The sequence below is a fragment of the Halovenus rubra genome (assembly GCF_026586665.1).
GTDB lineage: Archaea > Halobacteriota > Halobacteria > Halobacteriales > Haloarculaceae > Halovenus > Halovenus rubra.
Genome location: NZ_JAODIY010000013.1, coordinates 225,399 through 340,307, shown reverse-complemented (window position 1 = coordinate 340,307; position 114,909 = coordinate 225,399). Strand labels below are relative to the sequence as shown.

Genomic DNA, 114,909 nt, shown 5'->3' with positions numbered 1-114,909 from the left:
TTCGTCCATACCGGAACCACCGCCCGTACCCAGTGTAAATGTTGCGCTCCCTAGTAGCCAGTGAAATTCTTGACGGGACTGAACGCGATTTTCGGCTGCGTAGTCCGGCCAAGCCGCTACAGGTCAGCAATCGAAAAGCGGATGTAGCCAATTCCAAGCGGGAGAACCACCCAGCCGACTAACACAAGAACAGCGACCCAGGCGTCAACGACCCAGGGTGCATCAGCGGCTGTGTATGCCGTCGCAATATCGAGGTCGAACAGTGCAGCAGTGAGCCGGTCAAATGACTCCATCGGTGACGCCATCTGGACGAACATTGCCCACGCTGGGCGGTCCACAAGCACGCCATTCTCGAAGCGCCAAAGAATGACCAACATTGCGTCCATAATTTGCTTCCAGAGGACGCCAAGGACGACGTATGCTCCGAATGCTCCCGCCGTCACTCGTCGGTTGACGGTTGTACTCATCGATAACCCAACTGAGATACCGAGGAACGCGGCCCCCAGTGCAACGCTCAGGAGTGCAAACAGCACGTAGTCGATGACTGGGAACGAATCGAACAGGAGGACGATGACTGCCGAGGCTCCAAGAAGGCTGACGAGGACCGGAATTGCTAGCACGACTGTTCGGCCAACAAACTTCCCGACAACCATATCTCGACGGGAGTGGGGAAGCGACAGCAACAGCGCAATTGTTCCGGATTCGCGCTCGTCGATAATGGATTTGTAGCCAAGAATGATACTCACCAGTGGGACAAACAGCACGAACCCTTGGGCAGTAAGCTCAATAAATTCAAGAAGCTCCGCATCACCTCCTTGGCTAAGATACGAAACGATTCCAAGATAGCCAATGAATACAACCAGCAGGCCCCACAACATTTTTGAGCGGGTTGCATCAAGGAAGTCTTTCCGGGCCACTGCACGCCAGCTCATAGGTCAGTCACCTCGAAACGCCAGTAGCCGAGTGAGAGTGGCACAACCACCCAGACCAAAAACAGGACCAGTCCGGCCCACTTGCCGAGATACCACGGTGTATCGGCCCCGAAATACGGCCCGCTGACGTCGTTTTCGATGAACCCCGTCACGAGCCGGTCGTACAACATTGTCGGCTCGATTCCGTAGACGAACAGGAGCCAGTCTGGTGCTGTGCCATCGATAACGCCGACTTGCTCCAGTGCGTAATTGAGTCCTTGGCGGACACCGTCCCAGACGAGCGCGAACAGGAAGTACGCGCCGAAGCCGCCCATCGTTGCCAGCCGCTTCGATGTGGTAAACGTCGAGACGGCAAGCCCGATGCCAAAGAAGATACCGGCGAATGCAGTTGTCAGGATCATATATCCGACGTAGTTAAGCAGCGACATCGCCGACACCGACCCGAACGGGTAGACAACGAGAGCGCCAGCACTGACAAGACTGCCGACGATAGCTATAAGCAAAAGCACACCTCGTCCTACCAGCTTCCCGAAGACGACTTCCCGTCGATTGTAGGGCAGTGATAGGAGGAGATTCAACTTGCCAGACTCGCGCTCGCCGACAATAGAATTGTAGCTGAGTAAGATTGCGATTAGTGGCAGTAGCAAGGAGACCGCCCCCGTCATAAAGCCGGCAAACCCACCCTTCGTCGGGTCGCCTTCAGTAACCGTCGGGTACGTGTAGCCGCCGACAAGAAAGACGAAGGCGAAAAACAACAGCAGGTAGTAGACAAGCTTTGAGTCTCTCGACTCGGCGTAATCCTTCTTGGCGATTACCTGCCATGACATCACCGGCTCCCTCCAGTGTACTCGGCGAACATGTCTTCAAGCGATGCTTCCTCAGTTCGGAAGTTCTCAACCTCGACCCCAGCGTCGTTGAGCTCGACGACAACATCGAGCTTTGCATCGTTCGAGCAGGTCACTTCGATCTGTGTATCTTCTTGACTGAGCCACGCCTGCTCGACGCCTTCTAGTGTCTCAATACTGTCAAGAACACCGTTTTGAACCTTTTCGACCTGTATCTGTAGCTTTGTCCCGCCACCGACGGACTCTCTCAGTCCCTCGATAGTATCGATAGTGGCCAACTCTCCTTGGTGGAGGATACCCACTCGGTCGCAGACAGCCTCAACCTGTTCAAGAATGTGACTGGAGAAAAAGACCGTTGCGCCGCGGTCTGCCTCCTGAAGAATGATATTCCGCATTTCGCGTGCCCCGTTTGGGTCAAGTCCTGTCGTTGGCTCGTCAAGGACAATAAGGTCTGGGTCACCAACCAGTGCCATCGCCAGAACGAGCCGTTGGGCCATTCCTTTCGAGAAACCGCCTGCCTGTCGGTCAGACTCATCTCGTAGCCCGACGCGACCGAGTAGCTCCATGGGCTCTTCCTCAGCGTCCTTAGAGCCGATAACAAACTCGAGATGTTGCCGTGCGGTTAGTCGGTCGTAGACTTCGTATCCTTCGGGGAGGACGCCCATTCGTTCGCGTGCTTGTTTTCCTTCTGACTGACAGTCGTGACCAAAGATACGCACGTGGCCTTCTGTTGGCCGGACAAAGTCGAGGAAAATGTTTATCATCGTCGACTTTCCGGCCCCGTTAGGGCCTAAAAAGCCGAAGACTTCTCCCTCCTTGACGGTAAAATCAACTCTGTCGAGAGCGGTCACTGTTCCGTATCGCTTTGAAATATTCTCCACTTGGATTGCTGCCATGTTGTTCGGGATTTGCACAGTACACTTAAAAGAGGTACCGGACTGTTTCTCCCAGAGAGAGGGTGGTTTTCCATCCGCCGCAGCGAACCTCGGACTGGAGGGCCGAATTGACCACGACGAGCGCTACGATAGGGCAGAAGAGTTCATGGAAGTCTGTTACGCGCTGTGGGTGCAGTCTTGGGAGGACGATGCCGTCGAGCGCGACGCGGACGCAGGCCAGTTAGTTTGCTGGCCTTGGAACGATATCGCCGGTTGACGTTGGCACCCCAGCTGACGTTGCAGACTGTATCGAACACTGGTATCGCGACTTGGGAGTCGATGGCATCAACGTCAAAGAGGTTGTTCGTCCAGAGACACTGACTGACTTTGTTGACCTTGCTGTTCCAGAACTGCGCGAACGTGACGTTCTGGACACTCCGACCGGTGAGACACTTCGGGAACAGAGTTGCGGACGAAGCAGGCTGCCATCGGGCCACCCCGGCCGCTGATACCGACGGCCGGGAGTTAACAGCTGTGTCCAACGCGGTCCCCACGAATCGGCTGTCGAGACAACTGGATACATGGAACTGAAAAAAGAGCCACAGTTGTCACAAATTGCTCAGACGACAACGCGTTCAAGTTCGACGACGGTTCCTGAATCAGCAACAGCAGAGCCGACAAAACGACCAAGACAGATTGCTGCCCCGTTTGGCGTATAACAGGCGACGAGGTCGCCGGAGGATGGCTGTGTATCACCGGTTGCGGGTGGAGAGACATCGATAACCCCGGGTGCGTACACTGGTGCGCCGTCCGTGACCTCCTCAGCAGCGCTTGGCGCAATCGTTACCCGGCCAAGAGGCGCAAGTGCACGTTCAGCAGGTGATACAACCTCACGCAAGGGTTCGTCGTTACCGTCTTCGGTCCAGAAGGCGAGTGCATCAGCAAAGTCTTCCATCGTGACGAGGTCGGTATCGTCAAATCGGCCAGTTGCTGCCCGTCGCAGGTCACCCATATGTGCACCGGTGCCAAGCGCTAGCCCGATATCATGACACAGCTTCCTGATGTACGTTCCTGCCTCACAGCGGACTCGGAGGAGAAGCTGTCGGTCACCTTCGTCGAGGACAGCGATGTCGTGAACCGTCCGCACTCGGAGCTGTCGCTTGACGGCGCTCTTTCGGGGTGGCTTCTGGTAGAGGTCTCCCACAAACTCCGACAGGGTTGCTGTCACGTCTGATGGGAGGGGGCCATGACACTCCAAAACAGCGACATACTCTTTGACGCTGTCGTCGAACACCTGTGCGATGCGGGTTGCCCGCCCAAGCAACAGCGGAAGCGAGCCGGTTACTTTTGGGTCAAGTGTCCCAGCGTGAGCCACACGGTCGACGGTGTGGTCTGTCTCAGCAGCAGCCAGCGCCTCCGCAATAAGGTCTTGTGTCCAATCTGCCACCTCGTGTGAGGATGGGCCGGGTGGTTTGTCGAGGCTGACGACGCCAAAGGAGAGGAGTTCGGCTGGCGACCGGTCCTCAGGTGGGGTGGGAAGCATCGTCACTCGAACTCGTACTCGATGCCGGTAACAGGCGTTTTGCCCTCGTCACTTACTGGGTCATACGATTCGACAGCGGACTCTGCGAGGTCGACGACACCTTCGGGGCTCCATCGGGCGGTATTGATAACAAGGTCATAGATAGAGAGATCCCTGATGTCGATACCGTAGTACTTCTGGTAACGGACGGACTCGCTTTCGGTGCGTTTTTCGGTTTCCTCGCGGGCCGTGCCGACGGACTTGTCCTCACGGTCAGCGATACGTTCGGCACGGACCGCAAGCGGCGCATCCAGCCACAGTCGAAGGTCGGCGTACTCGGCGGCCATCCAGCCTGCCAGCCGCGATTCGAGCACGAGCTCATCAGACTTCCGTGCAGTCGCACGCAGCCGTTTATCGAGGTCGCGGTCGATTTGGTCGTCTTCTTCGGCGAGACGGTTCAACTCAAGTGGCGTCATCTCTCGCTCGGCGGCGAGGTCACGGAAGATATCCCCTCCGGAGACGTGTTCGTACCCCAATACATCCGCCAGCGTGGCCGCAAGCGTACTCTTGCCGCTTCCGGCTTGACCGGAGACGGTAATCAACATACTCTACGTCTGAATGTCGGCCTAAAAGAGGTTGCGAGTTCGCCTCGTCTCTGCGTGAACTGGGTCCAGAACGCAGTTCTATCCGTCCGTCCTTGTCTGACCCCTCGGACAGTATCGATAAGACAAGATAGACAGTCTGGCGCGGTGTGACTGGCCTCTCAGCGCTCGGACACTGGTTCGAGAGCCCACCATACTGTTCAGCACTCTTCTCTCTGTCTCGGTCGTCGTTCTCATCCGGCGGGTCAATGTGCTCTTTTTAGGGTACAGTACCGTGTCATCCAAGACCATACAGGACGTTCGTGAGACTGTTGCCGGGCCTGAAATCGTCGACTGTTTTGGTGCGGTTCTTCCCTAATTTATGACCAGCGAGTCGGGGCCACTGCTTGTCTCTTTTCGGAGATGTTCTATGTCTCTAAGGCGACTGACCGCAGAGTATACAGCACAAGGCTAGCCAATTATCTTCTTTGAATACTCCTTGATAACGTATGCAGGGGGTCCAAACGGGGGGTAGAGCAATCTCGCCAGTCATCGGAGTCGTATTACTCGTCGCAATTGTGGTCGCTCTCGCAGCCGGTGCAGGTGCGATGATATTTTCCCTGACCGACGAAAGCGACCCACAACCCAACGCTCGACTCTCGCTTGAGCCAACCGATGACGCCAACGGAACGTTCGTGCTTAGACACGCCGGCGGCGCAAATCTGACTGGGGCCGAAACGCGGCTTATCGGTGTTGTAAGTGAGGATGCGCTTCTTGACGAACAGTTTGTCGCAGGCGAAGAAATCAAAGTCCGTCCAGTCACTGATGAGGTCACATTGGTCTGGTACGGCGAGAACACCGACCACGTCTTGCAGCGGTTCGATGTCGAACCGAGTTCGCTTCTGTACGACCCAACCGAAATCGACAACCGGTGTGACTGGGTGGCGGACGATGTCAAAGCCAATGGCGATCTGGATATGAGTGATGATAAAGGCATCTGCAACGTCAAAGAAGATCTCGACACAGCGATAGATGATGTCAACATCGACTTAGATTCGGGTTCTGCACTGATTGGGAATCTCGATACTGATGGTGATGTTGACCTCGATTCCTCTGATGTCGTCGGCTCTATTACGTCTGATGCGGACGATATTACAATCACGAGCAACAGCAACGTCTACGGCGATATCGTCGCCCAATCCGACACGAATATCGACATTGATGGCAACTCGTATGTCGACGGTGCTGTTGTCGTCAACGACGGCAGCCTGAGTCTGGACAACGTTAGCATCGACGGCCACGTTTACGCGGACGATTCGGACTTTCCCGGTAGTTGTCCGGATACAACAATCGGGCCGAGCGACACATCGTGTTCCGAGTACGACCCGCGAGACCCTGACGATTACTAGCTGTACGGAGGCGTTCGCTGGATATATTACCGCATATCCTCGCCGCCGTTGACGTTCAGTGTCTCACCAGTGACGAACGTGGCGTCTCGGAGGTATGCGACTGCTTCGGCAATATCCTCTGGTTGGCCGTAGCGTTCGACCGGAATCTCTGCTAACTCCTTGGATTTTTCTTCTTCGGTCCGGTCTGCGGTCATATCTGTCTCAATATGCCCGGGTGCGACTGCGTTGACGCGGATATCCGGGGCAAAATCACGTGCGTGTGTCCGGGTGAGTGTAACCAGTGCACCCTTCGAGGCAGCATAATGGCACTCAATTGGCGCACCCGTATGGGCCAGAATCGACGAGATGTTCGTGACAGACGGGTCGTCGTCTGAGGCGTTGAGGTGTGAAAGAGCAGCCTTCGTGACGTTGAACGCAGAGTTGACGTTTACATCCATCACGTTGTCAAAATCTGCCGGCGAAAGGTTCTCTGTGTAGACGTGTTGGTCGATACCTGCGTTGTTCACGATGTGGTCTAGGCCGCCAAACGACTCGACTGTTTGCTCAACTAATCCCGCGGCTTCGTCGGGCTCTGATACATCTGCACCGACAACGATAGCTTCTTGTCCGTGTTCCCGAACGATATCTGCGACGGCTTCGGCCTGCTCGTCGCTGGTATGATAGTTGACGGCGACGTTGTACCCGTCAGCGGCGAACCGAATAGCAGTTGCACGACCTAGTCCACGTGATGAACCCGTAACGAGTGCTGCTGGCATAGCTATAGCCACGATGCCCCGGGACTTGCAGGTTTTGGAAGCATAACGGTCGCGTGTTAGCGGCGCTTCTTGCCGCGGCGGGCCGAGACGGGTGCGTCCTCACCAAACGAGCGTTCACAGCTTGGACATACCCCTTCCTCATAGAAGATTGTCGGTCCCTCTCTGCGTTCTGGATTCCAGCGGACGAGATAGCCACACGCTTGACAGCGGGTTGTCTGGCGCGCCATAACTGTTATCGGTTGCCTGCCCGCTTAATCGTATCCCCCAAAAGAAAAAATAGAACAATTAAACAGTAGGGGTGCCTAAGCTTATGTATGGTAATGGAAATCGACCGCGAGTGCCCTAAGTGTGGCTCTTCGGGCTTTTGGCGGATGGCAAGCACCAATGTGCACATCGGTGAGAAAGTAAAGTGGAGTTGTAACGAGTGTGAGTATGGCTTTGTCACTATCGACGAGACTGTCGATACGGCGACGGCCTAAACTGCCAGTACAGACCTGCACTGATTCGAACAATGACTGAACCTATCGATGTCCTTCTCGTCGATGAAGACGAGGAAACACTCGGCCTCACACAGACCTTTCTGGAACGCAAGAGCGACCGTATTGTCACTGAAACTGAAACAAATCCCACACAGGCACCCGACCGCGCCGTTGAGGGTGGCTTTGACTGCGTCGTCAGCGATTATCGGATGCCCGAACTGGATGGTCTCGAACTGTGTACAGCAATCAATGAACGGACCGAAATGCCGTTTTTCTTGTTTACTGGAGCATCTGTCGACGAAGAGTCACTCAGTGACGCAGTCACTAGTTGCGTTGGAAAGGGTGCCGGTACCGAACACTACGATACGCTCGTCGCAGATATCGAAGCGGCGTTCGAGTAACTGTCTTACTCCTTATCAAGGGCCTGCCACGAGAGCCGTGGGCTTCGAGCAGCGCCAACTTGGTCGATACGCTGGGCAGCCGTTCGTTGGGGTGCGGCTTCGAGGGTCTCGTCGTCTTCGCTTGCGACCGCGTTGAATGCAGCAGCAAGCTGGTCGAGTGTTCGTTTGTTCTCTACCTCTGTTGGCTCGGTCATCAGTGCCTCGTCGACAATCTCGGGCCATTTTGTCGTTGGTGGATGGACGCCGTAGTCGAGCATTCGCTTTGCAGCGTCTGCGGCGTCTTGGTCGTCTGCGCTTGCGACGAACTCGTGGTGGAACGGCCCGAACGGAATTTCGAGGTCGACTTGATCGGCGAGATAGTTGGCGTTCAGCACTGACTTGGCGCTGGCGTCGAGCAGTCCCTCGTCGCCCAGTCGCCTGATGTACGCCGCCGCTCGGAGAAGGACCAGCCAGTTCCCGCCGAACCCGTGAATCTTCCCGATTGTCTCCGCTGGCTCGTAACGCTCGTACCCGTCGTCTGATCCACGGATGTGTGGCGTCGGGAGGTACTCTGTGAGGTCTTCGCGGACCCCTACCGGCCCTGCACCGGGGCCGCCCCCGCCGTGTGGCGTCGCGAATGTTTTATGAACGTTATAGTGCATGATGTCAAAGCCCATATCGCCCGGTCGTGCACGACCAAGCAAAGCGTTGAGGTTTGCCCCATCGTAGTAGAGCAGGCCGCCAACGTCGTGGACCATCTCCGAGATTTCGACGATATCGCGCTCGAAAAGACCGAGGGTATTGGGGTTTGTCAGCATGAGAAGGGCGGTATCCTCACTGATTGCGGCCTCCAATGCGTCGAGGTCGACTCGACCGTCTTCCCCGCTTGGCAGTTCGACCACGTCAAAGCCTGCCATCGCTGCACTGGCGAAGTTTGTCCCGTGAGCACTGTCTGGGATGATGATTTCTGTGCGGTCGTCGCCCTCGTGGTAGGCCTGTGCGATGAGGACACCGGTTAACTCACCTGCCGCGCCTGCTGGTGGCTGGAGCGTAACCGCGTCCATGCCGCCGATTTTGGCAAGATGTTCTTGGAGCGTGCCGTAAACACCGAGGACCCCTTGGAGCGTTCTGTCTTTCCGGTCGGGATGGACACCCGCATCTGGTATGGCCGCGACATCCTCCGCAAATTTGGGATTGTACTTCATCGTACACGAGCCAAGCGGGAACGGCCCAGTCTCGATGCCATAGTTCATCTGCGAGAGACGCGTGTAGTGGCGGGCCAGCTCCGGTTCTGAGAGGTCCGGCAGTTCGAGACTGTCGCGTGTCAGGTCATCGGGCAGCGGCGTGTTCACAGACACCTCGTGGCTATTTTTCTCCGAGAGCAGGGGTTCATACCGGTCGCCGTCGGTCCATCGGGCTTGGTCGTAACCGTCTTGCCGGTCGTTCTGTTGTCGGTCCGAAGTAGGTGTATCGTCGTTCATTGCGTAACCTCCTGGAGTGTGTCAACAAACTCATCGACGGCCGACTCGTTGGTTTCGGTCACACATATTTGGAGCAGGTTGTCGTCGATAGCGTGTACGCCAAAGCCTGCATCGGCCAGCTCCGACTCAAGCGTGTCGGCAGAGTGGTCTGTCCGTGCCACGAACTCGCGGAAGTGATGGCGCTCGTGGACCGGTGCAGTGACACCAGCAACGTCGTCAACTTGCTCGGCAACAGCCGTGGTTCGTTCAATGCAGTCTGTGGCGGTTTCAACGAGACCTTCTGGGCCGAGTGAGGCTGCATGAATTGCAGCCCGAAGCGCAACCCACGCCTGATTCGTGCAGATGTTGCTTGTCGCCCGCTCGCGACGGATATGCTGTTCACGAGTCTGGAGTGTCAGCGTGTATGTCCGTCGTCCGCTCTCGTCTTCGCTTGCGCCGACGAGGCGACCGGGCACCTGTCGGAGGAAATCCTCGCGGGTGGCGAACATCCCAAGCCCCATCCCGTACGCAGTCCCCAGTCCGAGCGTCGCAGCCTCTCCGATAACCACATCGGCTCCAACAGCCGCGGGCTTTTCGAGAACTGAGAGTGCAACAGGGTCCGAACCGAGACAAAAGAGCGCGTCGTGGCTGTCTGCAAGCGAGCCAATCTCGTTGAGTGAGTTCTCTATGACGCCGCGAACAGTTGGTGACTCAGCATAGACCATTACCACGTCGTCGCCGATTGTATCCGACAGTGCTGCTGTATCGACAGCGCCGTCGGCCATCGGGTACGTTTCGACTGTCAGGTCAGCGCCGTCAGCGTAGTTCTCTAGCACGCCCTGCTTGCCCGCGCGGAGTTGCTCAGGAATGAGCACCCGAGCACCGCTGGTTTCTCTGACCCGCGAAGCGAGCGTCGCAGCTTCGCCAAGCGCAGTCGCCGCGTCGTACAGCGAGCAGTTGGCGACACCGAGTCCCGAGAGTTCGACTAACATCGACTGGTATTCGAACAACACCTGGAGAAAACCCTGTGCGATTTCGGGCTGGTACTGCGTGTACGAGGTGAGAAACTCCTGGCGGTCAGCGAGATGGTCGACCAGCGACGGGACGTAGTGGTCGTAGTGACCGCGTCCGAGAAATTCCACGAGGTCGTCGTTTTCACCGAGTACCTCCCGCATTTCCGCTCGTACCTGTTGTTCACTACGAGCGGAGATGCCAAGCTCACCGTCAAATCGTACGTCAGCGGGGATATCGAATAGGTCAGCCTCCTGCTCGACACCGACGGCATCGAGCATTGCGTTTCTCTCCGAGGGTGTATGTGGCGCGTATGGACTGCCAGTATCGTGTGTACCCATTCTAGCTACAGCTTAGGAGTTCCCCTATGGATTCTTTTCGGTTCTTCCCTGTTTTGCTCTTGTGAGGTGATTGTTGGTACTACTGAGCGGTTGTTCCGGAGTCAAAGAGAACAATGGCACCGCGGCAGCAGTGCCCGACACGAATAATTCTGCTAGATCGTTCCTTCCTGAACAAGCCGAGAGAGAACTGCCTGACCACCACGAAAAACTAAGTTCTTATGTGATTTACCAGTCCGTATCTGCTGCTACCGCGGCGCAGATTGAGGCAGTTCCAACCTACCGCTCCGGTCAGACGAGAGCAACCGAATCTTGGTGGTTTCTTTTCACAAAGACTAATTCTCGTGTTCGTCGTTTTCCACCTGTGGTATTGCCGAGGAGCCACTGCAGACGGTCACCATCGACGCCTAACTGATTGGCGATATTCTCCATCCGAGCGACCAGACCTGGGTTGATTTTAATTCCTCGGTTGATGAAGTGTCTCACTTCACAAATTTGCCGTCGGATACTTCTCCAGTTTCTTTGTCAACCTTGTAGTTCATACCACTGAGATTGTACGCTCGAAGTTCACCATCATCATCGAATATGCCAGCATAAGAGTCGTAATACCCTTCTTCTGGGGCTTTCTCTATCCGCCAACGAATTGACCCATCCTTATTGACTGCTATGACATTTTGGTGCTTTTCCGGAAAATCTTCGCCATTTAATTTAAGCCTTATAACCACGAAATCATCGAATGATATATATTCTTCAATCGGGTGATTGAATTCAATCTCCTCACTATTTATTTTTAACACACTATTATTTATAGTTACCATTGTTTATCTTATGAACCTGAATTTAATTCCTGAGTGAGTTCCGATGATTTGTCAAACCAATCCTCCGGTAGATTGGGAAGCTTACTCTTCGGAAGGGTAAATTGTCGTCCACCACCAGCTCCGAAGTCGTTCGTTGCCACTTTCGCTGTTCGCATCGTCGTTCCTGCGGGTATTTCAGCCTTTGCGACTGTGTCGGGTGGATTCCCGGGAATAGCATATCGTGCTTGAAGCTCTGTCGTCGACATTGTGGTAATATCGTCTGTACTACGCAAAAGGAATCGGCCTGCCTTGCTATTTCCTCCCTCGGTATACATTCGATAGAATTCAACATTGTCCGTAAGCGTGAACTCTGTGACAATGGACTGCTCTGGATAAACATCGTCCCAGCTAGGCGGATACTCCTGTTCCTGCACTCTTCGACCAAGATAGAAGTTATCAATCGAGGCCGATTCTTGAATTCGTTCAACACTGTCTAGTCCATACTTGACACTCTCACTACCGACTCCCTGGTTACTCACCACACGAACCCACGACTCACGCAACCCATCGTCTGCGAGTAACTCCCGGGACTGCGCTCGTTTCCCGGAATCCAGTTTGTCGTATTTCTGGGCCACACGCGAGAGATCGCTAGCGCCAATGTCGCTATCGCCGAGCACCTGTCGAAGCGTCTCGGTGTCCAACTCACCGACAAACTAAATTCCACTCCCGTCAGGTGTTTTACTGATGAGTCGAGCGGCTCTTGTCTGACTATCTGCATCTCGCTCATCAACTTTGGCGACGGCTTGTTGAACATCGCCAGCATCGATGGCACCATCTGTGTACTGACGGACCAGCGACTGCCGGAAGGTGCTGGCGTCAGGCCCTTCGATATCGGTGGGTTGGTGGAGCTGGCCCTCACAGTAAACTAATCCTCGTCGATATGTTCGTTCAGTGTCGTCGCTACTTCCTCGGAGCGGGTGACAAACGTTACTTCTTGGTCTTCGATATCCACGCCGTTTGCCCCTTGGGTCGCGAAGAACCGCGCCGCCTGTTCTCGGACATCATCTAAATCAGCATCAATTGCCCGCCGTGCTGTAAAGTATCGAGCCTCGCTATGAATCAAGACGTTTGAAACGACCCTTCCAAGGGTGTCACCGCGTCGTCGATCAGTTCGACGATTTCCATATTCGACTCACAGCCGGGGAAATCGCGCGTGGCGACGACCATGATCGCACCATCATCGAGTTCTTCGATATGCTCGGCCGGTAAATCGAGCAACCACTCGCGGCCGTACGCCTCGACCATCTCAGGCGGGAACAGCATCAGCCACGTCGGGTGCTCGATTTGGTTGTTCGCAAGACTCTCGTCGCTGACTGGTGCTGGTATGTTATACTCCTGTTTTCCTTCTTCGATCCCATCAATTGTCCAATTGTTTATGCCGAATACATATATCGGGTTTATTTTTTGATAGAGGCGGGATATGAACCCAAGATCAGTTCTGAGTTTCTCGGAACCATCATCTGGTGATGTGTATTTATGACCAGGAACGCTGAATACCACGGTTCCTGCATTGGCTAATTCTGATACCATTGGTGATTGAGCAGAATGAAGTCCGCCACTAACAGATCCATACAGTTTGAGACGGTGATCATTTCTTTGAAGATAGTCTGGTTGGCTATTATTATCCAGAAGGTCAATACAGTCCTGAAAATCTCTCTCTTCATCTTTTACTATAAAATATGTGACCAAGCGAGATTTGTCCATACTGTAGTTCTACTATGCAGGTGGAAAAATTTTGGTAGCCTTAGCTACTTACGTCTGGTGATGTCTGGACCTCTATCCATTCATAATCAAGTTCATCACGTAGTTCGTTAGCGAGGCGCTCTGTCCGCAGGTAGACTACCATCCTATCATTATTCAGATCCGCACCATTTGCCCGTCGTGCTGTGAAGTACCTAGCTGCCTGCCCCTCAAGATCTTGTGCGAGCTGTGCTGCATAGTCATCCGGGTCTTCGCTGTCTGGTATTTTTCGGTTCTTCGATTCGTGGTATATCGCGACACCGTCGTCACGATACTCGACCGCATCGAATTCTTTCTGGTTACTCCGAATGGCACTATCAACCAGACTTTCATCCCTGACGTCATACATTTTTTCGGAGATATCTCTAAGTTCCTCGTTTCCAACCTCGGAGAAATCGACATCGGGTTTCCAACTGAGTCGAATTTCATTACCAGCTTCTGACAAGAAACTCCCAACTCGGATTTCTAATGTTGCCCCCTTGACTGGCGTCTGGGAAGCACCTGATGATGGCAAGTCAACGAGATAAGAGCCACTTCCAGCGTCGCCTGATTTCCCTGCGATTCGCACTGCACCCTCAACATTCTGGGCGTCTTCTAGGTCGTCAAGGCCTCTGGCAATCTCTCCGACAACCTCTGTCGCATCACCCGCATTAGGATATATTTGGCCTACCCAGTTATTCGGTGACAGGTGGCCACGTGAATACTCTTGAACAAGGCCAACTCGGACTTGACCAGCGAGATTATCTGGAAGCGCGGTTCCACTCGTATCAAGGGTCATCCCAAGCACGTCATCGATGGTGGAGCTACTGGCATCTGCGAGGAACTCGGCACCACCTTCTCCGCTGGTTCGTCGGACCAACAGCGCTGCCCGCTGCTTTTTCTGGCTATCATCTAGCGCTTTAATCGTGTCAACAACCTCCGCTGCATCGATGGACCAGACATTTCCATTGTTAGCAACTGAGGTTTTCAGTGCGCGACGGAACCGATCACCGTCGATACAGTCGTCTCCAGCCATCGTCTTGACAGCGGCTTCACTGCTCCCGGCGACAGCACAGCCTATCGAGAAGAAATCTGAGACGATCTCCTGATCGAAGTCTGTGAGCAGTTGCACGGAACTGCCGTCAGGACTCTCAGAGATGAACTGCATCGCCTGGACCTGCGCGTCACCATCGAGATTCTCCACTTTCTGGATGGTCTGTTGGATATCGGCTGCGTCGACGGCACCCTCGGCGTGCTGGCGGACTAGCGACTGCCGGAAGGTGCTGGCGTCAGGCCCCTCGATATCGGTGAGTTGGCGGACTGCCGAGTCGTCCAACTCACTCAACAGCCGGAGTGCCTGGCCGTCAGTCTCGATGACCAACTGTTTGGCGCGCTGGGCGTTTACACCCTCAAGATTGTCGATGCGACGAACACCGCGATTGATATCACGCGTTCGGACAGCACCATCACCACCGCGGAACACTGCCTGGCGGTAGGACTCGTCGATTTCGTCGGTACCTTTCGAGAGTTTGTGGAGCGTTTGGGTATCGAGCTCTTCACTGACAACACCGCGGCGTATCGCGGCTCCGGCGGTTCTCGCACCATCAATCAGTCGGCGTGCGCCGGCTTTTGTCAGGTCTTTCGTCCGGATGAGTGTGTCACGGACTCTGAACTTCGTGTTTTCAACAACGCGGTTTTTAGCATAGCTGGCTCGCCGTGCGGCCGAGACTGCTCTCCTGAGACGACTGTCACTGAGACTACTGACGAGGTCGCTGAGTCGCTGCGAGGATTTGACTGCTCTGGTGACCTGCGCCCCCGGCGAGAGCATCTGCACCGCGGCAAACGAGATGTAGCCTTTGAACCAGTTGACGCGATAGCTTTCGTAGCGGGTGGATTGATCGTCTGCATCGTATGGATTGTTCTGCTCTTGTTGCTCGTCGATTTGGCCGGGGATCTTGTCGATGTTGTCGATAACTTCCAGAATCCGCGTCATCGCCTGGACGTATTCCACCGGATCGTTCAGGAACGCGCGTATCCCGGCAACGCTCTCGCCAGCACCGGCTAGGAAACCTGACTGCAAGGCCAGGTACCGCGCGATAACGTCACCAGCCAACCCACGATCGGCGAGTTCGTCAGCAGCCATCGCAGGCAAGTTCCCTCGTTCGATTGCAACCGTTCTGGCGGTATTGCCATAGCGGTCGCTTGCGCTGACCGACACTTCTGCTCCCTTGAGACTCCCCGCAATTCCTTCCCAGAACCCACTGGAGAACTCACTCTCAATATCGTCCCAATCACTTTCGAGTGGATGCTCCCGTTCGAGTTGCCCGTCTTTCAGTACCTGTGCCTGGCCAAGACCACCGGGATCCTCGAACATCGCGTGCACAGTGTAATCGACTTTTGCCTGGAGTGGTGGTTTGTTCCAGGCCCAGTAGGTGACCGCAATCTCTGGGGGCCGCATATCGAACAGCGTGGGTTGGAGGCCCTCTTCGACAGCAACCTGGTCAGGAATGCCGTCGCCAGTGGTATCGCCGGCCATTGGATTCGTTCCGAGATCATTCTCAGTACCATCACTGAGGCCATCACCGTCTGTATCCGCAACGAACGGATTCGACGAGACTTCTTCCGTCTCGAAGTACTCGTCCTTAATTGCGCCCAGGTCTGGGTCGTCGCTGCTCTGGAGTGCTTCCAGATACTCAATGGAGTCGTTTCGTGCTGCAGTATACTGAATCGGCTGCCAGCCGCTCCGTTCTTTGCCATCATCGAGACCGTCACCGTCTGTGTCCGCACGTGCTGGATGGTCGCCTACCCAGCGCACGCGCGTCTGGAGTAGGGTCGACTCGCCTTCTGAGTCGACTCTCGTCTCGACAGTGACTGACTCACCATCCAACAAGCCATCGCCGTCCGTATCTGGAACCCGTGGATCGGTGTTAATCCGTCGCTCTTCGCCTGTCCCAAGATCTGCCTCACTCACGACCTGCGGAATCGGTGGATTGGCCTCTTCGACTGCATCGGGAAGGCCATCGCTATCAGAATCGACTAATTTGACTCTGTCTTCCTCGACCCGCTCGAATGCATCTGGCAAATCCCTTGGTTCTTCTGCGAAGTAGTAGCCCCCACCAGTGGCGTTTGCAATCTCTTGAAGGACTGCTTCATTGATATTGCTTGTCACTCCAACGGTGTTGATTGTAATTCCGTCTTCAGCCGCACGCTGGGCGGCTGCGACTGGATCTTCAGCTAAGTGCTTCGCATCACCCACGAGAATCATTACCGGCTCATGATCCATGGCGTTGCCCTGGATGAGTGCTTCTCTGCCGCGCTCGATTCCAGCAGTTAGATTTGTTGCGTCGATAGAGACATGGCCACACTGCTCTCTTATATACTCGGAGCTTATCCGTGAAAGCCCCTCTCTTACTGCTTGGGTATCTTGTGTCAGCGGAACTTCAACACAACTCACCGTCGCGAACTGTGTCAGCCCAATTCGCTCGTTCTCGTAGGTAGCGTTCGCAAATTTTCGTGCAGCCTCTTTTGCAAAGGGCAACTTGTCGGGCTCCATGCTGGTGCTGACATCGATTGAGAACATGAAATCGGCTCGCGCCGTCCCACTGCCGTCACTGTCGTTGAGCGACCCGACAACGTGGCGGTCTTCGAGTGTAATTGTCTCTGTCAGCATGCTATTCCATTCTTGGGAGTCGAAGACGGCGAAAAAGGAGAAGTGCTCGACATCCGCCGAGAGCATTCCCGTCTCTGGATTGTACTCCCCGCCAACCTGGGTCCATCCACTCCCATTGGCACGTGTGGGGTCCCACGTGTACATCGAGAGATTCTCGTTAACACTCGCGGGGCTCCCCTCTACCGGCAGTCGGACCGTCGCCTCGGTAATCTCTGTACTGTTCTCGACGCGAACCACCGGACTCGCCCGGAACGCAGTGTCGTTCTCTGACGTCTGATCTTCAATCGAGATATCGTCCTCGATGAGGCCGGGACCTTCGACATCCACGATTGCACCGGACTCGTCGTCTTCGACTTCAACTTCGACTTCCTCGTCAGGAGCGGGGCGATCCGGGATAACGTTGCTCTCGTCGATGGACATCTCAAGCGTTTCCTCGACGGTTCGCTCACAGTTGCCCAGGGTAACGCAGACGCCAAGGAAGGGCTGACGTTGGGATGTCGCTGACACGGTAACCGTTCTGTTCGCGAGGTCTTCACCGAGAGGGATATCGACTGTCGCACGCGCACTGGTGTCTGCCATGGTGCCACCGGTCAGACTCACCGTCCGCGTCTCGCCATTCTCAAACGAGAGTGTTGCGTTCTCGTATCGATGAGGCCGAATATCCGACAAGGAGATGTACACGGGCGTCTCGTAGGTACCGTTGGTCTCGATGGCTGGCCCGTGTTCGAGCGAGAGCCCTGGGTCGACGGCCTCTTCGACGGTATCGAGTGCAATCTGGGAATGTTCCCAGGCGAGGCGATAGTGCCAGATTGCTGAGGTCGACGAGCCAGAGCTGTCGCCCCAGTCACGCTCGGCTGCGGCATTATCTAGTGCGACTTCAGCCTGTGTATATAAGAACCCACCAAGTTCGTCTTCGTGGGCACGCACGGTCTGTTGTGCCTGGTAGTGAGCGAGCGCGGCGCTGACGTTGCTGGCCGTTTCAATCTCGGTTGCGGCGGCGTCGAGAGCGGTCTCGTTAGCACCAAGAACGAGAAGTTCGTTCAGCGACGAGAGCGTCTGTTCCTGATAATACAGGGCATCAGTCGAGTCAGCAAAAAAGCCGGCACGATACTCGTCGATAGAACTGTTGAGCGCGTCGATCGCGTCATGCTTGACGGCTTCAGTAAAGTCATCACTCGTGTTGAGTCCGGCAATCATCGTCCGTGCGTTCCGAAGTAGTGCCACGGTCGAGTTGGCCTCGATTTCTGGAATCGTGATGTTCTGTTCGAGTGAGTGCGTCTGTGTTTGAGTGATAACAGTCCCTTCTTGTATGTCGTCGTAGGACTCGGTCGCGTTCGTTCGGTTTGTTGATGCTGTGACGACTGTGTTTGACTGGCTCCATGTTGAACCTGTAGAGACAGTGTCCTGTTGCGTGCTCGACTGGGCAGGTGGTTGTGAAGCCACCCCAGCAGCCAACGCGGGCGATGCGATCATCGAGAGAACCAACAGCAAAGCAAATGACACAGCAATTGCTTGCTGTCGTAGTCTACTGTCAGCAGATGAATTCATTATCACAAAAGTCTCTGATTCGGTATTATATATATATATATTCTTATACAAATAAGTAAATTATAAATCGTCATAGATGGATCTTGACGAGGTCTTTAGTATGATACTGGTTAGTATACAGATCTCAAATACGTATACGCTCTTAGACAAGAGATTGTTGGTTGCATCATAGCACTGTTTCGAGGATGGTTTTGAGTGCTTCTTCGCCGGGTTTTCGGCGGACGTGTCTTCGGTAGATGTAACGTTCTGAGGTAGGGTGTACACTTGTATTTAGAGACTTCTCGATGCGGCGAGATCCCCTGTCGCGCCAGCAAACCTGTGCCGGCAAATTTGCGGCCCGATGTTCCGAGACGAACGCTTTTTACCGGAACACGCTTTGCCGGGTGGCGCGGCCCCAACCACCTCTTGCCGTTGTGACTTCCAGTTACTGCTCCGACTCACCAACAATCCGTTACAAAAGAGCGTTCTTATCTTGCTGTTAGACCATTCTCGGGCGAACGGACTAGTTTTGTCAGTAGAACACAGCAACGTTTGCTCCCTCAACGACTCGTCTCTCTCCGTCCTAACTCGCAGGGTTTATTTGCACGCTGAGCGGAAGTTGTCGTACTATGAGCGACAACGACAACAAGGTCGGGAGTGCCGGCCGGTTTGGCGCACGCTACGGCCGCGTTGCCCGACGGCGCGTCGCGGAAATCGAAGCGCAGATGGAAAATGCCACCGTCGATGGCGACGATGTAAAACGCCTTGGCACTGGTATCTGGGTTAACGAAGAGACCGGCGAAAAATTCACCGGTGGCGCATACAGCCCCGAGACGCCGGCTGGCGAGACAGTCACACGCTCTATCAGCGCAGCGCTGGGAGAGGAAGAGGACGAGGAATGAGCTACAAGTGCTCCCGCTGCAAGCGCGACGTGACGCTCGATGAGTACGGTGGTGTACGCTGTCCGTACTGTGGTCACCGCGTCCTGCTGAAAGAGCGGAGCCGCGACATCAAAGAAGTCAGCGTCGAGTAGTGACTCGCGACCGCCACGACACTGTTCTCACGCTCGACTACGCCTCTATTGAACAGGCCCGCCGAGTTACACGAGCAATCGAGCCGGAAATTGGCGATATTGATGACGACCGGAGCAGCGTTTCGTTCTCTCGACACGGTGGTCGTCTTGAGATTCATATTGTTGCCAGCGACAGCGTTGCACTCCGGGCGAGCGTGAACACGTGGCTCTCGCTGGTGGATGTTGCCGAACGAGCAGGCAACGTTGCCTAGCATAACTCGGCCCCTGAGAGATGAGATGCGCAGGTTTAACAGTCCGGGTCCCAACGTGCCAGATATGCAAGGAAACCTTCCCCCGGAAGCACAAGAAAAGCTCGAAGAACTGCAGGACCTTCAGGAGACAGCACAGGAGGTCGCCACGCAAAAACAGCAGGCGGAGACACAGCTCACCGAGTCCCAGACGGCGCTTGAAGAAATCGAGAACATCGACGGAGAGACGCAGATGTACCGGAACGTCGGCGAACTGCTCGTCGAGACCGAGTACGAGGAAGCCAAAGACGAACTCGAAGAGAAAGTCGACAGTCTCGAAGTCCGCGTTGAGACCCTCGACAAGCAAGAAGAGCGTGTCCAAGACCAGTTCGAAGAGCTTCAGCAAGAACTCCAGCAGATGCTCGGCGGCGCAGGCGGCGGTCCGATGGGCGGCGCTGGCGGCGCATAATTACTGTCTATGACAAACGATTCGGGCAGTTCGAACGCCGATTCAGCGCAGACAGAAATCGACGACGAGGTTGTCGTCGAGACTGCGGCCGAAGCGGCGGAATCGGTTATCTTCTCTCGGTACGACAGGTCAGCAGTCTCGGATGTTGACATCCATGTTACGTTCGAAGACGAGATGTTGGAGGTCGATATCTACCTGGACGCGCCGGAGGGACGCAAAGACCCAGAACAGGTTGTAGATGATGCGGCACTGGCCGCAAAAAGTGCGGTTGACGACCTACTACTCTAAACTGGACCGTCGGACTCTTTTTGACCCTCGGCTTCTATATTAGACCATGGAACACGAGGCAACAATCGAGGGCGTAGGCGTCGGCGTTGGCGACGATAGTCGGCTCCCTGTCGTTATTTTAGAGGCGCGTGAGCGTCTCGTTCCCATATTTATCAGCGCAGACCAGGCCCAGTCGATGCAACTTGCACTCGACGGTGAACCCTTCGAACGACCCTTGACACACGATCTGTTCGTCGAAATGGTCGCCGAGCTCGGTGCTGCAATCGACCGTGTCCGTATCGATGACCTTGCCGACGGAACCTTCTATGCCAAAATCGATATGGAACAGTACCACGGCGGCGAGCGGAAACAGGCTGTTTTTGATGCCAGACCTTCCGATGGTATCGCTCTTGCACTGCGCGTTGACTGCCCACTGATTATCAGCGATGAGGTCATTGATGAAGCTGGAAAGCCACCAGAGGCGTTCGAGTCAGAGCACTCTTCAGGGACGCCGTTTGGTGATGAAAAAACACAGGATGACGACGACCCATTCGGCGATACTGGAGACGGACCATTCTGATGACAGGATACGACTCACTCGTACTTGATTACGATGGCGTTCTCGCGACGGTATTAGACAAAGAAGCCCGAACTGAAGCGTGCTGTCGCGTAGCTTTCGAGGAGTTTCTCGATAGGGACGTGACGCCACAACGGGAAACAGTCCAGAGGCTCTCTCGAAGTGTCACGCCCGAGACAGTCCACACACTCAGCAGGCAACTCGATACGACAGCAGACGCATTATGGGAGTTTCGGGACGACATGCTCGCCACTGTATTGAATGAAGCAACGACTGCAGGGAGAAAACGGCCATACCCTGATGTCGGGGCGCTTGCCGACCTCAAGGTCCCACTTGGTATCGCAAGCAACAATCAGCGTCGTGTCGTTACCCATGGCCTCACAGAGTACGAGATGGTGTCCAAGTTTGAGACGGTTCATGCACGCGAACCACAGTTAGAGAGTCTCCACAACAAGAAACCTGCACCGACATTTCTGGAATCGGCATGGGCTGACCTTGACAGTCAAAACCCGCTGTACGTCGGCGACAAGGAAACAGACGTGTTGGCGGCACAACGCGCCGGGATGGATGTCGCTCTCATCCGGCGAGACCACAACCGTGACCGGAACATTGGGCACGACCCAACTTACGAGGTTTCTTCTCTCGATGCGGTTGTCTCGTTGTTCGAGTCTGGCTGAGTTTGTGTAGCGGCTACTCCGAGTCGGTTGTGTCGCTATCTCTATTTTCGAGAATCACACTGTCACCGACAGAAACACCGTCTGCGTTGCCAGCAGGCAGTTCGATAATTCGGTCGGCTCGTGCTATCCCGATGCTTCGCCAGGGATGCATTCGTGAGACACGGACGACCTCGTCACCGTCTAACCAGAGTACATCCAATGCCATACGAACAAACAGCATATGGACGGACTGGAGGGGTGGACCACTCGAAAACGGGAGGAGTGTGCCCCCACCGACTTCCATCACGAGCGCGTAGTTATCGGGCAACGTTGCACGGAGCATCAGTCCGCGTGCGGTTGAGAACAGTGAATCCGCAATGTCGACCTCAGTCGCGAGTATGTTCCTGTTTGCCGACGCTTTCTCGCCGAGTGTGTCATCTCCCTCGTGAACGAGGCGCAGGTCTGCCATGTCCTGTATCCACGATGGCACGGTAAAAGTCTATTTCCCTATTCTGGTCCTACTGTTTCACCACTAATTTGTACTATCAACTAATATTTTGTGTATGAGTAGACAACACGCCCCGGTCACGCCACCAGTTGTGCTGACACTTGCTGGAAGTGATTCTGGTGGTGGTGCCGGAATCCAGGCTGATCTCAAGACTATCGAAGCTACCGGTGGGTTCGGAACCACCGCAATCACCAGCACCACCGCACAGCACACGCGTGGCGTCGAAAGCACATACGTCCTCCCGCCAAGCGAAGTAAGGGCACAGTGTGAAGCCGTTTTCGCTGACTTCGACGTACAGGCTGTCAAGACAGGCATGCTTGCGACTGCAGATATCGTCGAACTTGCAACCGAACAGGTCCAGAACAGGACCGTTCCGTCTATCGTTGACCCTGTCATGGTTGCCACGTCGGGGGACCGTCTGCTTGACCCAGCAGCCGAATCAGCTTACGAGGACCTCATCAGCGTTGCGACACTGGTCACACCCAACGCTGACGAGGCAGAGGTACTGACCGGTATCGATGTCTCGGATACGGAGGGTGCACGCACAGCAGGCGAGCGGATAGTCGAGATGGGAGCAAACGCGGCGCTAGTCAAGGGCGGACACATCTCCGGCCCCGAAGTTGCTGACGTTCTTGTCACTGAGTCTGATGTCGAGACGTTCGTCCATACGCGGGTCGATACCGAGAGAACACACGGCTCTGGCTGTGCGCTTTCAGCGGCGATTGCAACCCGTCTTGCTCACGGTGAGAGTCTTTCACGGGCGGTCAGCTTCGGGACAGAGTTGCTCGAACAAGCTGTCCGGTACGGCCTCGATGTCGGTGAGGGACCCGGAACGGTCCATCACCTCGTCGACTTGCGGAATCAGGCTGCGCGGGAGCCAACTGTCGAAGCCGTCCACGATGTAGTCACGCAACTCACCGAACGAGATATTTCGTGTCTCGTTCCCGAAGTCGGAATGAATGTCGTCGGTGCGACACCGTACGCCGAATCCCCTGCTGAGTGTGCGGCTGTCGAAGGAAGAATCACACGGACACTCGACGGAGTGAACCCGAACCGCGGCGTCAGGTTCGAGGCGTCGAGTCACGTTGCTCGGTTTCTCCTCGCTGCCCGCGAGTACGAGCCATCGTATCGGTTCGCGGTGAACTGCCGGTTCGATGAGCGGGTCAAGGAAGCACTCGACAGCTTCGAATGGACAGTCGGCCACTACAACCGGAGCGAACAGCCCGAGGCAGTCACGTCTGTTGAGGGAAGCACAATGCAATGGGGCGCAAAACAGGCGTTCAAAGGGAGAGATTCAGCTCCGGTTGCGGTATACGACCCTGGCGCAGTCGGCAAGGAACCGATAGTCAAACTCTTAGCAGCCGATACGACGACACTGGTCAAGCGGGTTAGGAAGCTGTTGGACTACTATGCTGTCGAGAGCTAGCCAGTACAACACATGTCGTATGAGACCGGCAGTGTCTCACGTGCTTTGTACTAGCTACTGACCAAGCTGACTGTTCTTAATTTCTGTCTGTAGCTCCTCGATTGACGGACGATCTTCGCCTGCAAACGCATCCAGTAAGGCATGTACCTCGTCTCGGGAGACCTTCACGTCCCCGTCCAGCATCACGTCGGCGGGGCGGGTGCGTAACTCACGCATTGTTCCGATAGCAAGCAAATAGGGAATCGCCCAGGCGCTCAGTGTGTTTCCACGACTGGTGGGCATCGTCTCTAGCCACGTGCGGGCTTCGTCGGTGTACTTCTTTGCCCGTGAGACAAGCGAGTTGATAACTGGAGTGAATGCCTCACCCGCTGTCTCGTCTCCAATATCCTCGTGGTCAAGCCCATGGCGGTCAAGCAACTCGCTTGGAACATAGACGTTGTTTTCCTCGTCGTAGTCGACAGACACGTCTTTGGCGACGTTGACCAACTGCAACAGCAACCCAAATGACGAGGCGACGTCATAGAGTTGTTCTTGGGTGCGCTCTGGGGCGTCCCGAGCAACTAGTCCAGTGACCAGATGACCAACGGTCCCGGCGACGTACCAGCAGTATTCTTCGAGTTCATCGACTGTTTCGATACGAAGGCCTCCGTCCGCTGCATACCTATCGATGAACATCCCCATCCCATCTATCATTTCAAGTACTGCTGGCCGTATCTCATCTTGTGACTCCTCGGGAAGTGCAGCGAACGTCTGTAGCAGCCGGGGCGTCTCAGCCACAACACGCCAATCCGCTGACGGCGACGCTGGAACCCACGCCTCGACTTCATCCATGAACGCATTGAGGCTGGCGTTGTCACCCGACTCAAGGGCATCACGATAGAGATTTAACAACTGCACCTGTTCGCTTGCAGGAATAGAATCACTATCTTCGACCGTATCAGCAACACGACAGAGAAGATAGCCAACACAAATCTCACGTGCCAGTGGCTCTTCGAGTTCGGAGATAGTGAGTGCGAATGTCCGAGAAACATCGCCGACTACCTCGTAACACCACTCGAAGTCGGGCTCGACCGCTGGTGAAGCATTATCTCTCACTAGTAATACGATAGGTCGAATTCTGTAAAAAATGCTGGGGAGTATCACTCCGCTATAACTGTAGTTCGTCGAGAAATTTTGACTGTGCAGCTTTAAGATGTTCCGTGAATGTCGACAAGCCAACGTCGAGTGCTTCTACAACCTCACGAGCGTTTGCCACGCGTAGGGTAATCAACATACCCCCCGTTGTAGGCCGTCTGTAACACTTCGCGCTGGCGGGCTGTCAGTCGTCGGGCATCAACTAGACTGATTTGGGTCTCCTCTTCGTTGGCTCGCTCGGCGAGCAGATACTCGAGACGTACGTCACCGAATCGGTCTGTAACCTCTTGGAAACTCTGTCAAAGCCCGAACAAACCACGGGTATGGAGGGTTATGTGGAAGTCGCCCTCGACTGTGTGACCCTCGCTTACCGGCTCAACTCCCTGTTGGATAAACTCACAGATGCACAGGGCTGAACTGCTACGGTCGAACTCGTAGACACGCTGTGTCCCATAATCGAACACCTCGTCGAAGTAATCATCCGTGCCGTCCGGAAGTCTGTTATCAGCAGTGAACTGGTCTGTGACACTCTCCTCGGTGGCCTCTGTCCCGCAATCTCAGTCAGCGACCTTTCCATGCCAGTTGAGGCACTCGCGACGGGACAGTCATCCGGTGTTTCGAACACCAGACCCGCTCGAATCCCGTTTCTATTGCCATCTCTGGACGTTTCTGTCAAATAACAGTTCGCCTGTTCCTTCCGTGTAAAACAGGCATGCCTCGAAGGGAGAACGCATAGGATGACGGAGCGTGAACAGCGACGCATGCACTGTCAAAACTTTGTCGACCGACTTGATGATATACTACAAACGGACGCCTACGCCGACCTTGACGCGAGTGCGAACGGGTTACAGGTCGGCCCAGCCGACCAGACGCTTTCGAATGCGGTGTTCGCCGTTGATGCCGCTGTCGAGACAATCGAGCGCGTGGCCGACAGTGGTGGCGACATCCTTGTCACTCATCATGGGCTTTCGTGGGGCGGTATCGAGCGTGTTACGGGTCGACAGTACGCGCGGATTGCCCGGCTCATTGACAACAATATCGCACTTTATACGTCTCACCTTCCCCTCGACGGTCAACAGGAACTCGGGAACGCGGCCGGTGTCGGTGACGTGCTTGGAGTTGAACAGCGCACTCCGTTCGGTAAGATTGGACCGGAATACATCGGTCAGCAAGGCAGACTCACCGAGGAACAAACAATCGGCGCAGTTCAAGAAACACTCCAGTCGGAACTCGACACTGGCGGTGAAGCTGTTCAGGTGCTTGAATTTGGCCCAGAGACTGTTCGTGATGTGGCAATTGTCACAGGAAGTGGAACCGACTGGCTTGACGAGGCCATCGACTGCGGTGTCGACGCGCTTGTGACTGGCGAGGGCAAACAGCAGGCGTACCACAGAGCGCGTGAGGCAGGCATCCATGTGGTCCTTGCCGGCCACTATGCGACCGAGACGTTTGGCATCCAGTCGCTCGCTAACCGTGTTTCAGACTGGGGCGTCGAGACAACAGTTCTCGACTGCCCCACAGGTCTCTGAGCAGACTAGGGCCGGCGACTTGTTGCTGGTCAGAGTACCCGATTTGCCCGCAGTTACAGAGCGAAACAAACGGACAGTTATCTCGACAAACGATCCGCTGACAGGGCCAAACAACTCACTGCGGAGACGTGCGAGAAGCTTCTGGCACAGTCTATGACCAGACCCTAACACGCCGTTCGTTGATAGCCGTCCACACTAGGGGTGTGGAACGTCTCCTCAGACACCTGCCATCTGACGGTTCCTGTCCGATAGTCGCCAGACCGCGAACGTTTTTATCCGGGAGGCCGAACAGCGGGCAACATGAGCCAGCGCGAGCTCGGGGACTACGGCGGTGGAAATCCGGAAGACCGCCCGGCTGAAGAGGCACAGGCGGTTGCCGGAAACGGTGGGTCAGACGCAACCTACGTTGACACCAGTGACGCGCTGTTCCCCGATGTCGAGGAAACTGTCGATATCGCAGTGATGCAGGTTGATTATACAATCGAAGGGAGTGGCGACGACGAACACCCAATCGTCCACGTCTTCGGGCGAACTCCCAAACAGGACCTCATCCACGTTCGGGTACGCGAGTTCCAACCATACTTCTATGCTCCTGCCGAAAACGTCACTGAAGGCCGGTTGATGGAGTATGACCGAATTACTGGCTGGGACAAAGTTGACGAGGAGGGAGAACCGTTCGAGTCAATTCGCGGCCAACGACTGGTCAAAATCTACGGGCAAACACCTCGTGACGTTGGCCAGATCCGTGATGAGTTTGACCACTACGAGGCTGACATACTCTTCCCTAACCGTCTGCTTATCGACAAGGATATTACCAGTGGAATTCGCATCCCAAAGCGCGCAATTGAGACCGGTCGGAACCGGCTGACACTCCGTGCTCATCACGAGGAAATCGAAGCTGTCGACGTTGACGCCGACCCGCGGGTAAACACGTTTGATATCGAGGTAGACGACCGCTCGGGGTTCCCCGAAGACGGTGAGGAGCCGATTATCTGCCTCGCTAGCCACGATTCTCTGGACGACGAGTACATCCTCTGGCTGTACGAGGCGCCCGACGGAAACGACGCCCCTGACGTACTCGCCGACTACGACCCAATCGAAACTGACAGTCGACAAAAGCGCGACGGTGAAGCGAATCTCTCTGTCGATATCCGCCGGTACGGAACCGAAGAGGAGATGCTCGAATCGTTCCTCGACTATCTCACCAACACTGACCCCGACGTGTTGACTGGCTGGAACTTTGACGACTTCGATGCACCCTACCTTATCGACCGGCTCCAGAACCTCGCAGACGGTACGGACCGGAATCTTGACTTCAACCGACTCTCGCGTGTCGATGAGGTCTGGGATAGCGGGTGGGGTGGGCCAGATATCAAGGGCCGTGTGGTATTCGACCTGCTCTATGCATACCAGCGAACGAAGTTCACCGAACTCGACTCCTACCGGCTGGACGATGTTGGCGAGCGCGAACTCGGTGTCGGAAAAGAACGATATCCCGGAGATATCGGCGATCTCTGGGAGGAAGACCCCGAACGCCTACTTGAGTACAACCTCCGAGATGTGGAGCTGTGTGTTGAACTCGATCGCGAACAGAACATCGTTGCGTTCTGGAACGAGGTCCGCCAGTTCGTCGGCTGTAAACTCGAAGATGCGACGACGCCCGGCGACGCTGTCGACATGTACGTGCTACACAAACTCCACGACAAGTTCGCACTCCCTTCGAAAGGCCAGCAGGAAAGCGAGGACTACGAAGGTGGAGCCGTCTTCGACCCAATCACCGGTGTCCGCGAAAACGTCAGCGTGCTGGATCTAAAGAGCCTGTATCCGATGTGCATGGTGACAATAAACGCTTCCCCCGAGACGAAAGTTGACCCAGAGGAGTACGACGGTGAAACGTACCGGGCACCGAATGGGTCCCGCTTTCGGAAAGAACCTGACGGAGCAATCCGGGAGATGGTCGACGAACTTCTCACAGAACGTGAAGACAAAAAGGCACTGCGGGACGACCACGACGCAAAAACTGCCCAGTACGAGCAGTACGACCGACAGCAACAGGCTGTCAAGGTTATTATGAATAGTCTGTACGGCGTGCTGGGATGGGACCGGTTCCGGCTCTATGACCGGGAAATGGGTGCAGCCGTCACGGCGACCGGTCGAGATGTTATCGAGTTCACCGAACAGGTGACAAACGAACTCGACAAGGAGGTTATCTACGGCGATACCGACTCAGTCATGGTCAGCGTCGGCGATGACGTGACAAAAGACGAGGCAATCGAGCGCTCGTTCGAAATTGAAGAGCGTATCAACGACGCCTACGACGAGTTCGCCCGAGAGGAACTTCACGCCAACGAACACCGGTTCCAGATAGAGTTCGAGAAGCTGTATCGGCGGTTTTTCCAAGCCGGTACGAAAAAGCGCTACGCCGGCCACATCGTCTGGAAGGAAGGCAAAGACGTCGACAATATCGACATTACTGGCTTTGAGTACCAGCGGTCAGACATTGCTCCCATCACCAAGGAGGTTCAAAAAGACGTCATTGAGATGATTGTCACCGGAGAAGATGCTGAGGAAATCAAAACATACGTCCACGACGTTATTGAGGACTTTATGAACGGTAACGTCGACTTGGAAGATGTTGGTGTGCCAGGCGGTATCGGAAAACGGTTGGATAATTACGACACAGAAAGTGCTCACGTCCGGGGAGCCAAATACGCAAACAGGGTGCTCGGAACAAACTTCCAGCGTGGCTCTAAACCCAAACATCTGTACATGGACCGGGTACACGCTGATTTCTTTGAGCGGATTGAACGCAAAGACGATGGAGAGTTGAAACCGGACCCTGTGTACAACGAGTTCAAGCGAGACCCCGATGTTATCTGCTTTGAGTACGCCGACCAAGTCCCCGACGAGTTCGAAATTGACTGGGAGAAAATGCTCGATAAAACGCTTGAGGGTCCGATTGCACGCATTCTTGAAGCACTCGGAATCTCTTGGGATGAAGTCCGGTCAGGCCAGACACAGACGGGATTAGGGCAGTACAGCTGAGGCCCGTAGCTACCGTACAGTTTGCTAATTAGAAACAACGCATCGAATACAGCCCCCAATATCTCGCACATCTACTGAATTCATTTTCATATCAAAAACCATATTTTCGGTTCTGGAAAAATTGCGGTGAAAATGCGAAAGCATTATCACCGTGACGACCATCTTTTCGGATGACCTAATCAAAACAATGGCAGTACTCAAAATCGAGAACTTACAGGCTCAAGTAGCAGAGGAAGATGGAGAGCAGATTCTGCGCGGTGTCGACCTCGAAGTCAAGAGCAACGACATTCACGCACTGATGGGACCCAACGGAAGCGGGAAATCGACGCTGGCGAAAGTCATCGCCGGTCACCCTGCTTACGACGTAACTGGTGGCAGCGTGACGCTCGAACTCGAAGGGAGCGAGTTCGACGAAGACGTTCCTGCCGACCTGGCGGAGTGGGACCTGCTCGACCTTGAACCGAACGAGCGAGCGGCACTGGGTATCTTCCTTGGCTTCCAGTACCCTGCCGAAATCGAGGGTATCACAATGGTGAATTTCCTCCGGACGGCGCTCAACGCCAAGCTCGAAGAGCGCGAGGAGCTCTTCACGGATGAAGACGAGGAAGTTGAAGCTGAGGACGAAGACGATGCTGGCTACGAGACCTCCCCGATGGAGGGGCCACAGGACGAGGGTGAAGTCGGCGTCGCCCAATTCCAACAGATCCTCCAAGAGAAAATGGAACAGTTGGATATGGATGAAAAGTTCGCCAGCCGTTACCTGAACGCCGGCTTCTCGGGCGGCGAAAAAAAGCAAAACGAGGTTCTCCAGGCAGCGATTCTGGAGCCGGAAATTGCAGTGCTTGACGAAATCGACTCCGGGCTGGACATCGACCGACTCCAAGATGTCTCCAACGGCATCAACGCGCTGCGTGACGAGCAGGGAACTGGTATCCTCCAGATCACCCACTATCAGCGCATCCTCGATTACGTCGAGCCCGATTACGTCCACGTAATGCTCGACGGTAAGATTGCAAAGAGTGGCGGTGCCGAACTGGCCGAGAAACTCGAAGACGACGGCTACGACTGGGTTCGCGAAGAAGTATACGAGACGGCCTAACGCGATACGATACCAAACACTACTGATACACTATGAGTTCAGAAGACCTCCAAGAAACTGACACTGAAGCCCGATTCGAGTTCAAGAAAGAAGAAAAGTCGGCGTTCAAGTCCGACAAGGGGCTGACCGAGGAAACCATCCGAGTCATCTCTGAGGATAAAGATGAACCCGAGTGGATGCTAGAGCGTCGCCTCCGTGCGCTGAACCTGTTCAAGGAGATGCCAATGCCGACGGACTGGCCCGGCCAGCCCGACCTCTCGGAAATCGAGATTGACGAAATTGTCCCCTACATCCGCCCGGACATCGAAACCCGTGGCGGCGTCGATGACTGGGAAGACCTACCCGAAGAGATTCAGGATACGTTCGACAAGCTCGGTATTCCCGAGGCCGAGAAAAACGCACTTTCCGGCGTCGGTGCGCAGTACGAGTCCGAGATTGTCTACCAGAACATGAAAGAGCAGTGGGAAGATAAGGGCGTCATCTTCATGGACATGGACCGGGCTGTTCAAGAACACCCGGAAATCGTCCGTGAACACTTCATGACTTCCTGTGTTCCCCCGAGTGACAACAAGTTCGCCGCACTCCACGGCGCTATCTGGTCGGGCGGTTCGTTCGTCTACGTTCCCGAAGACACGACCGTCGAGATGCCCGTACAGGCATACTTCCGGATGAACAGTGAAGGAATGGGACAGTTCGAGCACACCCTCATCATCGCCGAAGAGAACTCCGAAGTTCACTACATTGAGGGCTGTTCAGCGCCGAAATACTCCGCCTTCAATCTTCACTCCGGTGGTGTCGAGGTGTTCGTCGGCGATAACGCTCACGTCCAGTACTCCACGGTCCAAAACTGGTCGCGCAACACTTACAACCTGAACACGAAACGCGCCATCGTCGAGAGTGACGGGACGATGGAGTGGGTTTCAGGTTCGATGGGTTCGAAAGCGACGATGCTCTACCCGAGCACCATCCTCAAAGGCCCCGGTGCGACGGACAACCACATCACGATTGCGTTCGCTGGCGAAGGCCAGAATATCGATACCGGCGCAAAAGTCTACCACAACGCGCCGAACACGCAGTCAACAATCGAGTCCAAGTCCGTCGCCAAGGACGGCGGCCGGACCAACTACCGCGGTCTTGTCCACATCGCAGACGGCGCAGAGAACTCTTCGACGGCAGTCGAGTGTGACGCGCTGATGTTCGACAACGAGTCGACATCGGATACGATGCCGTACATGGAGATTCAGGAATCGAACGTCCACGTGGCCCACGAGGCAACCGTCGGAAAAATTGGTGACGAGGACGTGTTCTACCTCCAGTCGCGCGGTCTCGACGATGATGACGCAAAGCAGATGATTGTAAACGGCTTCATCGAGCCGATTACCGAGGAGCTTCCCATCGAGTACGCAGTCGAACTCAACCGGCTCGTTGAACTCGAGATGGAGGGCTCGCTCGGATAACCCCGAGGTGACTTCCATGAGTACGCAAGTACACGCAAATCTGACAGAAGAACAGGTAACAGAAATCAGCGAGTCCCTCGGCGAGCCAGAGTGGCTTCTCGAAACGCGCCTCGAAGCGTTCGAGGCACTTGAGGGCCTGGAGATGCCTGATGTCATCCGAACTCCCGGTCGAGACTGGACGAATCTCGATTCGCTAGATTACGAGACGCTCGTCGACCCGCTTGACTGGGCACAGGAGAAAGACCGCGTTGACGCCGACGGTGTCGACGTACTCTCCTGGGAAGAGGCACTCGACGAACACGGTGACCTCATTGAACAGCGGTTTGGCAGTGTTATCGACACAGAGCGGAACTATCTGACTGCACTCTCGACGGCACTATTTAGTGCCGGAACGGTCGTCTACGTCCCTGAAGGCGTCACCGCTGAAGACGTGACGATTCGGACCGAAATGAACTCCCGGTCGCTGTTCAACTACACGCTTGTCATCGCCGAAGACTCCGCGAGCGTGGCAATCCTAGAACGGCAGTCGACAGGCGAGGAGATGGACGGACAACGCTACTACAGTGGCGTTGTCGAAGCAGTCACTGGCGAAAACGCGCACGTCCAGTTCGGAACGCTTCAAAACCTTTCCGAGGAGACATACAACTATCAGGTCAAACGCGGCCACGCCGACACGTACGGGAGCCTCAACTGGATCGAGGGCAACATCGGCACCCGGATGACCAAGTCATCGGTCGAGACGCGGCTTATTGGCGACAGCAGCGAGTCCAAGATTGTCGGCGCGTTCTTCGGTCACGAAGACCAGCACCTCGACCTCGCAAGCCGTGTCTGGCACGAAGGCGAACACACCACTGCTGACCTCGTGACCCGTGGCGTCCTCGATGATGTCGCCCGGTCTGTCTACGAGGGTGTCCAAGACGTCGGTGAAGACGCATGGGATACCAACTCCTACCAGCGCGAGAATACACTAATGCTCTCGGATGAAAGCGAAGCCGACGCTTCACCGAAGCTCATTATCAACAACCACGACACCGAAGCGAGCCACTCTGCCACTGTTGGCCAGGTCGACCAAGAAGACTTGTTGTACCTGACCTCACGGAGTATCGCCGAAGAAGATGCCATCAACATGCTTGTCGAAGGCTTCTTCGTGCCGGTGCTCGACGAAGTGGAGGTTGACGAACTGCGTGAAGACACACAAGAGCTCATTGCAGACCGACTCCGAACATAACTTCGGTAGTCGGTAGTCGGCTCTCACCCTCAATTTTTGCTGTCCACTCTGTTGAGAATACGCACTCTCGTTCGAGACCTATCAGTCCTGCTCTATAGTGGGTATTTGAGGAAGGCAGTACACAGTTTCGGTATCTTGTCATAGCGTAACGTTGGGAGGACTGCTAGGTGTTACGATACATATAAGGAATATATGGGTAACCGATTAAAGACCCTATTTCGTACTATCGATAATCATGGCAGATGTAGACCCCTTCGATGCAGTTCGAGAACTCTCAGTCGACGGAACATCGTATAAGATAGCAGACCTCACGGTTCTTGAGGAACAGGGGCTCTGTGACCTCGATTCGTTGCCGGTGAGTATCCGAATCCTCCTCGAAGCTGTCCTACGAAACGTCGACGGTGAGCGTATTACAGCCAAAGACGTTCGAAACGCAGCGTCGTGGGAGCCTGCTGTCCCGGACGTAGAAGTGCCCTTCAACCCGTCACGAATTGTTTTGCAGGACTTGACAGGTGTGCCAGCAGTGGTCGACCTCGCGGCGATGCGCTCGGCGGCCCTGCGTGCTGGCGAAGACCCTGATATTGTAGAACCAGAGATTCCTGCGGACCTCGTCATCGACCACAGTGTGCAAGTCGATTACTTTGGCTCCGACGACGCTTACGAGAAAAACGTCGAGATGGAATACGAGCGCAACGAGGAGCGATATAAAGCAATCAAGTGGGCAGAACAAGCCTTCGAGGATTTCAACGTCGTTCCCCCGGGGACTGGCATCGTCCATCAAGTCAACCTCGAACATCTCGGCCGAGTCGTTCACAGCCGTCAGATAGACGGCGAACAGTGGCTTCTGCCCGACACACTTGTCGGTACCGACAGCCACACGCCGATGATCAACGGCATCGGGGTCGTCGGCTGGGGTGTTGGCGGTATCGAAGCGGAGGCCGCACTGCTTGGCCAGCCAATTACCATGACTTTGCCAGAGGTTGTCGGCGTCAAACTCACCGGCGACCTACCGGAGGGAGCGACCGCTACTGACCTCGTGCTCCATATCACAGAGACACTCCGACAGGTGGGCGTTGTCGACAAGTTCGTCGAGTTCTATGGGCCCGGCGTCTCGCAACTTTCAGTCGCCGACCGTGCGACCATCGCGAACATGTCACCCGAACACGGCTGTACTATCAGCATGTTCCCTGCCGACGAGAAAACGCTTGAGTATCTGGAGCTCACTGGTCGTGAGGACGACCATATCGAACTGGTTCGGGAGTATCTCGAAGCCCAAGGGCTGTTTGGCGAACACGACCCCGAGTTCACTGAGACCGTCAACTTCGACCTTGGCGACGTGGAGCCAAGTCTTGCTGGCCACAAGAAGCCGCATTCACGGATTCCGATGGGTGACCTTGACGAGCATTTCCCGACACTGCTCGAAGAAGAGGGGGTCGTCGACTCGGGTGCAGCCGAAAGTGACGGCGGCGTCGTCACTGATACCAACCAGCAGACACTCAACGAAACAGTTCCAGTCACACTCGATGATGGGACAGAGACCGAAATTGGCCACGGGAGTGTCCTCGTCAGCGCGATTACGAGCTGTACCAATACCTCCAACCCGTCAGTGATGGTTGCTGCCGGGTTGCTTGCCCGGAATGCCGCCGAGGAAGGCCTCGAAGTACCGGATTATGTAAAGACATCGCTTGCACCCGGAAGTAAAGTAGTCACGGAGTATCTCGAACAGGCCGACTTGCTCGACGACCTCGAAGCGCTTGGCTACCACGTCGTCGGGTACGGCTGTACGACCTGTATCGGAAACTCTGGCCCACTTCCTGACCCAATTGAGGCCGCTATTGAAGAACACGACCTCTGGACGACGAGTGTTCTCTCGGGCAATCGAAACTTCGAGGCGCGTATCCACCCGAAGATTCGCGCGAACTACCTCGCCAGCCCACCGCTGGTCGTCGCCTACGGGTTGGCTGGACGGATGAATATTGACCTCGAAACAGAGCCACTGGGGACGAACGAGGCGGGCGACCCGGTCTATCTTGACGATATCTGGCCTGACCCTGACGAGATTCATCGGACGATTCACGACAACGTCTCACCCGAGATGTTCGAGGCAAAGTACGCAAGCGCTTTCGAGGGCGACGACCGTTGGGACACACTTGAAGCGCCGACCGGCGATGTCTACGAGTGGGACGACGAGTCAACCTATATCCGTGAGCCGCCGTTTTTCAGGGACTTCCCGCTTGAAGAGCCGGGCGTTAAGGATATCGACGGAGCACGCTGTCTGTTGACACTTGGGGATACCGTAACGACAGACCACATTAGTCCTGCTGGGCCGTTCAACGAGGAACTGCCAGCCGGTGAGTGGCTCGAAGAGCGTGGCGTCGAACCCTACGAATTCAACACTTACGGCGCACGGCGTGGCAACCACGAGGTCATGATGCGGGGGACATTCGCCAACGTCCGAATCGAGAACCAGATGCTCGACGACGTTGAAGGTGGCTATACGGTCCACCATCCGACAGACGAAGAGACAACAGTCTACGACGCAAGCATGCGCTATCAGGACGAAGACACGCCGCTTGTCGCCATGTCCGGCATCGAGTTCGGAACCGGGTCGAGTCGCGACTGGGCTGCCAAAGGGACTGACCTACTCGGTATCCAGGCGACAATCGCCGAAAGCTACGAACGAATCTACCGCGACAACCTCATCGGAATGGGTGTTTTGCCCCTTCAGTTCCAGCACGGAGACTCCTGGGAATCACTCGGCCTTGATGGCAGCGAAGTCTTCGAGATTCGTGGGCTTGAGGACGGCCTCGAACCGAACGACGAACTGACGGTCAGAGCAGAAGATGAAACCGGTGAAACAACTCAGTTCCCCGTCACAGCACAGGTCGGAACGCCCGCAGCTGTCGAGTACGTCGAGAACGGCGGTGTGCTCCACCTTGTCCTCCGTCGGCTGTTGACTGAGTAAGCGGAGCATCCCTGAAATATTTCAGCTCTCGTACAGAGTAAACGGTATGGCAGAGCAACCGGCAGATACGCCCGACTCTGAACATCTGTGGGCTCCCGAAGATGCGTTTTCGATTCTTGGCGATGAAACACGCTTAACAATCCTGCTCGAACTTGCTGACGCGTTTCAGACCGAGAGTGACGGGCTCTCGTTTTCCGAACTCCGCAGGCGTGTTGGTGTCGAAGATAGCGGACAGTTCAATTACCATTTAGACAAGCTCAGTGAGGGGTTCATCGAGAAGGCTGACGACAAATATTCGATTCGCTCGTCGGGGCTTGCAGTCGTCTCAGCCGTGTACGCGGGGACGTACGGAGACGGTAGTGGCGACGAGACGGCTGAATCATCTTGGGACTGTCCCAAATGTGGTGACCCACTCTAAATCAGGTATAAGCAAGACCAACTCTTCGTGTTATGTGAACAAGACCCTGTTATATTAGGGTATCCTACACCCCCGGGGGCCTACCGTGGTCGTTCACTCGAAGAACTGGCAGAGGCCGTCGCCAAACGAACCACCCACGGTATCAACCTTGCAAGACAAGGCCTCTGTCCGCGCTGTTGGGGGGATACCACTGCCGAAATCAAGCCCAACAACGAACAAGAAACGCCTTTCGAGTACAAGACGGTTGTATCCTGCAATCGCTGTTGGTACGGCCTTGAACCACCGTTGCAGATACTCATTGCGAGTATGCCGTCCGCTCGCGCCTTCTACAAAGAGCATGGGACGGTATTAGTGGCCTACTTTTTGGCTCGAACGCGCTTGTCAGACCAGACAGAACACAGATAGAACAGACTGCAGAGAACCCAATCGCTGTCAGAACAAACATCACGCTCAACGGCGATACCTTGGTAATTGAACTCGACGAGACGTGCACAGTGACTGCCCTGTGGCGAGAATAGCCCGCCAACCTGACAGGGAACCGCTTAAGGGGATGTATACCCGAGTTGCCTGTATGAACCGCGCAGTAGTTGAGTTCGGGGTTTGTTCCCTGGGGTGCCGATGAGCGTTCAGTCGCCGGTCTCTTCGGACCACCAACTCGCCCGATTGCTCCAGATTGGTGTTGTTCTGGAGGAAGTCGTCGAGGCACGTGCCGAGAAACATGCCGACGAGGCTGACGACCTCGACGACGAAATCCACGAGTTGTTGGCCGAGGCAGCCGATGAATCCGCTAAGCATCGTGAGCGCATCGAAGCGCTTGTTGACAAGCTTGACGCGGAGACGATTCCGTTCGACCAGATACAGATGCTAGTCGAACAGCAGTACGAGAGCGACCAGGATTTCGATGGCGTCCTCTATGACCAGCTTTGTAACGAGGAAACCGCCTACAAATTCTATGATGACCTCATCGACTCCATCAATACGTCCGATGCCGAGTTTAGCGTCGACAGAACAGTACTGCTTGAGGAACTTACAGCTATTCGTGAAGAGGAAGAAGAAGGCGTCGAAGAGGTCACGACGCTAATGGAGAGCCGGACATGATTGGTGGGACTGTCGCTCAGAAAACCCAAACAACCCTGTGTACCCGGACACGAAAGCATCGACCGACCGACCGATACCGACGGAGGCACGCATGAACACGGCAAACCAGTATCTAAAAGCCATCTATCTCGTACAGGAGATTGAGGACGGCCCGGCCTCAACAGGCGCAATCGCAGACATGCTTGACGTAAGTCCCGCAAGCGCCAACGAAATGATTGGAAAACTCGAAAATGACGGGTTGTGTGACCACGAAAAATACAAGGGAGTTGACCTAACCGATGATGGCATTGTCCGCGCCAGAGATGCCCTCCAGAACTACTGTATCATCGAGCGGTTCCTTGTCGAAGTGCTCGATGTGGACGACTTCCGTGTCGAAGCCCAGCAACTGGAGGCGGTTATCGACGAAACAGTCGCGGAGCGCCTCGACACAATCATCGACCGCGAACCCCAATGCCCCGACTGCTTTGACGCCAATGGCGATGTCTGTGCGCTCCTCGAATTAGAAGCTGACGCGGCTGATTGATGCCCGAACCACTGCGTTAGAATATACGTAGTGACCGCTGACACATTCCCAGTACACAGATTAGTTATACGAAATAGGTATTTTTTCGTCCACAACGTGGCCACGTCGTAACCTGTGCTTTGCTAGTGTTCATCCAGAGCTGACAGAGTACCGTACAGGCGAGTACTGACCTATTGGGTCTACAGTTACACTGTTTGACCGGGACAGAACAATCGGATTTATACGTTGGAAACTGCGACATAGGGGTATATGAAGGAACGCGAGTCAACGCCAGCAGTGACGAGACGGCAAGCACTCAAAGCCGGTGTCGGCGCAGCAGCGACACTTGGTGTAGCGGGTGCCGGGACGGCAAGCGCACAGTCTGACGCGTACGGTGGGTACCTCTCCGATGCTGAGTGGGATGGTACCACTGTCGATGCCAGCGGGATGGACGAAATTGTCGTTGATGTTGGGGCAGGCCCGCAAGGACTACAGTTTGACCCCCCTGCGCTCTATGTCGAACCCGGCACGACTATCGTGTGGACGTGGACAGGGGCCGGCGGATCTCACAACGTCGTAGGTGAGCAGGGCCCCATCGACAGTAAAGAGGTATCTGATTCGTCTCTTGTTGGTGAAGCGGGCTTTACTTACGAGTTCACACCAGAAGAAGGCGAGGCGGGAGCGCACCAATATTACTGTGTTCCACACAAGGCACTCGGTATGAAGGGTGTGTTAGTCGTCGGCGAAGATAACGTCGAAACAGAACTCACGAGCCTCGGTGGTGGCGGAGACAGCGGATTGAATTTCGGCCCTGCTGCAGCAGGCGCTGCTGTGTTCAGCGCTATCTCTCTTGTTGGTGTTGCAGCCTACAGCGAAGTCGTCGGCGACAGTAACGAGTAACTGGCGTTCTATACGCCGCGGTCCTGTAACTTCTCGTCTTCGTCGAGGTCAGCGTTCGCGTCGCCTTTCATACCTTGGCCAGCGTTTGCGGCGATTCCAGAGAGCGTCTCTGGGTCGTCCCAGTTATTTACTGCTTCGACAATTGCCTGTCCCATCGCTCGCGGATTCTCTGCTCCGAAGATGCCCGACCCAACGAAGATGCCATCACAGCCGTGATGCATCATCAGTGCCGCGTCGGCGGGTGTTGCAATACCACCGGCAGCGAAGTTGACGACCGGCAACCGGCCACGCTCGGCGGTGTCGTGGACGAGTTCTGCGGGTGCTTCGTTTTCGCGAGCCCAGTGTTCGCGCTCCTCGTGGCTCATCCCTTTGAGCTTCCGAATGGCGCTTTTGATGTTGCGTTGGTGGTGGACTGCTTGGTTGACATCTCCAGTTCCAGCCTCGCCTTTGGTCCGAATCATTGCTGCGCCCTCGTTGATACGACGGAGCGCCTCGCCGAGGTTCCGTGCACCACAGACGTACGGTGAAGTAAACTCACGCTTGTCGATGTGGTATTTGTCATCGGCCGGCGTGAGAACCTCCGACTCGTCAATCATGTCGACGCCAATAGCTTCGAGAATCTGGGCTTCGGTAGTGTGCCCGATACGTGCCTTCCCCATCACTGGAATCGAGACGGAGTCGATGATATCCTCGATATCGGCTGGGTCTGCCATCCGGGCAACGCCGCCGCGTTTACGGATATCTGCTGGCACTGCTTCGAGCGCCATCACGGCGACAGCACCGACATCTTCGGCAATCTTGGCCTGCTCCTCGGTGACGACATCCATGATGACGCCCCCTTTTTGCATCTTAGCAAAGCCGCGTTTCACGAGGTCGGTCCCGCGCCGTAACTCCTCAAGGTCAGTTGCCTCACTCATATATGGCTCTTAGCCCACACAAACTTAACCGGTCCGCTTACCACATACACTGTCCGCCATCCATTCGACATAAGTTTTAACCAGCCGTCAAACGTCTGCTCAACTACAGACAACTGCGCTCTGCTGTCTCCCGACTGTCTGTTGAAGCAGTGATGACGTCTGTCACTGAGTTAGAGACAACCAAAGAACGAAACCACTCGCTACAGCTCTCGATGCCATGCTCGAAGATAGACAGATTGGATACCCAGTCTTCGACGGCGGGACGTTCGTCAGTATCGTAACGCTTGAAGATAACAGTCTGTAGATATTCCTCACAAATCGGTTGCAGACGCGATGACTTCGGTCGACGCGCTTGAAACGGTCGACTGTCCGTCGACGTGATAGATACCTTCGAACAACTGGATACTGTTGATGTTGGGCGTCTTCCTGTCGTCGATAAGCAGGCCAGTTGTGCGATCACATCACGCGGACAGCCCTCATGCGTGCATTCAAGCTAGTCAGCGAACAAAAGCAGTTTGTCGGCGAGCAGTTCCAGTCACAGCGACAGCTTGATAGATAACCGGGTACGTTCGGTTTTGCCTTGAGCTAACAGAAAATCCGAAAAGACGAATCGCTCTGCTTCTGTCTGTGGTCCAACTGTGTCGACTGCAGGCAAGCGTTCGTAGAGAACAGCGTTATGCAGGCTGCTGGGTGTCTTGCTTCCGTGTGACGTAGCCCGCGATACGGTTGCGGACGCCTTTCGACTCAATGTCGGTAAGTTCGTTGACGGCTTCTTTGTTGTGCTCGAAGTCAGGTCCGAACGCGTCCGGGTATCGCTCCATGAGGATGCGACCCGTTTTCTTTACATATGCAGGTTTGATGGCCATTAGTGTCCCTACGTAACTGGGACATCCTTTAAAATGATTCGACTTGTCGTTTCGCCGTAGTGGGTGGTAGAGCTCAGGCTGGCGTATAATTTCAAAACGACAGTATGCGATGATTGGGCCTATCCGATAATCGAGAACAGAACAAATGCTCCAACAACCGAGAGTGTTGGTGTGAGAACCCACAGTACAACGATTCGAACAGTAGCGCCCGAGTCGAACAGGCTTTCGGCGGACAGTTCTGCGGGGTCCTCGTCGCCAATCGACGCCACACCGCCGTCGGGAACCTGTCGTTCGGGCTCAGGAACCTTGCCTTTGGCGAGGTCACCGACTGTCGGACTTGCTGTTGTCTCGGGAGACTCTGTGTCTGGCCCGGCCGCCAGCGCTCCCGTCTTCACAGTGGTCGGTTCATGATTCGTTGCCCGCGGGGCAGCTATCTCCGCAAGCGTTCGTGCACGACTCGCTCGTCCCCAGCCCAAGCCAATAATACAACTGGTCGTACTCACTGCGAGACTTGCTGGAATCCCGAACCACGAAAGCACAGTTATAATCGTCGCACCAGTCGTCGAAACGATAAGTGCCGCAAGTATCGGCAAGTCAGTGATATCATTGCCGACGGTGTCGAGCGTCCGCCGCGCAATCGTCAAGCCGCCGAGGCTGATTGACCCGACCGCCAAGAGAATAGCTGGGCCAGCATCGACAGCCTCGTTTCCAACCAATGGGGCGACCGCGTTCGCCGCGTTTGAGGCTCCTGCACTGAACCCCATATAGCAAGCAATCAGCAACACGAGCGTTGACCCAACAATATCTCTGCGAGACGCGTTCTCGTTGAGCCCCGGTCGTGGAATCGCTCCATCGGTGTTGAGATTGAGTAATGGCTCCTGAAGCCGACCGAACGCAAACCGTGCGTCAAGGGATGGGTACAAATACCGGCCGATAACTGCTCCAATAACGATTGCAATCAGTGGGGCAACAATCCATGCTGAGAGGATAGTAAACATCAGTGCGGCGTCGAGTGTTCCCGTTGCCAACCCCAGTCCGACGATTGCACCGACTGCTGTCATTGAGGTCGACGCTGGGACTCCATAGAGATTTGATATCAATAGCGAGAGTCCAGTAAAAAACAGGACGCCAACGCTCGCCTCAAGAGAAAAGGCCGATGCAGCAACAATCTCGCTGCTCATCGTGTCGATGACGTTGCGCCCAACGGTCCACGCACCGATAAAAGCAAAAAGCGTAAACAACACACCGGCAGTCACTTTGCGAACGATGCGACTACCGACAGCCGGCCCGAAGGCAACACCTGTCGAGGAACCACCGATGTTGTACCCGACAAAGACTGCCACGAGGACGCCGACGATGAATAGTATCTCTGCCATATCTCTCCCTCTCGGCGCAGTGTAATGTATCCTACTGATTTCTCCGACCGATTCTTTAGGCAGTACGTTCAATGTCTGTACATGACTGAGTTACTGTACTTGCCTGCCGACGATGGTACGACTGAATTCACGGCGACGGTGACTGAGGCAACAGAAGAGTATATCATTCTCGATTCGACGTATTTCTATCCCGAGGGTGGTGGCCAACCACCGGACCACGGCACACTCTCTTGGGACGGTGGGCAAGCCAGTATTACTGACGCCCGGAAAAACCACGGCGATGTGCGCCATTATATTGACTCTTTTTCGGGAGACCTACCGGCCAAAGGAACGTCCGTTGAGGGAGAGATCGATGCCAAGCGGAGAGAAAACCTCCGCCGGATGCATACGGCTCAACATGTTCTCTCTCGCATCGTCCTCGACGAATACGACGCTACAACGGCCGGCAATCAGATTCAGCCGGACCGTTCACGAATTGACTTCGAGCCCGCCGAGTTCGATACCGAGGATATCGACCGGATTGAACGTCTGTCCAACGAGGCTATTGACCAAGATTACGGTGTCACGAAGGCGAACCGCCCACGCGAGGAGGTTGAACGGGAAGTCGATGAGGGACGTGCACTACTCAACCTGATTCCCGACTCGGTTGACCCGCTTCGTGTGGTTGAAATCGAGGCGTTTGATATGTGTCCCTGTGGCGGCACACACGTCGATAGCCTCGGTGATGTCGGCCACATCGATATCATCAACCGGACCTCCAAGGGCGAAGATGTCGACCGCATCGAGTTCGTACTTGCGTAATAAATCCATTAGCCAACAACTGAATCCGTAGCGTAAGTCAGAACGTACAAGTCCAGAGACTCCTCAGTTCTCTGTAAATGAAAAAACCCTCACGCCGACAGTATCTGGTTTCCCTTAGCGGGGTCGGGAGCCTCCTGCTTGCCGGCTGTGTCAATGACGAAGAACCCGAGTTTCTTGTTACTAACACCGCATTTAGCCTCCAGCCAACAGGAACGATTGACGTTCAGGTCACAATCGAAAACGGATTCCTCGACCGACACAGCGGAACAATCGAAGTTATTGTCCGCTACGAATCAGCAGACGTAGAGACCAAAGAGTGGCGGAAAACGTCCCAAATTGAATTATCTGGCGGAACCGAAATTCTGCAAAACCTTCTGTTCAAAGAGATCCATCAAGACGGGTTCGACCTGGATAACTACGATATTTCAGCCCAACTTCTAGACACGAGCGTCGGCGAAAACGATTAATCGCAGTCGGGTCAATCACTCTTTATGACAGTAACAGGCGTCGAGAACTCTCTCCTCGTTTTCGCAGTGAGTTTGCTCGTTGGCGGATTCGGTATTCACGTCGGGTCAAAAGTCGCACTCACTTCACAGGAGTACTCGTATGCTGTTGTGACGGCACTCTTCGGGGCGCTTGCTTGGGCGCTCGTCGAAGTCCTCTTTAGCCGCGTTGGCCTCGGCGGTCTCCTCTCCTCGATTATCGGTTTGCTAGTCTGGACTTGGGTTATCCGCTCGCGGTACAGTGTCGGGTGGACACGCGCGACACTGCTCGCGCTAGGGGCGTGGCTCGGTGCTCTCTTTGCGTTGGCCGTTCTAGCGCTGTTTAATATCGGTAATTCTACTGCGCTTGGCGTTCCCGGCATTTAAGCGCGGGCAACCGGCCTCCAAGCGCCCTGCTCTGTTCGGATTGGGGTGACTACTTTGCCACACAGTTATTTACAAGCCCTGTGAACCACGGGGTATGATTAAGGGGTCTGAGATGTCCGTGGTCGATGCTAATGCCGAAGCACTGGGGGTGCCACGCAAGCAACTTATGGAATCCAGTGGAAACGCTCTCGCTGATGCCATCAGGGAGGTTGCTTCTGCTACGGATTGTATTCTCATCGTCGCTGGCCGTGGAAACAACGGTGGTGACGCGTTTGTCACAGCTCGCTTCCTTGACGAGTTTGATGTTCAGGTGCGACTTCTTGGACGGGCTGAGACAATTACAACAGACATTGCCAGAGAAAATTGGGACACACTCGTGACTGCCGAGTACGACACTGCAGAAATTCGAGACTCGACCGCGCTGGACCTGAGCGATGCTGATGTTCTCGTCGACGCAATGCTTGGGACCGGCATCAGCGGCAACCTGCGCGAGCCTGTTAAGACGGCTGCGACAGCAATGAACGAGGCTGATGCTCCCGTTCTCTCCGTTGATGTCCCGTCCGGCCTCGATTCGGAGACTGGTGACATGGCCGACACCGCTGTCACACCTGACCACGTCGTTACGTTCCACGATACCAAACCCGGGTTGGCCGAACTCGACGCAGACATCCGAGTGGCAGATATTGGGATTCCTGAGGCGGCTGAACTGTTCGTCGAGCGTGGCGACCTGCAGCGACTGTCTCGTAGGCGTGATAGCCACAAAGGAGACCACGGCGAAGTGCTCATCATCGGCGGCGGTCCTTACACTGGCGCCCCCGCACTGACCGCACAGGCCGCCCTCCGAACGGGGGCAGACTTGGTCAAAGTCACCTGTCCGACCTCCGTTGCACACGAGATACAGGGGTACAGCGAGAACCTGATTCTCTATCCGATGCAGGGACGGCGACTCCAACCCGGTCATGTCGGACCTGTTATGGAGTACGCTCGCGAACATGACGTACTCGTCATCGGGCCGGGGCTGGGTGACGACGACGAAACGCTTGATGCTGCACGTGCTATCATCGAATCCTACGACGGGACTGCTGTTGTCGACGCGGACCCACTCCAGATTGTCCCTGAAATAGAGACAGAAGCAAATCTCATCTGTACACCCCATCAGGGTGAACTCGTCAAGATGGGTGGGCGGTCGAGCGCTGACTGGCAAGAACGTTGTGACCTCGTGGCCGACTTTGCCGCCGACATCGGGCACACTGTCTTGCTTAAGGGTGCGTACGATATCGTCACAGACAACGACCAACACAGGGTCAGCCGGACCGGAAACGCCGGCATGACTGTCGGTGGGACAGGAGATATCCTCGCCGGCGTCACTGGGGCACTGGCCGCTGTTCAGGACCCGTTTGAAGCGGCCGTTCTCGGCGCATATATTACTGGCAGGGCTGGGGATATTGTCGCCGATGAACACGGAAACGGGCTCGTGGCGTCTGACCTGCTGGATGCAATTCCCAAAGCGATGGAGCAGCCAAAAACAAAATAATCGTATCGCACAACGGCAGGCGGTCCTGTCTCAGGCCGAGGGCTCAGTCTCGACGAGGCGCTGTGCTTTTGACCGGGACTGCTCGACGATGGTTGGACGTGCCTCGAACTCGATTGTCACCTCGTCTGCATGGTCTCCGTACTCGACGCCGTCGACGAAGGCATTGTCGTGAATCCACGAGACGACACTCATCGTTTCCTCGGTCATCGGCATGACCAGCCGTTCACGCTCGTATGCCGGCAACTCGTCGTTAATACGCGATGAGAGCTGGTCGATACTCTCTCCAGTTTTCGCGCTCACCATGACCGGGTTCGGGGCAAGTGCCGAGACCGCATCTCTCTTGCGCTCGATTTCCTCGTTAGTAACCTTGTCACACTTGTTGAGAACGGTCACAATGGGTGCCTCGTTACGCTCATAGAGCGTGTCGTGGCAGGTCACCAATTTCTCATGGATGTCTTCGATTGGTTCACTTACGTCGACGACGAGCAAGACAAGGTCCGCCCGGTAGACCGCATCGAGCGTCGACTTGAATGACTCCACAAGCCAGTGGGGCAGGTCCGAGATGAAGCCGACGGTGTCGGTTACGAGCACGTCCCGGCGGTCAAGGGCAGCCTTCCGAGTTGTCGTCCCAAGCGTCGTGAACAGCCGGTCTTCTGACTCCGCTGTCGAATCTAGGTCCGGGTGGAGGTCCTCGTTTTCGTCGACCGCTAGGTCCTCGGCGAGCTGTCGCAAGAGCGTCGACTTGCCGGCATTTGTATAGCCCGCAAGCGCGACGAGGTCGAATCCAGACTCCCGCCGCTGCTCACGGCGGTGTTCGTCGTCTTGCTCGATTTGTTCGAGTTCGTCCCGAATACGCGAGATACGGGCTTTGATATCCCGTTCGCGACTCTCGTCGTACTCCCCCAACCCCATGAATCCGGGGCGTTCATCGCGCTTTGCAAGACTCGCTTTTGCCTCTGCTCGTGGTAACTCATAGCGTAACTCCGCGAGTTCGACCTGAAGTTGTGCCTTCCGTGTCTGGGCACGCTGGCCGAATATCTCTAGAATGAGACGAAACCGGTCGATAACGCGGACGCCAGTTGGGAACTTGTTCCCGATATTGTAGGTCTGGTACGGACCAAGCTCGTTGTCGACGATTACTACCGTCGCATTGGCTGCAACAACGGCTGTTGCAATCTCCTCGACTTTTCCTTCTCCGAGGTGATACGCAGGGTTTTCCTTGCGCGTCTGGGTCACGGAATCAACGACCTGATAGCCTGCTGCTGCTGTGAGGTCGCGAATCTCAGACGTATCGGCCTCGCCCGACGGCACTCGCTTTGCGATGACGGTCCGGTCAGCTGTCGTGTTTCTCTCCGTCACTCACTTCCACCTACGGCGGCATAGTATTTAAATACCAGTTCGACTATCGCCCTCAGTCAACAGTCGGGAGTTGTACGGTTACAACACTGCCTTGTGGCTTGTTTTCGGCAAAGGAGAGTGTTCCACCGAGTCGCCGTATTCCCCAGTAAACGAACCAGAGGCCGATGCCAGTGCCATGGCGTAGTGGCGTCTCTTCTCCGTCGAGAAGCACTGCTCGCTCGTGTTCTGGAATTCCCGGTCCATCGTCGCGGATAACAATCGCAATCTCGCCATTTGCTTTTCCCAGCTCGATGTTGACTTTCCCACCCGCTTCTTGCCGATGTTTTAGGCTGTTGTCGACGAGTTCTTCGATAACGGCAGTGATTGTTTCTCTGTCGGTGCGCGCCTGTAGTGGTCGCTTCAAGACCGACACGTCGACAGACGAATCAGGGTATTTGCTTTCCATCTGGTCTGCGACTGACTCCGAGACAGCGACGAGGTCAATCTGATTGCGGTCGAGTGGCTCCCATTCAAGCAATCGTTCTGCGTGGGACACTTTTTGGCCAAGGTCTCTGATTCGGTGTGCTGAGTCACGGATTCGTTTGCTGAACGCAACCGTCTCGTCGACGGTCGTGTTCCCGTCCCGAATCGGCTCTGCAAACCCTCGGATTGAGTCAAAATCGTTGCGCAGGTTATGACGCAACACTCTGTTGAGGACCGCCAGTTGCTGTTCGTGTGTCTGCTGGTCAGTTACATCTCTAAGCATGTAGACTGTCCCGACCGACTTCTCTGTGCTCCCTTTGACAGGCGACTGTCGAACCTCGTACTCCCGTCTCCCGTCTCGACCGGGTATGGTGATTGTCTCGCCATCATACGGCGCAAGTGAGGTACCGATGACATCCACAATTGGTTCGCCGAGTACGGCTGGGCCGATATCGAAAACCTGCTCGGCCGTTCGATTGCTGTCTAAGAGTTGCTGTTGTCGGTCTGAAACAATAACGGCTTCAGCCATCTCGTCAAAGATAGTGTTGCGTGCGAGGTGACCTGCACTCGGGTCAGCTTCGAGCAGGTCGTAACGATACTGAGCAAGAGCGAATAGCCCACCGCTAGAGACCAACAGGACAGTAATGACTGTCCGAAACACAGAGTCGAACTGGAGTCGCTCGCCCAGAATTATCCCAGCAATCCAAATAAAAACAATGGAAACGCCGGTTCCTGCAACGACAAGTGCGCGGACCAGCGGAAGGTCGTCGTAGGTAACACCTGAGCGGACAACGAGGAATATCCCAAACCCGCCTGTAGAGATGACTGTGATGTTTGACGCGGATATAAACAGCCAGTACGGGAACCCGGGAGAGAATACGTAGATAATGAGCACCTGTAACACGACGATAACGGTTGACAGGCCAAGCAGCCCGATGAGCCGGTTTCTCGTCATTGCTGGCCCTCGACCCGTATATTCGAGGGTGAATGCAGTCCACAGAACTGTCGCAAACACAAGCGCTTGGCCAAAGAAGTTGAGTACGGATAGATTGGCGACAATGTCAAGTGTCAATATCAAACTTGCGGCTGTCAACGCCGCACCGAGCAACGTCAGCGGAAGGGCTCCCGGCCGGTCCCGACGCTGCACCGCGTAGATGGAGAGCCAGCAGTGGAGCCCAATACTGGCTATCCCCATTGTCGACAATACTATGTCGTTCACGGCTGTTCACCGTCCGTGTGTCCGCTGGGCTGGTCGGACTGCTCTGTAGTGTCTGCCATGGTCTCGGGGGAGGGTGCTGACGGCTCGGACGACTCAACGCCATCGATTGCTGGTAACGTAACCGTGACTCGCTGTCTGTCGTCTGGCTTGCCTGACGTCGCGACAGCCTCTCTTTCTGTGTCAGGTCGTGTTACTGTTGTCTGGACAGCTTCTCTGCTAGAGTGGTCATTGTTGGCTGGCACTCCAATGTTATTCGTACTAACTGAGCCGCCGGCAGACTCGATGGTCAGTCGGACAAGCTGGACCGACAGCTCATCAAGTGGCTGACGACGCGCATTTTCATCGACGGTGTCCTGTTTGTTTGTGATGGAGATGGTAACTGCTTTATCGGTCGATTTAACGGTCAACAGTAGTGAATCCGATGGTAGTTGGAACGCTCTTGTTACGAGCAATTCTACGGTTGACTCAAGCAGTGCAGACTTTATTGGTACAGGTGCAGTTTTCGTTACTTTGAGTGCCGGCGAGTCGTTCGCCCTAGAAACCGAGTCTGCGACGCGGTGGATGACTGCACTGGCGTCGCTTCGTTGTTCATCATCGGCCGCCAGAGCCCGCTCTATCTCCCTGACGTACGCAAGCAGTTTAGTGATGTTTGTTGTTGTTGACCAGATATTGCTTCCACGCTCTGCTGTCTTCTTGTTGCCAGCTGTCGGGTTCGAAGCTAGCCTGTCAGCATCTGTCGCAACATCACCCATTCTGTCGGACACAGCATCGACAAGAAAGCGGTTAAGAACCGCCAGACGTTGTTCGCGCTCTCGACGGTCGGTTACATCTTGACAGACCACCAGATAGCCAAGTAACCGTCCACTCTCGTCGCGTACCTCACTCACTGTTACCGACAACACAGACCCAGCTAGCTGGATTCTGTCCGGACTGTTTGTTTGGGCCATCTCTCGGCAGGACCGTTCCGAGGAAAACAGTGTCCCCCACTCGTTGCCGACCATCTCGTTGCGCTCTCGGTCAAACAGTGAGACAACAGCCGGATTTACGTCCTGAATCGTTTCATCCTTGCCGACAACGACGACAGCTTCTGCCATCTCGTCGATAACACGGTCCCGACCCAGAACACTAGCGACCGGCAGCGACTCAAACACCGCGTAGTGACGAATTGCGAATATAAAAATCAAGCTACTCGACAACACCGACCCTGTGAATACTGGCGGTTCGGCGAATGGAAAAAAGAGCCAGGCCCCAACAACAAGTGCACCCGCGCCACTGGAGAGGACCAGTGCTTCCCTGAACATAAGTGACCCCAACCTCGTTGATTCATCGATAATGAGGAATATGCCGATGATGGCAAGAATCAGTGCTACGAGGACAATACCAACCAGAATCGCCTGGGTGAACGCAAGGGTGAACGCAAGTTCGATCCCACCGCCGGTAATGGCAAGAACAAGCGAGCCAATCTGTGCGAGAAACAGACCAATAAATATTATGCCAAGCAACCGCGTCACCGACGCTCCACGGCCAGTATACTCGAAAGCAAACACGGTCCAGAGTCCGAGAATCGGGACGTAACTGACAAACAGAACAGCAATCCAGTACACCTCTGCAAACTCACTCCCGACGGCCTGTGCAAGCCACTCATGTGTCGGTGTGAAATGAACGTGACACAAGTGGATTATCGATGTAAAAAACAGCATAGCTGCAAGCCCAATCATCGGCCGGGCGGTTGGCTTCCCTCTGTGCTTGACGACGAGACCCAAGAGTGTACCGGAGCTGCCAATAGCCGCGAGCGCGAGACCGAACGAGGGAACTGATGTTTCGAGTACCATTGAAGCAGGGTCTGTGGGCGGTTTGGTGAACGTTGCTCATCCAAGCTATGTACGTGCTCTCTTTCGACGGGCGAAATCGATTATTTGCTTTCGGTTCTTTCTGAAGAATGTTAAATAATCCGCTCCATTTCACTTCAAAAATGACAATAAATTTACATTACACAACTTTGATGTTATTTCGTCGAGACGCAACTCTCGCTCTCATGCTATCAGTTCTCGGCGGGTCATCTTTTCGATTTGGAGTTGATACGGCGGTATGGCACCACTTTCTGAGAGTCCACTCCAGAGAAGTGGGTTCGGCTTTCCCTATGTATTCCGTGCAAGCGCTGCCGGTGCCGTTTCATCCTCTCCATTATCTATGTCGACGAGCGTTCCCTGAACTACGACAGTTTGCCACGCTGTTCCGGGTTCGGTTTCTTCGTAGGGGGTCATGTCAATCTGGGCGTCGACATCGAGACACTGTTTCTTGTAACTGTGACTGTCACCTTCTAGCTACACCACGAACGATACAGTAGCCACATTGAGCGGTTCGACGACCAACACCAGCAACCGCTCGGAAAACAGTGTACGTGACCACCGACGAGTCAAAATCAGCCTGACTTATACGCGCGGGACAAACGTCTCAAAATATGGGAACCACTGCAACAGACCGCGCACGCCAGTTCGCAACACAGTTTGCTGACAGGGCGTTTGCCGACGCAGTCGAACTGCTGGCCGACCGGGCGGCAGTGAGTGGCCCGTTTCCGGATGGCTTTCAGCCCGAATCGGCAACGGCCGAAGAACTGCTTAAACAGTACTGGTGGGGGTTACATGGTCAGTACGGAGCGTTCGATGGGATCGGTGCTGTCACACAGAACGAGCCAGCAACGGTTACAGTCCAGTTCACGTTCGAGAACGGAACAGAAACTGCACGCATTGGTCTCGGTGACGGTGACATTTCGGAGTTCTCGTTCATGCCTGCGTACGAACCGCCAGAATACGCCGACGAGGGGGTGTTCACCGAGCGCTCGGTCTCCATCGATGCCGGTGAGCTAACTCTCGACGGGCGACTCACACTCCCAGACGACACCGGGACAGCGCCGGGGGTGTTACTGGTTCATGGCGCAGGGATTCACGACCCAGACGGGACCAATGGGAACTCGAAGATTCTGAAAGATATCGCCTGGGTGCTCGCCACCGAGGGTATCGCCTCGCTCCGATACGAGAAGCGCCTCGCTGTCGAGTCCGTGCCGGACAAAGAGTTTACACTCGACAGCGTCGTAACCGACGACGCGGTCACGGCACTCTCACGACTTGCTGCTGCCGGTGGTGTCGACGAAGACGCGCTGTTTGTCGCCGGCCACAGCCAGGGTGGTGCGTGTGCCCCCCGCATTGCCGATCGGTATGGTGCTGTTGCAGGCGTCGTCACTTTTGACGGCAGTACGGACCCCGGAGCAATCGCTCCCGAACATGCTGATATCATCAGATACGAGTTCGTAATCGATGGGAAACTGGACGAGGAGCAGGCGGCACAGATCGAACAGGACCGGGAAACACTGGCACGCATCGACGCCGGTGCGTTCGAAGACGACGAGACGATCATGGGTCGCCCTGGCGTCTGGCACCGGAGTCTGCAAGCCAACAACCCTGTCGAGACCGTCAGCGCACTGGACATCCCGCTTTTCTCGCTCCAGACCAACGGTGCAGACGAACAGACACAACCCGAACTGGCTGCCTTCTTCGAGGACAGCTACGAGGCGTGGCAAGACGCCGATCTCCCGGCTGGCAGCCGCGTCGAGCGCTACCAGGACGTTGACCATTTCTTCCAGTCGGTCACACCTCCCACTGGCCCCTTGAGCCTCTATTTCGGTGGTACTGTGATTGAATCCGCACTCACAGACCTCTCCGAGTGGATCCACGAGATAGCTTCTCAAACTGGTAGCTGATTGCGTGCTTCTCTCACAGAGCATGTGTAATTGCCATCGTTTAAACCAGATGGAGCGACCAACTCCCCCACATGGTCGATGGGGAAACACAACGTTCGGGGACAACAACAGCCCACAGACAGACTATGCCAGCACCGGTGTCGCCCGACCACCCGGAGGCGTGGTACACAGAAACGGTTCAGGACCAGTATGAGATATTTTCCACCCGAGAGATAGGCTGTGATCGGCTGTGTTGTCCCGACTGGCGAACAGTATCTTGGATTGGTTAGTCGGGATACAGCGAGATTAGCCTAAAACGGAGGGTGTCACACAAATCCCAGAGTCACGGCGTTACCAGCTGAGCCTCCTTCTCCGACTCCACGGTGAACGTCTTTAACAGCGCTTGGAGGTCAGTTGTCTGTCCGGAGAGTTGTCGGATGTTCCCGGTCATATCCGAGATCGTCGTGGTCTGTTGTGCTGCTGCAGTGGCGACGCTTTCTGCCTCACTGGTTGTCTCTTCGCTGACGCTGGCGACATCATCTACCATCTTGACGACCTCTTGTGTCGTCTTGGCCTGGTCGTCAGTCGCGTTGCTGATTTCCTGAATTGTCGTGTTGACCGTATTGACTTCTTCGACGATATCGTCAAAGTTGTGCAACGTTGTCTCGATTGTATCGACACTGCCGGAAACCTGCTGTTCCATGTGCTGGACATCGTTGACAGTCTCAGTAGAGGCAGACTGGACAGCCTCAATGCGTTGTTGGATTTCAGCAGCAGAGTCACGTGTTTCCTCGGCGAGCGTTTTGACTTCGTCTGCGACGACAGCAAACCCATCTCCTGTCTTACCAGCACGGGCAGCTTCGATACCAGCGTTGAGTGCAAGCAAGTTGGTCTGCTCGGCGACCTCATCGATAAACGAGACAATCTCGTCAATCTCGGCAATCTGGTCGACCAACTCTTCGACGGCAGTCGCGGTCTGGCTAATACCTGCTTCGAGTTGGTCAAGTTCCTCAATTGCCTCTTTAGCTGATTCCCGCCCCTCGTGGCTCCGTTCAGCTGCTTGACCGGCCGTCTTGGCAGCCTCGTCGGCTGACGCGGCTATCTCTTCGACAGTTGCTGAAAGCGTGTTCATTTCCGAAGCGACTGCTTGCAGGTCCTCTGTCTGTCTGGCTGCGCCTGTCGAAATCTCCTCTATGGAGCGTGTTACCTGACTGCTGGCGGTATCGATTTCGTCCATCTGCTCTGTTGCATCGCTGCTTGCAGCCGTAACATCGTCGGCGAACGTCTGTACTTCATCGATTGTGTCGCCGAGCGTGTTGAGGAGGCCGTTATATGTCTCTACCAGTTGGATATACTGCTCGTCTTGTAGGTCCAGTTCTGCGCTGTCGATTGTTGCTGTCAGGTCTCCATCACGAGCGCGTGCAGCCGCGTCGCTAAACGCGTCAACAAGTGACTCAAGACGCTGTGACCGTTGTTCTAGCTGTGCGGTCATCTCTTCAAGTTCCGTCGTATATGCCTCCAGACTCTCGGCCATTTCACCCAGTGACTCGCCGAACTCACCGGGCACGTCTTCATCCAATGCTGGGTCGTCGAACTCCTGGCGAGCGAGTGCATCCGCCTGCCCAGACACAGTGACTAGATACTCCTGCATCCCAACGAACGCGTTTGTCAGGTTTCCGATCTCGTCTTTTTGTGCCGACGACTCAATTGTCACGTCGAGGTCACCCTGTGCAATTGAGTCTGCAGCATTCTCAATTTCGAGAACAGGCTCGGTAAAGTCTCGTCGCACGATAAGCAGTGTATTACTCATCGCAACAAAGGCTCCGAGAAACAACAATCCTGAAAGGACATACCAGGCTGTCCCCGAGAAAACAAACGGAATTACAAAGATTGCAACTGTCGAGAAAAACTGTAAGAAGACTGCTGTGACGACTTTTCGCTGTACCGACTCAAGCACGCCAAGTTGGTCCATTGTCCACCAGAGAACTTCTTCGTACCGCTGCTTGAGTGACTGATTTGACCGTGTCTCGGCAGCGTGAGGAATTGATGACTTCATTATATTCTCATTTATGATAAATGTGGGTATATAACATCTGCCCCATTCTCAGAAGACGGGAACTTCTGGTACTGCGGGCGGCAGTATCGAGTCTCTTGTTCCCACTAGCTGGTAAGTGGCGAACTCATTTTTGTAACGTCTCTGTGAATACTTATCTATGTACGACCGAATCCTCGTCCCAACTGACGGAAGCACAGGCACCGCTCACGTCGCCATGCATGCAATTGAGCTTGCAACAAAGCACGACGCGGCAGTACATACGATACACGTTGTCGACACGAAACTTACCGGTCCGCTTGCAGACGCCGGAATCGCCCGTGACTCGCTGGACACTCAGGGAAAAAAGGCTGTCGAGGCGGTCAAAGAGATGGCCAACAGCCACAGCGTCGACTGTGAAACTGCCATTGAAGACGGAAGCCCGGCGGAGACAATTCTTGACTATGCAACCGAAATTGGTGCAGATGTCATCGTCGCAGGGACGCATGGACGCTCTGGTGTGACGAGACAGCTGATTGGCAGCGTGACTGAGCGGCTGGTTCGTCACTCGACGTGTCCGGTACTTACCGTCCGTTTGCCCGAGCCTGATGTCACTGTCGAAGAAAACGACCACGCTACGCGACTCATCGAGGAGGCTATCGAGGAGGCAGGATACGCCCCATCGAATATTAGCGTCCAGCGACAACTGAGTGTCTGGGTCGGCCATGGAGAGACTGACCAAGGCGAAATCGTCGTCTACCTTGACCCGACAACTCAGCGAGCGAGCGTTCTTCCTCAGTGGTAAACCGCTGTAGAATCTGGTAATTCGAGACGCAACTCGTTTCGTTGTCACGGACAGCTTCGATTTCCATACGACTCTCAGACTCTCTATGTACAACGAGCCGACCGGTCGCACTATTTTGTCTGCTGTCGCCTGAGTCCTAGCCAAACGGTCGCTGAGGGCAAAACCATCGGTTCCCGAACCGTTGGAGTTGGCCTCTGGCTTTATCTGATACGTACTTGAACAGTTATATGAGATGGTACATTCAAACCCGAACCCAGAAGAACCTGCTGAGAGCGGGCTCTCCGGACCGGTACTGCGTGCCCAACTCGTAATCGAGCCCCATCCAGAGTCGAGCTGTGCCGTTGTTGACACCGGTAGTGAGGCAACTGATCTGACCCACCGTCTCAAATCGGGACAGCCAGATGAGAGTGCTGAAACCGGGAGTCGCTGTGTCGAATGTCACACAGAGCTATCGTTCGACCCGGAGACTGGCCGCGACCGTCTGTATCTCAGGTCTGCCGTATCAAATCATTGTATCTGCCCGGTTTTCGAACAACACGACTGTATCCCACAAATCAAAACAGTCCGCTCTGGCGCAATTGTTGTTGTCCTGTCTCTGGCCCGCCGTGATGTCCTCCGGGATGTTATCAGTGACCTCCGTGCTACTGGGTCGACCGTCTCTGTCGACTGGCTCGTCGAGGGAAGTGACGGCTCCTCGACGGCTGAAATTGATGTCAGCACAGTTACTGACAAACAGCGGGACGCGATGGAGTGTGCTTGGGAACTTGGCTACTACGAGACGCCGCGCCGTGCTGACCTGAGTGCTGTTGCGGAGCAACTTGGCATCTCAGCGTCTGCAACATCACAACGGCTCAACGCTGCTGAAAGAAAACTTGTCACTGCGTTTCTCGACGCATGAACTGTCTCACTGGGCTTTTTCCATCCACGTTGGAGCTTAGTCGTCTACTTCCTCAGCATCAAGAACGGTGATAACGACTGCCTCTGGATCGACACCGAGCCGGGCAAACTGCGTTCTGACGTGCTCTTTGGCGCGTTCGAGTGCTTGGTTGCGTGATTTGAACCCTCGTGGCATTGGTGTCTCGAAGGCAATCTGGATTTCTCGGTCGCCGATGACTTGTGTACTCCCACCGCTGTCAACTTCGTAGAACTCGTCACAGACCCAAACATACGGAGCATCATCGTCGGGACTGCCGCTATACTGTGGTGGCTCCTCTCCTTTCTCGTAGATTGTCCCGGTCAGCTCTGTCCCACTTGCTTTGCCACGCACGAGCAACATACAGTAACTACGACTTCTGCCGTGTTAAACCTGTACGGTATCCGTGTTTCATGCACCTCTTTGGCATGCGTCTGCCGGCTGTCCGACGCATACTTATACGAATCCATCTCCACCTTGCCGACATGGTCCCAGACGAGACCGAAGAGGAACTCGTTGCGGTTGAGGTAGAGCTCCCCCGCGAGTTGTTGGTAGATATCGACCAGTTGGCTGTTCTGGAAGGGTACGAAACACCCGGCGCAGTTGTCCAGGAAGCCCTCGAACAGCAGTAGCCTGGTCTAGTCGCGACAGTAAATCAGGACTCACATCGAGAGTTGGTTTTCCGCCACGTTCAAGCCCCCCGCCTACAAGCCTACGCACATGACACGATCCGTCTGGCTGAAAGCAGACGACACGGTTGGTGACTGGGAACAACGAAAACGACGTATCACTGCCGGGCTCGAAGCTGGCATCGACTGGGTTATTGTCGACGAAGCTGATGTTGACCGCGTCCGATCACTGGGTTCGGTCAACATTGCAGCCTTTGCTGGGGACGACGTTCACGTGATGGAAGCTGAACCTGAACAGTCCGATGCCGACGCAATTCTCGTCGGCAAGCACACTGAAGGCGACGGTACTGTTGACCTCCCGCCAGACCTCTCTGGGTCGGCCGACCTATCTGCGCTTCGTCGGGATGATAACGCTGCCACCGGAGGCTACGTCCGAATCTTCGACGAAGAGTACGAAGCATTCGCCGAGGAGGTTGCTCGCGATGGCGAGTACACACTTGTTGTCGGCGAAGACTGGCAGATTATCCCACTCGAAAACCTGATTGCACGCATCGGCGAGGAGACCACACTCATTGCTGGAGTGACAACAGCACAGGAGGCACAGACTGCGTTTGAAACGCTTGAGAACGGAGCTGACGCTGTCTTGCTGGATACTGACGACCCAAGCGAGATTCGGCAAACGGTCGAGATTGCTGATAAAGTTGACCGCGAACAGCTTTCTCTTCAGTGGGCTGAGGTCACAGCAATCGAGGAGACCGGCTCCGCTGACCGTGTCTGTATCGATACTGGCTCGCTAATGGACGACGACGAGGGGATGCTTGTCGGCTCGATGTCCCGTGGGCTCTTCTTTGTCCACGCCGAGACGGCTGATTCACCGTATGTCGACTCTCGGCCATTCCGTGTGAACGCTGGTGCTGTCCACGCTTACATTCGGGGGCCGGACGGGGGAACAAACTATCTCTCTGAGCTTTCAAGCGGCGACTCGGTTCTGATTACGGATACTGGCGGTAATACCCGGGAGGCAATCATCGGTCGGGCAAAAATCGAGAAACGACCGATGTTCCGTATCCAGGCCGAAACCGCTGACGGCGACCGTGTTGAGACACTCCTACAGAACGCTGAGACAATAAAAGTAAACACACCGGATGGGCGAACCGCGATAACAGAGATTGAGGAGGGTGACGAAGTTGGTCTCTACTACGAGGAGACGGCACGGCACTTCGGCGAGGCAGTCGAAGAAAGCATTATCGAAAAGTAATCACGTCTCGGATGGCTCGTCGAGTTCCGTTGTACACCAGTGACAGAAATTGAGTTCCTCGTCGATTTCTTTTCCACAATGTGGACAGACCGCCTGGGCCTCACCGCTTGCCCGTCTTGCACGCCTGTTGATGTAATTCGTCATCATATAGACGTCGATGAGACAGACCGCTGAAATACCAAGTATGAGCAGCCCTTCCTGCAACGCAACTGCCTCGCTTGCAGTGACGAATGCATCAACAGAGAAACCGTCGGGTACTGCATCGCTGGGCAGGACAAACGAGGTAGCAGTAATATACAGAGCAAACCAGAGAGCTGACCGGAGCCACAGACGCAAGTAGACGTGTCCGAGTCCCGGAACCAGAATCGTCAACAGTAGAGCCAGCCACGACCGCTTTCGCGGGTGACTGTGCTCTGACGCTGAATCACTCACTATCTGAACGTTCGAGTCTGAGGAATATGTATCTTCCTTCCCACGTCGTGTCGTATATCTGTCAACCGTTCTACCGAAGCGATTCATACAGCTGCCGGAATGTTTCGAGGTCGTACTGCCCTGGTGCAGTGGCATGTTCACCGCTCAGTGGTGCATACCCAATCCGTGAACCGTATAGTGGGGCGACGACCCGCGAGTGTCGCCCTGCCTCTCCCATTGCCATCGTCGCGACGGTCCGTCCGTTCCGTGTTGTTTCTTCTGTCACGGAAAGGAGAGTGAGAGCGTCACGCCTGTTTTTGGCTGTGACAGCGAGTTTCGCCACGTCACCTAGCTCGTCGGCCTGTGTGAGCAACGAGAGCAGACGGTCTCGGTTCGGTGTCTCTTCGAAATCATGTGTCGAGACAACGACTGTGACATCATGTTCTCGCGCCTGGTCGACGACCCGCTCGCCATCCCCGTCGGTGAGCGTCGAGAGTTCGATGTCCACCGCCTTGACAGTCGGTTGTTTGACCGCACGACACAATCTATCGAGCCGATCCGTCGTTGGCGCGGCTTCTCCACCCTCGCCTTTGACTCGGTTCGTGACCAGAACTGGCAATGGGAGAGAGACATCGAGTGCGTCGACGCCGGCGTCGGCGAGGTCGAGACGAAACTCTACTGCATCGGCGTACTGTTTTGCACGCTCTATCTCGTTGAGGCGGGTCGTACTCGCCATAAGCACGAACTCCGAGAAGTCCATGTCCCCCGATACTATGACCACGAGCAAAAAGCAGGTGGTTCACGGAACATCCGGGCAGTCTGCGTAGTCGACCGTCGGCTGAGTTACATCCAGCCCTTCTGAGCGGAGCACCTCACCTGCGCGCTCGATTGGTGCGGGTGTCGTCCGTGCCAGTGGCTCCTTGGCCGGTTCGACTGCGCGCACCTCCCAGTCGCTCCCGATAACCACGCTCGCTCGGAGCGGGATCTGGATATGCCCCTCCCATTTCTCCATACGGAGGTCGTAGCTTTCTGCGACGCTCGCGTGAAAGTCTGAGACAAGCGTGAATGTTAGCTCGAACTCCGCAGCGTAGGCGGCATGGCTAAATAAACTATCTCCTGACAGAGCGATGACCGCTATCTCATCCTCGTCTGCCCACCCAGCCTGTTGAACAGCGAGGAGTTCCGCCGTACACTCTGGAACGAAATCCGCTGGATAAAAGTACAAAACGGTCGCTTCGTGAGTTCGAATTTGTTTGAACAGTTCGACTGCTGTTCCCTCACCGTCGATTAGCGCTGGTGCGACGAAATCCGGTGCCTTCTCTCCGACTGTGACCATACAAAGAGCACGACCACCGCTCGCATAGTGGTGTCGGGTCAGTTTCACAGACGGGACGGATGTCACGGGGCTTGACCCCGAAGTCATTTATAAAAGACGTTGCTGTTCGACTTTAAGACACCGGTCCTGCACCACATCGATACCAGCCGTGACTGCCCGCTCAGTCGCGTCATCGTCACGGATTCCAAGTTGGAGCCAAAGCGATTCGATATCACCACGGGTGGTGTGCCGATTCAGGACATCGTCGACGATTTCGGGCACTTCCTCGCTGGGCCGGAACACGTTCACCATCTCAATTTCCTCAGCTACCTCGCCGAGACTGTCGGCGGCCTCCCGGCCGAGAATCCTGTCCGCAAACGGATTGACCGGGATAATTGTGTACCCCTTTTCTAACATATGCTTTGGAATCTCGTGTGCCTCTTTCCCCGGCGTCGACGAACAGCCGACAACGGCGATTGTCTCAACTTCCAGTAAAGTCCGAATGTCGGACGCTGTCTCAACACGCATACGTCTAGTAGGTGGCCGACTGTACAAAGCAGTGTCTGTCTTTGTGATGGGGTGACTGCTGACGCTTTACATCGCTATCAGGCGGTTCTTGATAACTGTAGTGTCACGTCGCCAGCCTCATCGACATCAACAATGCCATCGAACAATTGTTTCAGCGTGTTTATATCCTCGGCGTCGTGTGCCGTCGAATCGATAATCACAAGCCCAATAGCGTCAGCATCCTCGATGCGACTGGTCAGAACGTGCATGAACCGGAAGACGGTCTGTACATCAGAGTACATCAACAGGGTCGACAGAGAATCCATCACGATCCGGTTTTTCGTGATACCACGGTCACTGTAGAATTCTTCGAGGAACTCAGAAAACTTGATTCCGATACCGGTCATGTCTGTGGGTGAGGAAGCATGCTTCACGATACTGGTATCGGAGACGGAACGGCCTTGGTGCTGTGTAACGCAGTCCACGATACCAATGTGAGCGTCACTAGGCTCGTCAACAAGTGAGTGATAATCGGTGGTAACACGATTGGAACTATCACGTGTCGTGATAATGACCGAGCCTTCGCCGTTGTTCGCGCCTTGGGCGAGTGACTCAAACGCCAGCCGGCGCTTCCCATTGATAGCTGGCCCCGAAACGAGCAGATTTGTGCCAGGCTCGACGGTCGCACTCTCGAAGTCTGAACCAAGTTCGTACATTGCGTTGATTCCTATCCCGGGTATCCGGTTACGTACCCGACGCTTCCGGCAACCTTGTACCATTAGTACCGCGGAGGATATATATGGTTTTTTGTCTGGCTGATTACATCGAATCGCGGGGTTTAATAGTGTGACCCGTGGATAGATCTAATGCGGGCGCTTAGCTCAGCTTGGACAGAGCACTTGGCTTCGGACCAAGATGCCGCGGGTTCAAATCCTGCAGCGCCCATGCTACATTTTCCCCTCCAAATACTCCCTTAGAGGGCCTCTAATCCTATTTTATGGCGTCGCTCCTGCAATGTTTGTGCTTTCGTTCGGGAACCGAACGATTCTGACGCGTGGCGGTTCTGTCCTGTGGTTCGCTACATTTCAGGAAACGTTCCACACCTGTAATCAATCGGCTATTGCAAAGAACGCAGAGAGCAGACCGTAGAATGAATAGTCGGGTGTTACTCGTCTTCGAGGGCGTCGCACATATCTCTGTTTACGTCTCGGTCTTGTGCCGCGACTCGTCGGACCAGTTCTCGACGGATGTCTGCCATGACCTCGTCAAGTGGAGACGTAGAGGGAGTCTGTTCGTCTGTGGACATATCTAAGTGGACGATTCGGCCGCTGTTAATTATTCGGCTCGGAGGAGTCACCGATCAGCTTGTCGATTCCATACTGGACGAGGTCGAGCAAAGCGAGGCCTATCATTGCCGTTTCGACCTCGTCTTCTCAAACTCATGTGGGAGTAATCCTGCTCCAGTCTTCCATTGTCAATAGAGCCGTAGTCTCAGAAGAAGAAGGCAGCCAACTGCTCGACGGGGACCGCGTCGATGGATGACTTGGTGGCGTTTGTGACCGGTCAGCGATCGAGGTCGTCTGATGCTGGCATCGTGATCGCCACCGCCGTGCCCTCAGTTCCCGTCTCGAAGTCGATGGTGGCCGCCGAGGTGTCGATGATTCACTGGACGATCCATAGCCCGACGCCACTGGCGTGTTTCAACTGCGTTTCCTCCTCTGCATCGAGCGCGGAGAATTCCTGATCTGGAATACCCGGTCCGTCGTCGCTGATTGTGAGGATGACAGTCTCGTCCGTCTCGCTGAGGTCGACAGTGACCGACGGGGACGGGCCGACGTTGTGCTCGGCGGCGTTCTCGACGATGTAGTCGACGACGAGTGGCATCGCACCGACCGTCTTGATGTGACACTCCTCGGGACAGGACAGTGAGAAGGAGACGGACGAAAACGCACGCCGGTTGGCGTCGACCACGTCACGAACGGACTCGGCGATGTCCTGTGGTATCGGCTGCTGGTCCTGTTCGATGAGGCGTTCGGCCGTGCGAGTCTTGTCGCTGATCGACAGCAGTGAATCGGCTTTCTTTATAATCGTCTCGGCGACTTCGTCTTCGTTCCCCTCGGTGTGTGAGCAGTTCGCTCTGGCTCCGGATCACTTGCAGGTCGTTGCGGAGGTTGTGTCTGAGCACGCGTCGCTGGATCTGCCGCAGCAGATCGAGTTCCTGTTCGCGCGATTTCAACCGCGTCACGTCTCTGGCAACGAGGAGCCGTCCACGTTCTTTGCCGTCCGGTCGTCGTCGTCGATGATCACGATCGGATCGGTCATCGTCTCGATCGCCTGCTGGCGACCCAGTGGGGCGATATCGAACAGTCGGTACCGAAAGATGGCGACGGCGAAACACAGCGCCAGCACGCCAAAGGCGAGGTCCGTCGGGTTCATATCCGGCGGGACCAGCCCGAAGAACAGCAGCATGTTACCAGCCAGCGGGACGCTGATTCCGGCGATCAGTGAGAAGATCTGCCCGATCTGTAACTGATCTCGGTTGTCGAGCAGATATCGCACGATGAGACCCAGAACGAACAGCAGACCGAGGTACGAGTACAACTGGTACGCGCGAAAAGAGTCCTTGAGGGTACGATCCAGTCCGACCCACGGTTCGAACGTGACCGTCAGAAACTGCACGGGTCCACGGGTGACCAACCCATTAGACTCGTACAAGAACTCCGGGTAGAGGGCGAGTACGACACTCATGAGACCGATGCTGGCGGCCGTGACGGTCACCAACCAGGGGTACACCCACCGGTCATTGCTGGTGTAGGCCAGCCCGAACCAGATTATAGCAAATAGGTACAATGGCGCAGCGACGCTGTTGTTGACGTTGGTGACAAGCAACTTCGCCTCAGCCGTCGTCGCAGTGTCGATCAAGATGCCCAACAGTTCCCAGAAGGCTATTGTGAGCATCAACGCGACGAACGCAGTGAGTTCCGAGCGGTTGCTTCTCCGATTACTCCCCACCCGAATCCCGTAGATCGCCAGCCCGGCCGTAAGGAAGAAGATACCCACCTTGACGAGCATCGGCGGCGTGATCTGTAGCTCCATCAGTAAATATATTGTGGTGTATGTGACCAAACCTCAAAGAGGTTGGGAGAGGAAGTCAATAGAACCACACCTCGAATGACCGTAACCGCCGATCCTGTCGGTCACAGCGTAGTGACGGGAACGTGACAAGGCCCCAGCGATGCACATGAAATGAAAGAGTTAGATCGTCTGCTGGACGAAGCAGATGATCCTGCTCGAAGGCGATCGCGACGGCCGCCGCAAAATCGAGCAATCTGACGTGACCGAAGATGGTGAGCAAGTGCCGGGCTACCGCCACCAGGTCGGTATCGACGAGAAGCACGTCCGTGAGGACTTCTCCGACCACAAACTTCCCAAACGCTGGAAACACTACCGAGCACGCGAGAGTCACAATCTCGACAAGGAGGACCCGCTTCGCCGTCCCAATATCGGTGCAATCTACTACGGCAGTCTATGGCGAGATCGTAGTCAGAAACACGGTGTCTCGCCCGAAGCCCTAGAGCAACTCGTCGAAGAATTAGAAGAAGCAGTGCTGGCACTCCTGCACGATTCCGGGCTCGACGTGACGAGTTCCCGTGCGTTCGTGGCTGACGACTACTTCACAGCTGAAACTGATGATCCATTTTGAGAAGTCTTGCTCCAATTACGTTCAGACATTACTGGCTTGGTTCGATGCCTGTCTCCAGAGACGCAGGGACAGCCAGTTCGTCAGTCGAAAGAATGTCAGCCACTTCTTCGAGTTCTGCAGCAGGTAAGCGCCCGGAGAGATAGTTCCGAGCAGTTCATCCTGATACGGACTGCAACGTCTTTAACAGACACTCATCAACCACAGGTTTATGCTAGATGGGTAACCCGACTAATGCTTTTCGAGCAGCTGTCATTCGGAACTCCGATCGTATCTCCAAAAAAATCATAAGCTGCCGCTGTGTTCGGACCCCTCGACACCGGAATGTCGGACGGTTCCTCGTGGCCCTCTGTTCTTTTGACTGGTTCGATGGCTATCCACGTCCTTTGGTTAGCCCAGTCGCGTTTCGAGGTCCCGCATTGCCCGGCCTGGCAGTTTATCGCCTTCGAGGGCGGTATGGACTTCGTCTACGATAGCGGCCTCCTGCTCGGGCCATGCCTGGGAGACTGGGCGTGCAACAGTGTGTTCACCCGCAAACGCAAGCGTGTCCATGTACTCGCCGTAGACGCGGTCATCGTAGGCTTCGCCGCTGAATAGCGACGGGTCGTGAGGGAGGTATCCGAGCGTATCTAGTGCTGTTAGCTGGACCTCTCTGGAGTGGAACGCCCTGAGTACTTCCAGCGTGGAGGCGACGTTTTCGCCGTGTGGATTGGCACCGACCAGCCAGCCACCGAGCGCGTGGTAGCTCCCCTTGGCGTCCATCTGGCTCCCTCGGAGGAACTCGGGACCCGGTCGTTCGACCAACCAGACGACCATCAGGTCCTGGTCCCCGGTGACTGGACTGACGAACGCAATCATCGGTTGACTGTCGTAGCTCTCGAACACCGTCGAAGTATAGGTATCGTCAGGCCCCTTGAGCGACAGTTCGGAAAGCCACACTGCGTCGCCGTCCTCCCGGAGGTTCGTTCCCGCGGTCAGGCTTCCGAGATCGGTTCGAGACTGGCTGACGATGTCCGCCGACTCACGATCGACCAGTAGGAACGCATCGGGCTGTTGGCTGTCGGCGAGCTCACTCTGGCGGTCGAGATACGCCTGCCTGTCAGCGTCGGAGTCGCCGGTGAGCGTCTCGCCGTCCGACGCCAACCGGACTGTCCGCTCGTTTTGCTCGATCCATTTGCTAATTCGGTCGGCCTCCTGGGAAGCCGCGAACCGGTACTCCTCCTGGACCGACTCCTCGACGCCATTGGCGACTGCCACCGTCGCGATACCGCCGATAATTGCGACCGACAGCCCGATGACCGCTACGATGGCGAATTTCAGGGCGTAACGCCGCTTGATGACCGCTGGCACTAAGCGCCTGATGTCGGTGTCCATACTTGTTCGACCTGGCCGGGTGGGGCTATGCTGTTCGGAGACCGGCGACAGGGGTGGTCTGGACCAGTGAACACTCTCAGGTCACAACTGTCGACCTGAGCGGCTCTGTGAGAATCTTTTCTTTTCTTTTCTCCAATCCAAACTTTGATTTCTGTATCCAGAACTGTTTGCGGGCACCATCTTAAACCCACCCCCCTATCGAAATAAAGTGTACAAACCGCGTCCGGGTGACTAATATCGAATTGCACTATTCGACGATTACTCGTCACAACGTTGTACTCAATCGAACAAAACGCCTATTGTGAATTAGTGAAAAATGTAAACATGGACACAGGCCCCCATGATGGTTCTCTGGGGGATAACGAAGAGAGCATCAGTTCCTATCGATCCATCATCGAAGCCGTTCAAGATGGCATTTTCATCGTCAATTTAGATGGTACCATCACCTTCGTCAACGACTCGCTTTGCTCACTGGTCGGGCACAAACCGAACGAGCTGGTCGGCGAGACGTTCGACACGCTGGTTGAGTCAGAACTGGTTCAACCGGAGGAGTTTGACCGGTTCGATACGGCGATTGACAACCTTGCCAACGGAGACATTCAGGACCAGGCTCTGACATTCGAGATTGGCCAAGACACCGACCAGATGGTAGAAGTTCGTGTCTCAAAACATATTCGAGATGACGGTACTGCGGATATCGTCGGCGTGGCTCGGGACGTGACAGAGCGCGAGCGGAGGGCCCGGGAAGCAGAACAAAAACAGGAGGTGCTGGCCAAACTCTACCAGGTTGGCGCTGAGGCCAGTCTCACGTTCGAACAAAAGGCCGAGCGAATCCTCTCTATCGGCTGTGAGTACCTAGACCTGCCGTATGGGTTCTTAACGAGAGTGGAAGAAGACGTACAGGAGATCGTCCACGCTGTTGGCGATCATACACTCCTCCAGCCAGACGAATCGGCACCGCTAGAGCAGTCGTACTGTCGGAAAACCATCAAAAGCGACGGCCTCGTCGGGATGCAAGATGCCCGAGCGGAGTTGGGCGAAACCGACCGGGCGTACGAACTGTTCGAGCTGGGGTGTTATATTGGAACGAAGGTCATGGTTGGAGAGAACCTCTACGGGACGTTCTGCTTTGCGGCCCCATACGACCGTGACCGGCAATTCACCGACGGCGAGCGAGAGGTGATCAAGCTCCTCGGACAGTGGGCCGGGTACGAAATCGAACGCCAGCGGTTCGAAGAACGGTTAGAAGGTCTCCACAGGATATCACAGCAGTTGTTGGGGGCTGAAACGACGACGGAAGTCGCAGAAGTGACGATCGAGACGGTCGCGGAGCTTTTCGATCTCCCGGTAAGTGCGTTTTGGAAGTACGACGCTGGGGACGACGTGTTACGCCCGGTGGTCGAAACCGACGACGCAGTCCGGATAGTCGGCGAGGCCCCGACGTTCGAACGAGGTGACGCACTTCTTTGGGAGAGTTTCGACAGTGGCGAAATCCGGAACTACGAGGACTTGGCTGAACAATCAGAGGCCTATAATTCAGAGACGCCGTTACGGTCAGAGGTCCACATTCCCTGTGAGAAGCATGGAATCATCACAAGTTCCGCGACCGAGCCACGTGCCTTCGACGAGATCGACATCGAAAGCCTCCGTCTTCTTGAGGCGTTGGTCACAGAGGCGATAACCGCAGTCAAACGCGAAGAGCAACTGGCCGAGCGTGGTGAAGCACTCCAGCGACAGAACGAACGCCTCGAAGAGTTTGCCGATGTCGTGGCACACGACCTGCGGAACCCCCTGACGGGAGCGGTTGGCTTCCTCGAAGTTGCTCGCAAAACAAACGAGGCACAGCATTTCGAACGCGTCGAACAGTCTCTGGACCGGATGGAGCAACTCATCGACGAGTTGCTGATGATCGCACGCGGTGATCGCCAGACGACCAACGTACGCACACTCCAATTACAACCAATCGTCGAGGAGTCGTGGTCGTATACCGACGCTCCAAAAGCGACTCTGTCCGTAGACGACCCCCTCGGAGAGATACAGGCCGACGAGACACGACTGTTGCAACTGTTTGGCAATCTCTTCCGTAACAGTGTCGAACACGGCAGTGACGATGTTACCGTGGAGGTCGGCCCCCTCGCAAACGACACGGGGTTCTATGTTGCCGATGACGGGCCAGGGTTTTCCGAGGAGAGCCGAGCAGAAATCGAAGAACTCGAAGAAACGGAAGGGGTATCGGGGACGGGAATCGGACTCATGAGCGTTACCGATGTTGTCGATGCACACGGATGGACACTCACGATTCCCGACACGGACCACGGAGCACGCATCGAAATACGAACTGGTCAGCGGAGCGAATGACCCATAGTAACAAACGTGCCCGCGATGAAACGTGAGTACGAGCCGTACATGACCGCTGAAATAGTCATTGCCGAGGATGATGAGACGACCCGAGAGGTAGTCGAATTCAACTTGACTGACAACGGGTGGGACGTGGTGGCCTTTAGTGATGGCAATGAGTGTTGGGAGTCTCTCGAATCACGAGCCAGCAACCCACCAGATCTCGTGGTGTTAGACGTGATGATGCCCGAACTTGACGGGACTGCTGTCCTCAAACGTATCCGGAATCATGACGCACTCGTCGATTTGCCAGTCGTCATGTTGACGTCCCGTAATCGGGAGGAAGATATCGTGCAAGCACTCGACGCCGGAGCTGACGATTTTGTGGCAAAGCCCTTCTCGGAAACCGAACTTGTCAGTCGAGTTGAAACGGTGCTCGACGAAGTATAAATTTCGATATGTGTGATTTTTCACCAATATCCTGATAACCCATGCGCTTTTATCTGATGTAATGTGGCTTGCGACGCTTTTAGCCGTTGCTGGGCTACTCGGCGTAGCAGTGATTACACAGTTTACCGGGTACCGTCTTGGCGGAACGATCACCGTTCCCGTACTCGCTGTGTACACGCTCAAGAACGTCCTGATGTTGCCGGTGTTCGTCCTCAGTACTAGCGCAGCGTACATCGGCCTCTGGTATTTTCGGCAGCGAACTCTGATCTACGGTCGAGACCAGTTCATCGTCGCATTAGTCATCGGAACGTCAGTTCCGTTGGTCACGCTTCTTGGGCTAATTCAGGTTGGGTTTGATGCAGACCTCATCGTGTTTATTGGCAGTATCCTCCCCGGTATAGCAGCCTACAACTACCATAGCATCAAACCAGAGTTTCGTCGGAACGATTTGCTCGCAACAATCGGATTGTTCACAGCACTGTTCGCCATCGGTTGGGGACTGGTCACGCCCGGAGTCGCTGCCCGACTCGGAACAGTGACGCCACCGGTGTTGTTCGCAGATACCGCAGACGTTGCGGTGTTCAAGAATGCAGTCGCTGATAATCCGACAGAAACAGTCGTCATTTCGAGGGGGATTGTGGCTGGTCTCTTCGTCCTCGGTCTTCTGTTATCCGAGCGTATCCGAAGACGATTCGGCGTCCGAGTGGGCGTAATTACGGCTGTCCTGTTGGCAGTCTACGCTCTCACGAACGTCTGGTTGATCGCCATGTACTTCGTTTTAGTGTTTCTTTCATTCGGCTTCATCCAGGCAGTGAACTACGCAACACTGCGGTACGGGAGAGTCCTCCTTGGAACCACTATCGCGTTTGCAGTTTTCGTGGCAGTGCCACTCACACTTTCGCTCCCGATCAGACGGGGGTTGTCTGCGTTTTTCATTTCCTTCCTGGGGGGCTTCACAGCATACAACGCTCACGTGACAGGACCATTCGAGCGGCGTCTGGTACTACCTCTCCAAGCAGTCGTGTTCGTTCCAGCGTTGCTCATCGCGCGACTGTTCACCGCGCCGGAACCTACGGGAGCCCCACAAGAACTCACGCTCCCAGTGATACTGACAGGTGTGCTCGTCGTGTTGGTCGGCCTGTGGATCGGGCGCTGGTACGCCGTCGACCGACCTGACGAGACTGAGGTACTGTCTGCGTCCGTTCTGTCGGGGGATGACTCATGAGCACGACCGCGTACGAGATATACGGGCGAGGGTTCGGTTGGTCGTGGCGACTTCGCGTTCAGGAACGCGTGGTTGCGACCGGAGGCCATCACTACGATACGTCACGAGAGGCCCGACACGCTGTCGACAGGGTCCGAGGAGCGGTTGCCTCCCTCGGCGGCGATGACGACGCGTTCGAGAGCGAGGAAATTAGCGATCCGCGCACAATTGTCAGAGAAGATCCGACACCGGCTGGCGATCTTCCGGAAGACCGAAACAATTGGGTGTGGCAACTACAGACACCCGAACGAACCCTCGCAAACAGCGCAGACCGATTTCCCACCGAGAGCGAGGCCAGAACTGCGCTGGATCAGTTTCTCACGCGGGCTGCCGGTGCTCTTCCAATGTTCATGGTCGGTGCCGAATACGAGTGGCGGGTTGGCCCACGGCCTATCAAGGTCGGCAAGCCGAGTCTAATCGGGATTATTAAGGAGTTAACACGGGGGTTCCGCCACCGAAAGGCGCTCCGGCGACTGGACACCCGCATCGCCGTAGCGGGGAGCCGTGGCAAGACCTCAACTACCCGTCGCCTCGACGACGTGTTCAATCGTCGTGGCTACGATACGCTGACGAAGATCACCGGGAACCATCCGACGCTCATCCACAACGGCGAGGTCCATCCAATCGAACGCAGAGGCCCTCGGACGACGCTCTATGAGAACATCAGCGTGATCGCGGAATTCGCTCCGGAACTCGATGCCTATGCTGCTGAAGATATCGGTATCTTCGAAAACCAGGGGATCACTGAATACACGACACGGCTGATCAATCAGCAACTTATCAATCCGGACATAGTCGTACTCACAAACGTCCGCCAGGATCACAACGATACACTTGGCAAGACGCGAACCAATATCGCCAGGTCGTTTGCCCGGTCGATTTCCGCCGGAACGCACGTCGTCAGTGGGGAACAACATCCTGTTCTCCACGACTACATGCGAGAAGAAATCGAACGACGGGGCGGGACTATCGAACAGGTTGAGATACCCGACCGACACGAGGGCATGATCGGGGCAGAGACTGCTCACGCAATTGACGCGGTTCTCGAATTTCTCGATGAATCGGTTCTCCCTGAGGGCGAACTCGAGGCGTTTTTAGCGGCAATTCAGCCCGAATGGACTCGACTTCCCAACGGTCGCGTATTCAACGCAGCACAGGTGAACGACGTTGAAAGTACGGAGATGGTTCGTCAGGCACTCGTTTCTGAAGACGAAAAGATACTGCCGTTCGTCTATCTCCGGCGAGACCGGCGAGGTCGAACCGCCTCCTTCGCAGAGTACGTCGACCTTCTCTACGAGCAAGACCACATCGATAGCGTCCACGTTGGTGGGGCTAACGCGCGTGCGTTCGCTGAGAATACTGAGCTACCGGTCACTCGACACGACAACGGAGCAGAAGCCGAGACTGTATTGAACGATCTTCTTGCAATCGGTGATCCCGTCGTGATTATGGGGAACACCGTCGCCGATTTCATGCGTGAGTTCGAGCAAGCTGTAAGCACTCAGGAACAAGAAGCAAACGAATACATCAAACCGAAGTGAACCACAACTCCCATTTTTGTACTTGTGAGTGTGTGTTGAGAGCAGGCACATTTCTATTGTCTTGCGTTCTTTGCATTTCTGCGCGACACTCACACCATCGGACAAAATGCCCAAGTCGTGAGCGATGCGAGTAAATCGTCGCTTCTGTGACGTTATTCTCCCTGTCAGCCATGTACAGTTCGAGTGCAGTTTCCGGATCGATTGGTTCGAGACTCATAGCTGTCTGTCCTGCAAACACCGGGACAGACACCCGTTCTTAAACGCCCGAATTCAGCTGTCTCATTTCTTGCAAGGGACTTCGTTCGACGCTCGAACGCAAGCCTGCAGCGCCCATATTGCAGGTTCTGTTCCAAATTCCGACTTAGAGGCACTCTACTCCCGATTTATGCCGTCGCTCCTGCAATGTTCGTGCTTTCGTTCGGAAAGCAAACAATTCTGACGCGCGGTGGTTCTGTCCCGTGGTTCGCTACATTTCAGGAGACGTTCCACACCTGTAATCAATCGGCCATTGCAAAGAAAGCAGAGAGCAGACTGTAGAATGACTAGTCGGGTGTTACTCGTCTTCGAGGGTCTCGTACTGATAGCCTCTGTCTTCTAACTTCGGATAGAGGTGCTGGGAAGCGCGGTCGTTGTACTGGACCAGTACTGTCTCGTCTCTCTCAGTCAGCCGTTTGAGCGTGTTCGACAGCCCGTGAGTGAACGACAAAAACTACGTCTTTGGTGATGTATCAACCAGTATGCACACGACAGACGGTGGTTACGTATGAGTGTGGGCGATGCCTTCGACGAGTGGGCCGACGATGGTCGTGACCGCGAGATGGAAGACGAACACTGGGCAACTGCAAAGCAACTGTTGGCTCGTATGCCGGTTGAGCCGGGTGATCGAGTCCTCGATTTGGGCACTGGGAGTGGGTATGCACCGCGTGCCATCTCCCAAGCTGCAGATGCGGGTCTAGCAGTCGGACTCGATGCGTCTCCGGAGATGGTCACAAACGCCCGCTCGTACACTGACGACTCGGATGTTGGATTCCTTGCGGGAGATTTCCACCAGCTCCCTTTCGAGTCGGAGTCGTTCGACCACTGTGTCTCGATGGAGTCGTTTTTCTTTGCGACCCACCCAGAGGAGTTGCTGGCGGAACTACGGCGAGTACTCCGCTCTGGCGGGACATTTTACTGTGGCGTCAACTACTATCAAGAGAATCACTATGCTCACGAGTGGGCCGACCGCATAGAACCGGAGATGCTTCTCTGGAGTGCAACAGAGTACCGCTCGGCGTTCCAGAATGCTGGCTTCCAGCTCGCAGAACAGAGTTACGTGCCAGACAGGGACACCGAGATTCCGCCTGAATCGGAGTTCCCCACGGCGGAGTTTGAGACGCGCGAGCAGATGGTCGAACGCTACCGCGAACTGGGGACGCTGCTCACTGTCGCAGTTGTTCCGTGACTGATTGACCTACCCGTGCTTTTGGCCCCAGTATCACGACTGTGGCTCTGGTGGTGATGACTCGTCGTTGTCGCGTCTCGGGGTCATCGAACCGAACACGATTCGGTCGAGTGAGTGGGGCTGTGTCGGCGAACCACGAGCGCCATATTCACCAAGAATACAACGATACCACCACTGATTTGATTGGGTACCACCGGTGGTACTCCCTTACGCCGGGGTTCGCTCGGAGTTTTTCCTATCGAGCTCCTTCGTCCGGGTGCAATGGCAAAAGCAGGAGTCATCATCCCTGAACGGAATCGCACGCAGACAGTGGCCGCCTGGTCAACGGCCTCGAAACAGCACGGGAGTTCGCCCAAACAGCGGGCGACGGAGTCGAACTCATCTTCGATGGTGCTGGGACGCAGTGGGTTCCAGAACTCGAAGACGAGGACCACGATTACCACGACCTCTATCAGTCCGTCCGAGACGAGGCATCTGCCTGTGACTTCTGTGCGGGAGCCTTCGGCGTCGACGCGGCTATCGACGACGCTGGGGTCGTGACTCTTGACGACCACGACGGCCACCCGAGCATCCGCTCGCTGGTTGACGACGACTACGAGATGATCACGTTCTGATCAGTGATTTCAGCACTCGGTATAGACTACATATTGTCGGGTTCAAATCGCGCGCTCATTGACCTCGGCGAGAGTGGTGAACTCGCTGCCCGTCTGTCGACCGACCAGTACAAGATCTGTCGCCACGTCTTTGCCGGTTCGATTCGTAGACTGGACCATGACGCGGACAGCAGTCATCGCAGGTGTCGGTCCGGGACTCGGTGCATCGCTTGCCCGAAAATTCGCAGCAGAGGGCTGTCAGGTCGCACTCTTCGCTCGGTCGGAGGACTATATCGAGGAACTTGCCGAGGAACTGCCGGATCCCGGTGAAGGCCTCGCCGTCCAGACCGATCTCACAGACGTCGAGCAGATACAGGAAGGGTTCAAGGCGGTCCGAGAAGCGTTTGGCTCGGTCGATGTCCTTGTGAATCACGCGAGCGCCGCCTCTTGGAAGGGCATTATGGACGTGAGTGTCGAAGAGTTCGAACAAGCGTGGGCTGTCAACGGACGAGGCGCGTTCGTTTGCTCGCAAGAAGCTGTCGGTGACATGCTTGAGACGGGCGGTGGGACAGTCATCTTTACCGGTGCTACCTCTTCAGTGCGGAGCCTCGGCGGTGCCATTGGATTCACAGCTGCGAAGTTCGCTGCCCGTGGGATGGCAATGGATATCGCCCAAGAGTACGGCCCCGAGGGGATTCACGTCGCCCATGTCGTCATCGACGGGCAGATCGACACGCCGGGCGTCCGGGATCGATTTACTGACCGGGACGGCGAGACGTTCCTCAACCCCGACGAGATGGCCGAGACCTACTGGCATCTCGTCGAACAAGATGATGTCAGCACCCAGCCGTTCGAGGTTCATATCACGAACGGGCCACAGAACTCCGAATTCATCTGACAGCGTTTGATGTTTTCTCGGCCGGCCGATCGGATGTCTCTTGTTGGATTCATTGTGTTGGATCACGGTCCCATCGACCGTAACGTGATCTTGTAACCGACCAGAATCTGGCTGTAGATCGGATTTGTGAACCCAGCAGTTGTGGACAGTTGAACACGCACGTTTGACACCGGCTCTAGAAATGAGACAGTATCCGTAAGAGACAGTCCTACAAAAAGTAACTAAATATTGAATTTCATCAGCAGTCGCGGTGTTACTTCTCGTTCAATAAAATGTAAGTTGGTCTCGTCTAAAAAGCCACTGAGGTGCGGTGGATTTTGGCATGGTACACTGAAATCCTGCCGCGCCTCATGCTTCAATTCTTCTCTGAACATCGCCAATAGTTCGGCTGTGGCTAGCAGTGTGAGAACTCGATATTTTTGGTATCTCGGATGGGCTTTCAATAGGAATCGAAAACTGTGGCGTGCGTTGGATTCCTTTTCGTGTCCGCAGACAAAAACGCATCTTACGGGGACGTAAGTCCATCTCCTTTCAAACTCCGTTTTTCGGCTCTGGTGAATCGAAATACAGCACTGAAACGAACCGTTAAAACGAGGGGGGAATGAAGCGAGAAAATCTGATTGGTCCGTGTGGAAAATCTTCCGCTTCACTGGACCACGTCCGAGTAGATATTGTGCTGGCTAATCGTAGGTGTGGAAATCGACGGCCTGTTCGAGTAGTTCGTCCGGAATCCCCGGCACTTCCTCGCATCGGACTGGCCCTGCCTCATCCACCTTGTCAGGGTCCCGCGGGAAATCACGCAACTCGAAGTGGATCGAGATACCGGCTTTGGCCCCATCGCCGTAGGCGATTGGTACCTGATTGTGGCCCGGCGTCACGTCACCGACTGCATAGATATTGTCGACGGAGGTCTGCCCGTGGTCATCGACTGCCACTGTGCCGTCGTCGTTTATTTCACAGCCAAGCTCACGTGCCAGGCCATTGTTGTATTCAGCACCATACATTGCAAACCCGCCTTTGTACTCTCTCACAGTCCCGTCTTCGAACTCGAGAGCTTTCAGCCAGCCGTCCTCACCGTTCTGGACGCCAGTTACCTCCTCGTGGACGAGTTCGATCGGATGGTTCGAGAGTTGTTCGTCAGTCTCGTCACTCCATTCTGGGTCGGCACCTCTCGTCAACAGGTCCACATCGTCGGTGAAATTCAACAGGATAAGTGCAACGTGAGCTGCACTCTCACCTGACCCCATCACGTACACCGATTGGTCGACGAACATATGTGCATCACAGTGCAGACAGTAATGCAAGCCTCGCCCAGTGCGTGGCAGAGGTGGGTCCGGGCGGACGTCGTTGAAACCGGTCGCGAGCACGACATACTCTGCGTCGTAGTCGCCACTGTTGCCACAGAGTCGTATCTGTTCGTCCTCGACGCTATGACATGAATTAATCATATCCCGTTGGATGTCACAGCCGTACTCCTGTAATTGATCCTTGCCAGTTGCAAGTAGTTCGTTTCCGCTTGTCTCTTCACGGATGCCGATCATGTTGTGGACTTCTTGCATCATCGCTGCCCGACCGCCGCCACGGTCCAGCAGTGCGGTCTTGTGACCGAGGCGTGTGCTGTACATCGCTGCCATCTGTCCGGCTGGCCCGCCGCCGATGACTGCAACCTCGTAGGAGGGGATGTCTTCTCCCATACTTCGATTACCACGTACCCGCACAAAAGCAGTTACTAACGTTTGGGTTAGTTTGACCGCCAGTCACTGAGTGTCCCACGGAGAACTTTCGCTGCGACCAGCAGCGGGTCCCAGACTGGACTAAACGGCGGTGCATATGCCAGGTCGAGCCGTTCGACCTCGGAGACAGTCATATCGCTTTCCAGGGCAGTCGCCAGCGTATTGATGCGAATGGCTGCGCGGTCCTCCCCGGCGATGGTACCACCCAGCAACTGTCCGGTCTCGCGGTCGGCAACAAGTGTGACAGTCGTCTCGGCGTTGCCCGGATAGTAGCCCGAGCGTGACCCTGCAGTGATGGTCTCGGCTACTGGGTCGAAACCTGCCTCGCGTGCGGCATCGAAATCGGTGATCCCGGTTCGCCCACACTCCAACTCGAAGGCTTTCAGGACGGCTGTCCCCGCGATTTCACCGACTGGCTCGGGATCGCCCGCAACCGTCTGGCCGATGGCCCGCCCGGCTCGGTTCGCGGTCAGCCCCAGCGGGACCCAGGCGGGGTCGCCCGTGACGGTGTGGGTCTTCTCTGCGCAGTCGCCCGCTGCATAGACGCTTTCGACTGTCGTTCGCCCGTACTCGTCGATACGTATAGCCCCGGAGTCACCGAACTCGATGCCAGTATCTTCGACCAGTTGTGTGTTCGGCCGTATCCCGATACCCACGAGGACGAGGTCGACAGCTTGGCTCCCGTCATCTGTCTCAACCCGGTCGACACGTCCGTTACCTTCGAGGGAATTGACAGCCGTTCCGAAGTGACACTCGACGCCAGCCTCTTCGAGTGTCTCACTCACTCTCTGGCCAACAGCGTCGCCGAAGGGTGGCACGGGTCGGTCGGAACGCTGGTAGAGATGCGTTTCGAGACCCCTGCTGCGGAACGCTTCGGCCATCTCGACTCCCACGTAGCCACCGCCAACAATTGCTGCTGTTGTGGGGGGTTCACGGTCGAGATACTCCGTCACGTCCACGTCGACGTAGTCAGTCTCGAACGCACTCTCGTCGGCCTCGTCTGGTGGTGTCAGGAACGCACGGAGCTGTGCTGTCGAGTGCATATGATGCATTGTGAAGACATCTGCAAGGTCGGTTCCCTCGATTGGAGCCACAAGCGCTCGCGCGCCCGTTGCAATGAGGAGGTCTCCGTAGGACTGTTCGAATTCGCCATCTGGCCCGTGGACCCTGACGTGTTGCTCTTCGGGGTCGACCGAGAGTACCTCGTGGTTGCGATGGAGGTCGATACCCCGTTCGTCGACCTCTCTGGGGGACAGTGAAAGAAGGTCTCCGAGCGAGTCGACCTCGCCTTTGACGTAGTAGGGCATCCCGCAGTGCGCGTACGAAATCCACTCGCTTTTTTCGTAGACGATGACTTCCCTCTCGGGGTCCTCGCGTTTGCACTTGCTGGCCGCGCTCAGACCGGCAGCATCACCGCCGACCACGACGAATGGCTGGCTCATACGCTCTACTCCATCCCAAGCCACCTAAGCGTTGATGACCTGGAGGTAACCTTGTTGTCGTCTCCAGTCTCGTCGGGTTGCTTGTTCTCAGTGTCGAACTGGTGGTTTAGCAACAGTCGCCTTCGTCACCCGAATTGCTGCCAGCGTTTTGTCCGAGTAGCCTATTGGTCGTAAATGTGTGATAGTTACACAATCGACCTACTTTCATTGGGGCTGTTCTCGTCATTTTTTGTATGCTACAGGTCGGCCAACAGGCACCGGAGTTCGACGTGCCGGGCGTTACTGGGGGACGTATCGACAATCACACGCTCGGAGAGTACACCGAACACAGCTGGGCAGTTGTGCTCCTGTTCTATCCCTTCGATTTCCACCCCAGCTGTACGTCTCAGCTCTGTCTTCTCAGAGATGCCGAGAAGCTTTCGCTAACCGAAAATACAGTCGTTCTGGGCATCTCACCCGACAGTGTCTACAGCCACGAGGAGTTCGCCGAGCAACATCGGATCGATTTTCCACTGCTCTCGGATAGCGACGGCCAGATCGCAGAAGCATACGGCGTCCTCGTCGAAGAAATCGAAGGGCATCGGAACGTTCCGCGATCATCGCTGTTCGTCGTTGACCCCAGCCAGAACATTCAGTACGCCTGGCAAAGCGAAGCTCCCGACGAGGAACCCGACCTCAAAGCGGTAGAAAAAGCGACCAACTGCCACGGCGACCGCTGTGAACTACCCGACGGCAAATCCTACCTGTAAGGGTCGACGTTCAAGGTGCTTTTGTCACCTCTACTCAGCTTTGCACATTGATGTAGGAAGGTGACGTAGGGCGTTTTAAGGACAGATGATGCCCATCACATCCGCTAATCCGGGGCTTCAGGATTGCATTCCTCAATGAGAGGGGTGATCCGCGGTCTTCAGGCGCGTAATATTCTCAATGGCGTCAAAATCGCTATCAAAGGAGTACAGATAGTCGATATCCTCCCTATCCATATACGCTGTAATAGTCGAGTCAACAAAGGAGAGTTCTCCGTACCTGCGGAACAGCGGTTGTGCCGCGTTGAAATCTGACTTCGCCGCGTGGACGACCTCAAAGTGGGCTCCCTCAATGAGTCGATCCAGCAGTTGGTTCGCTGCATCTGCACCGAGCTTTTCACGGGTCAGGTTCAGTGTCTCCGCAATTACATAGTTCGTGATGATGGCCTTCGGAAGCTCACCATGATCGACACCCCGGATAATCTCTCGAGCGGGGTCATGGTACTCGTCGCGGGCACTGGCGCTAGCGAAGAGTACGTTGGTGTCCAGAATCGCGACTGTCATTCCTCCGCTCCAAACTCGCGTTCGGCTTCGACAGCGTTTGTTTCACCGACATCCACTGGCTCGAAATCGTCGAAAACGCCTTCACGCTGGTGGATAATCTCCACAGAAAGCTCTCCGTCTGTGCCGGTTGTCCAGCGGAGTTTGTCGCCGGGCTCAATGTCGAGACGACGGCGAAGGTCCGCCGGAATCGTAACCATCCCTCTGTCGCTCACTTTCGTTTCCTCAGAACCTTCGTCAGTTGCCATGTGTAGACGTACTCGCTCCCTGGCAATACATGTTACTCCACATGTGGCGGTTTGCGGAGATTCATCGTAGACTTCTTCCGACGACTGGCAACAAGACCTGTGATGTATGTTTTGGCATAATCTCGTTGCGGTGTTGACAGCGATTCAAACTCGTTGAGTACCTGCGTACCGACAAGAAATCTGTAATCGGCATCATCTGTCCTTACTTCCCGAGTCTCGCACACGGCTTTCTCAGTCTGACCGACGATGTCGAAACCACGGACCGAGCGATGGACCGACTTGCAGAACACATTCAGACCAGACTCGGTGTTCAGGAGTAAGCCAGTCCTACTGTTCAAGTGGGTTGGCGGTCGTGCGTCACCTCTGCAAGAACACTCGGAAATCATATATAATAGTTTGGGTGTCGTGTGTTCCGATTACATCTCAGAGGAACAGATATTTGAAATACACTCGTCGGTCCAGACGCCATGGATTACGAACGAAGAAAGGTACTTACACTGGGTAGCGCAGCAGCGCTAGCCGCACTCGCAGGATGTTCTGGCTCGGACTCCTCGGGAGAGAACGGTGACGAGAATGGGGCGGAAAATGACGACGGAAATGGGGGCGAAAACGGCGCGGAGAGCGGTGACGGAAATGGGGGCGAAAACGGGAGTGAAAATGGGGGCGAGAATGGGTCAGAAAACGGCGACGAGGATGAAGGGGGAGAGGCCGTCCCAGGCCGTGACCAACTCGGTGGTCCGGACAGTCTCCAGAGCTCGGCCGAAGTCGACGCTATCACACTGGAGGCCGACCAGGGTGCGGGTCAGTACGTCAACACGCCAGCGGTGGTCTGGCTCGAACCCGGTGGAGAGATCACCTGGTCGATCACGAACGGCGCACACTCGGTGACGGCGTACCACCCAGAAAACGAGAAACAGCAGCGGATTCCAGAAAGCGCCGAGCCATTCGACTCCGGGACTCTCTCTGGGGGTGAGACGTTCAGCCACACCTTCGAGACAGAAGGGGTGTACAACTACTACTGCCGCCCACACGAAGGGCTGGGAATGGTCGGCCTGGTCATCGTCGGCGAGCCGGGCGGCGGACCCGGAACCACCGCGCCGGACGGTGTCGAAGCGAGCACGGCAGCTACCAATCTCGGCGAGTTGCTCTCCATAGCTGGCGTCGATACGTCCGAGAGCAGCGGTGAGACCCAGCAGTACAGCTGGAGCGACGCCACCTGGGATTCGTACTGGTACTCGCTGTACAACATGAGCACGAACATCGCAATGTCGGGCAACGGGGTGCCGTTCCCACTCAACGACCAGATGGAGCAGTTGCAACAAAACCGGATGCCGGCGATGCTTGAAGCCGCCGACACCGACAGACCACCGATCAACAATCCGAACCTCTCGTTCGCTGCGTTCACGAGCGGCGACCCACACTTCACACAGCAGCCAGTCTTCGAGGACGACACCGGGCGGCCAAACGGCGAGACACTCGCCTGGGACAAATCCAAATCCTCGGGTGTCGTGAGCCCATCGTCGCTGGCTTGGACTCACCTCAAGGGTATCACTTGGGCAAAAAATTTCCAGGCACACTTCGATGTTCTGCCCCCAGGACTTGCCGCGAAGTTCCGGGCACAACTGTTGACCACGCTCGCGCAGGTCGGCATCAACGCCAGCATACTCGTCGGCGGGTCGCGGGGTAACGGTGCGCTCACGCATGGCGATTCCTTCGAGTTCCTCTCGGAGTACCGCCCCGCAGCGGGGGAAATCGAAGACAAAACCAGACGGCCCCACCACCACGCTGCGATGGTGTGGTTCCTCTCGGATATAACCAGTCTGGCACAGAACGGCTGGTTTGGCTATGTCAACCCTCGACCGCTCATCCCTGTCGAAGCCGGCGGGGATGGAGTCTTCGACCCGCCGGTGGGCATCCAGGGTATCACCGACGGTGTCGCAACGACGACGATGGATCTGTTCGATCCCGCGGAGGTCATCGAGATGGAATCGACGCGCTCTGTGGGACTACTGCTCGCAGCCATCGGCTACTACGGGCCACAGGCTGGTGGGGAACAACAGCGACAGGCCGCCGCCGACTACGCGAACCAGCTCGCAGCTGCCATCGAGCAGAGTCTGACCAGTTCCGGACGAGTCGAAAACGGCGCAGCAAACCAGGCTGCGACCCAAGGGATCGTCGGTCAGGGGCTGTTGTGGGCCTCAGAAATGGACGGCGTCGACCACACCGGTACCGCCGAGACAGTGCTTGGCTATCTGCTCGACGATCTCTGGGACGGCGACGCGGGAACGTTCAGATCCGGGGTCGACGACGACGTATACACCATTTCCGCACGAGACGCCGGCGACATCACTGGAGGCATCAACGCCGCAGAGAACGTCCTCGGTATGGACGTCAAAGAAAAATACGCCCAGTACTTCAACCAGACGATGAACCGCGGCCGTCTCCAGCGGGCCGAGCGGCCGCCGTCACGTGACGAGGCTGCCGAGCACACACTGCCACTGCCGCCAATGGCCGGTGGCGAGCACGGCCAGGCAGCGGTGTACAACGCAGAGGTTGAGTACGATACTGGAGCCGGCGAGTGGACTGTCACCGACGACACGTTCGACACGGAGGCGGCACTCTATCTCGCGAACCAGGAAATCTGGATCAGCCAGTGGAGCGGCGACTTCTACCAGGGCCGGGGCCTGCCAGGTCAGTCCGACACGCCGCCACAGTAACCTAGCTGTCGGGCTGTTTTGCCATGATTTGCCCGCCACCGATCACTCTCCGACTCTTGTAAGGAATGTTTCGCCGCGGTCCCGACCGAGGTCCATCAGTTCCTCGATGAACTCGGGGTCGCGGTCGAGTTTCGTTGAGCAGTGGAAGCGTTTGCCCATCTCGATACGGTGGATGTCGGTCTGTGTAAACTTATCCGCGGGCAATGTCCCATCGGCAACCCAGTCGTTGATTTGTTCGATGAATCCTAGTTCCTGATTCAGCGAAATGTTCCCCGAGAGTTCGTTGCGCCGGTCAGCGATTTCGTCGACGCTCGTCGGTTCGCCGTCTAGTTCCTGAGGGTTGATCTGAATGATCCAGAGTTCGTCGGGCTTGCGGTCGGTCGGTTGGTGCATCAAGTCGCCCACCGGTGGATTCTGTGAGAACAGGCCGTCCCAGTGGAGATGGCCGTTGATTTCGACGGCCTCGAAGATATTGGGAACGGCCGCGGACGCGAGGACGGCGTCGACAGTCACGTCCTCGTTGGTGAACGTCTCGAAGACGCCAGCGTTGATGTTGACGGTGCCGACGACCAGTTCTGGGGCCGACGCGCGGCAATACTCAGGGACCTCATCGAAGTTGATGTGTAACTCCAGCACGCTTCGGATGCGTTCCTTCCCAATCTCTTTGCCGGGCATCTGATAGGGGCTAAACTGTGGTAACGGCATTCCACTTGACTCCAGTCGGTTGATTGATTGTAGCCAGGAATTCAGCATCCGGTCACTGGTGTCGGAGGCCGAAAGATCCATCCACACGTCGTTCAGGAGATCGGCGGCGACTTCCGGACCGTCCGTAACCAGTCCGTACCACGCGGCGAGCGCGTTGAACGCGCCACCGGAGGCACCGCTGATACCCACCAGTTCGTACTCGTCCTCCCAGTCACACTCCAGTAACATTGTCTCCAAGACGCCCGCAGTGAAGGCGGTGTGACTCCCGCCCCCCTGACAGGCGATGGCGACGTTGGTTTGCTCACTCATTCGTAGGTGGTGGTGTAGCCGCCGTCCCAGAGCAAGTCAGCGCCGTTGAGGTGACTGCCATGTCCGGAAAACCCAAAGACGAACAGATTGGCAACCTCTGCGGGCGTCATCATCTCTTTCGTGCGGGCCTGCCCAAGCATTACGTCCTCGACGACTTCCTGCTCGGAGATACCGCGTTCTTCGGCGGTCTCCTGAATCTGGCCGACCATCAGCGGCGTCAGCACGTAGCCCACAGAGACCGAAAAGCCACGCAGGGTTCCCTCTCCCTCAGCGGCGATTGCACGAGTGAGGCCGGTGATACCGTGTTTTGCGGTGATGTAGGCGGGCTTGGCCTGTGTCGCGTAGTGGCCGTGTACCGAAGACATGTTGGCGATTGCACCGACGCCGTCGTCCGTGGCTTCAATGTGTGGGATGGCCTTCTGTGCGGTGTAGAAGGGCGCACGGAGCATGATGTCAGTCAGGAGGTCGTATTTGTCCATCGGAAACTCGGCGACGGGATCGATGTGTTGCATCCCGGCAATGTTGGCGACGAAACGCAGGTCTCCTTCGTCAGCCGCGGCTTCCACGACAGCATCCACATCCTCGTCGTCGGTGAGGTCTGTCTCGACGCCGTGAACAGTCCCTGGAGCGTCGAAGTCCTCAGCGATAGCTGTCGTCTCGGCGAGACCGTCCTCGTCGATGTCGGCCCCGACCACAGTGAGGCCGTTCGCGGCGAGGGCGACGGCAGTCGCGCGGCCGATACCCGAGGCAGCCCCTGTTACGAGTGCGACGGTATCGGTGTGGAAGTAGGGATCCTCCAGTACGAGGAGGTCGTCACGAGTCAGTTCTGGCGCTGTAAGGTCGAAATCGTCAGTCACACCCATTGAGAGATACCATCAGATAAAAGGCGTATCTCACGTCGAAGTAAGCTGGTAACCTCACGCTCAGGCCAGCAACTCGACGCCGAGAACGAGTGCGCCGACGAGCGCGAAGACGATGCCTAGACCGACTTCCATCAGGTCGCTTGGGACGTACTTGCCGACACGGGTACCGATGGTGCCGCCGACGAGGACACCAGGTATCGACCACGCGACGACGTACCAGACCGGCGAGGCGGTCAGCGCGTGGACGAGCGCGCCCGCACCGGCGGCGATAGCGAGCGTGAAGACGCTGGTAGCGACGGCCACTCGCGGTGGCAGGCGACACCGAACGATGAGTTGTGTGGTGACGATCTCGGGCAGGCCAGCACTGATGAGGCCGGTAATGAAGCCGCCTACAGTCGAGAGGCCAATGCCTGGTGGCCGCCAGCAGGTTTCGTAGGTAAAGGTCTCGCCGTCGGCGGCTTCGATGGTTGTCGTGCCGCGTCCCTCGTTTTTCCCTTTGAGGTACTCACCTTCGGATTCGCCGGGTTCACACTCCTCAGCCGGGTCGTAGTAGACGAGGAAGGTTCCGAGGAGTATCAGGCCAGCACCAAAGAGGAGTTTCAGGAGTGTTGGGTCGACGTAGTGGGCGGCGAACGCACCGACGACGACGGCTGGGACTGCACCAGCTAACAGCCACTTCGCCGTTCGATAGTCGACGACACCCTGCTTGACGTAGGACCGAAGCCCGTTGCCCATCCCGAACACCTCGGTCAAGAGACCAGCACCGATGGCCTGGGCGGGCGCAAGGCCAACACCGAGCATGAAGAATGGACTGAAAAAGAGTGCACCGGAGACTCCCGACGCCAGTGCAATGGTCGAAAAGAGAATAGCGGCCGGGAAGACCCACCAGTGGGCGATGAAGCGGTCCATCGTGAAGGCAGTCGGCGGGGCATCACTGCCCGCCTCAGCAGCGACCACGGGGTCGGTGGCCAGCGCCAGTAACAGGCTCCCGACGACGAGCGTTCCACCAGCAATTGTGGTCGTTGGTCTCATCCGAACAGTTCGTGGATAGTTTCGTCAGTGAACAGGTAGTGGTACTCCACCGGTATCTCGTCGATGTCGAGCAAGTCGGGTCGGGCCATATGGGTACGGATGGGCGAGCACTCAATAAAAGCCCATCTCACACCTACGTAACCAAGTGAGTGTCACGTCAGTCACCTACTTATTCACACATCCAGTCGACTGTACTATGAGCGAATCGTACAGCGGCGATGGCTGGACCGTCGAACTAGACGACGGTGTCATGGTCTGGGAGTTTCTCCCGGGGATGGAACTATCAGTCTTCTCTGGCGAAGCGTACGACACGTTCGAAAAACTGCTTATAGATCACGACATCGACGGCATGGTAACAGTCGTGAAACTCGACGATAAATTCAACGCCGATGTCTTCGATGTATGGGAGAAATCGGCTCATCGGGCCGAACAAGCAGGTATCGAGCGGTGGGACGTCGTCGCCGACGGGATCAAGGCAATCTCGCTTCGCGGGAAAGTCGATACTGGTGGGCTGGAAACGATGACGACTGAAAATCGAACTGAGGCTGTCGAGTGGGCACGATCAGTGTGAACGAAACACTGTTCGAGACTGCTGGCGGCCAGCAAGTGACCGCCGTCACTGCCGAGGAGATGCGGGCAGTCGACCGAGTTGCTGTCGAGGACGTTGGACTGACACTTCGACAGATGATGGAGAACGCAGGCCGGAACCTGGCCGCTCACGCCCGCGAGATGCAGCAAGGAAACCAGGTTGTTGTCCTCGCTGGCGACGGCGGTAACGGTGGCGGTGGACTGTCCTGTGCCCGGCATCTTGCCAACCGAGACGTTCCAGTCTCAGTAGTGCTTGACCGCACCCCAGCCAAGTTATCGGGAGCCGCAGCACAACAATATGAGATACTGACGGCGATGGACGTACCCGTGGGCACCGGTCCCGATGCGGTCCCCACACAGCCAGGCCTGGTCGTCGACGCCCTCGTCGGCTACGGACTCAGTGGTGCGCTGGGCGGTTTCGCCGCCGAACTCGTGACCGAAACGGCCGAGGCTGACCTCATCATGTCGCTCGATGTGCCGACCGGCCGGAACGCGACCACAGGCGCAGAACCCGGCGTCGCCGTCACATCCGACCGCGTGCTGACGCTCGCACTCCCAAAGACGGGACTGGCAGACGGCGACTGGGACCTGTGGCTGGCCGACATCGCGATACCAGCGACGGTGTACGACCGACTCGACATCCCCTACGAAAACCCGTTCGGGGAGTACTGGGTGGAACTGACTCAACGTGACTGACCAAATCAGGCTGTTCCGACGAGACTGTCCAGCGCGTCTCTCACCTCGCTCCAATCAGGCTGTTCCTGTGGACTCTCGGTCTGCCAGGCGTACGCGATATTCCCGGCGGTGTCGACGACGTAGACAGACCGTTTTGCGATTCGCTTGTGTCCTTTGAACTCATCGTAGAGTGCGTCGTACGCCTCGGCCACCGTGCCGTCGCTATCCGAGAGGAGTCGAATATCGAGCTCTTCGGACTCGGCGAACGCCTGGTGGCTGAACGTGCGGTCCGTAGAGATACCGAAGACCGTCACATCGTCATTGAGATCGAACCAAGCAAGCTCGTGGAGATCACACATGTGTTCGGTACAGGCCGGGTGGAAGTCGAACAGGTAGAAATTCAGGACGACCGGACCAGTCTCAAGTGCTGCGGAGAGTGTGTACTCGGTTGGCTGGTCGCTGTCAGGGCTGGTTCCAGGCAGTGTGAAATTCGGCGCAGCGCTTCCTGTCGAGAGCATTGTTGAACATTTCTGAGAGATACGTATAATTTACCACGAACGCGAACGTTACCGGGTTACGCTTGTCTCACCCACTGCCGGGTTTCGATGGCGTAAGCTGGTAACGCTCACCTCAATATCCAGTTATGTGCGAGACTGACCAAGGTGTTGCTATGGTAGAAATAACAGTACTCGGCGGTGTTGCGGGCGGATTGCTCGCAACACTCGTGATGACGATGCTGATGATGGCACTCGGAGACGACTCGCCGCCACCGACGGCAGCGTTCTGGTCGAAGTACGTCGGAGATGGTGCGCCGACTGATTACATGATGCAGGGGATGGTCCTTCACTTCCTGTACGGACTGGGTGCCGGCGTTGCACTGGCAGTGGTGCTTCCGTTGGTTGGATTCGAGACGGTGACGCTCGTGACTGCAGTCGGCGTTGGTCTTGCGTATGGGTTCGTCCTGTTCGCCTTCGCGGCCGTATTCTGGATGAAAATCGTGTTGGCGATGGATCCTGAACCGCCACAGGTAGCACAGTTCCTGTTGTTTCACCTAGTTTATGGTGCTGTCCTGGGTGGTGTGATCGGTGCTGGTATCGTGTAGATCCAACGATGGGACACAGACAAAAACTCCTCGAGTACGTGGTCGCACAGTACGACCGAGAGGAGCGACTAGTGACGCCGGCCGAGGCAGCCCGTAGTCTTGGTCTCGATGAGTCTCTTGTGGCCGAGTGTCTCACAGCATTCACCGATTGCCACCTCGTCGTCCCTGAGAACGACGGATACCGTCCGACAGTGACCGCCAGAGAACTGCTCGCGCTGGACTGTGACGGCGCAATCGTCGACCCCTGTCCCGAGGCAGACAAACTTTGATTACACGTGGGGATGAAATCACCGGTAGACGGCAGATTCGTGCCATACACTGTTCATGACTGAGGATAACAACACTCCCGGCGCACACGACCACGGTGGGGAGCAGTTCGTCAACCATCAGAGTCAGTCGAATCCGAATCTGACAGAACGACCGTACAGCATCTACCGGTGTACGGACTGTCAGAATATCGTCCTCTCGATGCAGGACTGTGGGGACGGCATGACCTGCCACGGCGAGCCGATGGAACGGGTCTCAGAGTATGCGATGGACGTGAATCCTCCAGACTTGCGACAGGTGTTACTCGATGCCTTCGGCCTGCCCAAATCGGGCCTCGACATCTGTCTCTGTGTCATCGGTGAGGGCCCCCTCTCTGCTAACGAAATCGCCGAGCGACTCGACTACGAAGAAAGTACCGTCCGAAGGTACCTGAAGAAACTCGATGAGATCGGCCTCCTGACCCGCTCACAGCTCAACCGCGAGGACGGCGGCTTCGTCAACGTGTATCAGCCAGTTGATCTGGACCAGATGCGCCGTGAAACACTCATCGGATTCTACGTCTGGGCGGGTGAAGCCGCCTCACTCATCGAACAGGCAAACCTCACAAAGGAGGATTACCTCAAAGAAGGCGGCGACGGCCGACTCGACGAAGTATTCTGGGAAGAGTTTGCTGACCACCGAGCGGAGCCCGATACCAAATAGACTACTATTTAGATTTTGTGGTGACCTGTACGGTTACTACCCGTTAGAGTCGGATTAAGAGAGGTGTCTGTTCTCTGTTGTAGTATGAGTTCGGAATTACCCTCACGAACCGCACAAAGCGTGGACCTCCCGCGTTTCGTAGACGCACAGCAGTCGCTTCGTGCGATGCAAGACATCGTCGGCCGGAAGTGGCATCCAATTCTGGTCTATCGCCTCCTCGATGATGGTCCGCTCGGATTCAGCGCACTCAAAGAACGCGTCGACGGCATCTCGTCGAAGATGCTCTCGGAAAGCCTGGACGAATTACAGGCCGAAGGGCTGGTCTCGCGGAAACTTCTCAACGACCAACCCGTACGCGTCGAGTACTCACTGACGGCACGAGGCCGCTCACTGGAGCCACTGGTGACAGAAATGGTCCAGTGGGGAAGCGAACATGCTGTTGAAGAAGCAACCGGCGATGTGGACGGCTCAGCCGATGTCGCCCAGCAGGGGAGGGAGTGGTAGATGTCCCATCACGACGTACTCGTCGTCGGTGGTGGCACGGGGAACAACGTCGCCGCCGCTGCGGCTGACGCTGGTCTCGACACCGCGCTCGTCGAGAAAGGCCCGCTCGGGGGAACCTGCCTCAATCGTGGCTGTAACCCCTCGAAGATGTTAATTCAGGCTGCAACCGCTGCAAACCACGTCCGTGAAGCTGAGAAATTCCACCTTGACGCCAGCCTCGACGGAATCGAGTACGCAGATATTATCGACGACATGGACGAGACACTCTCAGCGCTGGCCGACGGCATGAACGATAGCTATCAGGAGAAAGAGAACCTCACAATGTACCGCGATACGGCTGTGTTCGTCGACGAACGGACCATCGAAGTCGACGGCGAGCGGGTCAGCGGCGACAAGGTGGTGGTTGCTGCCGGGTCGCGTCCACTTGTGCCACCTATCGACGGACTGGACGATGTGGACTTTCTCACAAGCGCGGAGGCGTTGTATCTGCGTGACCAACCAGAGAGTTTGGTCATCATGGGTGGAGGCTACATCGCGGTCGAACTGGGCTACTTTTTCGAGTCGCTCGGAACCGACGTGACCATCGTCGAGATGATGGACACACTCGTGCCCCGCGAGGACGAGGCTATTTCGGAGACGTTCACCGAGGTTGCCAGCAAGCGCCATGACGTGTACACGGGCCACCGTGCAACGGCCGTGGATTCCGACGGCGATGGTGTGGCTGTTCGCACCGAAACCGAAGCTGGCGAGATGACGACTCTCACCGGCGACGAACTACTAGTGGCGCTGGGTCGCAGACCGAACACCGACACGCTCGACGTGGCCGCGGCTGGTATCGAAACCGACGATAACGGTTTCATCGTCACCGATGACCGACTCGAGACCTCGGCGGAGAACGTCTGGGCGCAGGGTGACATCGCCGACAACGCGATGTTCAAACACAGCGGCGATTACGAGACACAGGTCACCATCGAGAACGTAGTCAACGGTGGGAACCGAACAGCCGATTTCGACGCGATGCCCCACGCCATCTTCACAGAGCCTCAGATGGCAGGCGTCGGAAAGACCGAACAACAACTCCGCGAGGACGGCACCGAGTACGTGGTCGGTCGACAGTCACTTCCGGACACGCCGATGGGGCGGGCGAAGAAACTCGACGAAGGGTTCGTGAAGGTGCTCGCCGCGCCCGACGGAGAGATTCTTGGCTGTCACATGCTCGGCTACGAGGCGTCAACGATGATCCACGAGGTCGTCGTTGCGATGCGCAGCGCTGGCGGGACGGTCGGGGATGTGACCAACATCATCCACGCGCATCCGACGCTGAACAAAGCCGTTCAGTACGCCTTCGAGGATATCGAGGACTAAGAAATGCACCGACACCGGAATTATCGATGGCAAGCAACGAGCACGTTTTCGATCGCTACTCGAATTTCTCCTCGTAGAGGTCGGGATGGTTCTCTTCGGCGTGATCTTTCAATTCATCGAGCGTGTCGAACGTTGCACCACATTTGCAGGCGTGTTCGTCGTCGGACATTACTGTTAGAGAGCGGGACTCGGGAACAAAAAGGGCGACTGAGTTCAAGGTTACCCGGAGTCACAATCGATGCGAAACCGAGCAATAAGACAGTCAGAGGTGAGACGATATGAGTACCGAACCAATTGAGGACGAGGGAGAACAGACAGACGAAAGCACACAGCGACTGGCACAGCTGGCCACCGAGCACTCGAAGCTATTGTCGGTCATTGGTTCGGAACTCAGCGAGTCATCCGACGCCATCGACTCGCTGTCCCGTAACGCCGCGACTGCGAACAAATCGAGTTCCGAGACGGCCCAACTGGCTGAAACCGCCCAATCATCAGCTCACGAGGCCCATCAGGACGTTCGTGAGGCACGGGAGGCCGCCAGCATCGCGTGTGAGGAACTCGAAGCACTTCGGGAAACGATGCGCGAGATAGACGAGATAACCGCGCTCATCGACGAGATAGCCGAGCAGACGAATATGCTTGCACTCAACGCCTCTATCGAAGCCGCCCGTGTCGGCAAGGAGGGAGAGAGCTTCGCCGTCGTCGCAGACGAGGTGAAATCTCTCGCCGAACAGGCCCAGGACCACGCCTCGGACATTGATACCATTGTTTCGGACGTGCGGGAGGAAACAGCCGATACCATCGAACACATCGAGTCTGTCGATGACAAAACTGCGAGTGCGACTGACTCGATTACCGAGACTGTCGATGATCTAGACGAAATCGCAGACAGCGCCGTCAAAACCTCCGAAAGCATCGATGCAATGGCAGAGACGACACAGAGCTACGCCGACGACATCGACGGACTTGCGAGCAAGGTCATCGACGCGATTAGCCAGGCGAACGAACTGGACGAACTGGTCAACGGGGACTAACCCACACGTTACTGAGATTTCTTTATGCTGGCTCGGCAGTGGTACAACATGGAAACATTCGACTTTCTGGTCGTCGGGTCCGGGTCCGGGCTCGACGTTGCCAACGTCGCAGCGAATCAGGGACAATCCGTCGCAATCATCGAAAAAGGACCCCTTGGCGGCACCTGTCTGAACCGGGGCTGTATCCCGTCGAAACTCCTGTTGTACCACGCTGACATCCTCGAAACGGTTGAGCGTGCCAGCGAGTTCAACATTGACGTGACCGTCGACGGCGTCGGTTTCGCCGACATCGTCAGCGAGGTCAACGAGGAAGTCTCGGCAGACGCCGACTCGATTCGGCGGGGACTCGAATCCTCATCGGACCACGCGCTCTTCGATGGCGAGGCCAGGTTCGTCGACGACAAGACGCTCGAAATCTCCAGCGGCGAGGGCGACGGAACGCGACTGCGCGCCGAAACAATTCTCCTTGCGGCGGGGTCGCGCCCTACAATCCCACCCATCGACGGTATCGAATCGGTCGATTACCTGACCAGCACCGACGCACTCCAGTTGGAGACGCCACCTGACCACCTGATTGTCGTCGGTGGCGGCTACATCGCCGCCGAAATGGGCCATTTCTTCGGGACCTTCGGGAGCGACGTGACGATTGTCGGACGACGGCCAAACTTGCTACCGACGACCGATGATGAGGTTGCTGAGTCTTTCACAGAGACATACGCTGACCGCTTTACTGTCCACACTGGCCATTCGGTCACGGCAGTCTCTGAAGACGAAGGGACAGTCTCCGTCGAAGCGTACCCCTACGAGTACGGTGAGGATGCTGGTATCGTCGAAGACGAGGACCCAATCACGGTGACTGGCGACGAACTGCTCGTTGCCGCCGGACGCCGCTCGAACGCCGACACGCTGAACCTCGACGCGACCAACGTCGAGACCGGCCCCGCGGGCTTCGTCGAAACAGACGAGTACCTCCGAACGGACGCCGACGGCATCTGGGCGCTCGGTGACATCGTCGGTGAGTACCTGTTGAAGCACAACGCCAACCACGAAGCGCGTACGGCCGCGATGAACATTTTCAGCGATAGCCTGAACGCAGTCGACTACACGGCGATGCCGTACGCGGTGTTCGCCTCGCCGGAGGTTGCGGGTGTCGGAGCGACAGAGGCAGAACTTCAGGAGGCTGGCCGCGAGTACGCGACGAACACGTACGACTACGCCGACACCGCCCGCGGTGACGCGATGAAGACTGACGGCTTCGTGAAAGCACTCATGGACCTCGAAGGCGAGATTCTGGGCTGTCACATCGTCGGTCCTGACGCGTCGACGCTGATTCAGGAAGTCGTCGTCGCGATGAAGTCGGGTTCGGGAACCGTCAGTGACATTCGCGAGGCGGTCCACATCCACCCGGCACTGCCGGAAGTCGTCGACAGAACGTTTGGCGGGAAGTTTACGCGTGGTGGGTCGGACCACCACCATCACCAGCACTGATTTGTTGGAGTAACACTGGTTTTACTCCCTTACGCCAGAGTTCGCTCGGAGTTTTTTCCATCGAGGTACTTCGTATAGGTGCAATGGCAAAAGCAGCAGTCGTCATCCTCGCAGGAACGGAATCGCACGCAGACAGTGGCCGCCTGGTCAACGGCCTCGAAACAGCACGGGAGTTCGCCAAAACAGCGGGCGACGAAGTCGAACTCATCTTCGATGGCGCTGGGACGCAGTGGATTCCAGAACTCGAAGACGAATTCCACGATTACCACGACCTCTATCAATCTGTCCGAGACGAGGCATCTGCCTGTGACTTCTGTGCGGGAGCCTTCGGCGTCGACGAGGCTATCGACGACGCTGGGGTCGTGACACTTGACGACCACGACGGACATCCAAGTATTCGGTCTCCCGTGGACGACGACTACGAGATTATCACGTTCTGATCAGTGATTTCAGCCTCGGTATAGACGACATATTTTCGGGTTCGAATCGCGCACTCTGGCGCCCGAATTCGGCCGCCTCACGGCCAAAAGGTCGATTCGTTCGACGCTCGAACGCAAGCCTGCAGCGCCCATGCTACATTTTACGCTCCAAACACTCACTTAGAGGGCCTCTAATCCTATTTTATGGCGTCGCTCCTGCAATGTTGGTGCTTTCGTTCGGAAACCGAGCGATTTTGACGCGCGGTGGTTCCGTCCCGTGGTTCACTACATTCAGGAGACGTTCCACACCAGTAATCAATCGGCCATTGCAAAGAATGTGGATCTGACACCTAGTCCCAGGATTGGTTTTATTACCGGTAGAGCACGTAACATTTCGAATGACTGCAGAAGGACATAGTGGACAAACACCAGACGCGAGCCAATACAAACCAATAGTAGATAGTATTTCTGAAGTGGCATATCTTCTCGATAGCGATCAGGATCTGTGTTATACCAACCAGTCGTCGCTTCAGCACCCTGCTGTCTCACTGGAGACGGTCCGTGGCGGGCACATAATGGATTTGGTAGAGCAAATCGCCACCGATGACGAGGGTCCTACAAAATTTGAGCAGGCATTGGAGACAGTCTACAACGAGACCGCAAAAACAGAATTCCCGGTGAAAGTTGAACTCGATGTTTCGCTTCAGACTGGGACGGCCACCAGAGAATATCGCTTTTCGCCCTGTGAGACAGGAACCGCCACAGGTGCAGTTATCGTTGCGGGAGAGAAAACCGAGCGGAGTGAGCCGGAACCAGAATGGGACGAGCAGTTCTTCGACGAGGCACCCGATCCGATGTTCGTCCAGGATGAGTTTGGGAAGTTCACAGATGTAAACGAAAAGGCAGCAGAGAAGCTGGGCTACTCCCGTGCGGAACTTCTGGAGATGGAGGCCGCAGAGATCGACGCAAATGTCGACCAAGACGACGCACAGGAACTCCTCTCGAAGGTCAAATCCAACGGACAGACGATTGAGATTGAGGGTCGCCATCAGTGTTCGGACGGCAGCACGTATCCAGTTGATGTCCGCGTCACGCCACTGGAAACAGATGAAAAAGACAGATTTCTCAGTCACGCCCGAGACATCACCGAGCGCAAAGAGCGCGAGCAGCGTCTAAAGAAACTGCAGGAGCGACTCGACCTTGCCGTCGATGGTGCCGGAATTGGAGTCTGGGACTGGGATATTGAGACAGATGAGGTGATTTTCAACGAAGCGTGGGCATCGATGCTTGGATATCGCAGAGACGAGTTAGAGTTTGATTTCCAGATATGGGAACAGCTCGTCCACCCCACAGATCTGGAGACAGCGACTGCGGCACTGGAGGCTCATATGAGAGGCGAGTCGGAGTTTTACGAGAGTGAGATTCGGATGCAGACGAAATCAGGGAACTGGAAGTGGGTCTGGACTACCGGCCAGGTCGTCGAACGGGACGACGACGGAGAGCCTACGAGGGCTGCCGGCATCCATATCGATATCGATGACCGGAAGCAGGCAGAACTCGACGTGAAGCGTAGTGAGCGGCAGTTCGGTGCCGTATTTAACGATCCGCAGATGTTGGTCGGCGTTCTCGACACTGAGGGGGTCGTCCAGCGAGTAAACAAAACGGCAGTCGACTCCGTGCCAGCAACTCGTGAACAAATCGAGGGAATACTCTTCTCGGAGACGCCATGGTGGAACCACGATACTGCCCTCCAGAACGACGTTGAACAGTGGATTGACCGGGCGGTTGCTGGTGAGTACGTTGAGTTCGAGTCGGAACATTCCCTCGGTGACGGCGAACGAATTATTGTCAGTGGGTCGTTCCGGCCGGTGCGTGACGACGACGGCGAGGTCGTTTCTGTCGTCGCTTCGTCTCGGGATATCACCGAACGCAGGGAGCGTGAACGCGAACTACGTGAAGCCAAACACCGGCTAGACCTCGCTCTGGCGGGAACCGAGACTGGTGTTTGGGAGTGGAATATAGAGACTGACGAGTTAACCTGGACCGAATCGATGAAGCAGTTGTTCGGTCTGGAACCGGGAACGTTCGAGGGAACGCTTGAGGCGTTCGCCAAACGCGTGCATCCGGAAGATCGGCCTGGCGTCGAGAGGGCGCTCGAGACGGCTGCCGAGAACGACGAGCTATACGAAACGGAGTACCGCATTCAGCGCGACGACGGCGAACAACGCTGGGGCTATGCAAGTGGTGAAGTCGTGGAAGGAGACGGTCCACAAAAGATGGTCGGAATCGTTACCGACATTACCGGCCAGAAGCGGAGAGAACGGCAATTGGAGATGATCAACGAGGCGCTCGAAAAACTCTCCTATGCGAAAACGACCGAGGAAGTAGCGGAGTCTGTCGTTGATATCGCTAATGAGTCACTTGGCGTACCGCTGGTCGCGGTTTCGAGGTACGATGACGACAGTGACAAGCTAGTTCCGTGGGCAGCGACAGGACAGGTACTGGAACAGACAGGTGGTGATGCGCTCGACAGCCTCCCGGCGATCCCGTCCGGAACAGAGGAGATGGCTGTGTTCCGGAGCGGCGAGTCGAAACTGGTCGAGAATTACCAGTTACTTGATGAAGCCGGTGCACCAGGGGAACCACTACGGGGGTGCGTGATGGTTCCGATTGGCAAGTTTGGGATGCTGATCGTAGCTAGCATGCAACCCGATAGCTTCGATTCCACAGATGAGGACCTCATCTCGATTATCGCCAGCAACGCCGAGGCTGCTTTCGAGCGGGCAACGCGCGAGCAAGCGCTCGAAACCTACAAGGACAAACTCGAAGAGTCGAACAAGAACCTCCAAGAGTTCGCCTACATCGCCTCTCACGACCTGCAGGAACCGCTCCGAAGCGTGACTAGCTATCTGGCCCTTCTCGAATCAGAGTATCACGACGAGATAGATCAAGAGGGGCAGTTCTACATCGAACGCGCCGAAGACAACGCGTCACGGATGTCATCGATGATAAGTGCTCTCCTGCAGTACTCCCGAGTCGAATCCCAGGGCGGCGAGTTCGTCGAGGTGGACACAACAGAGGTGGTCGAAAAAACGCTGGACGGGCTTGGTGTCCTCATTGACGAATCCGGTACCGACATCGACTACGACTCGCTCCCGAGAGTCACTGCCGACAAAGATCAACTTGGACAAGTGTTTCAGAACTTGGTGAAAAACGCGATTAATCACGGTGGAAGTCCACCAGAAGTAGATATACACTGCAAGGATATCGGCGACGCCTGGCAATTCAGTGTCAGCGACAATGGACCCGGTGTTCCCGAAGCACAACAGGACCGCATCTTCGAGATATTCCAGCAAGCAACCGATAAGGGAGACGACAGCGGCGAATCCGGGATCGGGCTGGCAATCTGTGAGCGCATTGTCTCCCGCCACCACGGAGACATCTGGGTCGAATCGGACGCCAACGGGTCAAGATTTAACTTTACGCTTCCGAAACGATATACTAGGTGAAGCAGGGGCAGCGCAGTACACACTATCATGAACAATTCAAACGCGCAGATGGTCGAAATACTCCTTGTCGAAGACGACCAAGACGACGTTTTCCTCACGAAGAAAGCATTCGAACAACAGAAAGTAACAAACAATCTCCATATCGTCAGAGATGGGGTAGACGCGATGGAGTTTCTCCGCCGGGAAGGTGAGTACACCGATGCTCCGCGGCCCGATATCGTTCTGTTGGATTTGAACCTGCAGAAGATGGACGGGGACGAAGTCCTCGAAAAAATGCGTGCAGACGACGACCTCAAGACGATACCCGTTGTGGTGCTGACCTCATCGGAGGCAGAAGAAGATGTCGTCCGTAGTTACGAACTGAATGCCAACGCATATCTGACAAAACCCGTGGACTTCGATGGATTTCTGAATGTCGTCGACAGCATCGAGCACTTTTGGGTAAGTTTTGTGAAACTTCCAACATAGATGTCTGGTTCGCCGAGCCACAATCTGTCGGTAGCAGATGTGCTCCTTGTCGAGGATAACGACGACGATGCCTTGTTTGTACGTCGTGATCTTGAGCAAGGCGTTGAATACGCCTTCGTCGACGAAATCGAGCTGACACGTGCCAACTCACTCGCTGAAGCTATCGATATCTGCTCGGGAAGTAACTTCGACGCTGTTTTTCTGGACTTGGGGCTGCCAGACTCTAATGGCACTGAAACAGTCGACCGTTTTGCTGAGGAAGGATTTGATGTCCCAGTTATCATCCTGACCGGGTTGCAAGACAATGAAGTCGCTCTCGAGGCCATCCAATCGGGCGCGCAGGACTACCTCGTTAAAAGCGATACGACACCGAAGACAATCGTTCGGACGATGCGTCACGCTATCGAGCGGAAACGAAACGAGCGCCAAGTTCGCCGCCAGCGCGACCAAATGGAGTTCTTTAATAATATTCTTCGTCACGACCTGCTGAATGGGATGGAAGTGATCCAGGTCCACTCTAGAATGCTTGCGGATGACTTGGAGGGCGAGCACGGTGAAAATGCGGAGACTGTCCTCAACTGGAGCGAAAATATAGTCGATCTGACTCAGAAGGTCAGGAACGTGCTGGATACCCTCACCGAAGAGGAGACACCGGACATCCACAAGGTTGTCGTCGCCGATATCGTCACGGAACTGGTCGATGAGGCTGAGGCGATGCGCAATGGCGTATCTGTGTCGATAGACTGTGCTTCGGACATACAGGTACTTGCTGATGACCTCCTGTTAGATGTGCTCCGGAATCTCTTGGTCAACGCCGTCGAACACACGAAGCCTGACCCAGTTTCGGTTGAGATTGCTGCTGAGCGTCAGGGAGACACCGTCGAAATCGTCGTTGCCGACGACGGTCCCGGGATTCCCAAGGAACGCAAGGAAGCAATCTTCAACCGCGGCGAGTCTGGTGAATCCTCGTCTGGGACAGGGTTCGGACTGTTTTTCGTCGACCTGATGGTCGATACCTACGGGGGAGCGGTACACGTCGAGGACAACGACCCAGAGGGGGCCCGGTTCGTACTCGAACTCGACGCGGCCTGATACCTGTGGGCAGTTGGGTCAGCAGTGTCTCTGTCTTGATCTGTCCCGTCTACAACATCAAACAAGCTATCACCCACCAAAGGTAACTCACGTACGGCGATTCACCAGAGCCAGCGAACGTGAGAACAGCCAGACTACGGAAATATTGCTTATTACACTTTTACTCCGGATATTTCGGTTACATTCCTTATTCCAACAGACTGTTTGATGTTAACTGTCTTTGTGGTGCAACTTGTCTTACCGGACAGACAAATCAAGTCGTAGACTGGAGTGTGGGTTTTTTCTACGTCACAGACTTACACACATGATAGATTATCAATGGAGGGGGGAAGCCAAAAAGAGAAACGCCGTAGCAAGGCGCTTGAGCGTGTTTCCGATGGGGTTGTCAGTCTGAACGCCGACTTAGAATACACGTATATCAACCCCCGGGCGGAGCAATTGCTCGATACGACTGAAGAGACTGTTCTTGGAGAATATATTTGGGATGCGTTTCCTAAAGGTCAAAATTCCATTGCAGAAACCAAACTTCAGGAAGCAACTGAGACCGGTCAACAGCAAATATTCGAGCGATACAATGAGGAAATTGATCGGTGGTTCGAAGTTCGGATTTATCCTGATGAGGATGGATACTCGATTATTTTCACGGATATTAGTGAACGCAAAGACCGAGAACAAGAACTTCAAAAGTATGAACAGGTAATCGAATCGCTCCCAGTGACCGTTGGGATTAATACACTAGGCGAGGATGGGCGGTTCGATTTCATCAACCAGGCCGCAGTAGAGATGTTTAATGCGGAATCTAAGTCTGCGTTTCAGGAGCTCTCTCCGAGCGACCTCTATGCAAACTCAGATGAATGGGAACAGTTCATTGATCAACTACAGCACTCGGGGTCGGTCGAACAATACGAAGCCCAATTCACAACGTTCCAAGAGGAGACGTTTTGGGGATCAGCGACGGCCGAAGTTATAGAAATTGAGGATGAAAAGTATGTCATTGGAATAATCGAAGATATCTCTGCACGCAAAGACCGAGAGCAGGAACTTGAGTACAAAACATGAGCAATTGAGAAAGCCCCAATTGGAATCACGATTTCTGATCCACAACAGGACGACAATCCACTCATCTATGTCAATGAGGAATATGTGGAAATGACGGGCTATACCAAAGATGAAGCACTCGGCCGCAATTGTCGATTCCTCCAGGGAAGCGACACGAGTGAAAAAGCAGTCGCCGCGATGCGAAACGCCGTTGATTCTGTTAATTCTGTGACCGTTGAGCTCCGCAACTATCGTAAAGACGGTAGCCAATTCTGGAATCGTGTTTCCATTTCACCGGTCACCACTGAAGATGGCGAAGTAACGCATTTTGCTGGATTCCAACAACATATCACGGAATCAAAACAGGCTCAGCTTGATCTTGAACGGACCAGCCGTTTTCTCAAGGAAACACAAGAAGTCGCCGATGTCGGCGGGTGGGAGGTTGATTTGCGATCGGACTCACTCCGGTGGACAAAAGAAGTCTACCGAATTCACGGCGTCGACACCGACTTCGAGCCAACTGTCGAGGAGGCTATCGACCTGTATCACCCTGAGGACCGGGCAACGATGCAAGACGCGGTCGAGCAAGCGACGACTGAAGGCGAACCGTACGACGAGGAAGTCCGCATCGTCAGGCCAGACGGCGAAGTCCGCTGGACGCGAGCGCGAGGCGAACCCAGATACGAAGACGGTGAAATCGTTGGTGTCCGCGGGACCTTTCAGGATATTACTGAACAGAAAACGCGTGAATCGCAACTCAGGGAATCGAACGAACGACTCGAACAGTTCGCGTATGTCGCTTCTCACGACCTCCAGGAGCCACTCCGGACTATTTCCAACTATACAGAGATACTCGCGGAGGATTACGCCGAGGACCTAGATGAAGAGGCACAGCGGTTCATCGACGTTGTCGTGACCGGGAGCGAACGAATGCAGTCGATGATAAACGGCCTGCTGGATTACTCTCGAGTAACGACGCGCGGTGGTGAGTTCGAACCGGTGGAGACCGAGGAGGTGATCGCTGACACCGTAGCCGACCTCGAAATCATGCTTGACGAACACGATGGGACAGTCGAGACTGGAGACCTTCCTACCGTCGAGGCAGACGGTAACCAGTTGCATCAGGTGTTTCAGAATCTCGTCAAGAACGCGCTCGAACACTCTGGAGAGGACCCTGCTACCATCGAGATACGGGGAAGCGAGGAACCAAACCAGTACAGGTTCGAGGTCGAAGACGACGGCCCTGGAATCGCAGAGAGCCGGCAAGAGAAAATATTCCGCATCTTCAAGAGTGGAGAACAGTACCAGACCCAGAGTCAGGCGAAGGGACTCGGCCTCGCCATCTGTGACAATATTGTCCGGCGTCACGGTGGCGAAATCTGGGTGGAATCCGAACTTGACGACGGTGCAACATTCGTTTTCACCATCAGTAAAGACAAAGAAGATGCAACTTAATCACATAGTAACCAATGAGTAACACAGCCGCTGAGAACGAGGAGCCAGTCGAGATACTGCTTGCAGAAGACAACCCAAACGACGTAGAGATGACCCGACGGGCGTTCGATAAAGGCAAGTTTGTCAACCATCTCCACGTCGTCAATAACGGAATCGAGGCGATGGAATTCCTCCGTCAGGAGGGCGAATACGCGGACAAACCACGACCAGACATCATCCTGTTGGATCTGGAGATGCCACAGAAAGACGGCAAGGAAGTTCTTGAGGACCTCGAAGACGACCCCGAACTGTCGCCGATACCCGTTATCGTCCTGACCTCCTCAGAAGCAGAACGGGACATAATCGAGTCCTACAGACACAACGCGAATGCATACATGACCAAGCCAGTGGGGTACAAAGATTTCCAAGAAACAGTACGTGAGGTGGAGTCGTTCTGGTTCAGAGTTGTGAAACTACCGAACGAGGAGTGAGTTGTATGAAAACGTCCCTGGAATCACCGTTGCGTGTTCTCCTCGTGGAGGACAACCCAAACGACGAACGGTTAATTCGGAGGCACCTGACCGAAAGCTCCTCGTCTCTCCTGCCCGATAGCGTGAACTTCCATCACGCCGAATCACTCGATGCGGGCGTGACAATTCTGGCTGATAATGCAATAGATCTGCTTTTGTTAGACTTGGGGCTCCCAGAATCAGAGGGGACAGAGACGTACAATCGGGCGCGCGAATGCTTTCCTGATGTCCCGATCGTGGTGTTGACTAATCTCGACGACGACCAAGCTGCCGTCGAGATACTCAATAGGGGAGCCCAAGATTACCTGAACAAACAGTCATTGAACGAACGGAATCTGATCAGGGCAGTCCGGTACGCCGTCGAGCGCTGGGAGCGACAGCGTGAACTCGAACGTAACAGAGAGTTTCTGAAACAGACCCAGGAAGTCGCAGCTATCGGTGGCTGGAAAATCAACTTTCGGACAGACACACAGCAGTGGACTGATGAAATGTACCGGATACACGGACTGTCACAGAACGCGGACCCGATAGGCGAAGATGGATTCGGTTTTTATCACCCAGAAGATCAGAACACGATCAGAGAGGCGTTCGACCGTCTCATCACAGAGGGAGAACCGTACGACCTAGAGTTGCGCATCGACGTACCCGACGACGACATTCGCTGGGTTCGGACAATCGGTGATCCCCTCTACGAGGACGGAGAAATGGTCGGCGCAAACGGCACCATGCAGGACATCACCGAACGAAAAGAGCGCGAACAAGAACTGGAACGCCATCGGAAGATCATCCAGACTGTCGATGACGGTGTCTATGTTCTCGATGAAACGGGCCACTTTGAGCTTGTGAACGACGCAATGACCGAACTCACAGGGTACGATACCGAAGAGCTACTCGGGGAGCACACGAGCTATATCAAGTCCGACGAAGTGGTTGAGCGGGCCGAGTCAACAGTCCGGTCAATGATCTTTGACGAGCATGAAGACGCCGAAGTAACTCTTGAATTGGATATACAACGGAGCGATGGCAGCGAATTTCCGGCCGAAGACCACTTGACGCTGCTGTGGGACGACGATGGCGAGCGCTTCGAAGGCACCACTGGTATAATCCGGAACATTACCGAACGAAAACAGCGTGAACAGGAACTACAGAACCTCAGCGAGAAACTCGAAGTTCTCAATCGCATCCTCAGACACGACATCCAGAACGACACGCAGACGATACAGTTGTGGACCGAGGAAATCCAGAACGAGCTGTCAGAAGACCACCAGGAGACAGTGCGACGAATAAAACAGACCAACAAGCACATTCAGGAACTGACTGAGAACAGCGGAGCGCTAATCCAGACACTCACGCAGGGAGAACTCAAAACCAATCCGGTTCATCTGGACGAGATTGTACGAAGCGAGCTAGAGAGTGCTCGGTCACGGTATCCAGAAGCGGAATTGACTGTCGACGGGTCACTCACCGATACTGTGGTTTCAGCCAACGGAACGTTGTCGTCTGTGGTTCGGAACCTCCTAAACAACGCTGTCCAGCACAACCGCGGTGAGATGACGGTGACAGTACAACTTGAGCAGGATGATGAGTTTGCCCAGTTGTGTGTTCTCGATAACGGACCCGGCGTTCCAGACGAGCAGAAAGACAAAATATTTGGAAAAGGTGAGCGCGGAATGGAAAGTGAGGGAACTGGTATCGGCCTCTATCTGGTCAATCAACTCACGCAGAGCTATGGGGGAGAGGTCTGGGTCAAGGACAGAGAACAGCACCAATCTGGACGGGAGCATGAGAACTGCGGAGGTGCTGTGTTCGTGGTCAAACTGCCCACCGCCAATGGCTGGATCTGACACACGTTTCGGGCTTACTCTGGTCGATGACTCTGTTGAACCAACTGCCAGCGAAGCGATTTCCGATACCCTGACATGGTCGTCCACAACGACAAAACAGAATCGGAGGTGGCAGTCCGAATTAAGGAAAACGAGGACGTGGTCACTATCCAAGTTGCCAATAACGGGCCAGGAATTCCAGACAGTCAGAAAGAAGAAAATCTTCGGCCGAGGCGAAATGGGCATTGAAAGCTCTGGTTCGGGAATCGGACTCTCTCTCTCGTCGATACACTCGTTGAAATGTACCACGGATCGATCAAACTTACCGAAAGCGACCCAGAAGGCAGTGTTTTTATCGTAGAATTACAGAAATACGATGCGTAGCCTTTCTCCCTAAATCCGTCTGATCGTGCGGTAGAGTTAATTCAGCAGAGACAACATTCTGTCGAGGCATACTACCACTATCGACAACGTGAGTATCGATACCGGTACGAACGCCGGACAGATTACCACTCTCAGCTGCGCGAGTCCAATGCCTGCGTGATAGCCTCGCTGCCGTCGCCGACTCGCTTGCTCATCTCGTCGATGTCTGTGACGGCCGCTTCAGTAGTCTCCTGTTCTTCTTAGAGAATATCGACGATGTCGGCCACAGCGCCCCGTGTCTCTTTGCCAACTGACCTAACTTCTTTTGCAACAACAGCGAACCCTTCGCCGGCTTCGCCAGTACGGGCAGTCTCAATGTTTGGGTTAACTGCCAGCATATTTGTCTGGTCGGCAATCGCGGTCATACACGTGACAATGTCCGTAATCTGTACCATCCAGCGGTCAAGCTCATTGATGGCCTTGAGGGCACCCTCTCCCTGATTCTGTATCGCATCGAGTTATCAAGCTGACCACACAATCCCAATCATAAGAAGCCAGTCGAGTAGCCGCGAGCGACAGTGACTATCGTCAAGATTCTCGAATAATAGCTGCTTTGCTGTTTTTTGTACTTTGTGGACTTCGGGTAGTCCTATTTGCCGTCACCGTCACGGCGTTTAATTAGTCCTATTCGCCGTCACTGTCGTCTTCGTCTGTGTCAGTTTCCTCGGAGTCACTGTTGCCGTCGTCTTCATCCGTGACCGTTTCCTCGGAGTCACTGTTGCCGTCGTCTTCATCTGTGTCAGTTTCCTCAAAGTCTCCGTTGCCGTCGTCTTCATCCGTGACCGTTTCCTCGGAGTCGTCATCGTCGGCCGCATGGTCTCCATTGTCGGTCTCTGTCTCCTCGTCGGTCGTGTGGTCATCGTCATCCGTGTCGGAGACGCCCACACTGATTGGCTCTGTCTCGTTTGAAGCCGTCGTGGTTGGTGGTTCATTGCCGAGGGCCATACCGCTAACGTAGCCGACAGTCCCGCCGATGAGACCGCCAACTACCGCCCCGGAAACGCCCTTACGCTTGAGACCCGTGACTGTGCCGACAAACCCACCAACGAACGAGAGCGCTGTGGGTTTCGGCTCTGTCTCGACTGCGACATCGTGTTCGTGTTCCGTCATACGTACCACTACTGGATGAAGATACATAGGTCTATCACCATTGGATTCCAGACATCATACCTCAGCCAAAGCATCGATTCGCTCACTCCTTTGGGTTTTAATTCCTATTTTGGATAGGTCCAGTTACTGCTGTGACTCAACAGCGGTGGTAGCTGTCCAGTGACACCTACTGTAACCCGCTACATAAGTTCTCATTTGGCTTCGTCGAGGCGCTGTCTCTCGCCACCAACTGTTGATACTCGACGGCCGAGTTCGTCTGTCCATGTCTGCGAGATTTCGATACACAACTGTATTTTATCACCGTACTCGATTTCGTGGACTGTTGTTCGGTCGTGAAGGTCAGCTATAAGAGCGTGTGCAGCATCGCTGTATGGCAGTTGAACCGCGTACGTTACTGTCTCGAAGCAATCTCGAACTGCGTCACGGGCTGCAGCCGCCGTAGCGGACTCGACCGAGCGCCACTGGACAGCAAACTGGTCACAGACTGCATCATGAAGTGCTGTACAGCGGTGACCGACACCGAGCACACACGTTGCTTGCTTTACCGAGGCCATCAGTCCAGGGACAGTTTCGAGCAACCAGTCCGGGAAGTCGTCGTTCCCCGGTATTCCGGGTGTGTCGACAACAGCAAGCGTATGTGGCCCGACCGTTGCTGTCGCTGTTGTTGGCTGTGCCGGGCGACCGGCACCAGCGGGTTCGTTGGACCCAGTAAGCCTGTTCCAGAGTTTAGTTGTCGGGGAACCAATTCGCCCGAGCAACACGACTCTGCCGTCGACACTGTTGTAGGTCGATTCCACACGTTCGCGGGCTGTTTCTTGCTGTGTTTCGAGCGACGTTTGACACTCCTGAACCTGCTGCTCTCGTGTGGCAAGACGACCGCTTGTACCTGTTGGGCTCTTCGTCGCTCCATCTCGCTGTGCCGTGGCCACTTTACGGCGTGTAAGACGGGCCTGCCGTAACGCGAACCGTGCTCTTGCAACTGGATTTTCCTCGCTCAGGTGTTCCCAGACTGTGCTGCGTTTGTCCCGGAGTGTCACCTGCGGAAGCCGCGCTCCCAAATCGACAGCCTGGCCCGGATGGAGCGTCCCATCAACCACTAGCAACAGCTTTGCTGAACTCTGTTTTTCTACACGTTCGATTGTCGCAGGTGAGAGGTAGTACTCTCCGTATTCCGGGCGGTCGGTCACGACCGTCCTGACCTGGTCGTATCCCTGAGCCGAGACAAGCGAAACGAGACCATCTGTTATACTGGCGGTCTGCGTTACGATCAGTGCTGACTCGGTCATCTGGTCGGAGTTACGTAGTGACTCTGTAAAGTTGGACCTGTCGTAGCACTAGCCGAGTATCAGCACATCTTAAACGACTCTACACTGTGGATTTTTGTTTACACCCGTCTGATAATCATACTGTGACGCTGAGACAACTGGAGGCAAGCTGATGGAAGGTCCAATGGATATCCTCCCAGCCGAAACCCTCTCACCGCTGGCCGCGCGTGTTGACGAGGTCTTGGCGCTCTATGGGTACGAACTCACGCCAACTATCGATGCCATCGACGCCGCTGTTCCGGGGTTTGGTGGCCTGTTTGCTCCACAGACAACCGACGACGAGAGATGGACTGCGCTCGATGCGGTACTGGCTGCTGGACCGCCAACCATCTCGTCTGAATGTGACACCGATGACTCACACCTCGTCTTGTATGTTGACGGAAGCTCTCGTGGCAACCCTGGCCCCGCCGGAGCGGGTGCGGTTATTCAACGGAACGACACCGATATCGCTCGGCTCGGACGGCCAGTCGGCTCTCCTGTTGACAACAACATTGCAGAATACGCTGCGCTCCAGCTTGGATTACAGGCGCTGGTCACACACTACAACCCAACAGCTATTGAAGTCCGCATCGACTCGATGACCGTCATCGAGCATATCTGGACTAATGCCACGAGAACAGAGCCGGTTACGCCGTACTCTCCGGCGATAAATGGATTGCTTTCGACTATTCCAGAACACGAGTGGACACATCTATCCGACAGCGAGCCGAATCCAGCCGACGCCAGAGCGACTGTTGGAGCGGACATCGCTGCCCTTGGCCCCGCTTGACGGTCCAGTACGATACGCGAAGAGACAACCAAGGACCGTTACTAATCTTCGCGGACACTGAGCACGGACTGTTCTTTCCCGTTGGATTCGACCATCACGTCCGACTCTTTGCGTAACCACTCTGGAAGCGTAGCGACACTCTCAGCGTGTTTCTGTGGACGAGCCGACGTATCGCCGTGTAGGGATGCTGGCTCGGAGTAGTGTGTTATCGGTCGTATCTCTCCCCATGTGTTGCGTGCCAAATTGAACCCTTCTCGATAGGTAAGTCCGCGACTGGTGAACGTGTGGTGGTGGTAATCGAAGGTAACTGGCACATTTATTCGAGCTGCGACACTGTCGACGAGCTCTTCGACGCCCCACAGTGACTCTGTGTCGTCATTCTCAACTGTCAGTCGCTCTCGGGCACGTGCTGGCAGACCCGTAATGACATCACAGAAGCGGTCGGCCGTGGCGTCTTTATCCCCGTAATGTGCGCCGATGTGGACGTTGATAGCGTATCGCGGCGACCGCGGAAGGTCCATCATATCGAGCCACCGACCGTGGTGGGTGACCGACTCGACCGATCGGGCGACCGTGTCTTCTGACTCGCTTGCGAGCTTACACCAGTGGCTCGGGTGGAATGTTAGTCGCATGTCGTTCGATTTCACCAGCTTGCCACAGTCGCGAGCGAGAGAACGGATTCGCTCGAAATTCGGGAGGTCGGCGATATCGAACGCCGAGTTCCAGGGAACGAGCGTGGAACTACACCGGTAAAATCCGATATCGTGGGCAAGATTCCACTGTAGAATCGACCGCAGGTCAGCAAAGTTCTGCTCGGCCAGCTCACCTGCGTACGAGAGTCCTTTTTGTTCCCAAGTCTGTTTGCGCATATCGCGGTTACACCGCCGTGGCGGGTCTTTTTCACGGAGGCTACGGTTCATTGCTGGATATCCAAGCATAGTCGTCGTTTGACTCTTCACGAATAGTTCTGTCCTCTGTCTTTATCGTGGATAGCTCGACTCTACGATGGACGGAAATACTCTCCTAGAATGTCTCTATCAGGCCAATTACGACTCGACAATCGCTTTCAGTCAATCGTTCCCAGCCGGTGAAATGATAGAACGTGGTTACGACGCTCTTGAAGGCACTGTCTAGTTGAGGGATTGAGAAGTGAGCAGGTCATAGTGAGCGGTGTCTATGTCACTCGCAGACCTGCTCAACGAAACGTTAGCGGAGGACAGCCAAGACGTTTGGGAGAACGAGCGCACCCCGACACCCGTCCGGCGGTTTGGAGTGCGTCTCCATACGGCTGGGCTGTCGATCAGGGAGACGGTCGCCATCTTAGACCTACTGGGTGTCGATCGGTCACACGGTGCTGTCTGGAACTGGGTTCATACACTGTCTGAAGCACAGAGCGACCCGCCGACGGCGTCGCCGTCGCGGGTCGCGGTCGACGAGAAACAGATCAAGGTTGACGGCGAAAAGAAGTGGCTGTTTGCGGCGATCGACACAGAGTCAAAATTACTGCTCGAAATCGACGTGTTCAGTCGCCGTGGGACTGACCCCGCCGCGGCGTTCCTGCACCGGCTCATCGAGAAACACGATGTCGCCGATTCAGTGTTTCTCGTCGATGCTGGCGGCTATCTGACTGCCCTTTCACGCCATGATTTGAGCGGTCGGCTCGATTACCGAATCCGGAACCACATCGAAAAGTGGTTCCAGACTGTGACCATGCGGATCGACCGCTTCCACTCCTTCTGGAGGGGCAGTCAATCCAGCGCGAAACAGTGGTTACAACGCTTCAGACACCACTACAACCACGAACGGCCAAACCAAGCACTCGACGGTCGAACGCCAGCTGAGGTCATCCAGAACTAGACAGTGCCCTCTTGAACGGTGTGTCCACAGACAGACACGAAAATCGCTCCGTTAGTAGCGTTTGTTATAGCATGCCTCTTCCAAAATCAATACTCAAAAGACATCGAATAGTCTATATTCTGTGGTAGTGAATGACAACCTACTGTGTTTTTCGTTATTGACCAGTTCTAAATATTAGTTATCTTACACCCGACCAAGAATACAGCTTAAAGAGACTACTTATGCCATACTTTATATCTTATATGAATAGATCACGGTCCGTGTAAGGTAATAACAACGTAACTGATTTTAAACGGATCTTACATGAAAATATATTTACCGAGCAATTACCAACTACTGAGAACAACCCATGCGTTCAACCAAACACAGCGAGCGCAACCAGAGCAATACAGTCCGTCGGCGGACATTTCTAGCAGGAGCAGCTACGACAGCAGTGGCCCTTTCAGGCTGTGTTAGTGGTGGCAGTGATGACCCGGACGACAATACCGACAGTGACCCCGGAAAAGAGACGGACGCCACAGAAAATAATGGACAGGCAACCGACAGTAATGACAAACTAGACTTCACCGGGAAGCGCTTGAATGTCTTGATCTGGAGCGGAAACTATGCGGACCGGTTTAAAAGTACAGTCCAACCACTTTACGAAGAACAGACAGGAGCCGTGTTGAACGTCAAAACAGGTTGGGATGATATCACCGGTACGATGGCGGACCCTGAAGAGAAAATTGACGTTTCAATTACCGAGGGTTCCACGTTCCAAACCGCACAAAATAACGATTTGATTCATCCAGTCCGTCAAGAAAACGTTCCACAACTCGATAATGTTCTGGACTATTACCGGAACTTCCGTCCGACAGCGCGCGGGGTTCCAGTTGACGGCGCTCCCTGTACCATCGTTCACCGTAGCGATTTAGATTCAGAGATTGAAACATGGGCTGATGTTTTCCCCGCCGCACAAGGGACCAACGGTATTGGGCTTGATTACGGGTTCTGGGCGTTTCCAATGCATGCGGTTGCAATCGGAATGGACTCAGAAACTGGAGCAAGCGAAATCTACAACGGAAACATCGATGCTGTGTGGGATGCGTTTGCTGAACTGAATATCTCGGGCTGGGCGACGTCCGGAAATGATATCTGGACTATGTTCGATGACGGCCAAATTGATATTGCGCAGTGGTATCTGGAACAAGTTCATTACGATATCGACTTCCAGAGCTCAGAACTCTCTCATACGACGCCGAAAAATTCGCCTGCATTTCTCAACCACTGGACCGTTGTTCGAGGTTCCGAAGACCGCGGACGGCGTCGAATGGGTGAACATTTCCTCAATTTCTTGCTCAGTGCTGAGACGCAGACCAAGTGGGCTAAAAGCAGCCCAGGGATGTATACCAACCAGAACACCGAGTACCCCAGCGAGCTTGCGGAGATTGTCCCAACAAACAGTGAGCAGGCAAAACAGCTGGTGTTCCCCGACTGGGAGCCAATTCTGGCAAACTGGGAGACGTTCAAAAGCGAGATAGACGCGATCAAACAGGCAAGCATGGCGTGAGCGGACGGATTGTGTACCTAACCGAGAAGTCAGGGAAACAACGATGAAAGCGGGTTCGAGAACAGTCACGCAAATAAAAACTAACGTATAAGATACAATGAAGATAAACACCACACTTGATCCACGGAAAAGCTACAGTAGTAAAGTTGCGCTCGGGTTCGTTGCTGTCCTGATTGTTGGGGCAGTCGTCGGTGGGTTCATGTTTACGACTATCGACAGCGAAGTCCGGACCGACCAGGAAGCAAGTCTTGAAGAACAGAGTAAGATTCAGGCCAACTTCACAGATACGAATCTCCAACAGGAGTTAGGCTTTACCGAGGAAATCGCAAACGCCCTCGAATCTGAACCTGACCTTGGGAATTTAGAAACTGAACTTTCTGCCCTTTCGATAGATGAAGACATCAGGCGAATGCATTACGCAGATGTTGGTGGCGAGGTTCGTGCATCTTCTGACGCCGGTGACTTTGGAAAGATTGTTGCAACATCTGACCCGGGTAAGTTCCGAAATAAACAACTTGGGAACATGGGGTATCAGGGTGCACGACAGGTATGGAACACACAGGAACCAATTGTGTTTTTCAGACAAGACGGTGACCAATCCTCGTGGGTCTTTATGGCACCACTTGACCATCAGGGCACTGACGGCGTATTGGTCAGAGAGTTTACTGCGACCGCTTTCCTCGATACACTCGATACCGTCGTTCCAGATTCGCAAACGCGACTCGTTAATGCTGATGGCACTGTTGTGTTGGACACTGAAAACCCAGAGATGATTGGGAAGTCACACGTTGAAGATGGCAGGTCACCAGCGGTTAAGAACGCACTTGATGGGACAAGTGGTGTCACCACACTCGGTGGCGATAAAGCAGGAGCAGGTCAAAAAGCGGTAGTTAGCTACGATCAGACAGAAAACGGATGGGCGGTCGTCTCCTTTGCAGAACCTAGCCATCTCTATAACCTCGCTTCAAGCGTGAGACAACATCTCTTCCTTTTGCTTGGTGCATTCGGTCTGATGCTATTGGCATTTGCTCTTGTCATTGAACGCCCTACGGTCAAATCCATCTCAGAACTTACCGATGATGCCGCCGAGCTACGTGACGGAAATCTCGATACCGAAATCCAAAGCTCACGTGACGACGATCTCGGCGAACTGTTCGAAACATTCGATGCAATGCGGACCAAGCTGAAAGACCGAATCGAAGAAGCTGAGAAAGCACAGCGGGAAGCAGAAGTAGCCCGTGTTGAGGCCGAAGAACTTGCTAACCACCTCCAGAAGAAAGCTGACGAGTATTCAGAGGTAATGCAAGACGTAAGTAACGGCGATATGACCCAGCGGATGAGTGGTGATCGGGAAGAGTCTATGGATCGTATTGCCGAGGAGTTCAACGACATGGTAAATGAGCTTGAAAAGACCACAGGGCAACTTCAGGGCTACGTCGATGAAGTAGAAGAATCTGGCGCAGAAGTTGAGCAGAGCGCTCTCACTGTCCGTGAAGCAAGTGAGCAGGTTGCGGATTCAATCCAGAAGATCTCTGACGATGCCTATGAGCAACAAGAACAAATTGAGGTAATTATCGAAGATCTCAATAGAATAGCTGCGATGGCAGCCGAGTTGGAAACCAGATACAGCGACACTCAGATGCAGAAAATGAGCGAGCAGCTAGAACAAACAGCCGGTCAGCTTGATACGGTTGAAGAATTAACTTCACAGACAATGACTGAAGCAGAAGAGGTTGCCGGCGCTGCTGAAGAACAAGCCGCCGAGCTTAACGCTGTCTCTGAACGGGCAAACGCACTCCAACGATACGCTCGCCCGCTTCGTGATATTCTGGGACGATTCCAGACGGAACAAGAACACGAGTTTGTCTTCTCGGTCGGTCCGACAGAAATGTCCTCACCACAACAAGACGACGACTGAGCGGAACCGGGTGTTCTCGACCCACGATCTACTGCGTAGCTATTTTCTTCTGTGATGATATGACATTCTGTCTCTTGACACTGTAGACCCGCGACGACTCAACTGTTTAGGCAGTGCGAAATTGTTCTGCTTTCGTGCATGTTCTTTCTGAATATTGAAAATGTGCCGCTAATACCTATTCTTATTGGGTTTTTGGGCATGCGAAAAAACCACATATTTATGACACTATCGAGTGAATGGATATTTGTAATGAGCTCACAAGACCTCAAACACCAGACCCAGCAGTACCTGACAGATAACGTGCCACAGATTCAGCAACACGGCGGCTCCGTTGAGATCAAAGATGTCGATATGGACTCCGGTCGCGTAACAGTCGCAATCGGTGGTGCCTGCTCTGGCTGTGGCATCGCGCCAATGACGATGAACGCAATCGAGAGCCGTCTCCCAGAGAACGTCGACGGTGTCGAAGGTGTCAACGTAGTTCGTGCAGACGGGACGGACACAGCTGTCATGCCGTCAAAAACCGATGAGATGTCGGAAATGACAGAGTACGAAAACTATAACCCGCCGTTCTAAACGTAGCGGCTCAGCCAATGGGACACGCACGATTGCTCTCGGGCGTTCCGGCTTTTTGTTGTCGCTTGTCTCTATGACTGCCCACCATATTTCCGAAACCAGACTTGCTCTCCGACAGGAGAACCCTCGTCTCCGATCTCTAATCGACTTACAAATAACTCTCGGACTGCCAACGTGACAACAAGCTCGACAGAACCTCCGGCTTCAGGGTTGACTGTCACGATACAGTGGCCATCTTGTTCTCGAATAGTTGAAACGACTCCAACCGACCACCGCTCGCGGTGGTGAGTTGGCTCCTGTGCGTGAACCCGGTCGTGAGTCACTACAGTAGCTAGTGCTCCCAGCAACAAAAACGCGCTGTTCCACACGCGCGCACACGCGCGCAACCCTATTAAGTACCAATTCCTTAGCGCAAAGTATGCGTAGCTCAGAGATGACTGCGGATGACAAGCGCCGAGAACCTGCATCCGAACATATCGACGTATCGGTACTCGTCATCGGTGCCGGTGGGGCGGGTGCTCGGACAGCCATTGAACTTGCTGAACGGGGTGTCGACGACGTGCTCGTATTAGGTAAGCGCAATCACGGTGATGCTCACACAACTTGGGCTCGCGGAGGTATCAACGGTGCACTTGGGACCCGAGACCCGGAAGACTCGTGGGCGATCCACGCCGCTGACACGCTTAACGAGGGTCACTTCGTCAACGACCCAAACAAAGTGGAGACGGTCACAAAACAGATGCCCGACCGACTCCGTGAACTTGACGAGTGGGGAATGGATTTCTCTCGGACTGATGGTGGAGACATCGACCAGCGCTTTTTCGGTGCCCAGTCGTTTCGCCGGACCGCCTTTGCTGGCGATCATACCGGTGAATCAATGCTTAACACACTAGTTGACAGGGCACAAGAGCTTGAAATCCCGTACCGTGAAAACGTGATGATCACCAAACTCCTCTCCGACGGCGACCAGCTCCACGGTGCCGCCGGCTTCGATATGGAAAGCGGTGATCTGTTGTTGTTCAACGCTGGTACGGTCGTACTTGCCGCAGGAGGTTACGCAGCGACGTACAACCGGCACACGTCCCGCGATGACGAAAACAACGGCGATGGCCCAGCGCTGGCGTACGCTGCGGGAGCCGAACTGATGGATATGGAGTTCGTCCAGTTCCATCCGACCGGGATGGCTGTCGATGAAAACGACCCCGAGTGGGAGCCATGGAGTGGACGGCTTGTCACTGAGGCAGTCCGTGGCGAAGGTGGCCGGCTTTTCAACGCTGATGGCGAGCGGTTTATGGAACGGTACTCACCGGACCAAATGGAACTCGATGCAAGGGACGTCGTTGCTCGGGCAATTGCGGAAGAAGTAGCGAACGGCCGGGGAACCGACAACGGCGGCGTCTATCTTGATCTCTCCCACAGGGATCGGGCGTTCATCCGTGAACGACTCCCCCGAATGTACGAACGGTTCCAAAAGCTTGGTGTCGATATGGCATCCGAGCCGGTTGAAGTCGCGCCGACTGCACATTATGGGATGGGTGGGGTCGCCGTCGACAGGTACGGCGAGACGAGCGTCGACGGGCTGTATGCGATTGGTGAAACTATGGCAGGTGTCCACGGTGCAAATCGGCTCGGCGGGAACTCCCTCGCGGAAACCGTCGCGTTCGGCGCTGTCGCCGGTGAACAAATCGCACAGCGTGTTGACGGCCCCGGCACGGTCCCTACCCGTCTCGTCAGGTCTGTCGCCGAACCACATTTTGGAGACTTGAGTGAGATGGCAGACCGCGACGGCGAGTACGACGTTATGGCTGTGTTCACCGAAATACAGGACCTCATGTGGAACCACGCAGGAATTCTTCGCGACACAGAGACACTCGAAGCCGGCCTCGACCGTCTTGCAGAGGTTCGACAGCAGACAAAAGAGATGCGTGTCGGGCCCATGACAGCCGACTCATTCGAGTTTGCAGTCGATATCGGCTTCATGATTACCATTGCGGAGTCAGTGCTTCGTGGTGCATTACAGCGTACCGAATCACGCGGGGCACACTACCGCCGTGACTACCCCGAAATCGACTCTGACTTCCAGAAGAATATCTACTTCGAGATGGCCGACCTTGGTGGTATGACGAGCCATACCGAACCTGTTGGTACCCCAAGCCCGGCTGTCCAGGAAGCACTTGATGAAGGACACGAACTCGATTATCACCAGCTCGAATAACGGGGCCACTCACAGTTCGAAACGCCACTACTTTTCGTTTCGCCAACTGCGAGATACTGTGACGACTGTGGGAAGGTCCACGCCGTCTCTATGAAAGAAGAGACACTTCGCAGTCTCTTGTGAAGTGTCGTCTGTCTGTACTGTTGTGTTGGTGTCTTCAGTCCGCCACCGGAACGGATACTCTCCGAAGAGAAAGTACATTCTAAAGAAGCGATAGTCTCAAAAAACGCCTTCTTTACCAGAGTCACGCGCCAGTTACTGCTCGGGCTTGTCGTCTACTTTGTCACTGAAGCGGTTTTTCAACAGATAGCCGACGCCGGCAACGCCTGCAACACCGCCGCCGATACCGAAGCCGGCACCATCATCGTCACTGCTTTCTGTTTTGTCGTTACTGGTAGTGCTTTCGGAATCGTCGTCTGAATCCCCGGAACTGTCTGTGGGTTCCTCGGAACTGTTGTCGCTCTCAGTGTCCGTTTCGGAACTGTTGTTGCCAGTGGCTGAGTCTGCTTCGCTGCTGTCATCGGTGTCAGAACTGTCGCTGCTGTCGTCGGTGTCTGAACTGTCGCTGCTTTCCTGTTTTTCTTGAGATGCAGACCCATCGGAGCCATCGGGTTGCGGTGGTTGATAGACGTACATTCCGTCATTCGGGTAGCTTCTGTTACCACCACGCCAGCCGTCTTCACAGCAGAGCACGCGGCCATCACGCATCGCGTAGACGTTGTCAACGTTTCGAAGACTGTTATCGACATCCGCCATTGCTTCTTCTTTGGTGAAGTCTGGCCCGACAATAATCGGTTCGAACCGGGAAACGTTGTAATCGGATTCGAGTTCTGCCCGGTAGACGACGCCGCCGTCAACCCGCTCTAGGGCGATGTCGCCACCATCGTTGGTTGGCCCGGCAAGGTTATCGTTAAACTCTGAGATGCCAAAGTAGATGTAGTCACCTGGCTTCGCGCCATCCGCACTGTCAACCCCTTCAGCCTTGTTGAATTCGATGGACGCGCCGGCTTCTTTGGCTGCGGCTCGCGTCTCTAGGAAGGGAATTTTACGTAGCTCTTCGTCGACGCCATCGGGGCCGTTTTCTTCCCACTGACGTGCCCATTCGAGAACAGCCTCACGAGGGATGTAATCCTGGTTGCCGTCCTCGATAACTGTTAGATCTGCCTGCTTGAGAACTTCTTCGGTAACGTCGTCACCTTCGCTCCAATCGGTGTGGCTTTCGAGATAGTCTACCTGTGTAACATCGTCGTATTCGGTGATCCAAG

General features: G+C 55.3%; 117 protein-coding genes, 1 tRNA gene and 5 pseudogenes (2 of these 123 running past the window's edge). 67 read left to right on the top strand and 56 right to left on the bottom strand.

Annotation, left to right across the window (positions count from 1 at the left end):
• From purD to N5098_RS14020, 4 genes are all read right to left on the bottom strand, one after another.
• A protein-coding gene (gene purD / locus N5098_RS14035) for a phosphoribosylamine--glycine ligase (RefSeq protein ID WP_267638502.1) crosses the window boundary here: on the bottom strand, positions 1-9 show its beginning. Its footprint begins 1,323 nt before the window's first position; 9 of the gene's 1,332 nt are visible here — the first part of the coding sequence; the start codon lies at positions 7-9; its stop codon lies beyond the left edge, outside the window.
• Positions 10-116: 107 nt separating this feature from the next.
• On the bottom strand, positions 117-932 hold the full coding sequence (locus tag N5098_RS14030; protein ID WP_267638501.1) for an ABC transporter permease: 816 nt from the start codon (positions 930-932) through the stop codon (positions 117-119).
• On the bottom strand, positions 929-1,759 hold the full coding sequence (locus N5098_RS14025; RefSeq protein WP_267638500.1) for an ABC transporter permease subunit: 831 nt from the start codon (positions 1,757-1,759) through the stop codon (positions 929-931). Before N5098_RS14025 ends, N5098_RS14030 begins: the two co-directional genes overlap by 4 nt.
• Entirely contained in the window at positions 1,759-2,673 is a 915-nt protein-coding gene (locus N5098_RS14020; RefSeq protein WP_267638498.1) for an ABC transporter ATP-binding protein, read from the bottom strand. The genes N5098_RS14025 and N5098_RS14020 overlap by 1 nt, the downstream gene beginning before the upstream one ends.
• Between N5098_RS14020 and N5098_RS14015 the strand changes: the two genes are divergently transcribed.
• Together N5098_RS14015 and N5098_RS14010 are read left to right on the top strand one after the other, a co-directional pair.
• On the top strand, positions 2,672-2,929 hold the full coding sequence (locus tag N5098_RS14015; protein ID WP_267638496.1) for a hypothetical protein: 258 nt from the start codon (positions 2,672-2,674) through the stop codon (positions 2,927-2,929). The two genes, N5098_RS14020 and N5098_RS14015, sit on opposite strands and share 2 nt — an antisense overlap.
• Positions 2,930-2,981: 52 nt before the next feature.
• Positions 2,982-3,161 carry a hypothetical protein gene (locus N5098_RS14010; protein WP_267638495.1) on the top strand — a complete coding sequence of 60 codons (180 nt, stop codon included), beginning with the start codon at positions 2,982-2,984 and terminating at the stop codon, positions 3,159-3,161.
• A 110-nt stretch (positions 3,162-3,271) separates the two neighbouring features.
• Here the strand turns inward: N5098_RS14010 and N5098_RS14005 are convergent, their stop codons facing one another.
• Together N5098_RS14005 and cmk are read right to left on the bottom strand one after the other, a co-directional pair.
• Positions 3,272-4,195: an RNA-guided pseudouridylation complex pseudouridine synthase subunit Cbf5 gene (locus N5098_RS14005; RefSeq protein ID WP_267638494.1), complete on the bottom strand. Its 924-nt coding sequence runs from the start codon at positions 4,193-4,195 to the stop codon at positions 3,272-3,274.
• Positions 4,196-4,197: 2 nt separating this feature from the next.
• The gene (cmk, locus tag N5098_RS14000) at positions 4,198-4,779 is read right to left on the bottom strand and encodes a (d)CMP kinase (protein ID WP_267638493.1); all 582 of its coding nucleotides are present in this window, start codon (positions 4,777-4,779) and stop codon (positions 4,198-4,200) included.
• A 485-nt stretch (positions 4,780-5,264) separates the two neighbouring features.
• Here cmk and N5098_RS13995 point away from each other — a divergent pair, with 485 nt between their 5' ends.
• Positions 5,265-6,164: a type IV pilin domain-containing protein gene (locus tag N5098_RS13995; RefSeq protein WP_267638492.1), complete on the top strand. Its 900-nt coding sequence runs from the start codon at positions 5,265-5,267 to the stop codon at positions 6,162-6,164.
• A 26-nt stretch (positions 6,165-6,190) separates the two neighbouring features.
• On the opposite strand, the gene N5098_RS13990 is transcribed toward N5098_RS13995, so the two are convergent.
• Together N5098_RS13990 and N5098_RS13985 are read right to left on the bottom strand one after the other, a co-directional pair.
• Complete coding sequence (locus tag N5098_RS13990; protein ID WP_267638491.1) at positions 6,191-6,919, bottom strand: 3-oxoacyl-ACP reductase family protein; 729 nt, start codon at positions 6,917-6,919, stop codon at positions 6,191-6,193.
• Between the two features lie 56 nt (positions 6,920-6,975).
• Entirely contained in the window at positions 6,976-7,146 is a 171-nt protein-coding gene (locus N5098_RS13985; protein WP_267638490.1) for a hypothetical protein, read from the bottom strand.
• Between the two features lie 87 nt (positions 7,147-7,233).
• Here N5098_RS13985 and N5098_RS13980 point away from each other — a divergent pair, with 87 nt between their 5' ends.
• Positions 7,234-7,398 carry a DUF7838 family putative zinc beta-ribbon protein gene (locus N5098_RS13980; protein WP_267638489.1) on the top strand — a complete coding sequence of 55 codons (165 nt, stop codon included), beginning with the start codon at positions 7,234-7,236 and terminating at the stop codon, positions 7,396-7,398.
• Between the two features lie 32 nt (positions 7,399-7,430).
• A complete protein-coding gene (locus tag N5098_RS13975) occupies positions 7,431-7,799 on the top strand; it encodes a response regulator (protein ID WP_267638488.1) in 369 nt (122 codons plus the stop codon).
• Between the two features lie 5 nt (positions 7,800-7,804).
• Here N5098_RS13975 and gcvPB read toward each other — a convergent pair whose 3' ends face one another.
• The 8 genes and pseudogenes from gcvPB to N5098_RS13935 all read right to left on the bottom strand — a co-directional run.
• Complete coding sequence (gene gcvPB / locus N5098_RS13970; protein ID WP_267638487.1) at positions 7,805-9,259, bottom strand: aminomethyl-transferring glycine dehydrogenase subunit GcvPB; 1,455 nt, start codon at positions 9,257-9,259, stop codon at positions 7,805-7,807.
• Positions 9,256-10,590 (bottom strand): aminomethyl-transferring glycine dehydrogenase subunit GcvPA, encoded by a 1,335-nt coding sequence (gene gcvPA, locus N5098_RS13965; protein WP_267638486.1) that lies wholly within the window; start codon positions 10,588-10,590, stop codon positions 9,256-9,258. The genes gcvPB and gcvPA overlap by 4 nt, the downstream gene beginning before the upstream one ends.
• Positions 10,591-11,069: 479 nt before the next feature.
• The gene (locus N5098_RS13960; protein WP_267638485.1) at positions 11,070-11,405 is read right to left on the bottom strand and encodes a DUF7957 family protein; all 336 of its coding nucleotides are present in this window, start codon (positions 11,403-11,405) and stop codon (positions 11,070-11,072) included.
• Between the two features lie 8 nt (positions 11,406-11,413).
• A complete protein-coding gene (locus tag N5098_RS13955) occupies positions 11,414-12,085 on the bottom strand; it encodes a hypothetical protein (RefSeq protein ID WP_267638484.1) in 672 nt (223 codons plus the stop codon).
• 224 nt (positions 12,086-12,309) lie between these two features.
• On the bottom strand, positions 12,310-12,507 hold the full coding sequence (locus N5098_RS13950; protein WP_267638483.1) for a hypothetical protein: 198 nt from the start codon (positions 12,505-12,507) through the stop codon (positions 12,310-12,312).
• On the bottom strand, positions 12,504-13,148 hold the full coding sequence (locus tag N5098_RS13945) for a hypothetical protein (RefSeq protein ID WP_267638482.1): 645 nt from the start codon (positions 13,146-13,148) through the stop codon (positions 12,504-12,506). The genes N5098_RS13950 and N5098_RS13945 overlap by 4 nt, the downstream gene beginning before the upstream one ends.
• A 40-nt stretch (positions 13,149-13,188) precedes the next feature.
• On the bottom strand, positions 13,189-18,381 hold the full coding sequence (locus N5098_RS13940; protein WP_267638481.1) for a vWA domain-containing protein: 5,193 nt from the start codon (positions 18,379-18,381) through the stop codon (positions 13,189-13,191).
• A gap of 166 nt (positions 18,382-18,547) precedes the next feature.
• Positions 18,548-18,692, bottom strand: a pseudogene (locus N5098_RS13935) (IS1595 family transposase); the annotation flags it as partial.
• Between the two features lie 297 nt (positions 18,693-18,989).
• Here N5098_RS13935 and N5098_RS13930 point away from each other — a divergent pair.
• From N5098_RS13930 to N5098_RS13900, 7 genes are all read left to right on the top strand, one after another.
• Positions 18,990-19,262: a 50S ribosomal protein L37ae gene (locus N5098_RS13930; protein WP_267638480.1), complete on the top strand. Its 273-nt coding sequence runs from the start codon at positions 18,990-18,992 to the stop codon at positions 19,260-19,262.
• Complete coding sequence (locus tag N5098_RS13925) at positions 19,259-19,393, top strand: DNA-directed RNA polymerase subunit P (RefSeq protein WP_267638479.1); 135 nt, start codon at positions 19,259-19,261, stop codon at positions 19,391-19,393. Before N5098_RS13930 ends, N5098_RS13925 begins: the two co-directional genes overlap by 4 nt.
• On the top strand, positions 19,393-19,644 hold the full coding sequence (locus tag N5098_RS13920; protein ID WP_267638478.1) for a KEOPS complex subunit Pcc1: 252 nt from the start codon (positions 19,393-19,395) through the stop codon (positions 19,642-19,644). Before N5098_RS13925 ends, N5098_RS13920 begins: the two co-directional genes overlap by 1 nt.
• A gap of 64 nt (positions 19,645-19,708) precedes the next feature.
• Positions 19,709-20,089, top strand: a complete 381-nt coding sequence (locus N5098_RS13915) for a prefoldin subunit beta (RefSeq protein ID WP_267638477.1) — start codon at positions 19,709-19,711, stop codon at positions 20,087-20,089.
• Between the two features lie 9 nt (positions 20,090-20,098).
• On the top strand, positions 20,099-20,377 hold the full coding sequence (locus N5098_RS13910; protein WP_267638476.1) for a DUF3194 domain-containing protein: 279 nt from the start codon (positions 20,099-20,101) through the stop codon (positions 20,375-20,377).
• A gap of 46 nt (positions 20,378-20,423) precedes the next feature.
• Positions 20,424-20,936, top strand: a complete 513-nt coding sequence (locus N5098_RS13905; protein WP_267638475.1) for a bifunctional nuclease family protein — start codon at positions 20,424-20,426, stop codon at positions 20,934-20,936.
• A complete protein-coding gene (locus N5098_RS13900; RefSeq protein WP_267638474.1) occupies positions 20,936-21,610 on the top strand; it encodes an HAD family hydrolase in 675 nt (224 codons plus the stop codon). The genes N5098_RS13905 and N5098_RS13900 overlap by 1 nt, the downstream gene beginning before the upstream one ends.
• A gap of 13 nt (positions 21,611-21,623) precedes the next feature.
• Here the strand turns inward: N5098_RS13900 and N5098_RS13895 are convergent, their stop codons facing one another.
• The gene (locus N5098_RS13895; protein WP_267638473.1) at positions 21,624-22,058 is read right to left on the bottom strand and encodes a DUF192 domain-containing protein; all 435 of its coding nucleotides are present in this window, start codon (positions 22,056-22,058) and stop codon (positions 21,624-21,626) included.
• A gap of 94 nt (positions 22,059-22,152) precedes the next feature.
• Between N5098_RS13895 and thiD the strand changes: the two genes are divergently transcribed.
• A complete protein-coding gene (gene thiD / locus N5098_RS13890; protein WP_267638472.1) occupies positions 22,153-23,523 on the top strand; it encodes a bifunctional hydroxymethylpyrimidine kinase/phosphomethylpyrimidine kinase in 1,371 nt (456 codons plus the stop codon).
• A 54-nt stretch (positions 23,524-23,577) separates the two neighbouring features.
• Here thiD and N5098_RS13885 read toward each other — a convergent pair whose 3' ends face one another.
• The 3 genes and pseudogenes from N5098_RS13885 to N5098_RS17720 form a co-directional block, all read right to left on the bottom strand.
• Positions 23,578-24,618: a phytoene/squalene synthase family protein gene (locus tag N5098_RS13885; RefSeq protein WP_267638471.1), complete on the bottom strand. Its 1,041-nt coding sequence runs from the start codon at positions 24,616-24,618 to the stop codon at positions 23,578-23,580.
• A gap of 143 nt (positions 24,619-24,761) precedes the next feature.
• Positions 24,762-24,845 (bottom strand): helix-turn-helix domain-containing protein, encoded by an 84-nt coding sequence (locus N5098_RS17640; RefSeq protein ID WP_382231139.1) that lies wholly within the window; start codon positions 24,843-24,845, stop codon positions 24,762-24,764.
• 111 nt (positions 24,846-24,956) lie between these two features.
• Positions 24,957-25,139: pseudogene (locus N5098_RS17720) on the bottom strand (hypothetical protein); the annotation flags it as partial.
• A 279-nt stretch (positions 25,140-25,418) separates the two neighbouring features.
• On the opposite strand from N5098_RS17720, the gene N5098_RS13875 reads away from it, so the two are divergent.
• The 11 genes from N5098_RS13875 to N5098_RS13825 all read left to right on the top strand — a co-directional run bounded on the left by N5098_RS13875 (position 25,419) and on the right by N5098_RS13825 (position 38,898).
• Positions 25,419-26,186, top strand: coding sequence for a Nif3-like dinuclear metal center hexameric protein (locus tag N5098_RS13875; protein ID WP_267638515.1), 768 nt, complete (start codon positions 25,419-25,421; stop codon positions 26,184-26,186).
• Between the two features lie 300 nt (positions 26,187-26,486).
• Positions 26,487-29,231, top strand: coding sequence for a DNA-directed DNA polymerase (locus tag N5098_RS13870; RefSeq protein ID WP_267638469.1), 2,745 nt, complete (start codon positions 26,487-26,489; stop codon positions 29,229-29,231).
• Positions 29,232-29,418: 187 nt separating this feature from the next.
• On the top strand, positions 29,419-30,330 hold the full coding sequence (locus tag N5098_RS13865) for an ABC transporter ATP-binding protein (protein ID WP_267638468.1): 912 nt from the start codon (positions 29,419-29,421) through the stop codon (positions 30,328-30,330).
• A 32-nt stretch (positions 30,331-30,362) separates the two neighbouring features.
• The gene (gene sufB, locus N5098_RS13860) at positions 30,363-31,787 is read left to right on the top strand and encodes a Fe-S cluster assembly protein SufB (RefSeq protein ID WP_267638467.1); all 1,425 of its coding nucleotides are present in this window, start codon (positions 30,363-30,365) and stop codon (positions 31,785-31,787) included.
• Between the two features lie 16 nt (positions 31,788-31,803).
• On the top strand, positions 31,804-33,015 hold the full coding sequence (sufD, locus tag N5098_RS13855) for a Fe-S cluster assembly protein SufD (protein WP_267638466.1): 1,212 nt from the start codon (positions 31,804-31,806) through the stop codon (positions 33,013-33,015).
• Positions 33,016-33,250: 235 nt separating this feature from the next.
• On the top strand, positions 33,251-35,980 hold the full coding sequence (acnA, locus tag N5098_RS13850; protein WP_267638465.1) for an aconitate hydratase AcnA: 2,730 nt from the start codon (positions 33,251-33,253) through the stop codon (positions 35,978-35,980).
• 46 nt (positions 35,981-36,026) lie between these two features.
• Positions 36,027-36,398, top strand: a complete 372-nt coding sequence (locus N5098_RS13845) for a winged helix-turn-helix domain-containing protein (protein WP_267638464.1) — start codon at positions 36,027-36,029, stop codon at positions 36,396-36,398.
• Between the two features lie 27 nt (positions 36,399-36,425).
• Positions 36,426-36,803 (top strand): DUF7351 domain-containing protein, encoded by a 378-nt coding sequence (locus N5098_RS17715; RefSeq protein WP_438267332.1) that lies wholly within the window; start codon positions 36,426-36,428, stop codon positions 36,801-36,803.
• Positions 36,804-37,016: 213 nt separating this feature from the next.
• Positions 37,017-37,496, top strand: coding sequence for a ferritin-like domain-containing protein (locus tag N5098_RS13835; RefSeq protein WP_267638462.1), 480 nt, complete (start codon positions 37,017-37,019; stop codon positions 37,494-37,496).
• Positions 37,497-37,587: 91 nt separating this feature from the next.
• The gene (locus N5098_RS13830; protein ID WP_267638461.1) at positions 37,588-38,019 is read left to right on the top strand and encodes a metal-dependent transcriptional regulator; all 432 of its coding nucleotides are present in this window, start codon (positions 37,588-37,590) and stop codon (positions 38,017-38,019) included.
• Positions 38,020-38,268: 249 nt separating this feature from the next.
• On the top strand, positions 38,269-38,898 hold the full coding sequence (locus N5098_RS13825) for a halocyanin domain-containing protein (protein ID WP_267638460.1): 630 nt from the start codon (positions 38,269-38,271) through the stop codon (positions 38,896-38,898).
• 8 nt (positions 38,899-38,906) lie between these two features.
• On the opposite strand, the gene pdxS is transcribed toward N5098_RS13825, so the two are convergent.
• The 3 genes from pdxS to N5098_RS13810 all read right to left on the bottom strand — a co-directional run bounded on the left by pdxS (position 38,907) and on the right by N5098_RS13810 (position 42,057).
• Positions 38,907-39,815, bottom strand: coding sequence for a pyridoxal 5'-phosphate synthase lyase subunit PdxS (pdxS, locus tag N5098_RS13820; RefSeq protein ID WP_267638459.1), 909 nt, complete (start codon positions 39,813-39,815; stop codon positions 38,907-38,909).
• Positions 39,816-40,489: 674 nt separating this feature from the next.
• Positions 40,490-40,681, bottom strand: coding sequence for a 30S ribosomal protein S17e (locus N5098_RS13815; protein ID WP_267638458.1), 192 nt, complete (start codon positions 40,679-40,681; stop codon positions 40,490-40,492).
• A gap of 119 nt (positions 40,682-40,800) precedes the next feature.
• The gene (locus tag N5098_RS13810; protein WP_267638457.1) at positions 40,801-42,057 is read right to left on the bottom strand and encodes an inorganic phosphate transporter; all 1,257 of its coding nucleotides are present in this window, start codon (positions 42,055-42,057) and stop codon (positions 40,801-40,803) included.
• An 81-nt stretch (positions 42,058-42,138) separates the two neighbouring features.
• Here N5098_RS13810 and N5098_RS13805 point away from each other — a divergent pair, with 81 nt between their 5' ends.
• The 4 genes from N5098_RS13805 to N5098_RS13790 all read left to right on the top strand — a co-directional run bounded on the left by N5098_RS13805 (position 42,139) and on the right by N5098_RS13790 (position 45,261).
• Entirely contained in the window at positions 42,139-42,858 is a 720-nt protein-coding gene (locus N5098_RS13805; protein ID WP_267638456.1) for an alanyl-tRNA editing protein, read from the top strand.
• 77 nt (positions 42,859-42,935) lie between these two features.
• Positions 42,936-43,325, top strand: a complete 390-nt coding sequence (locus N5098_RS13800; protein ID WP_267638455.1) for a hypothetical protein — start codon at positions 42,936-42,938, stop codon at positions 43,323-43,325.
• A 24-nt stretch (positions 43,326-43,349) separates the two neighbouring features.
• Entirely contained in the window at positions 43,350-43,727 is a 378-nt protein-coding gene (locus tag N5098_RS13795; RefSeq protein ID WP_267638454.1) for a hypothetical protein, read from the top strand.
• 94 nt (positions 43,728-43,821) lie between these two features.
• Complete coding sequence (locus tag N5098_RS13790) at positions 43,822-45,261, top strand: NAD(P)H-hydrate dehydratase (protein ID WP_267638453.1); 1,440 nt, start codon at positions 43,822-43,824, stop codon at positions 45,259-45,261.
• Between the two features lie 30 nt (positions 45,262-45,291).
• Here the strand turns inward: N5098_RS13790 and hflX are convergent, their stop codons facing one another.
• From hflX to N5098_RS13770, 4 genes are all read right to left on the bottom strand, one after another.
• Positions 45,292-46,620, bottom strand: coding sequence for a GTPase HflX (gene hflX / locus N5098_RS13785; protein ID WP_267638452.1), 1,329 nt, complete (start codon positions 46,618-46,620; stop codon positions 45,292-45,294).
• 52 nt (positions 46,621-46,672) lie between these two features.
• Complete coding sequence (locus tag N5098_RS13780) at positions 46,673-48,301, bottom strand: sensor histidine kinase (RefSeq protein WP_267638451.1); 1,629 nt, start codon at positions 48,299-48,301, stop codon at positions 46,673-46,675.
• On the bottom strand, positions 48,298-50,133 hold the full coding sequence (locus N5098_RS13775) for a PAS domain-containing protein (protein ID WP_267638450.1): 1,836 nt from the start codon (positions 50,131-50,133) through the stop codon (positions 48,298-48,300). Before N5098_RS13775 ends, N5098_RS13780 begins: the two co-directional genes overlap by 4 nt.
• Positions 50,134-50,439: 306 nt before the next feature.
• Complete coding sequence (locus N5098_RS13770) at positions 50,440-50,565, bottom strand: hypothetical protein (RefSeq protein WP_267638449.1); 126 nt, start codon at positions 50,563-50,565, stop codon at positions 50,440-50,442.
• A 197-nt stretch (positions 50,566-50,762) separates the two neighbouring features.
• Between N5098_RS13770 and N5098_RS13765 the strand changes: the two genes are divergently transcribed.
• Positions 50,763-52,058: an alpha/beta hydrolase family protein gene (locus N5098_RS13765; RefSeq protein ID WP_267638448.1), complete on the top strand. Its 1,296-nt coding sequence runs from the start codon at positions 50,763-50,765 to the stop codon at positions 52,056-52,058.
• Positions 52,059-52,380: 322 nt separating this feature from the next.
• Here the strand turns inward: N5098_RS13765 and N5098_RS13760 are convergent, their stop codons facing one another.
• Entirely contained in the window at positions 52,381-54,009 is a 1,629-nt protein-coding gene (locus N5098_RS13760) for a methyl-accepting chemotaxis protein (protein ID WP_368408026.1), read from the bottom strand.
• Positions 54,010-54,250: 241 nt separating this feature from the next.
• Here N5098_RS13760 and N5098_RS13755 point away from each other — a divergent pair, with 241 nt between their 5' ends.
• Positions 54,251-54,874 (top strand): universal stress protein, encoded by a 624-nt coding sequence (locus N5098_RS13755; protein ID WP_267638446.1) that lies wholly within the window; start codon positions 54,251-54,253, stop codon positions 54,872-54,874.
• Between the two features lie 232 nt (positions 54,875-55,106).
• Entirely contained in the window at positions 55,107-55,772 is a 666-nt protein-coding gene (locus N5098_RS13750; RefSeq protein ID WP_267638445.1) for a helix-turn-helix domain-containing protein, read from the top strand.
• Between the two features lie 36 nt (positions 55,773-55,808).
• Here the strand turns inward: N5098_RS13750 and N5098_RS13745 are convergent, their stop codons facing one another.
• Positions 55,809-56,150: a DUF7113 family protein gene (locus N5098_RS13745; protein WP_267638444.1), complete on the bottom strand. Its 342-nt coding sequence runs from the start codon at positions 56,148-56,150 to the stop codon at positions 55,809-55,811.
• A 122-nt stretch (positions 56,151-56,272) separates the two neighbouring features.
• Between N5098_RS13745 and N5098_RS13740 the strand changes: the two genes are divergently transcribed.
• Entirely contained in the window at positions 56,273-56,419 is a 147-nt protein-coding gene (locus N5098_RS13740) for a hypothetical protein (RefSeq protein ID WP_267638443.1), read from the top strand.
• Between the two features lie 88 nt (positions 56,420-56,507).
• Positions 56,508-57,674 carry a 3-dehydroquinate synthase II gene (locus N5098_RS13735; RefSeq protein WP_267638442.1) on the top strand — a complete coding sequence of 389 codons (1,167 nt, stop codon included), beginning with the start codon at positions 56,508-56,510 and terminating at the stop codon, positions 57,672-57,674.
• On the opposite strand, the gene N5098_RS13730 is transcribed toward N5098_RS13735, so the two are convergent.
• The 5 genes from N5098_RS13730 to N5098_RS13710 all read right to left on the bottom strand — a co-directional run bounded on the left by N5098_RS13730 (position 57,675) and on the right by N5098_RS13710 (position 60,623).
• Positions 57,675-58,106, bottom strand: a complete 432-nt coding sequence (locus tag N5098_RS13730; RefSeq protein ID WP_267638441.1) for a zinc ribbon domain-containing protein — start codon at positions 58,104-58,106, stop codon at positions 57,675-57,677.
• A 70-nt stretch (positions 58,107-58,176) separates the two neighbouring features.
• Positions 58,177-58,845 (bottom strand): type I 3-dehydroquinate dehydratase, encoded by a 669-nt coding sequence (locus tag N5098_RS13725; RefSeq protein ID WP_267638440.1) that lies wholly within the window; start codon positions 58,843-58,845, stop codon positions 58,177-58,179.
• Between the two features lie 39 nt (positions 58,846-58,884).
• A complete protein-coding gene (locus tag N5098_RS13720; RefSeq protein WP_267638439.1) occupies positions 58,885-59,421 on the bottom strand; it encodes a redoxin domain-containing protein in 537 nt (178 codons plus the stop codon).
• 87 nt (positions 59,422-59,508) lie between these two features.
• Entirely contained in the window at positions 59,509-59,928 is a 420-nt protein-coding gene (locus N5098_RS13715; RefSeq protein ID WP_267638438.1) for a CoA-binding protein, read from the bottom strand.
• Positions 59,929-60,005: 77 nt separating this feature from the next.
• Positions 60,006-60,623 (bottom strand): RAD55 family ATPase, encoded by a 618-nt coding sequence (locus N5098_RS13710; RefSeq protein ID WP_267638437.1) that lies wholly within the window; start codon positions 60,621-60,623, stop codon positions 60,006-60,008.
• A gap of 154 nt (positions 60,624-60,777) precedes the next feature.
• On the opposite strand from N5098_RS13710, the gene N5098_RS13705 reads away from it, so the two are divergent.
• Positions 60,778-60,852, top strand: a tRNA-Arg gene (locus tag N5098_RS13705).
• Between the two features lie 220 nt (positions 60,853-61,072).
• Here N5098_RS13705 and N5098_RS13700 read toward each other — a convergent pair.
• The 3 genes from N5098_RS13700 to N5098_RS13690 form a co-directional block, all read right to left on the bottom strand.
• Positions 61,073-61,213, bottom strand: a complete 141-nt coding sequence (locus N5098_RS13700) for a hypothetical protein (RefSeq protein WP_267638436.1) — start codon at positions 61,211-61,213, stop codon at positions 61,073-61,075.
• Between the two features lie 356 nt (positions 61,214-61,569).
• Positions 61,570-61,878, bottom strand: a complete 309-nt coding sequence (locus tag N5098_RS13695) for an ATP-binding protein (RefSeq protein WP_267638435.1) — start codon at positions 61,876-61,878, stop codon at positions 61,570-61,572.
• Between the two features lie 270 nt (positions 61,879-62,148).
• Entirely contained in the window at positions 62,149-63,003 is an 855-nt protein-coding gene (locus N5098_RS13690; RefSeq protein WP_267638434.1) for a histidine kinase N-terminal 7TM domain-containing protein, read from the bottom strand.
• A gap of 184 nt (positions 63,004-63,187) precedes the next feature.
• Between N5098_RS13690 and N5098_RS13685 the strand changes: the two genes are divergently transcribed.
• Positions 63,188-63,610 carry a DUF7845 domain-containing protein gene (locus N5098_RS13685; protein ID WP_267638433.1) on the top strand — a complete coding sequence of 141 codons (423 nt, stop codon included), beginning with the start codon at positions 63,188-63,190 and terminating at the stop codon, positions 63,608-63,610.
• Between the two features lie 387 nt (positions 63,611-63,997).
• Here the strand turns inward: N5098_RS13685 and N5098_RS13680 are convergent, their stop codons facing one another.
• A complete protein-coding gene (locus N5098_RS13680) occupies positions 63,998-64,981 on the bottom strand; it encodes a type 2 periplasmic-binding domain-containing protein (protein ID WP_267638432.1) in 984 nt (327 codons plus the stop codon).
• 324 nt (positions 64,982-65,305) lie between these two features.
• On the opposite strand from N5098_RS13680, the gene N5098_RS13675 reads away from it, so the two are divergent.
• The 4 genes from N5098_RS13675 to N5098_RS13660 all read left to right on the top strand — a co-directional run bounded on the left by N5098_RS13675 (position 65,306) and on the right by N5098_RS13660 (position 70,573).
• Entirely contained in the window at positions 65,306-67,339 is a 2,034-nt protein-coding gene (locus tag N5098_RS13675) for a PAS domain S-box protein (RefSeq protein WP_267638431.1), read from the top strand.
• Positions 67,340-67,363: 24 nt separating this feature from the next.
• Positions 67,364-67,768 carry a response regulator transcription factor gene (locus N5098_RS13670; RefSeq protein ID WP_267638430.1) on the top strand — a complete coding sequence of 135 codons (405 nt, stop codon included), beginning with the start codon at positions 67,364-67,366 and terminating at the stop codon, positions 67,766-67,768.
• A gap of 61 nt (positions 67,769-67,829) precedes the next feature.
• Positions 67,830-68,993, top strand: coding sequence for a poly-gamma-glutamate biosynthesis protein PgsC/CapC (locus N5098_RS13665; protein ID WP_267638429.1), 1,164 nt, complete (start codon positions 67,830-67,832; stop codon positions 68,991-68,993).
• A complete protein-coding gene (locus N5098_RS13660) occupies positions 68,990-70,573 on the top strand; it encodes a Mur ligase family protein (protein ID WP_267638428.1) in 1,584 nt (527 codons plus the stop codon). Before N5098_RS13665 ends, N5098_RS13660 begins: the two co-directional genes overlap by 4 nt.
• A 91-nt stretch (positions 70,574-70,664) precedes the next feature.
• Here N5098_RS13660 and N5098_RS17635 read toward each other — a convergent pair.
• Together N5098_RS17635 and N5098_RS13655 are read right to left on the bottom strand one after the other, a co-directional pair.
• A pseudogene (locus N5098_RS17635) lies at positions 70,665-70,790 on the bottom strand (tyrosine-type recombinase/integrase); the annotation flags it as partial.
• Positions 70,791-71,126: 336 nt separating this feature from the next.
• On the bottom strand, positions 71,127-71,279 hold the full coding sequence (locus N5098_RS13655) for a hypothetical protein (RefSeq protein WP_267638516.1): 153 nt from the start codon (positions 71,277-71,279) through the stop codon (positions 71,127-71,129).
• A 57-nt stretch (positions 71,280-71,336) separates the two neighbouring features.
• Here N5098_RS13655 and N5098_RS13650 point away from each other — a divergent pair, with 57 nt between their 5' ends.
• From N5098_RS13650 to N5098_RS13640, 3 genes are all read left to right on the top strand, one after another.
• On the top strand, positions 71,337-72,017 hold the full coding sequence (locus N5098_RS13650; RefSeq protein ID WP_267638427.1) for a class I SAM-dependent methyltransferase: 681 nt from the start codon (positions 71,337-71,339) through the stop codon (positions 72,015-72,017).
• Between the two features lie 317 nt (positions 72,018-72,334).
• Entirely contained in the window at positions 72,335-72,631 is a 297-nt protein-coding gene (locus tag N5098_RS13645) for a hypothetical protein (protein WP_382231136.1), read from the top strand.
• Positions 72,632-72,788: 157 nt separating this feature from the next.
• On the top strand, positions 72,789-73,508 hold the full coding sequence (locus tag N5098_RS13640; protein WP_267638425.1) for an SDR family NAD(P)-dependent oxidoreductase: 720 nt from the start codon (positions 72,789-72,791) through the stop codon (positions 73,506-73,508).
• 51 nt (positions 73,509-73,559) lie between these two features.
• On the opposite strand, the pseudogene N5098_RS13635 reads toward N5098_RS13640, so the two are convergent.
• From N5098_RS13635 to N5098_RS13625, 3 genes and pseudogenes are all read right to left on the bottom strand, one after another.
• Positions 73,560-73,867, bottom strand: a pseudogene (locus tag N5098_RS13635) (hypothetical protein); the annotation flags it as partial.
• Positions 73,868-74,188: 321 nt separating this feature from the next.
• Positions 74,189-75,202, bottom strand: coding sequence for an NAD(P)/FAD-dependent oxidoreductase (locus N5098_RS13630; protein ID WP_267638424.1), 1,014 nt, complete (start codon positions 75,200-75,202; stop codon positions 74,189-74,191).
• A gap of 47 nt (positions 75,203-75,249) precedes the next feature.
• A complete protein-coding gene (locus tag N5098_RS13625; protein ID WP_267638423.1) occupies positions 75,250-76,683 on the bottom strand; it encodes an FAD-dependent oxidoreductase in 1,434 nt (477 codons plus the stop codon).
• A 233-nt stretch (positions 76,684-76,916) separates the two neighbouring features.
• On the opposite strand from N5098_RS13625, the gene N5098_RS13620 reads away from it, so the two are divergent.
• On the top strand, positions 76,917-77,432 hold the full coding sequence (locus tag N5098_RS13620; RefSeq protein ID WP_267638422.1) for a redoxin domain-containing protein: 516 nt from the start codon (positions 76,917-76,919) through the stop codon (positions 77,430-77,432).
• A 132-nt stretch (positions 77,433-77,564) separates the two neighbouring features.
• Here N5098_RS13620 and N5098_RS13615 read toward each other — a convergent pair whose 3' ends face one another.
• From N5098_RS13615 to N5098_RS17710, 3 genes and pseudogenes are all read right to left on the bottom strand, one after another.
• The gene (locus tag N5098_RS13615) at positions 77,565-77,993 is read right to left on the bottom strand and encodes a type II toxin-antitoxin system VapC family toxin (RefSeq protein WP_267638421.1); all 429 of its coding nucleotides are present in this window, start codon (positions 77,991-77,993) and stop codon (positions 77,565-77,567) included.
• Entirely contained in the window at positions 77,990-78,238 is a 249-nt protein-coding gene (locus tag N5098_RS13610; RefSeq protein WP_267638420.1) for an AbrB/MazE/SpoVT family DNA-binding domain-containing protein, read from the bottom strand. The genes N5098_RS13615 and N5098_RS13610 overlap by 4 nt, the downstream gene beginning before the upstream one ends.
• 74 nt (positions 78,239-78,312) lie before the next feature.
• A pseudogene (locus N5098_RS17710) lies at positions 78,313-78,434 on the bottom strand (IS701 family transposase); the annotation flags it as partial.
• Between the two features lie 271 nt (positions 78,435-78,705).
• On the opposite strand from N5098_RS17710, the gene N5098_RS13605 reads away from it, so the two are divergent.
• The gene (locus N5098_RS13605) at positions 78,706-80,955 is read left to right on the top strand and encodes a cupredoxin domain-containing protein (protein ID WP_267638419.1); all 2,250 of its coding nucleotides are present in this window, start codon (positions 78,706-78,708) and stop codon (positions 80,953-80,955) included.
• A gap of 42 nt (positions 80,956-80,997) precedes the next feature.
• On the opposite strand, the gene N5098_RS13600 is transcribed toward N5098_RS13605, so the two are convergent.
• From N5098_RS13600 to N5098_RS13590, 3 genes are read right to left on the bottom strand one after another with little or no spacing between them, the layout of a single operon-like run.
• Positions 80,998-81,969, bottom strand: coding sequence for a patatin-like phospholipase family protein (locus tag N5098_RS13600; RefSeq protein ID WP_267638418.1), 972 nt, complete (start codon positions 81,967-81,969; stop codon positions 80,998-81,000).
• Positions 81,966-82,832: an SDR family oxidoreductase gene (locus N5098_RS13595; RefSeq protein WP_267638417.1), complete on the bottom strand. Its 867-nt coding sequence runs from the start codon at positions 82,830-82,832 to the stop codon at positions 81,966-81,968. The genes N5098_RS13600 and N5098_RS13595 overlap by 4 nt, the downstream gene beginning before the upstream one ends.
• Before the next feature lie 60 nt (positions 82,833-82,892).
• Entirely contained in the window at positions 82,893-83,864 is a 972-nt protein-coding gene (locus tag N5098_RS13590; RefSeq protein ID WP_267638416.1) for a sulfite exporter TauE/SafE family protein, read from the bottom strand.
• A 196-nt stretch (positions 83,865-84,060) separates the two neighbouring features.
• Here N5098_RS13590 and N5098_RS13585 point away from each other — a divergent pair, with 196 nt between their 5' ends.
• Positions 84,061-84,435 carry a hypothetical protein gene (locus N5098_RS13585; RefSeq protein ID WP_267638415.1) on the top strand — a complete coding sequence of 125 codons (375 nt, stop codon included), beginning with the start codon at positions 84,061-84,063 and terminating at the stop codon, positions 84,433-84,435.
• Positions 84,432-85,148 (top strand): NAD(P)H-hydrate epimerase, encoded by a 717-nt coding sequence (locus N5098_RS13580; protein ID WP_267638414.1) that lies wholly within the window; start codon positions 84,432-84,434, stop codon positions 85,146-85,148. The genes N5098_RS13585 and N5098_RS13580 overlap by 4 nt, the downstream gene beginning before the upstream one ends.
• A 5-nt stretch (positions 85,149-85,153) precedes the next feature.
• On the opposite strand, the gene N5098_RS13575 is transcribed toward N5098_RS13580, so the two are convergent.
• The gene (locus N5098_RS13575) at positions 85,154-85,645 is read right to left on the bottom strand and encodes a redoxin domain-containing protein (RefSeq protein ID WP_267638413.1); all 492 of its coding nucleotides are present in this window, start codon (positions 85,643-85,645) and stop codon (positions 85,154-85,156) included.
• Positions 85,646-85,797: 152 nt separating this feature from the next.
• On the opposite strand from N5098_RS13575, the gene N5098_RS13570 reads away from it, so the two are divergent.
• From N5098_RS13570 to N5098_RS13500, 15 genes are all read left to right on the top strand, one after another.
• Entirely contained in the window at positions 85,798-86,229 is a 432-nt protein-coding gene (locus N5098_RS13570; protein WP_267638412.1) for a hypothetical protein, read from the top strand.
• 8 nt (positions 86,230-86,237) lie between these two features.
• Complete coding sequence (locus N5098_RS13565; RefSeq protein ID WP_267638411.1) at positions 86,238-86,498, top strand: hypothetical protein; 261 nt, start codon at positions 86,238-86,240, stop codon at positions 86,496-86,498.
• A 55-nt stretch (positions 86,499-86,553) separates the two neighbouring features.
• A complete protein-coding gene (locus tag N5098_RS13560) occupies positions 86,554-87,198 on the top strand; it encodes a helix-turn-helix domain-containing protein (protein WP_267638410.1) in 645 nt (214 codons plus the stop codon).
• A gap of 84 nt (positions 87,199-87,282) precedes the next feature.
• Positions 87,283-87,702, top strand: coding sequence for a winged helix-turn-helix transcriptional regulator (locus tag N5098_RS13555; RefSeq protein ID WP_382231112.1), 420 nt, complete (start codon positions 87,283-87,285; stop codon positions 87,700-87,702).
• The gene (locus N5098_RS13550; protein WP_267638409.1) at positions 87,703-89,067 is read left to right on the top strand and encodes a dihydrolipoyl dehydrogenase family protein; all 1,365 of its coding nucleotides are present in this window, start codon (positions 87,703-87,705) and stop codon (positions 89,065-89,067) included.
• 278 nt (positions 89,068-89,345) lie between these two features.
• Complete coding sequence (locus N5098_RS13545) at positions 89,346-90,101, top strand: methyl-accepting chemotaxis protein (protein WP_267638408.1); 756 nt, start codon at positions 89,346-89,348, stop codon at positions 90,099-90,101.
• 48 nt (positions 90,102-90,149) lie between these two features.
• On the top strand, positions 90,150-91,589 hold the full coding sequence (locus tag N5098_RS13540) for a dihydrolipoyl dehydrogenase (RefSeq protein ID WP_267638407.1): 1,440 nt from the start codon (positions 90,150-90,152) through the stop codon (positions 91,587-91,589).
• An 83-nt stretch (positions 91,590-91,672) separates the two neighbouring features.
• A complete protein-coding gene (locus tag N5098_RS13535) occupies positions 91,673-92,029 on the top strand; it encodes a hypothetical protein (RefSeq protein WP_267638406.1) in 357 nt (118 codons plus the stop codon).
• 377 nt (positions 92,030-92,406) lie between these two features.
• Positions 92,407-95,517, top strand: a complete 3,111-nt coding sequence (locus N5098_RS13530; RefSeq protein WP_267638405.1) for a PAS domain-containing sensor histidine kinase — start codon at positions 92,407-92,409, stop codon at positions 95,515-95,517.
• Positions 95,518-95,544: 27 nt separating this feature from the next.
• Positions 95,545-95,985: a response regulator gene (locus N5098_RS13525; RefSeq protein WP_267638404.1), complete on the top strand. Its 441-nt coding sequence runs from the start codon at positions 95,545-95,547 to the stop codon at positions 95,983-95,985.
• Positions 95,986-97,077 carry a hybrid sensor histidine kinase/response regulator gene (locus N5098_RS13520; RefSeq protein WP_267638403.1) on the top strand — a complete coding sequence of 364 codons (1,092 nt, stop codon included), beginning with the start codon at positions 95,986-95,988 and terminating at the stop codon, positions 97,075-97,077.
• Positions 97,078-97,395: 318 nt separating this feature from the next.
• Complete coding sequence (locus N5098_RS13515; RefSeq protein WP_267638402.1) at positions 97,396-98,136, top strand: PAS domain-containing protein; 741 nt, start codon at positions 97,396-97,398, stop codon at positions 98,134-98,136.
• 3 nt (positions 98,137-98,139) lie between these two features.
• Positions 98,140-99,570: a sensor histidine kinase gene (locus N5098_RS17630; protein WP_368408025.1), complete on the top strand. Its 1,431-nt coding sequence runs from the start codon at positions 98,140-98,142 to the stop codon at positions 99,568-99,570.
• A gap of 14 nt (positions 99,571-99,584) precedes the next feature.
• A complete protein-coding gene (locus tag N5098_RS13505; protein WP_267638401.1) occupies positions 99,585-100,040 on the top strand; it encodes a response regulator in 456 nt (151 codons plus the stop codon).
• Between the two features lie 5 nt (positions 100,041-100,045).
• On the top strand, positions 100,046-101,923 hold the full coding sequence (locus N5098_RS13500; protein ID WP_267638400.1) for a PAS domain S-box protein: 1,878 nt from the start codon (positions 100,046-100,048) through the stop codon (positions 101,921-101,923).
• A 602-nt stretch (positions 101,924-102,525) separates the two neighbouring features.
• Here the strand turns inward: N5098_RS13500 and N5098_RS13495 are convergent.
• The 3 genes from N5098_RS13495 to N5098_RS13485 form a co-directional block, all read right to left on the bottom strand.
• On the bottom strand, positions 102,526-102,774 hold the full coding sequence (locus N5098_RS13495; protein WP_267638512.1) for a methyl-accepting chemotaxis protein: 249 nt from the start codon (positions 102,772-102,774) through the stop codon (positions 102,526-102,528).
• Between the two features lie 175 nt (positions 102,775-102,949).
• Positions 102,950-103,435 carry a hypothetical protein gene (locus N5098_RS13490; RefSeq protein WP_267638399.1) on the bottom strand — a complete coding sequence of 162 codons (486 nt, stop codon included), beginning with the start codon at positions 103,433-103,435 and terminating at the stop codon, positions 102,950-102,952.
• A 191-nt stretch (positions 103,436-103,626) separates the two neighbouring features.
• On the bottom strand, positions 103,627-104,721 hold the full coding sequence (locus N5098_RS13485; RefSeq protein WP_267638398.1) for a hypothetical protein: 1,095 nt from the start codon (positions 104,719-104,721) through the stop codon (positions 103,627-103,629).
• A 151-nt stretch (positions 104,722-104,872) separates the two neighbouring features.
• On the opposite strand from N5098_RS13485, the gene N5098_RS13480 reads away from it, so the two are divergent.
• Positions 104,873-105,529: a ribonuclease HI family protein gene (locus tag N5098_RS13480; protein WP_267638397.1), complete on the top strand. Its 657-nt coding sequence runs from the start codon at positions 104,873-104,875 to the stop codon at positions 105,527-105,529.
• A gap of 41 nt (positions 105,530-105,570) precedes the next feature.
• Here N5098_RS13480 and uvsE read toward each other — a convergent pair whose 3' ends face one another.
• A complete protein-coding gene (gene uvsE / locus N5098_RS13475; RefSeq protein ID WP_267638511.1) occupies positions 105,571-106,467 on the bottom strand; it encodes a UV DNA damage repair endonuclease UvsE in 897 nt (298 codons plus the stop codon).
• Between the two features lie 238 nt (positions 106,468-106,705).
• On the opposite strand from uvsE, the gene N5098_RS13470 reads away from it, so the two are divergent.
• The 4 genes from N5098_RS13470 (at position 106,706) to N5098_RS13455 (ending at position 111,429) form a co-directional block, all read left to right on the top strand.
• The gene (locus N5098_RS13470; protein WP_267164365.1) at positions 106,706-107,386 is read left to right on the top strand and encodes an IS6 family transposase; all 681 of its coding nucleotides are present in this window, start codon (positions 106,706-106,708) and stop codon (positions 107,384-107,386) included.
• A gap of 349 nt (positions 107,387-107,735) precedes the next feature.
• Complete coding sequence (locus N5098_RS13465) at positions 107,736-108,935, top strand: extracellular solute-binding protein (protein WP_267638396.1); 1,200 nt, start codon at positions 107,736-107,738, stop codon at positions 108,933-108,935.
• A gap of 97 nt (positions 108,936-109,032) precedes the next feature.
• Positions 109,033-110,853 carry a HAMP domain-containing protein gene (locus N5098_RS13460; protein ID WP_267638395.1) on the top strand — a complete coding sequence of 607 codons (1,821 nt, stop codon included), beginning with the start codon at positions 109,033-109,035 and terminating at the stop codon, positions 110,851-110,853.
• 249 nt (positions 110,854-111,102) lie between these two features.
• The gene (locus N5098_RS13455; protein ID WP_267638394.1) at positions 111,103-111,429 is read left to right on the top strand and encodes a NifU family protein; all 327 of its coding nucleotides are present in this window, start codon (positions 111,103-111,105) and stop codon (positions 111,427-111,429) included.
• 71 nt (positions 111,430-111,500) lie between these two features.
• Here the strand turns inward: N5098_RS13455 and N5098_RS13450 are convergent, their stop codons facing one another.
• Positions 111,501-111,752 carry a DUF7861 family protein gene (locus N5098_RS13450; protein ID WP_267638393.1) on the bottom strand — a complete coding sequence of 84 codons (252 nt, stop codon included), beginning with the start codon at positions 111,750-111,752 and terminating at the stop codon, positions 111,501-111,503.
• 95 nt (positions 111,753-111,847) lie between these two features.
• Here N5098_RS13450 and N5098_RS13445 point away from each other — a divergent pair, with 95 nt between their 5' ends.
• Positions 111,848-113,644: an L-aspartate oxidase gene (locus N5098_RS13445; protein ID WP_267638392.1), complete on the top strand. Its 1,797-nt coding sequence runs from the start codon at positions 111,848-111,850 to the stop codon at positions 113,642-113,644.
• A 255-nt stretch (positions 113,645-113,899) separates the two neighbouring features.
• Here N5098_RS13445 and N5098_RS13440 read toward each other — a convergent pair whose 3' ends face one another.
• Positions 113,900-114,909, bottom strand: partial view of an alkaline phosphatase PhoX gene (locus tag N5098_RS13440; RefSeq protein WP_267638391.1) — the 3' end only. Its footprint extends 1,384 nt past the window's final position; 1,010 of the gene's 2,394 nt are visible here — the last part of the coding sequence; its start codon lies off the right edge, out of view — the gene reads right to left on this strand; the stop codon is at positions 113,900-113,902.

Coding starts and splice junctions, on each gene's coding strand:
- N5098_RS13800 (WP_267638455.1), top strand. CDS start 42,936: ATGAAAAAACCCTCACGCCGACAGTATCTGGTTTCCCTTAGCGGGGTC.
- N5098_RS13805 (WP_267638456.1), top strand. CDS start 42,139: ATGACTGAGTTACTGTACTTGCCTGCCGACGATGGTACGACTGAATTC.
- N5098_RS13740 (WP_267638443.1), top strand. CDS start 56,273: ATGGTCCCAGACGAGACCGAAGAGGAACTCGTTGCGGTTGAGGTAGAG.
- sufB (WP_267638467.1), top strand. CDS start 30,363: ATGAGTTCAGAAGACCTCCAAGAAACTGACACTGAAGCCCGATTCGAG.
- N5098_RS13770 (WP_267638449.1), bottom strand. CDS start 50,565: ATGACCCCCTACGAAGAAACCGAACCCGGAACAGCGTGGCAAACTGTC.
- N5098_RS13485 (WP_267638398.1), bottom strand. CDS start 104,721: ATGACCGAGTCAGCACTGATCGTAACGCAGACCGCCAGTATAACAGAT.
- N5098_RS13535 (WP_267638406.1), top strand. CDS start 91,673: ATGGCAAAAGCAGCAGTCGTCATCCTCGCAGGAACGGAATCGCACGCA.
- N5098_RS13825 (WP_267638460.1), top strand. CDS start 38,269: ATGAAGGAACGCGAGTCAACGCCAGCAGTGACGAGACGGCAAGCACTC.
- N5098_RS13585 (WP_267638415.1), top strand. CDS start 84,061: ATGAGCGAATCGTACAGCGGCGATGGCTGGACCGTCGAACTAGACGAC.
- N5098_RS13680 (WP_267638432.1), bottom strand. CDS start 64,981: ATGGACACCGACATCAGGCGCTTAGTGCCAGCGGTCATCAAGCGGCGT.
- N5098_RS14005 (WP_267638494.1), bottom strand. CDS start 4,195: ATGCTTCCCACCCCACCTGAGGACCGGTCGCCAGCCGAACTCCTCTCC.
- gcvPB (WP_267638487.1), bottom strand. CDS start 9,259: ATGAACGACGATACACCTACTTCGGACCGACAACAGAACGACCGGCAA.
- N5098_RS13570 (WP_267638412.1), top strand. CDS start 85,798: ATGGTAGAAATAACAGTACTCGGCGGTGTTGCGGGCGGATTGCTCGCA.
- N5098_RS13795 (WP_267638454.1), top strand. CDS start 43,350: ATGACAGTAACAGGCGTCGAGAACTCTCTCCTCGTTTTCGCAGTGAGT.
- N5098_RS13985 (WP_267638490.1), bottom strand. CDS start 7,146: ATGGCGCGCCAGACAACCCGCTGTCAAGCGTGTGGCTATCTCGTCCGC.
- N5098_RS13615 (WP_267638421.1), bottom strand. CDS start 77,993: ATGACAGTCGCGATTCTGGACACCAACGTACTCTTCGCTAGCGCCAGT.
- N5098_RS13810 (WP_267638457.1), bottom strand. CDS start 42,057: ATGGCAGAGATACTATTCATCGTCGGCGTCCTCGTGGCAGTCTTTGTC.
- N5098_RS14015 (WP_267638496.1), top strand. CDS start 2,672: ATGTTGTTCGGGATTTGCACAGTACACTTAAAAGAGGTACCGGACTGT.
- N5098_RS13660 (WP_267638428.1), top strand. CDS start 68,990: ATGAGCACGACCGCGTACGAGATATACGGGCGAGGGTTCGGTTGGTCG.
- N5098_RS13845 (WP_267638464.1), top strand. CDS start 36,027: ATGGCAGAGCAACCGGCAGATACGCCCGACTCTGAACATCTGTGGGCT.
- N5098_RS13875 (WP_267638515.1), top strand. CDS start 25,419: ATGCACTGTCAAAACTTTGTCGACCGACTTGATGATATACTACAAACG.
- N5098_RS13625 (WP_267638423.1), bottom strand. CDS start 76,683: ATGAGCCAGCCATTCGTCGTGGTCGGCGGTGATGCTGCCGGTCTGAGC.
- N5098_RS13600 (WP_267638418.1), bottom strand. CDS start 81,969: ATGAGTGAGCAAACCAACGTCGCCATCGCCTGTCAGGGGGGCGGGAGT.
- N5098_RS13870 (WP_267638469.1), top strand. CDS start 26,487: ATGAGCCAGCGCGAGCTCGGGGACTACGGCGGTGGAAATCCGGAAGAC.
- N5098_RS13760 (WP_368408026.1), bottom strand. CDS start 54,009: ATGGACCAACTTGGCGTGCTTGAGTCGGTACAGCGAAAAGTCGTCACA.
- N5098_RS13745 (WP_267638444.1), bottom strand. CDS start 56,150: ATGTTGCTCGTGCGTGGCAAAGCAAGTGGGACAGAGCTGACCGGGACA.
- N5098_RS13455 (WP_267638394.1), top strand. CDS start 111,103: ATGAGCTCACAAGACCTCAAACACCAGACCCAGCAGTACCTGACAGAT.
- sufD (WP_267638466.1), top strand. CDS start 31,804: ATGAGTACGCAAGTACACGCAAATCTGACAGAAGAACAGGTAACAGAA.
- uvsE (WP_267638511.1), bottom strand. CDS start 106,467: ATGCTTGGATATCCAGCAATGAACCGTAGCCTCCGTGAAAAAGACCCG.
- N5098_RS13610 (WP_267638420.1), bottom strand. CDS start 78,238: ATGGCAACTGACGAAGGTTCTGAGGAAACGAAAGTGAGCGACAGAGGG.
- N5098_RS14020 (WP_267638498.1), bottom strand. CDS start 2,673: ATGGCAGCAATCCAAGTGGAGAATATTTCAAAGCGATACGGAACAGTG.
- N5098_RS13980 (WP_267638489.1), top strand. CDS start 7,234: ATGGTAATGGAAATCGACCGCGAGTGCCCTAAGTGTGGCTCTTCGGGC.
- N5098_RS13540 (WP_267638407.1), top strand. CDS start 90,150: ATGGAAACATTCGACTTTCTGGTCGTCGGGTCCGGGTCCGGGCTCGAC.
- N5098_RS13975 (WP_267638488.1), top strand. CDS start 7,431: ATGACTGAACCTATCGATGTCCTTCTCGTCGATGAAGACGAGGAAACA.
- N5098_RS13815 (WP_267638458.1), bottom strand. CDS start 40,681: ATGGCCATCAAACCTGCATATGTAAAGAAAACGGGTCGCATCCTCATG.
- N5098_RS13565 (WP_267638411.1), top strand. CDS start 86,238: ATGGGACACAGACAAAAACTCCTCGAGTACGTGGTCGCACAGTACGAC.
- N5098_RS13930 (WP_267638480.1), top strand. CDS start 18,990: ATGAGCGACAACGACAACAAGGTCGGGAGTGCCGGCCGGTTTGGCGCA.
- N5098_RS13690 (WP_267638434.1), bottom strand. CDS start 63,003: ATGGAGCTACAGATCACGCCGCCGATGCTCGTCAAGGTGGGTATCTTC.
- N5098_RS13575 (WP_267638413.1), bottom strand. CDS start 85,645: ATGCTCTCGACAGGAAGCGCTGCGCCGAATTTCACACTGCCTGGAACC.
- N5098_RS13630 (WP_267638424.1), bottom strand. CDS start 75,202: ATGGGAGAAGACATCCCCTCCTACGAGGTTGCAGTCATCGGCGGCGGG.
- N5098_RS13945 (WP_267638482.1), bottom strand. CDS start 13,148: ATGGACAAATCTCGCTTGGTCACATATTTTATAGTAAAAGATGAAGAG.
- N5098_RS13465 (WP_267638396.1), top strand. CDS start 107,736: ATGCGTTCAACCAAACACAGCGAGCGCAACCAGAGCAATACAGTCCGT.
- N5098_RS13995 (WP_267638492.1), top strand. CDS start 5,265: ATGCAGGGGGTCCAAACGGGGGGTAGAGCAATCTCGCCAGTCATCGGA.
- N5098_RS13665 (WP_267638429.1), top strand. CDS start 67,830: ATGTGGCTTGCGACGCTTTTAGCCGTTGCTGGGCTACTCGGCGTAGCA.
- N5098_RS13700 (WP_267638436.1), bottom strand. CDS start 61,213: ATGTCCACAGACGAACAGACTCCCTCTACGTCTCCACTTGACGAGGTC.
- N5098_RS13460 (WP_267638395.1), top strand. CDS start 109,033: ATGAAGATAAACACCACACTTGATCCACGGAAAAGCTACAGTAGTAAA.
- N5098_RS13725 (WP_267638440.1), bottom strand. CDS start 58,845: ATGGACTTCTCGGAGTTCGTGCTTATGGCGAGTACGACCCGCCTCAAC.
- N5098_RS13675 (WP_267638431.1), top strand. CDS start 65,306: ATGGACACAGGCCCCCATGATGGTTCTCTGGGGGATAACGAAGAGAGC.
- N5098_RS13670 (WP_267638430.1), top strand. CDS start 67,364: ATGAAACGTGAGTACGAGCCGTACATGACCGCTGAAATAGTCATTGCC.
- N5098_RS13480 (WP_267638397.1), top strand. CDS start 104,873: ATGGAAGGTCCAATGGATATCCTCCCAGCCGAAACCCTCTCACCGCTG.
- N5098_RS13835 (WP_267638462.1), top strand. CDS start 37,017: ATGAGCGTTCAGTCGCCGGTCTCTTCGGACCACCAACTCGCCCGATTG.
- gcvPA (WP_267638486.1), bottom strand. CDS start 10,590: ATGGGTACACACGATACTGGCAGTCCATACGCGCCACATACACCCTCG.
- N5098_RS13720 (WP_267638439.1), bottom strand. CDS start 59,421: ATGGTCACAGTCGGAGAGAAGGCACCGGATTTCGTCGCACCAGCGCTA.
- N5098_RS13960 (WP_267638485.1), bottom strand. CDS start 11,405: ATGGTAACTATAAATAATAGTGTGTTAAAAATAAATAGTGAGGAGATT.
- N5098_RS14030 (WP_267638501.1), bottom strand. CDS start 932: ATGAGCTGGCGTGCAGTGGCCCGGAAAGACTTCCTTGATGCAACCCGC.
- cmk (WP_267638493.1), bottom strand. CDS start 4,779: ATGTTGATTACCGTCTCCGGTCAAGCCGGAAGCGGCAAGAGTACGCTT.
- acnA (WP_267638465.1), top strand. CDS start 33,251: ATGGCAGATGTAGACCCCTTCGATGCAGTTCGAGAACTCTCAGTCGAC.
- N5098_RS13900 (WP_267638474.1), top strand. CDS start 20,936: ATGACAGGATACGACTCACTCGTACTTGATTACGATGGCGTTCTCGCG.
- N5098_RS13710 (WP_267638437.1), bottom strand. CDS start 60,623: ATGTACGAACTTGGTTCAGACTTCGAGAGTGCGACCGTCGAGCCTGGC.
- N5098_RS13990 (WP_267638491.1), bottom strand. CDS start 6,919: ATGCCAGCAGCACTCGTTACGGGTTCATCACGTGGACTAGGTCGTGCA.
- N5098_RS13750 (WP_267638445.1), top strand. CDS start 55,107: ATGGTACATTCAAACCCGAACCCAGAAGAACCTGCTGAGAGCGGGCTC.
- N5098_RS13560 (WP_267638410.1), top strand. CDS start 86,554: ATGACTGAGGATAACAACACTCCCGGCGCACACGACCACGGTGGGGAG.
- N5098_RS13650 (WP_267638427.1), top strand. CDS start 71,337: ATGAGTGTGGGCGATGCCTTCGACGAGTGGGCCGACGATGGTCGTGAC.
- N5098_RS13765 (WP_267638448.1), top strand. CDS start 50,763: ATGGGAACCACTGCAACAGACCGCGCACGCCAGTTCGCAACACAGTTT.
- N5098_RS13515 (WP_267638402.1), top strand. CDS start 97,396: ATGGAGGGGGGAAGCCAAAAAGAGAAACGCCGTAGCAAGGCGCTTGAG.
- pdxS (WP_267638459.1), bottom strand. CDS start 39,815: ATGAGTGAGGCAACTGACCTTGAGGAGTTACGGCGCGGGACCGACCTC.
- N5098_RS13905 (WP_267638475.1), top strand. CDS start 20,424: ATGGAACACGAGGCAACAATCGAGGGCGTAGGCGTCGGCGTTGGCGAC.
- N5098_RS13590 (WP_267638416.1), bottom strand. CDS start 83,864: ATGAGACCAACGACCACAATTGCTGGTGGAACGCTCGTCGTCGGGAGC.
- N5098_RS13715 (WP_267638438.1), bottom strand. CDS start 59,928: ATGCGTGTTGAGACAGCGTCCGACATTCGGACTTTACTGGAAGTTGAG.
- N5098_RS13895 (WP_267638473.1), bottom strand. CDS start 22,058: ATGGCAGACCTGCGCCTCGTTCACGAGGGAGATGACACACTCGGCGAG.
- N5098_RS13910 (WP_267638476.1), top strand. CDS start 20,099: ATGACAAACGATTCGGGCAGTTCGAACGCCGATTCAGCGCAGACAGAA.
- N5098_RS13550 (WP_267638409.1), top strand. CDS start 87,703: ATGTCCCATCACGACGTACTCGTCGTCGGTGGTGGCACGGGGAACAAC.
- N5098_RS13925 (WP_267638479.1), top strand. CDS start 19,259: ATGAGCTACAAGTGCTCCCGCTGCAAGCGCGACGTGACGCTCGATGAG.
- N5098_RS13640 (WP_267638425.1), top strand. CDS start 72,789: ATGACGCGGACAGCAGTCATCGCAGGTGTCGGTCCGGGACTCGGTGCA.
- N5098_RS13530 (WP_267638405.1), top strand. CDS start 92,407: ATGACTGCAGAAGGACATAGTGGACAAACACCAGACGCGAGCCAATAC.
- N5098_RS13830 (WP_267638461.1), top strand. CDS start 37,588: ATGAACACGGCAAACCAGTATCTAAAAGCCATCTATCTCGTACAGGAG.
- N5098_RS13865 (WP_267638468.1), top strand. CDS start 29,419: ATGGCAGTACTCAAAATCGAGAACTTACAGGCTCAAGTAGCAGAGGAA.
- N5098_RS13735 (WP_267638442.1), top strand. CDS start 56,508: ATGACACGATCCGTCTGGCTGAAAGCAGACGACACGGTTGGTGACTGG.
- N5098_RS13490 (WP_267638399.1), bottom strand. CDS start 103,435: ATGACGGAACACGAACACGATGTCGCAGTCGAGACAGAGCCGAAACCC.
- N5098_RS13790 (WP_267638453.1), top strand. CDS start 43,822: ATGATTAAGGGGTCTGAGATGTCCGTGGTCGATGCTAATGCCGAAGCA.
- thiD (WP_267638472.1), top strand. CDS start 22,153: ATGAGTAGACAACACGCCCCGGTCACGCCACCAGTTGTGCTGACACTT.
- N5098_RS14025 (WP_267638500.1), bottom strand. CDS start 1,759: ATGTCATGGCAGGTAATCGCCAAGAAGGATTACGCCGAGTCGAGAGAC.
- N5098_RS13520 (WP_267638403.1), top strand. CDS start 95,986: ATGTCTGGTTCGCCGAGCCACAATCTGTCGGTAGCAGATGTGCTCCTT.
- N5098_RS13605 (WP_267638419.1), top strand. CDS start 78,706: ATGGATTACGAACGAAGAAAGGTACTTACACTGGGTAGCGCAGCAGCG.
- N5098_RS13555 (WP_382231112.1), top strand. CDS start 87,283: ATGAGTTCGGAATTACCCTCACGAACCGCACAAAGCGTGGACCTCCCG.
- N5098_RS13940 (WP_267638481.1), bottom strand. CDS start 18,381: ATGAATTCATCTGCTGACAGTAGACTACGACAGCAAGCAATTGCTGTG.
- N5098_RS13470 (WP_267164365.1), top strand. CDS start 106,706: ATGTCACTCGCAGACCTGCTCAACGAAACGTTAGCGGAGGACAGCCAA.
- N5098_RS13620 (WP_267638422.1), top strand. CDS start 76,917: ATGCTACAGGTCGGCCAACAGGCACCGGAGTTCGACGTGCCGGGCGTT.
- N5098_RS13685 (WP_267638433.1), top strand. CDS start 63,188: ATGATCCTGCTCGAAGGCGATCGCGACGGCCGCCGCAAAATCGAGCAA.
- N5098_RS13595 (WP_267638417.1), bottom strand. CDS start 82,832: ATGGGTGTGACTGACGATTTCGACCTTACAGCGCCAGAACTGACTCGT.
- N5098_RS13500 (WP_267638400.1), top strand. CDS start 100,046: ATGAAAACGTCCCTGGAATCACCGTTGCGTGTTCTCCTCGTGGAGGAC.
- N5098_RS13505 (WP_267638401.1), top strand. CDS start 99,585: ATGAGTAACACAGCCGCTGAGAACGAGGAGCCAGTCGAGATACTGCTT.
- N5098_RS13915 (WP_267638477.1), top strand. CDS start 19,709: ATGCAAGGAAACCTTCCCCCGGAAGCACAAGAAAAGCTCGAAGAACTG.
- N5098_RS13755 (WP_267638446.1), top strand. CDS start 54,251: ATGTACGACCGAATCCTCGTCCCAACTGACGGAAGCACAGGCACCGCT.
- N5098_RS13545 (WP_267638408.1), top strand. CDS start 89,346: ATGAGTACCGAACCAATTGAGGACGAGGGAGAACAGACAGACGAAAGC.
- N5098_RS13525 (WP_267638404.1), top strand. CDS start 95,545: ATGAACAATTCAAACGCGCAGATGGTCGAAATACTCCTTGTCGAAGAC.
- N5098_RS13445 (WP_267638392.1), top strand. CDS start 111,848: ATGCGTAGCTCAGAGATGACTGCGGATGACAAGCGCCGAGAACCTGCA.
- N5098_RS13775 (WP_267638450.1), bottom strand. CDS start 50,133: ATGGTACTCGAAACATCAGTTCCCTCGTTCGGTCTCGCGCTCGCGGCT.